Origin of the sequence: Mesorhizobium sp. B4-1-3 (assembly GCF_006439355.1) — a bacterium.
Taxonomy (GTDB): domain Bacteria; phylum Pseudomonadota; class Alphaproteobacteria; order Rhizobiales; family Rhizobiaceae; genus Mesorhizobium.
In genome coordinates this window covers 1-115343 of sequence record NZ_VFTG01000013.1, presented here as the reverse complement: position 1 = coordinate 115343, position 115343 = coordinate 1, and the positions used below count along the sequence as shown (strand labels likewise).

The 115343-nt window shown below is 63.9% G+C and carries 103 protein-coding genes (1 of these 103 running past the window's edge); 68 read left to right on the top strand and 35 right to left on the bottom strand.

Annotated features, from left to right (window positions below; all coding sequences use genetic code 11):
• Together hslU and FJW06_RS17905 are read left to right on the top strand one after the other, a co-directional pair.
• Positions 1–698, top strand: partial view of an ATP-dependent protease ATPase subunit HslU gene (gene hslU, locus FJW06_RS17910; RefSeq protein ID WP_140753550.1) — the 3' portion only. It extends 613 nt beyond the left edge of the window; only the last 698 of its 1311 coding nucleotides appear in the window; the start codon falls outside the window, past its left edge; its stop codon occupies positions 696–698.
• A gap of 171 nt (positions 699–869) precedes the next feature.
• Positions 870–1829: a DUF1402 family protein gene (locus tag FJW06_RS17905; RefSeq protein WP_140753549.1), complete on the top strand. Its 960-nt coding sequence runs from the start codon at positions 870–872 to the stop codon at positions 1827–1829.
• Between the two features lie 80 nt (positions 1830–1909).
• Here the strand turns inward: FJW06_RS17905 and FJW06_RS17900 are convergent, their stop codons facing one another.
• The 3 genes from FJW06_RS17900 to FJW06_RS17890 are packed head-to-tail and all read right to left on the bottom strand — an operon-like array spanning position 1910 to position 4613.
• Positions 1910–3127, bottom strand: a complete 1218-nt coding sequence (locus tag FJW06_RS17900) for an FAD-dependent oxidoreductase (RefSeq protein ID WP_181178393.1) — start codon at positions 3125–3127, stop codon at positions 1910–1912.
• 16 nt (positions 3128–3143) lie between these two features.
• Positions 3144–3458, bottom strand: a complete 315-nt coding sequence (locus FJW06_RS17895) for a MocE family 2Fe-2S type ferredoxin (protein ID WP_140753547.1) — start codon at positions 3456–3458, stop codon at positions 3144–3146.
• A gap of 45 nt (positions 3459–3503) precedes the next feature.
• Positions 3504–4613, bottom strand: coding sequence for a fatty acid desaturase family protein (locus FJW06_RS17890; protein ID WP_140753546.1), 1110 nt, complete (start codon positions 4611–4613; stop codon positions 3504–3506).
• 176 nt (positions 4614–4789) lie between these two features.
• On the opposite strand from FJW06_RS17890, the gene FJW06_RS17885 reads away from it, so the two are divergent.
• The 7 genes from FJW06_RS17885 to FJW06_RS17855 all read left to right on the top strand — a co-directional run bounded on the left by FJW06_RS17885 (position 4790) and on the right by FJW06_RS17855 (position 12408).
• Positions 4790–5821 carry a LacI family DNA-binding transcriptional regulator gene (locus FJW06_RS17885; protein WP_140753545.1) on the top strand — a complete coding sequence of 344 codons (1032 nt, stop codon included), beginning with the start codon at positions 4790–4792 and terminating at the stop codon, positions 5819–5821.
• 358 nt (positions 5822–6179) lie between these two features.
• Positions 6180–7121: a sugar ABC transporter substrate-binding protein gene (locus FJW06_RS17880; protein WP_140753544.1), complete on the top strand. Its 942-nt coding sequence runs from the start codon at positions 6180–6182 to the stop codon at positions 7119–7121.
• 185 nt (positions 7122–7306) lie between these two features.
• Complete coding sequence (locus FJW06_RS17875) at positions 7307–8383, top strand: ABC transporter permease (protein WP_140753543.1); 1077 nt, start codon at positions 7307–7309, stop codon at positions 8381–8383.
• A 2-nt stretch (positions 8384–8385) separates the two neighbouring features.
• Positions 8386–9156: an ATP-binding cassette domain-containing protein gene (locus tag FJW06_RS17870; RefSeq protein WP_140753542.1), complete on the top strand. Its 771-nt coding sequence runs from the start codon at positions 8386–8388 to the stop codon at positions 9154–9156.
• A gap of 83 nt (positions 9157–9239) precedes the next feature.
• Positions 9240–10232, top strand: coding sequence for an inositol 2-dehydrogenase (iolG, locus tag FJW06_RS17865; protein ID WP_140753541.1), 993 nt, complete (start codon positions 9240–9242; stop codon positions 10230–10232).
• Between the two features lie 29 nt (positions 10233–10261).
• Entirely contained in the window at positions 10262–11056 is a 795-nt protein-coding gene (locus tag FJW06_RS17860) for an SDR family oxidoreductase (RefSeq protein ID WP_140753540.1), read from the top strand.
• 260 nt (positions 11057–11316) lie between these two features.
• Positions 11317–12408, top strand: a complete 1092-nt coding sequence (locus FJW06_RS17855) for a 3-deoxy-7-phosphoheptulonate synthase (protein ID WP_140753539.1) — start codon at positions 11317–11319, stop codon at positions 12406–12408.
• 21 nt (positions 12409–12429) lie between these two features.
• Here FJW06_RS17855 and FJW06_RS17850 read toward each other — a convergent pair whose 3' ends face one another.
• A complete protein-coding gene (locus FJW06_RS17850) occupies positions 12430–13065 on the bottom strand; it encodes a LysE family translocator (RefSeq protein WP_140753538.1) in 636 nt (211 codons plus the stop codon).
• Positions 13066–13192: 127 nt separating this feature from the next.
• Between FJW06_RS17850 and FJW06_RS17845 the strand changes: the two genes are divergently transcribed.
• Entirely contained in the window at positions 13193–13897 is a 705-nt protein-coding gene (locus FJW06_RS17845) for a YafY family protein (RefSeq protein WP_140753537.1), read from the top strand.
• Between the two features lie 42 nt (positions 13898–13939).
• Here the strand turns inward: FJW06_RS17845 and FJW06_RS17840 are convergent, their stop codons facing one another.
• Complete coding sequence (locus FJW06_RS17840) at positions 13940–14740, bottom strand: class I SAM-dependent methyltransferase (protein ID WP_140753536.1); 801 nt, start codon at positions 14738–14740, stop codon at positions 13940–13942.
• 107 nt (positions 14741–14847) lie between these two features.
• Positions 14848–15960, bottom strand: coding sequence for a LacI family DNA-binding transcriptional regulator (locus FJW06_RS17835; protein WP_181178391.1), 1113 nt, complete (start codon positions 15958–15960; stop codon positions 14848–14850).
• Positions 15961–16584: 624 nt separating this feature from the next.
• Here FJW06_RS17835 and FJW06_RS17830 point away from each other — a divergent pair.
• The 7 genes from FJW06_RS17830 (at position 16585) to FJW06_RS17800 (ending at position 23637) form a co-directional block, all read left to right on the top strand.
• Positions 16585–17547: a sugar-binding protein gene (locus tag FJW06_RS17830; protein ID WP_140753535.1), complete on the top strand. Its 963-nt coding sequence runs from the start codon at positions 16585–16587 to the stop codon at positions 17545–17547.
• Positions 17548–17668: 121 nt separating this feature from the next.
• Positions 17669–19234 carry a sugar ABC transporter ATP-binding protein gene (locus tag FJW06_RS17825; protein ID WP_140753534.1) on the top strand — a complete coding sequence of 522 codons (1566 nt, stop codon included), beginning with the start codon at positions 17669–17671 and terminating at the stop codon, positions 19232–19234.
• Positions 19231–20226: an ABC transporter permease gene (locus FJW06_RS17820; protein ID WP_140753533.1), complete on the top strand. Its 996-nt coding sequence runs from the start codon at positions 19231–19233 to the stop codon at positions 20224–20226. Before FJW06_RS17825 ends, FJW06_RS17820 begins: the two co-directional genes overlap by 4 nt.
• A 178-nt stretch (positions 20227–20404) precedes the next feature.
• Positions 20405–21247: a transporter substrate-binding domain-containing protein gene (locus FJW06_RS17815; RefSeq protein ID WP_140753532.1), complete on the top strand. Its 843-nt coding sequence runs from the start codon at positions 20405–20407 to the stop codon at positions 21245–21247.
• 87 nt (positions 21248–21334) lie between these two features.
• Entirely contained in the window at positions 21335–22081 is a 747-nt protein-coding gene (locus FJW06_RS17810; protein ID WP_246674667.1) for an ABC transporter permease subunit, read from the top strand.
• Between the two features lie 9 nt (positions 22082–22090).
• Positions 22091–22822, top strand: coding sequence for an ABC transporter permease (locus FJW06_RS17805; RefSeq protein WP_246674666.1), 732 nt, complete (start codon positions 22091–22093; stop codon positions 22820–22822).
• Positions 22822–23637: an ATP-binding cassette domain-containing protein gene (locus tag FJW06_RS17800; protein WP_140753531.1), complete on the top strand. Its 816-nt coding sequence runs from the start codon at positions 22822–22824 to the stop codon at positions 23635–23637. The genes FJW06_RS17805 and FJW06_RS17800 overlap by 1 nt, the downstream gene beginning before the upstream one ends.
• 72 nt (positions 23638–23709) lie before the next feature.
• On the opposite strand, the gene phnN is transcribed toward FJW06_RS17800, so the two are convergent.
• From phnN to FJW06_RS17755, 9 genes are all read right to left on the bottom strand, one after another.
• The gene (gene phnN, locus FJW06_RS17795) at positions 23710–24336 is read right to left on the bottom strand and encodes a phosphonate metabolism protein/1,5-bisphosphokinase (PRPP-forming) PhnN (protein WP_181178389.1); all 627 of its coding nucleotides are present in this window, start codon (positions 24334–24336) and stop codon (positions 23710–23712) included.
• Positions 24333–25472, bottom strand: coding sequence for an alpha-D-ribose 1-methylphosphonate 5-triphosphate diphosphatase (locus FJW06_RS17790; RefSeq protein WP_140753530.1), 1140 nt, complete (start codon positions 25470–25472; stop codon positions 24333–24335). Before FJW06_RS17790 ends, phnN begins: the two co-directional genes overlap by 4 nt.
• Positions 25473–25593: 121 nt before the next feature.
• The gene (locus FJW06_RS17785; protein WP_140753529.1) at positions 25594–26301 is read right to left on the bottom strand and encodes a DUF1045 domain-containing protein; all 708 of its coding nucleotides are present in this window, start codon (positions 26299–26301) and stop codon (positions 25594–25596) included.
• A gap of 233 nt (positions 26302–26534) precedes the next feature.
• Positions 26535–27347, bottom strand: coding sequence for a 5-deoxy-glucuronate isomerase (iolB, locus tag FJW06_RS17780; protein ID WP_140753528.1), 813 nt, complete (start codon positions 27345–27347; stop codon positions 26535–26537).
• Between the two features lie 245 nt (positions 27348–27592).
• Positions 27593–27805: a DUF3329 domain-containing protein gene (locus FJW06_RS17775; RefSeq protein ID WP_140753527.1), complete on the bottom strand. Its 213-nt coding sequence runs from the start codon at positions 27803–27805 to the stop codon at positions 27593–27595.
• Between the two features lie 63 nt (positions 27806–27868).
• Positions 27869–28783, bottom strand: a complete 915-nt coding sequence (gene iolE / locus FJW06_RS17770; RefSeq protein ID WP_140753526.1) for a myo-inosose-2 dehydratase — start codon at positions 28781–28783, stop codon at positions 27869–27871.
• A gap of 37 nt (positions 28784–28820) precedes the next feature.
• Positions 28821–30665 (bottom strand): 3D-(3,5/4)-trihydroxycyclohexane-1,2-dione acylhydrolase (decyclizing), encoded by a 1845-nt coding sequence (iolD, locus tag FJW06_RS17765; RefSeq protein WP_140753525.1) that lies wholly within the window; start codon positions 30663–30665, stop codon positions 28821–28823.
• A gap of 32 nt (positions 30666–30697) precedes the next feature.
• Positions 30698–32632: a 5-dehydro-2-deoxygluconokinase gene (gene iolC / locus FJW06_RS17760; RefSeq protein ID WP_140753524.1), complete on the bottom strand. Its 1935-nt coding sequence runs from the start codon at positions 32630–32632 to the stop codon at positions 30698–30700.
• A 154-nt stretch (positions 32633–32786) separates the two neighbouring features.
• Positions 32787–33632, bottom strand: coding sequence for a MurR/RpiR family transcriptional regulator (locus FJW06_RS17755; protein WP_181178401.1), 846 nt, complete (start codon positions 33630–33632; stop codon positions 32787–32789).
• 156 nt (positions 33633–33788) lie between these two features.
• Between FJW06_RS17755 and FJW06_RS17750 the strand changes: the two genes are divergently transcribed.
• A complete protein-coding gene (locus tag FJW06_RS17750; protein WP_140753522.1) occupies positions 33789–34898 on the top strand; it encodes a Gfo/Idh/MocA family oxidoreductase in 1110 nt (369 codons plus the stop codon).
• Between the two features lie 68 nt (positions 34899–34966).
• Here FJW06_RS17750 and FJW06_RS17745 read toward each other — a convergent pair whose 3' ends face one another.
• The 7 genes from FJW06_RS17745 to iolE (FJW06_RS17715) are packed head-to-tail and all read right to left on the bottom strand — an operon-like array spanning position 34967 to position 42049.
• The gene (locus FJW06_RS17745) at positions 34967–35905 is read right to left on the bottom strand and encodes a sugar phosphate isomerase/epimerase (RefSeq protein WP_140753521.1); all 939 of its coding nucleotides are present in this window, start codon (positions 35903–35905) and stop codon (positions 34967–34969) included.
• A gap of 29 nt (positions 35906–35934) precedes the next feature.
• Positions 35935–36927 (bottom strand): inositol 2-dehydrogenase, encoded by a 993-nt coding sequence (gene iolG, locus FJW06_RS17740; protein WP_140753520.1) that lies wholly within the window; start codon positions 36925–36927, stop codon positions 35935–35937.
• Between the two features lie 55 nt (positions 36928–36982).
• Positions 36983–37801: a carbohydrate ABC transporter permease gene (locus tag FJW06_RS17735; protein ID WP_140753519.1), complete on the bottom strand. Its 819-nt coding sequence runs from the start codon at positions 37799–37801 to the stop codon at positions 36983–36985.
• The gene (locus FJW06_RS17730) at positions 37798–38703 is read right to left on the bottom strand and encodes a sugar ABC transporter permease (RefSeq protein WP_140753518.1); all 906 of its coding nucleotides are present in this window, start codon (positions 38701–38703) and stop codon (positions 37798–37800) included. The genes FJW06_RS17735 and FJW06_RS17730 overlap by 4 nt, the downstream gene beginning before the upstream one ends.
• The gene (locus tag FJW06_RS17725; RefSeq protein ID WP_140753517.1) at positions 38703–40016 is read right to left on the bottom strand and encodes an extracellular solute-binding protein; all 1314 of its coding nucleotides are present in this window, start codon (positions 40014–40016) and stop codon (positions 38703–38705) included. The genes FJW06_RS17730 and FJW06_RS17725 overlap by 1 nt, the downstream gene beginning before the upstream one ends.
• On the bottom strand, positions 40013–41110 hold the full coding sequence (locus tag FJW06_RS17720) for an ABC transporter ATP-binding protein (RefSeq protein WP_140753516.1): 1098 nt from the start codon (positions 41108–41110) through the stop codon (positions 40013–40015). Before FJW06_RS17720 ends, FJW06_RS17725 begins: the two co-directional genes overlap by 4 nt.
• Positions 41111–41137: 27 nt before the next feature.
• Positions 41138–42049, bottom strand: a complete 912-nt coding sequence (iolE, locus tag FJW06_RS17715; RefSeq protein WP_140753515.1) for a myo-inosose-2 dehydratase — start codon at positions 42047–42049, stop codon at positions 41138–41140.
• 554 nt (positions 42050–42603) lie between these two features.
• On the opposite strand from iolE (FJW06_RS17715), the gene FJW06_RS17705 reads away from it, so the two are divergent.
• From FJW06_RS17705 to FJW06_RS17675, 7 genes are all read left to right on the top strand, one after another.
• Positions 42604–44082 carry a PLP-dependent aminotransferase family protein gene (locus FJW06_RS17705; RefSeq protein ID WP_246674665.1) on the top strand — a complete coding sequence of 493 codons (1479 nt, stop codon included), beginning with the start codon at positions 42604–42606 and terminating at the stop codon, positions 44080–44082.
• A gap of 483 nt (positions 44083–44565) precedes the next feature.
• Positions 44566–44904 (top strand): hypothetical protein, encoded by a 339-nt coding sequence (locus tag FJW06_RS17700; RefSeq protein ID WP_210238971.1) that lies wholly within the window; start codon positions 44566–44568, stop codon positions 44902–44904.
• Entirely contained in the window at positions 44901–47996 is a 3096-nt protein-coding gene (locus FJW06_RS17695; RefSeq protein WP_140753513.1) for an N-6 DNA methylase, read from the top strand. Before FJW06_RS17700 ends, FJW06_RS17695 begins: the two co-directional genes overlap by 4 nt.
• Positions 47996–48649: a hypothetical protein gene (locus FJW06_RS17690; RefSeq protein WP_140753512.1), complete on the top strand. Its 654-nt coding sequence runs from the start codon at positions 47996–47998 to the stop codon at positions 48647–48649. The genes FJW06_RS17695 and FJW06_RS17690 overlap by 1 nt, the downstream gene beginning before the upstream one ends.
• Positions 48650–48688: 39 nt before the next feature.
• Complete coding sequence (locus FJW06_RS17685; RefSeq protein ID WP_140753511.1) at positions 48689–49510, top strand: hypothetical protein; 822 nt, start codon at positions 48689–48691, stop codon at positions 49508–49510.
• Between the two features lie 196 nt (positions 49511–49706).
• The gene (locus tag FJW06_RS17680; RefSeq protein ID WP_246674664.1) at positions 49707–50420 is read left to right on the top strand and encodes a hypothetical protein; all 714 of its coding nucleotides are present in this window, start codon (positions 49707–49709) and stop codon (positions 50418–50420) included.
• Positions 50421–50902: 482 nt separating this feature from the next.
• Complete coding sequence (locus FJW06_RS17675) at positions 50903–52261, top strand: site-specific integrase (protein ID WP_140753509.1); 1359 nt, start codon at positions 50903–50905, stop codon at positions 52259–52261.
• 8 nt (positions 52262–52269) lie between these two features.
• Here FJW06_RS17675 and FJW06_RS17670 read toward each other — a convergent pair whose 3' ends face one another.
• From FJW06_RS17670 to FJW06_RS17635, 8 genes are read right to left on the bottom strand one after another with little or no spacing between them, the layout of a single operon-like run.
• The gene (locus FJW06_RS17670; RefSeq protein ID WP_140753508.1) at positions 52270–53826 is read right to left on the bottom strand and encodes a hypothetical protein; all 1557 of its coding nucleotides are present in this window, start codon (positions 53824–53826) and stop codon (positions 52270–52272) included.
• Positions 53823–55202, bottom strand: a complete 1380-nt coding sequence (locus FJW06_RS17665; RefSeq protein WP_140753507.1) for a toll/interleukin-1 receptor domain-containing protein — start codon at positions 55200–55202, stop codon at positions 53823–53825. Before FJW06_RS17665 ends, FJW06_RS17670 begins: the two co-directional genes overlap by 4 nt.
• A complete protein-coding gene (locus FJW06_RS17660) occupies positions 55203–58463 on the bottom strand; it encodes a DUF499 domain-containing protein (RefSeq protein ID WP_246674663.1) in 3261 nt (1086 codons plus the stop codon).
• 49 nt (positions 58464–58512) lie between these two features.
• The gene (locus tag FJW06_RS17655; RefSeq protein ID WP_140753505.1) at positions 58513–61326 is read right to left on the bottom strand and encodes a DUF1156 domain-containing protein; all 2814 of its coding nucleotides are present in this window, start codon (positions 61324–61326) and stop codon (positions 58513–58515) included.
• Positions 61323–62579: a hypothetical protein gene (locus tag FJW06_RS17650; protein WP_140753504.1), complete on the bottom strand. Its 1257-nt coding sequence runs from the start codon at positions 62577–62579 to the stop codon at positions 61323–61325. Before FJW06_RS17650 ends, FJW06_RS17655 begins: the two co-directional genes overlap by 4 nt.
• Positions 62576–66820, bottom strand: coding sequence for an ATPase (locus FJW06_RS17645; protein ID WP_140753503.1), 4245 nt, complete (start codon positions 66818–66820; stop codon positions 62576–62578). The genes FJW06_RS17650 and FJW06_RS17645 overlap by 4 nt, the downstream gene beginning before the upstream one ends.
• Positions 66817–70320, bottom strand: coding sequence for a helicase-related protein (locus FJW06_RS17640; RefSeq protein WP_140753502.1), 3504 nt, complete (start codon positions 70318–70320; stop codon positions 66817–66819). Before FJW06_RS17640 ends, FJW06_RS17645 begins: the two co-directional genes overlap by 4 nt.
• 25 nt (positions 70321–70345) lie before the next feature.
• Positions 70346–71209 (bottom strand): WYL domain-containing protein, encoded by an 864-nt coding sequence (locus FJW06_RS17635; RefSeq protein ID WP_140753501.1) that lies wholly within the window; start codon positions 71207–71209, stop codon positions 70346–70348.
• A gap of 100 nt (positions 71210–71309) precedes the next feature.
• On the opposite strand from FJW06_RS17635, the gene FJW06_RS17630 reads away from it, so the two are divergent.
• The 4 genes from FJW06_RS17630 to FJW06_RS17615 are packed head-to-tail and all read left to right on the top strand — an operon-like array spanning position 71310 to position 74461.
• Positions 71310–71546, top strand: a complete 237-nt coding sequence (locus FJW06_RS17630) for a DUF2188 domain-containing protein (protein WP_246674662.1) — start codon at positions 71310–71312, stop codon at positions 71544–71546.
• A 23-nt stretch (positions 71547–71569) separates the two neighbouring features.
• Positions 71570–72535, top strand: coding sequence for a CBASS cGAMP-activated phospholipase (locus FJW06_RS17625; protein ID WP_140753499.1), 966 nt, complete (start codon positions 71570–71572; stop codon positions 72533–72535).
• Between the two features lie 4 nt (positions 72536–72539).
• The gene (locus FJW06_RS17620; protein WP_140753498.1) at positions 72540–73796 is read left to right on the top strand and encodes a nucleotidyltransferase; all 1257 of its coding nucleotides are present in this window, start codon (positions 72540–72542) and stop codon (positions 73794–73796) included.
• 14 nt (positions 73797–73810) lie between these two features.
• Positions 73811–74461, top strand: a complete 651-nt coding sequence (locus tag FJW06_RS17615) for an SEC-C domain-containing protein (RefSeq protein WP_140753497.1) — start codon at positions 73811–73813, stop codon at positions 74459–74461.
• 62 nt (positions 74462–74523) lie between these two features.
• On the opposite strand, the gene FJW06_RS17610 is transcribed toward FJW06_RS17615, so the two are convergent.
• Positions 74524–75744 (bottom strand): ATP-binding protein, encoded by a 1221-nt coding sequence (locus tag FJW06_RS17610; protein ID WP_140753496.1) that lies wholly within the window; start codon positions 75742–75744, stop codon positions 74524–74526.
• Positions 75745–76004: 260 nt separating this feature from the next.
• Between FJW06_RS17610 and FJW06_RS17605 the strand changes: the two genes are divergently transcribed.
• From FJW06_RS17605 to FJW06_RS17485, 26 genes are all read left to right on the top strand, one after another.
• Positions 76005–76955, top strand: a complete 951-nt coding sequence (locus FJW06_RS17605; protein WP_140753495.1) for a zincin-like metallopeptidase domain-containing protein — start codon at positions 76005–76007, stop codon at positions 76953–76955.
• 159 nt (positions 76956–77114) lie between these two features.
• On the top strand, positions 77115–79244 hold the full coding sequence (locus tag FJW06_RS17600; protein WP_140753494.1) for a ParB/RepB/Spo0J family partition protein: 2130 nt from the start codon (positions 77115–77117) through the stop codon (positions 79242–79244).
• A 100-nt stretch (positions 79245–79344) separates the two neighbouring features.
• Entirely contained in the window at positions 79345–79761 is a 417-nt protein-coding gene (locus tag FJW06_RS17595) for a hypothetical protein (RefSeq protein WP_140753493.1), read from the top strand.
• Positions 79758–80024, top strand: a complete 267-nt coding sequence (locus FJW06_RS17590) for a DUF6117 family protein (protein ID WP_140753492.1) — start codon at positions 79758–79760, stop codon at positions 80022–80024. Before FJW06_RS17595 ends, FJW06_RS17590 begins: the two co-directional genes overlap by 4 nt.
• Positions 80021–80317, top strand: coding sequence for a hypothetical protein (locus FJW06_RS17585; protein WP_140753491.1), 297 nt, complete (start codon positions 80021–80023; stop codon positions 80315–80317). The genes FJW06_RS17590 and FJW06_RS17585 overlap by 4 nt, the downstream gene beginning before the upstream one ends.
• A gap of 162 nt (positions 80318–80479) precedes the next feature.
• Complete coding sequence (locus FJW06_RS17580; protein WP_140753490.1) at positions 80480–84805, top strand: strawberry notch family protein; 4326 nt, start codon at positions 80480–80482, stop codon at positions 84803–84805.
• Positions 84805–85839: a toprim domain-containing protein gene (locus FJW06_RS17575; RefSeq protein WP_140753489.1), complete on the top strand. Its 1035-nt coding sequence runs from the start codon at positions 84805–84807 to the stop codon at positions 85837–85839. Before FJW06_RS17580 ends, FJW06_RS17575 begins: the two co-directional genes overlap by 1 nt.
• A 345-nt stretch (positions 85840–86184) precedes the next feature.
• Positions 86185–87120: a DUF2493 domain-containing protein gene (locus FJW06_RS17570; protein WP_140753488.1), complete on the top strand. Its 936-nt coding sequence runs from the start codon at positions 86185–86187 to the stop codon at positions 87118–87120.
• Positions 87121–87284: 164 nt separating this feature from the next.
• Positions 87285–87701 carry a hypothetical protein gene (locus FJW06_RS17565; protein ID WP_140753487.1) on the top strand — a complete coding sequence of 139 codons (417 nt, stop codon included), beginning with the start codon at positions 87285–87287 and terminating at the stop codon, positions 87699–87701.
• Between the two features lie 657 nt (positions 87702–88358).
• Positions 88359–88760 (top strand): single-stranded DNA-binding protein, encoded by a 402-nt coding sequence (locus FJW06_RS17560; protein WP_140753486.1) that lies wholly within the window; start codon positions 88359–88361, stop codon positions 88758–88760.
• 450 nt (positions 88761–89210) lie between these two features.
• Entirely contained in the window at positions 89211–89375 is a 165-nt protein-coding gene (locus FJW06_RS30175) for a hypothetical protein (RefSeq protein ID WP_181178387.1), read from the top strand.
• A gap of 178 nt (positions 89376–89553) precedes the next feature.
• On the top strand, positions 89554–89808 hold the full coding sequence (locus FJW06_RS17555) for a hypothetical protein (RefSeq protein WP_140753485.1): 255 nt from the start codon (positions 89554–89556) through the stop codon (positions 89806–89808).
• Between the two features lie 100 nt (positions 89809–89908).
• Positions 89909–90175 carry a DUF2285 domain-containing protein gene (locus FJW06_RS17550; RefSeq protein ID WP_140753484.1) on the top strand — a complete coding sequence of 89 codons (267 nt, stop codon included), beginning with the start codon at positions 89909–89911 and terminating at the stop codon, positions 90173–90175.
• 112 nt (positions 90176–90287) lie between these two features.
• A complete protein-coding gene (locus tag FJW06_RS30615) occupies positions 90288–90596 on the top strand; it encodes a DUF6499 domain-containing protein (RefSeq protein WP_140753483.1) in 309 nt (102 codons plus the stop codon).
• Positions 90487–91062: a DUF2285 domain-containing protein gene (locus tag FJW06_RS17540; protein ID WP_246674661.1), complete on the top strand. Its 576-nt coding sequence runs from the start codon at positions 90487–90489 to the stop codon at positions 91060–91062. The genes FJW06_RS30615 and FJW06_RS17540 overlap by 110 nt, the downstream gene beginning before the upstream one ends.
• Positions 91063–91201: 139 nt before the next feature.
• Positions 91202–91483 (top strand): helix-turn-helix domain-containing protein, encoded by a 282-nt coding sequence (locus FJW06_RS17535; protein WP_140753482.1) that lies wholly within the window; start codon positions 91202–91204, stop codon positions 91481–91483.
• An 18-nt stretch (positions 91484–91501) separates the two neighbouring features.
• Positions 91502–92389 carry a replication initiator protein A gene (locus FJW06_RS17530; protein WP_140753481.1) on the top strand — a complete coding sequence of 296 codons (888 nt, stop codon included), beginning with the start codon at positions 91502–91504 and terminating at the stop codon, positions 92387–92389.
• A gap of 211 nt (positions 92390–92600) precedes the next feature.
• Positions 92601–93239: a ParA family partition ATPase gene (parA, locus tag FJW06_RS17525; RefSeq protein WP_140753480.1), complete on the top strand. Its 639-nt coding sequence runs from the start codon at positions 92601–92603 to the stop codon at positions 93237–93239.
• Positions 93236–93490: a hypothetical protein gene (locus FJW06_RS17520; RefSeq protein WP_140753479.1), complete on the top strand. Its 255-nt coding sequence runs from the start codon at positions 93236–93238 to the stop codon at positions 93488–93490. The genes parA and FJW06_RS17520 overlap by 4 nt, the downstream gene beginning before the upstream one ends.
• Positions 93487–94008 (top strand): DUF2840 domain-containing protein, encoded by a 522-nt coding sequence (locus tag FJW06_RS17515; RefSeq protein ID WP_140753478.1) that lies wholly within the window; start codon positions 93487–93489, stop codon positions 94006–94008. The genes FJW06_RS17520 and FJW06_RS17515 overlap by 4 nt, the downstream gene beginning before the upstream one ends.
• Positions 94005–94550, top strand: a complete 546-nt coding sequence (locus tag FJW06_RS17510; RefSeq protein ID WP_140753477.1) for a S26 family signal peptidase — start codon at positions 94005–94007, stop codon at positions 94548–94550. The genes FJW06_RS17515 and FJW06_RS17510 overlap by 4 nt, the downstream gene beginning before the upstream one ends.
• 68 nt (positions 94551–94618) lie before the next feature.
• Positions 94619–94966: a DUF736 domain-containing protein gene (locus FJW06_RS17505; protein ID WP_140753578.1), complete on the top strand. Its 348-nt coding sequence runs from the start codon at positions 94619–94621 to the stop codon at positions 94964–94966.
• Positions 94967–95077: 111 nt separating this feature from the next.
• Entirely contained in the window at positions 95078–95743 is a 666-nt protein-coding gene (locus FJW06_RS17500) for a lytic transglycosylase domain-containing protein (protein ID WP_348644054.1), read from the top strand.
• Between the two features lie 244 nt (positions 95744–95987).
• Entirely contained in the window at positions 95988–97727 is a 1740-nt protein-coding gene (locus FJW06_RS17495) for a VirD2 family relaxase/mobilization nuclease (RefSeq protein WP_140753475.1), read from the top strand.
• 24 nt (positions 97728–97751) lie between these two features.
• On the top strand, positions 97752–99737 hold the full coding sequence (locus FJW06_RS17490; protein ID WP_140753474.1) for a conjugal transfer protein TraG: 1986 nt from the start codon (positions 97752–97754) through the stop codon (positions 99735–99737).
• Positions 99738–99745: 8 nt separating this feature from the next.
• Complete coding sequence (locus tag FJW06_RS17485) at positions 99746–100177, top strand: ribbon-helix-helix protein, CopG family (RefSeq protein WP_140753473.1); 432 nt, start codon at positions 99746–99748, stop codon at positions 100175–100177.
• 34 nt (positions 100178–100211) lie between these two features.
• Here the strand turns inward: FJW06_RS17485 and FJW06_RS17480 are convergent, their stop codons facing one another.
• Positions 100212–100691 (bottom strand): SRPBCC family protein, encoded by a 480-nt coding sequence (locus FJW06_RS17480; protein ID WP_140753472.1) that lies wholly within the window; start codon positions 100689–100691, stop codon positions 100212–100214.
• Between the two features lie 167 nt (positions 100692–100858).
• Here FJW06_RS17480 and trbB point away from each other — a divergent pair, with 167 nt between their 5' ends.
• The 11 genes from trbB to FJW06_RS17425 are packed head-to-tail and all read left to right on the top strand — an operon-like array spanning position 100859 to position 110700.
• Positions 100859–101875: a P-type conjugative transfer ATPase TrbB gene (trbB, locus tag FJW06_RS17475; RefSeq protein WP_140753471.1), complete on the top strand. Its 1017-nt coding sequence runs from the start codon at positions 100859–100861 to the stop codon at positions 101873–101875.
• A gap of 50 nt (positions 101876–101925) precedes the next feature.
• A complete protein-coding gene (locus tag FJW06_RS17470; RefSeq protein WP_246674669.1) occupies positions 101926–102219 on the top strand; it encodes a TrbC/VirB2 family protein in 294 nt (97 codons plus the stop codon).
• Positions 102219–102500 carry a VirB3 family type IV secretion system protein gene (locus FJW06_RS17465; protein ID WP_140753470.1) on the top strand — a complete coding sequence of 94 codons (282 nt, stop codon included), beginning with the start codon at positions 102219–102221 and terminating at the stop codon, positions 102498–102500. Before FJW06_RS17470 ends, FJW06_RS17465 begins: the two co-directional genes overlap by 1 nt.
• A 13-nt stretch (positions 102501–102513) precedes the next feature.
• A complete protein-coding gene (gene trbE, locus FJW06_RS17460) occupies positions 102514–104952 on the top strand; it encodes a conjugal transfer protein TrbE (protein WP_140753469.1) in 2439 nt (812 codons plus the stop codon).
• Entirely contained in the window at positions 104949–105710 is a 762-nt protein-coding gene (gene trbJ / locus FJW06_RS17455) for a P-type conjugative transfer protein TrbJ (protein WP_140753468.1), read from the top strand. The genes trbE and trbJ overlap by 4 nt, the downstream gene beginning before the upstream one ends.
• A 10-nt stretch (positions 105711–105720) precedes the next feature.
• Entirely contained in the window at positions 105721–106122 is a 402-nt protein-coding gene (gene trbK-alt / locus FJW06_RS17450) for a putative entry exclusion protein TrbK-alt (RefSeq protein WP_140753467.1), read from the top strand.
• A 1-nt stretch (position 106123) separates the two neighbouring features.
• Positions 106124–107479, top strand: coding sequence for a P-type conjugative transfer protein TrbL (trbL, locus tag FJW06_RS17445; protein WP_140753466.1), 1356 nt, complete (start codon positions 106124–106126; stop codon positions 107477–107479).
• A gap of 2 nt (positions 107480–107481) precedes the next feature.
• Complete coding sequence (gene trbF / locus FJW06_RS17440; RefSeq protein ID WP_140753465.1) at positions 107482–108165, top strand: conjugal transfer protein TrbF; 684 nt, start codon at positions 107482–107484, stop codon at positions 108163–108165.
• Positions 108162–109214 carry a P-type conjugative transfer protein TrbG gene (gene trbG / locus FJW06_RS17435; RefSeq protein WP_140753464.1) on the top strand — a complete coding sequence of 351 codons (1053 nt, stop codon included), beginning with the start codon at positions 108162–108164 and terminating at the stop codon, positions 109212–109214. Before trbF ends, trbG begins: the two co-directional genes overlap by 4 nt.
• Positions 109211–110467, top strand: coding sequence for a TrbI/VirB10 family protein (locus FJW06_RS17430; protein WP_140753463.1), 1257 nt, complete (start codon positions 109211–109213; stop codon positions 110465–110467). Before trbG ends, FJW06_RS17430 begins: the two co-directional genes overlap by 4 nt.
• 2 nt (positions 110468–110469) lie before the next feature.
• Positions 110470–110700, top strand: coding sequence for a DUF2274 domain-containing protein (locus FJW06_RS17425; RefSeq protein ID WP_140753462.1), 231 nt, complete (start codon positions 110470–110472; stop codon positions 110698–110700).
• On the opposite strand, the gene FJW06_RS17420 is transcribed toward FJW06_RS17425, so the two are convergent.
• Positions 110642–111592: a LysR family transcriptional regulator gene (locus FJW06_RS17420; RefSeq protein WP_140753461.1), complete on the bottom strand. Its 951-nt coding sequence runs from the start codon at positions 111590–111592 to the stop codon at positions 110642–110644. The two genes, FJW06_RS17425 and FJW06_RS17420, sit on opposite strands and share 59 nt — an antisense overlap.
• Before the next feature lie 733 nt (positions 111593–112325).
• On the opposite strand from FJW06_RS17420, the gene FJW06_RS17415 reads away from it, so the two are divergent.
• A complete protein-coding gene (locus FJW06_RS17415; protein WP_140753460.1) occupies positions 112326–113093 on the top strand; it encodes an SDR family oxidoreductase in 768 nt (255 codons plus the stop codon).
• A 212-nt stretch (positions 113094–113305) separates the two neighbouring features.
• Positions 113306–113731: a putative quinol monooxygenase gene (locus FJW06_RS17410; RefSeq protein WP_246674660.1), complete on the top strand. Its 426-nt coding sequence runs from the start codon at positions 113306–113308 to the stop codon at positions 113729–113731.
• Here the strand turns inward: FJW06_RS17410 and FJW06_RS17405 are convergent.
• Both FJW06_RS17405 and FJW06_RS17400 read right to left on the bottom strand, forming a co-directional pair.
• Positions 113718–114908, bottom strand: a complete 1191-nt coding sequence (locus FJW06_RS17405; RefSeq protein ID WP_246674659.1) for an arabinose transporter — start codon at positions 114906–114908, stop codon at positions 113718–113720. The two genes, FJW06_RS17410 and FJW06_RS17405, sit on opposite strands and share 14 nt — an antisense overlap.
• A gap of 108 nt (positions 114909–115016) precedes the next feature.
• On the bottom strand, positions 115017–115343 hold a 327-nt coding region (locus FJW06_RS17400), incomplete at its 5' end, for a DUF2255 family protein (RefSeq protein ID WP_140753459.1).

The following is a 115343-nucleotide window of genomic DNA, read 5'->3' as shown; positions in this document are numbered from 1 at the left end:
CCAAGACCCGCAAGACCACGGTGCGCGATTCCTACGCGCTGCTGGTCAACGACGAGTCCGACAAGCTGCTCGACCAGGACGAGGTCGTGCGCCGGGCGCTGGAATCGGCCGAGAATGACGGCATCGTCTTCCTCGACGAGATCGACAAGATCGCCGCCAGGAGCGACGTTTCCGGCGGTCCGTCGCGCGAAGGCGTGCAGCGCGACCTGCTGCCGCTGGTCGAAGGCACCACGGTCGCGACCAAGTACGGGCCGATCAAGACCGACCATATATTGTTCATCGCTTCCGGCGCCTTCCACGTCTCCAAGCCGTCGGACCTGCTGCCCGAGCTTCAGGGCCGCCTGCCGATCCGTGTCGAGCTGCGCGCGCTGGAGAAGGCGGATTTCATCCGCATCCTCACCGAGACGGAGGCCAGCCTCATCAAGCAGTATATCGCGCTGATGAAGACCGAAGGCGTCGAGCTGACCTTCACCGACGACGCCATCGATTCGCTCGCCGGCATCGCCGTCGATCTCAACGCCAGCGTCGAGAATATCGGCGCGCGGCGCCTGCAGACGGTGATGGAGCGCGTGCTGGACGAGATCTCCTACGACGCGCCGGACCGGCACGGCACGACGGTCACCATCGACGCCGGCTATGTCGAGAAGCAAGTCGGCGATCTGTCGCGCAACACCGACCTGTCGCGCTTCATCCTTTGAGCTCTATCGGGGGTTCAGGCTGGCCTTGGTGCCAGCCTGAAACGCCCTTCCCAATCCAAGGTGTGGCCAAATGGAAGCATCTGGTCACGATTTTTGAGGGCAGCTCGAAGCCTTCTCTCGACTCTCCCATGCGCTTTACCTAGTTTGCCGCGCATTCGAAAGCGGCGGCGTATGAAGAAACTTATCCTGCTTTTTCTCGGCATGGCCTTGGCGGCGGCGGTGGCAACAGCCGACGCTGCCACCATCGTGCCTCCAGGCAACCGCAACAGCGTGCAGCCGGATATTCCAGGCGCCTCCAGCCGGCGCACCCAGGCCACCAACACAACCTTCCAGGCCAAGTACCGCAAGGTCTACGCGCTCTTGCAGAACGATGCCGAATTGCGGGGCAAGATCAGGAAGGTGGCGGCGGCATACGGCATCGACCCAATGCATATCGTCGGCGCCATCGTCGGCGAGCACACCTACAATGTCGACGCCTACGATCGGCTGCAGACCTACTACGTCAAGGCGATCTCCTACCTGTCGAGCAAGCTCTCCTTCGCCTATCACGGCGAGGACATCTCGGATTTCATCCGGCGGCCGGAATTCAAGAAATGCGCCGGCGCGGGCGACAGCTACGACCTTTGGGAATGCCGCGAGCAGGTCTGGAACCACTCGTTCCGCGGCAAGACGGTGGGCGGCGAGGACTTCCCCAACGACCGCTTCGGCGCCACCTTCTTCCAGCCCTATTATGCCGGCCAGACCTTCGGCCTCGGCCAGTTGAACCCGCTGACCGCGCTGCAGATGAGCGATCTCGTGCACAAGGTCTCCGGCCTGCCGAAGCTCGACGTCGATGATCCCAACACTGTCTACAAGACCATCATGGACCCCGACCTGACGCTGCCTTACGTCGCCGCGACCATCAGGAAGTCGATCGACGCCTATAGCAGCATCGCCGGCTTCGACATCTCGCATAATCCGGGCCTGACCGCGACGCTCTACAATGTCGGCAATCCCGAACAGCGCGCCTATGCGCTGAAGGCCGAGAATGAAAAGCGCCGCGCCGCCGGACAACCGGAAAAGCTGCCCGAGGAGAACTATTACGGCTGGCTGGTCAACGACAAGCTGGATGAGCTGAAGGCGCTGTTTTAGAGCGCTTAGGCTGAGGTCCTCTACCTTCCCCTTGTAGTAGGCCAACGCAGCGTCGCGGCAACCCTCCTAGAAGAGTAGCCTCACGCCGCCAGCAGCGACTTCAGCTTGACCGCTTGCGAGCCGAGCGCCTCTGGCGCCGGGCTCGCCTGCCTGGCGACCAGCATTTCCGCCAGGCGGATGTCGCGCGCCACCGCATTGCCGGGGCCGATGCCGCTGGCGGCGACCAGCCTGCCGTCCTGCGCCAAATGGAACAGGATGAAGGCGCCGTCGTCGAGGTCGCGCCGCACGGTGCTCTTGCCTTCGTCGGATAGCCCGGCGATCTGCAGGGTCAGCCCGTACTGATCCGACCAGAACCACGGCACGGCCGCATGCGCTTCACCGGCGCCCAGCATGTTCTTCGCGGCTAAGGCGCCCTGTTCCTGCGCGTTGCGCCAGGCTTCGAGGCGCACGCGCCGGCCGCCATAGACGGCGAGCGGGAACGAGCAGCAATCGCCGGCGGCGAAGACATCCGGATCGGCGGTGCGCAATTGCTCATCAACCGCGATGCCGTTGTCGATCGCCAGCCCCGCCTCGGCGGCAAGCACGGTCACCGGCACGGCGCCGATGCCGATCACCGCGAGATCGGCGACGATCGTCTGTCCGCCGGCCAGCGTGATGGCGACTTCCTTGCCGTCATCGGCGATCGCAGCGAGCCCTTGTCCGGTGCGGATCGCAACGCCCTCGGCCTCATGCGCTTTGTGGATCACCTCGGCGATCTCGGCCGGCACGCCGCGCATCAGGATGCGCGGCTGCGCCTCGATGACGCTGACGGCAGCGCCGAGCTTGCGCGCCGAGGCTGCCAGTTCCAGCCCGATGAACCCGCCGCCGATGATGGCGACACGGTTTCCGGTGCGGAGATGGGCGCGGATGGCGAGCGCGTCGTTGAAGGTCCTGAGATAGACGCAGCGGCCCCCAAGCCCCGGCATCGGCAGCTGGCGCGGCACGGACCCGGTCGCCAGCAAAAGCTTTTCATATGGCAGGGAAGATCCGTCCGACAGCTGCACGACATGCGCGGCGCGATCGATCGCGACGGCCCGGACGGAATGGATATGCCGGATCGCGCGTTCGGCGAACAGCTCGTCGCTGGCGATCGCCTTGATGGCCGGTGCCTCGCCGGTCATGGCTTCCTTAGACAGCGGCGGCCGCTCATAGGGCAGATGCGGCTCGTCGCCGACCAGCGTCACCGGCCCGTCATAGCCGAGATCGCGCAGGGCAAGCGCGGCGCGCCCGCCGCATTCGCCTGCTCCGATGATCACCATCCCCGCCTGCATGGTCTCACCCGATCTGGATCAGCACTTTTCCGGCATCGACCTTGACCGGATAGGTCTTCAAATTGACGCAAACCGGCGCGCCGCGCGCGTCGCCGGTCTTGTAGTTGAAGCGGCCATTGTGCTTCGGGCACTCGATGATGTCGTCCATCACCAGCCCGTCGGCCAGATGCACCTTTTCATGCGTGCACAAGCCGTCTGTCGCGAAATACTCGTCGTCCGGGCTGCGGTAGATGGCGAAGGTGCGGCCGGCATGGTCGAACCGCATCACGTCCTCTTCGTCGATGTCTCCGGCCGCGCAGGCCTCGACCCAGTCGTTCATCTTGTTCTCCGCGAAAAAAATGGGTTGGTTAGGCACTTCGGCAGCTCATTCGGCCGCGGCCGGCACCGGATTGTTATCGTTGTGCAATTCTTCCCTGTAGGGCTTCGCCGTCGGCGGCAGCGCGCGCTTGAGGAAATAATCCTCGTTGCGCAGCTGGCGCAGGAAGGCCGGGATCATCTCGCGATAGCCGGCCAGGATCGATGGCGTCGGCGCCGGCAGGTCGTGCTTAATCATCTCATGCAGCTTCGGCAGCGCGTGGTAGGGCACCATCGGGAACATGTGATGCTCCACATGGTAGTTCATGTTCCAGTAGATGAAGCGGCTGACCGAGTTCATGTAGACGGTGCGGCTGTTGAGCCGATGGTCGACGACGTTGTCGGCGAGGCCGCCATGCTGCAGCAGGCCGGTCATCACGTGATGCCAGGCGCCATAGAGGCGGGGCAGGCCGATCAGCATCAGCGGCAGCCAGGAATGCAGGGAGAGAGCCAAGGCGATGCTCGCGATGTAGATGACGAGCCAGATGCGAGCCACGCGGATCGCCTTCGGCTGTTCCGGTTCGGGAATGAAGGTCTTTTCCGCGGGGCTGATGATTCCGGCGGCATTGCGCACCATGTCGGTCATCGCATGCCAGGCATCGAGGATGCCGAAGAAGTTCAGCACCACGCGCAAAAGGTCCGGCGGGCGCATGACGGCGATTTCCGGGTCGCGGCCGACGATGATGGTGTCGGTGTGGTGGCGCGTATGGCTCCAGCGCCAGGTCACCGGGTTGCGCATGATCATGAAGCAGGCGAGCTGGTAGACGGCGTCGTTCATCCACTGCGTGCGGAAGGCCGTGCCGTGGCCGCACTCGTGCCAGCGGGAATCGGTCGAGGAGCCGTAGAGCGTGCCGTAGACGAAGAAGAACGGCACGCACCACCAGCTGCCCCAGAACCAGATGCCGCCCGCGCCGCTGACGACGAGAGCGGCCAGCCAGATGATGGTGTCGCGGATCGCCGGCTGGTCCGAGCGCTGCATCAGCTCCTTCATCTGCTTGCGCGGGATCTCGGTGTGGTACCACTCGGCCGCGGCGAGCCCGGTCTCGACCGCGAGCCTGGCATCTCGCCCGGTCAGGCTGTAGTCGCGCGGCGGCGCCGCCGAAGACGTGATTGCCGTCATTGAGGTTCCTCCGCCAGCGCCTTGGCGACCGCCCTAATCCTGCGGGGCTCGCGCATCGCTGACTTTCGACTTCAGCATAGCCCCCAGGCCTGATAGTCTCAACATCAAGAAGATAGTTTCTATCATTTCCTATCAGATTTGGATATATGCTGAGTAGGACAAGCGAGGAAGCATTCATGGCAAAGCGGCCGACCATTACCGATCTCGCGCGCGTCTCCGGCGTCAGCGTCGCCACCGTCGACCGGGTGCTGAACAGCCGCCTGCCGGTGCGCGAGGAGACGGCGCGCCGGGTCTACGAGGCCGCCACCGAGATCGGCTACCACGCGGCGGGGCTGATCAAGCAGCGCATGCGCCAGGAATTGCCGGAATATAGGCTTGGCTTCCTGCTGCTCAGGGGCAATGACGTCTTCTACGGCGATTTCGCCCGGGAGCTCGAGCTGGCGGTCGCGCAGTCGCAGCGTTTCCGCGGCGTTGCGACGGTCGATTTCGCCGCCTCGCTGGCGCCCGACGAGATCGCCGCCCAGATGCGCAGCCTTGCAGCCAAGTCGAGAGCCATCGCCGTCGTCGGCCCTGATCATCCGACGCTGACGGCGGTCGTGGAGACGCTGAAGGGGAGGGGGCAGCCGGTCTTCTCGCTGCTGTCGGATTTTGCCGCCGGCGTCCGCGAGGGCTATGTCGGGCTCGACAATCGCAAGGTCGGGCGCAGCGCTGCCTGGATGATCGCCAAGGCCGCTAGGAAGCCCGGCAAGGTGGCACTCTTCGTCGGCAGCCACCGTTTCCACGGCCATGAGTTGCGCGAGATCGGCTTCCGCTCATTCTTTCGCGAGCACGCGCCGGACTTCACCGTGATGGAGACGCTGGTCAACCTCGAGGCCAATGACGTGACGCACGACGCCATGCTCGACCTCTTGGCGCGCCATCCCGATCTCGCCGGCTGCTACGTCGCCGGTGGCGGCATGGAGGGCGCGGTCTCGGCGCTGCGGACGGCAAAGCCGGCCGAGATGCCGATCGCCATCTGCAACGAGATCAACGCCGCCTCGCGTGCGGCGCTTGCCGACAACATCCTCACCATGGTGATCTCGACGCCGCTCGCGGCGCTCTGCCGGGAGCTCGTCGGGCTGATGGCCCATGCCATCGAAAGCGGCGCCGCCAATGCGCCCGGGCAGACCTTCCTGCCTTTCGACATCTATCTGCCGGAAAACATATAGGCGTTCACACTGATGTAGCGCGCGTGAAAGAATCTGTCAGACTGATGGATTCTTTCATCGCGGTTCGTTCGGACTCGAGCGCAAATTTCGGAGGTCTTTGGTCCTTCGTCACGCCGATAGTGATCGAAAAACCGGCCGCCCCGATCGGAATCGCCCTTGACGTTTCCGAAACGAAATGGAATAAATATTTCACTAACTAGGCTTTTTGGTTCTTTCGTTCCGGAGCGTCTGTTCGAACGGAGGAAGAGGCGTTCCGATCGAATGGGCGACGCCGCATGGCCGCAGGGAGAGATTCCCCGGGCAAACCGGGGATTCCGGTTCAATGGGTGCAGCCGGACACCAAGTGGAGGAGAATAAAATGAAGAAACTTCTTTTGGGCGTCGCGCTTTCGGCGCTGATGTGTTCATCCGCCTTCGCCGCCAAGATCGGCGTTTCGATGGCTCTTTTCGACGACAACTTCCTCACCGTGCTGCGCAACGGCATGATTGCGCAGGCCAAGGGCATGAGCGGCGTGGAGCTGCAGGTCGAGGACGCGCAGAACGACGTCGCCAAGCAGCTCGACCAGATCAAGAACTTCGCCGCCTCGGGCGTCGACGCCATCATCGTCAACCCGGTCGACACCTCGGCCACGCAGGCGATGTCGGACGCTGCCGCCGCCGCCAAGATCCCGCTGGTCTATGTCAACCGCCAGCCGGTCAATGTCGACACGCTGCCCGACAACCAGGCGTTCGTCGCTTCCAACGAGGCCGAATCCGGCACGCTCGAGACCAAGGAAGCCTGCCGCCTGTTCAAGGAAGCCGGCAAGAAGGAAGCCAATGTCTATGTGATCATGGGCGAGCTCTCCAACCAGGCCGCGGTGCAGCGCACCAAGGACATCGAGGAAGTGATCGCCACGCCGGACTGCAACTTCATCAAGATCATCGACAAGCAGACCTCGAACTGGAAGCGCGACGAAGCGCAGAACCTGATGACCAACTGGCTGTCGTCGGGCAAGCCGTTCGACGGCGTCATCGCCAACAATGACGAAAGCGCGATCGGCGCCATCCAGGCGATGAAGGCCGCCAACATCGACATGAAGTCGGTCGTCGTCGGCGGCGTCGACGCCACCCAGGATGCGCTGGCCGCGATGCAGGCGGGCGACCTCGACGTGACAGTCTTCCAGGACGCGGCCGGCCAGGGCGCCGGCGCGCTCGACGCCGCGCTGAAGCTCGCCAAGGGCGAAAAGGTGGAACACAAGGTCTATATCCCGTTCCAGCTCGTCACCCCTGCGAACATCGACAAGTTCTTGAAGAAGAACTGAGCCGCGCCCGCTCAATTCCGGGAAATCACGCAGCGATTTCCGTATGGGATTGCGAGAACGAACGCGGAGTGGTGCCGCGACGCATCGGACTGGCTGAAATCGGCTGCTGACGAAGCGGCGCCGCTCTGTTCCTCTCCCGCCCGACTGGGCGGGAGAACGGGCGCGGTCATTCGGAGGAAGAAGACGTGTCACAGACATCGCATGGCATTGGCGGGCTGAGCTACGACGCCAGGAAGCGCCCATGGCCGGCCGAGTTCAACGTGTTCCTGGCGCTCGTCATCCTGGTCGGCGCCTTCGAGCTGATCGGCCGCGTCTTCCTCGGCGACAGCTTCCTGTTCAACACCCGCGAGAACGTCTCCGGACTCTTCAACGAGCAGCGCCTGCAGATCATCATCCTGCAGGTGTCGATCGTCGGCATCATCGCAATCGGCGTAACCCAGGTCATCATCTGCGGCGGCATCGACCTGTCCTCCGGGTCGATCGTCGGCGCCACCGCCATGATCGCCATGAGTTTTGCGCAGGTTGCGACCGTCAACGGGAATCCCAATCCCAAGGCGATGTTCATCAATTTTGGCTGGACCGACCTGCCGGTCATCGTGCCGCTCCTGGTCGCGATCGGCTGCGGCCTGATCGCCGGCCTGATCAATGGCTTCCTCATCGCCTACACGCGCATTCCACCTTTCATCGCCACGCTCGGCATGATGGTCACGGCGCGTGGCATCGCCAAATGGTGGTCGAAGGGCCAGCCGATCTCGTTCCCGACCGAAAGTTTCGCGGCCATCGGCAAGGGTTTGATGCCCGTCGTTATCTTCATCTCGCTGGCGATCCTGTTCCAGCTCATTTTGACCTACACGAAATACGGCAAGCACTGCTACGCCATCGGCTCAAACGAGGATGCCGCTCGCATGTCCGGCATCAAGATCGCCAACCATAAGGTGCTGGTCTATGCCATCGCCGGTATCTTGGCGGCGATCGCCGCGGTGGTGCTGTCTTCCAAGAACCTCACCGCCCAGGCCGGCATGGGGGTCATGTACGAGCTCGACGCCATCGCCATGGCGGTCATCGGCGGCGTTTCGCTGTCGGGCGGCCGCGGCTCGATCATCGGCACCGTGATCGGCTCGCTGATCTTCGGCGTCATCATTTCCGGCTTCACCTTCCTGCGCCTCGATGCCTATTATCAGGAGATGGTCAAGGGCGTGATCATCGTCGGTGCGGTCGTTCTCGATCAATGGCGCCAGCGCCGCCGCGCGATAGGAGCTTGACCATGTCGGACATCGTTCTGAAGACTGAAAACCTCACCAAGCATTATGGCGGCGTGCACGCGCTGCAGGAGGCGAATTTCGAGCTGCGCAAGGGCGAGCATGTCGCCATCATGGGCGACAACGGCGCCGGCAAGTCGACCTTCGTGCGCCAGATCACCGGCGTCGAGCAGCGCACCAGTGGCAAGATCTGGTTCGACGGCAAGGAGGTGAACTTCACCGGCCCGATCGAGGCGCGCGAGGCCGGCATCGAGACCGTGTTCCAGAACCTCGCTTTGGCCGACGATCTCGACGTGCCGTCGAACCTGTTTCTCGGCCGCGAGAAGGTGCTGTTCAACCTCGGCCCCTTCTCCATCCTCGACCGCAAGGCAATGCGCAAGGCGACGGAGGCAGCGCTTGTCCGCACGGCGGTGAAGATCCCTAACCTTTCCAGCACCATCCGTCATATGTCGGGCGGCCAGCGCCAGTGCGTTGCGATCGCCAGGACCGCCACCTTCGCCTCCAAGCTGATCATTATGGACGAGCCGACGGCGGCGCTCGGCGTGCAGGAGACCGCGCAGGTCGAAAACATCATCCGCACGCTGAAGGCAAACGGCGAGCCGCTGATCCTGGTCAGCCACAATATGCGCCAGGTGTTCGACCTTTGCGACCGCATCGTCGTCTTCCGCCGCGGCAAGATCGTCGCCAACCTGCGCAAGCAGGACACCGATGGCAACGACATCGTCGCCTACATCACAGGCGCCAAGACCGGACAGGCAGAGCTTCAGGCCGCCTGACGGGCGTCATCACGGGATCCAACCAATCTTCCGCGCCGACAGGCGCGGATATGCCTATAAAACCCCACCTCGAAGGACATTCCATGACACTCCGCTTCGCTCTCCTCGGCGCCGGCCGTATCGGCAAGGTGCATGCCCGCGCCGTTGCCTCCAACCCGCAGGCCAAGCTGGTGGCCGTGGCCGACGCCTTCGAGAAAGCGGCGACGGAGCTGGCCTCCGCCTATGGCGCGGAAGTCCGCACCATCGATGCCATCGAGAAGGCCAAGGACATCGATGCCGTCATCATCTGCACCCCGACCGACACCCATGCCGACCTGATCGAGCGCTTCGCCAAGGCCGGCAAGGCGATTTTCTGCGAAAAGCCGATCGACCTCTCGGTCGAACGCGTCGAAAAATGCCTGGCGGTGGTCGAAAAGACCGGCGCCACGCTGATGGTCGGCTTCAACCGCCGCTTCGATCCGCATTTCGCCGCCGTGCGCAAGGCGATCGACGAGGGCGCCATCGGCACAGTCGAGATGGTCACCATCACGTCGCGCGATCCAGGCGCCCCGCCGCTCGACTACATCGCCCGCTCCGGCGGCATTTTTCGCGACATGACTATCCACGATTTCGACATGGCCCGCTTCCTGCTCGGTGAAGAACCGGTTGCGGTCAGCGCCCACGCTTCAGTGCTGGTCGACAAGAAGATCGGCGAAGCCGGCGATTTCGACTCGGTCAGCGTCATCCTCGAAACCGCCTCCGGCAAGCAGGCCGTCATCTCCAACTCGCGCCGCGCCACGTATGGCTACGACCAGCGCATCGAGGTGCATGGCTCCAAAGGCATGGTCGCGGCCGAGAACCAGCGCCCGGTGTCGATCGAGCTCGCCAACGACAAGGGCTACACCCGCCCGCCGCTGCACGACTTCTTCATGACCCGCTACATCGACGCCTATGCCAACGAGATCGCCTCTTTCATCACCGCTGCCACCGCGGGCAAGAAGGCGGCGCCGAGCGGCAAGGATGGTCTCGTTGCGCTGAAGCTGGCCGACGCGGCTTTGGAGTCGGCGAAAACGGGGAAGACCGTCCGCGTCGATTGAAATTTGAATACGGATCGAGGAGCAGAGCGATGAACGGTTTGGCCGGTCGCAATTCAGAAACGCGCGCCATTGTCACCGGCGGCGCACAGGGCATCGGCTTCGCGGTTGCGGAAGCCCTGGCCGACGAGGGCTGCCGCGCGCTGGCGCTGGTCGGCCGCTCGCAGGAGAAAGGCGACAGAGCGGTCGCGGCGCTGAAGAAGCACGGCGTCGACGCCATCTTCATCAGCGCCGATGTCGCCAAGGTCGCCGACTGCAAGCGCGCCGTCGAGACGGCGATCAAGCATTTCGGAACGCTGAATGCGCTGGTCAACGCCGCCGCCACGTCCGCGCGCGGCTCGCTGGTGGAGACCACGGAGGAACTGTTCGACCAGATCTTCGACACCAATGTGCGCGGCCCCTTCTTCCTGATGCAGGGCCTTGTCGCGCATCTCCTGGAGCGCAGGGCTCCGGGCTCGATCGTCAACGTGCTCTCGATGTCGGCGCATGCCGGCCAGTCGTTCCTGACGCCCTATTCGACCAGCAAGGGCGCGCTGATGACGCTGACCAAGAATGTCGCGAGCGCCTATCGGAAGAACCGCATCCGCTGCAACGCCGTGCTGCCCGGCTGGATGGACACCGAGGGCGAGGCGATCGTGCAGAAGAAATGGCACGACGCGCCCGACGACTGGCTGGCAAAGGCCGAGGCCGCACAGCCGATGGGCCAGTTGGTCAAGCCGGCCCAGCTCGCGCGGCTGATCACCTATATGCTGAGCCCCCAGGCCGGCGTCATGACCGGCTCGCTGGTCGATTACGACCAGAACATTGCCGGCGTGGTCGGGGAGTAGAGCGATTCCAGGAAAAGTGTGAAGCGGTTTTCCGTTCGGAATTGCGTCAAACGAGACACGTGACAAGCGCTTCGGCATCGACTATATGGGCCGGATGATCCACCTGACCGCCTCGTTTTGGTACTTTAGCTACGGTAGCTCGCTGGCGGCGGGAGGATTGCGCTCGATCTGAAAATTCCAGATCAAAAATCCGACAAGCCGCCAGACCTGGCGGCTTTTTTGTTTCAGCCGGCAGGTCTCCTAACCAGGAGCAGAAAGCCGTGTTGACCACCACAGACGACCTTCGGGTCAAGGAACTCAAAGTCCTGAGCACGCCGGACGAGGTGATGCGCGAGATACCGCGCTCGCTCACGGCGACGCGCACCGTTGCCGCCTCGCGCAACGCCATCCATTCCATCCTGACCGGGGCCGACGATCGACTGGTGGTCATCGTCGGCCCTTGTTCCATCCACGATCCGGTCGCCGCCGTGGACTACGCCAGCCGTCTGGCGGCGCTGCGCGAGGCCCTGGCAGACCGGCTCGAGATCGTCATGCGCGTCTATTTTGAGAAGCCGCGCACCACGGTCGGCTGGAAGGGTTTGATCAACGATCCCGACCTCGACGGCAGCTTCAACATCGACAAGGGCTTGCGCATGGCGCGCAACGTTTTGTCGGCCGTCAACAATCTCGGCCTGCCGGCGGCGACCGAATTCCTCGACATGACAACGCCGCAATACATCGCCGACCTCGTCGCCTGGGGCGCCATCGGCGCGCGCACCACCGAGAGCCAGATCCATCGCGAACTGGCCTCGGGTCTGTCCTGCCCGGTCGGCTTCAAAAACGGCACCGACGGCAATCTCAGGATCGCCGGCGAAGCGGTGAAGTCGGCTGCTCAGCCGCACCATTTCATGGCGGTCACCAAGGGCGGCCGCAGCGCGATCGCCGCGACCACCGGCAATGAGGACTGCCATGTCATTCTGCGCGGCGGCATTCAGCCGAATTACGATGCCGCGAGCGTCGACGCCGCCGCCGCCGAGCTCGGCCGCATCGGTGTGACGCCGCGGCTGATGATCGATGTCAGCCATGCCAACAGCGCCAAGAAGCCGGAGAACCAGCCCAAGGTCGCGCATGATGTGGCGGGCCAGGTCGCGGCGGGCGACGAGCGCATCATCGGCGTCATGATCGAGAGCAACCTCGTCGCCGGCCGCCAGGACGTTGTGCCCGGCAAGCCGCTCGTCTACGGCCAGAGCATCACTGACGGCTGCATCGACTGGGCGACCACCGAGACCGTGCTGCACGGCCTTGCCGGCGCCGCCGAATGGCGCCGGTCGGTCAAGCGCGAAATGCTTGCGACCCGTCAGGGCGCGGCATAAGCCGGATGGAGAGGGCGGCGGTCACGCCGCCCTCAAGCCTTCCCAGGCCGTGAATATCGAAACGGCAAACAAAAGCAGCCCGGCGCCGCGCCCGGCCAGGATGGTCGCTCTCGGATTGTCGACCAGCAGCCCCCGGCTGCGGCCGGCGGTGACGGCGAGCCCGCCATAGATCGCCGCCTGCGTGGCGACCGTCAGCAATCCCATGATGGTCGCCTGCATCCAGATCGGGCCGTAAGCCGGCTTCAGGAATTGCGGATAGACGGCAAGGATGAAGAGATAGGCCTTGGGATTGATCAGGCAGGTGACAAGGCCTCGGCGGAACGCCTTCCAGGCCGAGCGGCTGCCCGCGGGCCCGTCATCGCCGACGGTGATCGAGCTGCGCATCAGCGAAATGCCGATATAGGCCATATAGGCGGCGCCGGCGACCAGCAGCGGCGTGAACAGCACCGGCACGAAATGCATGAGCAACCCGACGTCGATCGCTCCGTTCAGCGTGTGCACCGCGCCGCCCAGCATGATGCCGGCGGTCGCCGCCAGACCCCGATGGCTGCCGCCGGTCAGCGCATTGGCCAGCACGAACAGCATGTCCATGCCCGGAACGGCGATGATGCCGAACAGAAGCACGAAGAACAGCCAGAGGTTTTCGGCATAGCTCATGTCAGTTGCCTGTCGCCTCGCTCGCAGGACGAAAAGGAATCTCTTGATTTTTGAAGCGCGTAGGCCGCTCATATAGGTCACGCCAACTGACGGGGATGTGTCAGTTGCGTTTCGTTCAGGTGGAAAAATGCGCAAGGCCTCGCGCCTGTTCGAGATCATCCAGATCCTGCGTCTGGCCAGGAAACCGGTGACGGCGGCGACGATCGCAGAGCGGCTGGAGGTGACCGTGCGCTCGGTCTATCGCGACATTGCGGCGCTTCAGGCGATGCGCGTGCCGATCGAGGGCGAGCGCGGCATCGGCTATATCCTGCGGCCCGGCTTCGACTTGCCTCCGCTGATGTTTTCCATCGAGGAAATGGAAGCGATCGTGCTGTCCTTGGCGCTGCTCGAACGCACCGGCGACGACGAGCTCAAGCAGGCGGCAAAACGCGTCGGAGCCAAGATCGCCGGCGCGGTGCCGCCGCCCTTGCGGCAGACCCTGGATGCCAATGCGCTGCACGCCTGGGGTTTTGCCGCCCCTACCGCTTCCGCCGTCGACCTCGCGCTGGTCCGCCGCGCCATCCGCGACGAGGAGAAGCTAAGCCTCTCCTATCGCGACGAAGCGGGGCGGGCGACGAACCGCATCATCCGCCCGGTCGCGCTGATCTATTATGCCGAGACCGCCAACATCGTCGCCTGGTGCGAGTTGCGCCGGGCCATCCGCAATTTCCGCAGCGAACGCATCGAGGACTGCCGGCCGGCGGGCCTGTGGTTCAAAGGCGAGGGCGACCGGCTGCGGCAGGTCTGGGTCGACGGCTGGGAGATCAACGCCGCGGTCGCCGCCGGCAATTGACGCGATGCCAGGCTCAGCGATCCTGCACGCTCGACGTGAACGTCAAGGCACGGTGCCGCGGCAGGCCCAGGCGACATTGGCGAAGGATCGCGCGCCGTCGGGCCTGCCGGCCTGATAGGCATCGCGCACGGCGGCCTCGACGCGCTTCTGCTCGGCCGCGTCCAGCGTGGTCATGTATCTGCCGAGCGGGCCTTCTCCGGCGCCGATCGGTGCCCAGAGGTCGTCGAAATCCGAGTAGTCCATCCGGATCATCAGCTCGGCTTCGGTGACGTCGACGAGACCCTGCTCGACAAAGGTCCGTTTCATCTCGCCCGGCTGCATCATCGGCTGGAAGCAATAGCGGCTGCGCATCTGGCGCCCGCTTTCACTGAGCGCCGCGATGGTGTCGATCATCATGCGCATGCCGGCCATGCCGCCGTAATGATCCCAGACCACCGCCGCGACCACGCCGCCCGGCCGCACCACGCGGCGCATCTCGGCCACCGCCTTGGCCGCCTCCGGCACGAAGTGCAGCACCAGCAGCGCCAATGCCCGGTCGAACGCATTGTCCGGGAACGGCAGCGCGGTGGCGTCCGCCTGGCTGATGGTGACACGCGGATCGGTGTTCCTCTCCTTCGCCGCCATAACGAAAACCGGCGAGAAGTCGATGGCATGGATCTCGGCGAGGTCACCGGATTTCGCCAGCTCGAAGGTCAGGCTGCCGGTGCCGCAGCCGACGTCGAGGATCTTCTCGCCGCCGCGCAGGCCGGCAAAGTCGATGAATTTCGGCGCGAGCCTGCGGCTCCAGCGTCCCATCAGTTGCTCGTAGCCGGATGCTGCATGGACGGTGAAGGTGGACGTCATCGAAGCCTCCCACTCATGAGCGTAAGCTAAACGGCTGCGCATCCGCTGCATAGGCGCTGTGCGATTTGCAACATCGGCAGCGAAGGTAACCTGACTGGGGCGGTGCTTTATGTAGGCGATTTCACGGTGGCGACCGACTCCCGCTCTACCAGCGGGCACTCCAGCTTGGTGATGGAATAGCGGCCGCGGCCGGGCGTCGGCGGCGTCTCGAGCTGCTCGATCGCCCATTGACCCATCGCCAGATGCGGCAGGATCGAAGTGGTCAGCGGTGGGAAGAGATGGCGGGCGATCTCCTCGTCGTCATAGCCGACTACGGAGATGTCCTGCGGGATATGCAGGCCGGCTTCCTTCAGCGCCTCGTAGCAGCCGATCGCGGTGCGGTCGTTCTGGCAGAAGATGGCGGTGGGCCGCTCCTTGAGCCCGAGCAGCCTCACCGTCGCGGCATAGCCCGCGCTGGCCGACCAGTCGCCCTCGACCACCAGCTCCGGATCGAAGGGAATGTCCGCGGTGGCCAGAGCACGGCGGTAGCCTTTGAGCCGATCCTGCGCGGCCTGCATCCACGGCTCGCCGGTGATGGTGGCGATGCGGCGATGGCCATGCGCGATCAGATGCCTTGTCGCGCTCTGGCCGCCGGCGATCTCGGAGGGAACCACGGCCGGGAAGGCATAGTCGGCGGTGTAGCAGTTGAGCAGGATGACCGGGATGTCCAGGCTGTAGAGGAAATCCGGCGCCGTGATCTCGCGGGTAAAGATGGTCATGTAGATCAGCGCCGAGATGCCCCGCCTCGTCAGGGCCGAAATCGCGCGCGCCTCCATCATCGCATCGCCCATGGTCTGCGCCACCAGAAGCACGTTGCCGGCGTTCCACGAGGCCTGCCGCGCGCCCTCGATCGCGACCACCGCCTCAGGGCTGGTGGCGAGCTGGTCGACGGCGAAGCCGATGACGCCGTCCAACCCTTCGAACGGCGTCACCGGCGGCCGGAGCGCCGAGAACACCGGCGGCGAATAGCCCAGCGCCCGGGCCGCCTCGATCACCCGGTCGCGCGTCTGCTGCGACAGCCTGATGCCCGGCGAATTGTTGAGCACGAACGACACCGTCGCCTGCGAGCAGCCGGCGGCGCGCGCGATGTCGGTCATGGTAACGCGCCCCTTCGGCTTGACGGCCGGCTTGCGGCGCCTGGAAGCTCCGGGAGGATCGCTGAGTTCTGTCGGTTCGCTCATAGTCGTTTCCCAACCCAGCCGGCTCTAAGCAAAGCCGACGGCGACGGCAAGATGGCCGAGGCCGGTGCGTTTATCGAGATTGCGGCTGACTAATATATATTAGCAAGCGCGACATGCAAATCGCCGGCTGCGCTGCTTCGCGACGAAACCGGTCAGGGAAGGTCAGCAATGCTGATAATTCCCGTGTTCTCCATGGGGCCACAAACCGCCGCCGCGCTCGCTTTCTCACTCCCGGCGCGTCTTCTGACCAGCGTCTCCTCCACTTCGAGAGCGCGCGCCTTGGTCCCATAACTAATACTCTTTACTAATAGCCGTTAGCGTTCTACCGTTAACTCGCCGTCACCGCACGGGCTTCCGTGCGGTGACGGCGAGTGCGAGGGAAGCTCGCTCGAAACCCGGCGGCCTCGCCGGTCTGGGCTCGCGTCCATTCTCACGAAAATGTCAGACAAATCGGACTATTTACGAACGCCACGTGAGTGTCTAGTGTCCCCATCGCGGCCGGATCGGCACTGTTCTTAAGTCGGCGGAGCTTCGCCGTACCCTTGAGGAGGAGGGTTGTCCGGGCCGCAGCCGAGACATCGGCAACGAGTTCTACAAGGCAAGTTCTACAAGGGAGGTTGAACTATGAAATCCATGATCCGCAATGCATCTGTCGCCACGGCGGCCCTGCTCATCGGGCTCGCAGCCACGGCGGTTACCCGCGCCGACGACAAGCCGACGCTGGCCTTCGTCGTCAACGGTGCGTCAGACTTCTGGAAGGCGGCGGAAGCCGGTGTGAAGAAGGCGCAGGGCGAATTGCCCGACTACAATCTCGAGCTCAAATATCCGGAACAGTCCTCGGTCGCTATCCAGCAGCGGTTGATGGACGATCTGGTGACGGCGGGCGTCAAGGGCATCATGGTCTCGGCCGTCGATCCCAAGACCTCGACCGACGGGCTGAACAAGATCGCCTCGGAAACCGCGCTGTTCACCACCGACTCCGATGCGCCGCAAACCAAGCGCGTCGCCTATATCGGCTCGTCCAACGTGGATGCCGGCAAGCAGGCGGCCGAGATCGCCAAGAAGGCGATGCCCAACGGCGGCAAGTGCCTGGGCTTCGTCGGCCTGCTTGGCGCCGATAACGCCAAGGAGCGCATCCAGGGCATGAAGGACGGGCTCGCCGGCAGCAAGATCGAGCTGGTCGACGTGCGCGGCGACGATATCGACCAGGCGCGCGCCAAGAAGAATGTCGAGGACGCACTGGTCGCCAGCCCCGACATCAACTGCATGGTCGGCTTCTACTCCTACAACACGCCGCGCATCTATGAAGCGCTGCGCGACGCCGGCAAGCTCGGCCAGATCACCGTCGTCGGCTTCGACGACGATCCGATCACGCTGGGCGGCGTCAAGGAAGGCACCATCGCAGCCACCGTGGTGCAGCAGCCGTTCGAATGGGCCTATCAGGGCATGAAGCTGATGGCGGCCTATCTCAAGGGCGACAAGTCTGGCATCCCGGCCAACAACCTGATCATCATCCCGACCAAGATCATCGGCAAGGATGACGTCGACGCCTACGCCGCCAACCTCAAGGCGATGGCGGGCAAGTAAGCCCGGCACGGTTGCGCCGGCTCAAGGGCTTGCCTTGAGCCGGCGTTCGTATTGACGGACCCGCCAAGGCCCGTCAGTCTGTGGCCACCGGCTGTTGCCCTGTGCGGTAAATTTAGGCGCGATGACCTCTACCGACACCACTCACTCAGACACCGCTCCGTTCCTGAGCCTGGAGGCCGTGCGCAAGACCTATCCGGGCGTTATCGCCCTGGACCGGTTCTCCATGGAGGTGAAGTCCGGCGAGGTCATCGGCCTTGTCGGCGAAAACGGTGCTGGCAAATCGACGCTGATGAAGATCCTCGGCGGCGTGACGCGGCCGGATAGCGGCACCATCACCGTCGATGGCGCGGCGCATGACGGGCTGACCGTCGAGCAGAGCATCGGCTCCGGTATCGCCTTCGTGCACCAGGAATTGAACCTCTTCGAAAATCTCGACGTCGCCGCCAACATCTTCTTCGGCCGCGAGCCGCTGCGCGCCGGCCCTCTGAGGCTGGTCGACCGCGCCAGGCTGCGCGAGATGGTCGCGCCGCTGCTAAAGCGCGTTGGCGCCAATTTCTCGGCCGATGCGCCGGTCGCGTCGCTGTCGCTTGCCCAGCAACAGATGGTCGAGATCGCCAAGGCGCTGTCGATCAAGGCCCGCCTTGTCATCCTCGATGAGCCGACCTCCAGCCTGCCGATCGCCGAGACCGAAAAGCTGCTCGACGTCATCAAGGGGCTGAAGGCCGAAGGCATCAGCGTCATCTTCATCTCGCACCGGCTGCATGAGATCGAGCGCGTCGCCGACCGTGTCGTGGTGCTGCGCGACGGCACGCTGGCCGGCACACTGGCGAAGGACCGGATCAACCACGACGAGATGGTCAGGCTGATGATCGGCCGCATGTTGAAGGAGCGCGAGAAGGCGGGCGAAGCCACGCGCGCGCCGGGGAGCGTTGCGCTGTCGGCGGAAGCGATCCGCACCAGCACCTATCCGGACAGGCCGGTCAGCCTCGAATTGAGGCGCGCGGAGATCCTCGGCCTTGCGGGCCTGGTCGGCTCCGGCCGCACGGAGCTCGCCCGTGTGCTGTTCGGCATCGACGAGCGGTTGGCCGGCAGCGTCACGCTCGACAGCAAACCGCTCCATGTAGGCTCGGCCGCCGACGCGGTGGCGAACGGCATCTTCCTGGTGCCGGAGGACCGCAAGCTCACCGGCATACTGCTCGATCTCTCGATCGCGCAGAACATTACGCTGCCCAACCTGCCGGCGCATGCCAGGCGCTCGCTGGTCTCGACCGGCGCCGAGCTCACGACCGCCGAAAAGCAGAAGAAGAACCTCGGCATCAAGGCGCCGTCGGTCTTGACCCGCACCGGAACGCTCTCCGGTGGCAACCAGCAGAAGGTGGTCCTGGCCAAATGGCTGGCCATGAACCCCAAGGTCATGATCCTGGACGAGCCGACGCGCGGCATCGACATCGGCGCCAAGGCCGAGATCTACGGACTGATGCGGGCGCTGGCCGACGCCGGCGTTGCCGTGCTGATGATCTCCAGCGACATGGAAGAGGTGATCGGCGTGTCGGACCGCATCGCGGTCATGCATGAGGGGCAGATCTCCGGCATCCTCGACAAGGACGATTTCAGCCAGGAGAACGTGCTCTTGCTGGCGGTCGGCAAGAAGCCGAGATCGCTGCAGGCGGCGGGAGGAGTTGAATGAGCAAGAAAGATCTCGGCCTGCTGATCCTGATCCTGGTGGTCGGCGCGGTGGTGACGGCCATCAATCCGCGCTTCCTGTCGGCGATCAACCTCGCCAACACCTCCAACCTGGTCGCGCTGTTCGGCATCCTGTCGATCGGCCAAGCCTTCGTCATCATCACCGGCGGCATCGAATTGTCGGTCGGTTCGCTGATCGCGCTGCTCGGCACGCTGTTCATCGACTTCATCGCGGTGCGCGAATTGGACTGGCCGCTGGCCTTCGTGGTGATCATCGCGCTCGGCGCCGCGATCGGCTTCGTGCATGGCTGGCTGATCACGCGGCTCAAATTGCAGCCCTTCGTGGTGACGCTGTGCGGCCTCCTGATCTATCGCGGCGTGGCGCGATTCTATACCGCCGACGGCACGGCGGGCTTCGCCTTCGGGCAGAATTTCCCGACGCTCGAATTCCTGACCGCGGGCCGCTCCTACGGCTTGCCGAATTCCTTCATCGCGCTGATCGTCATCGCCATCGTCATGTGGGTGGTGCTGCATCGCTCGGTGTTCGGCCGCTATCTCTACGCCATCGGCAAGAATGAGGAGGCGGCGAAATATTCCGGCATCCGCACCGGCCGGGTGATCATCGCCGCCTATGTCATCTGCGGCGTGCTGACGGCGCTGTCGGCGATCTATTTCGCCATGTATACGCGCTCGATCTCGCCGGCGAGCCACGGCCAGTTCTACGAGCTCTACGCCATCGCGGCCGCCGTGCTCGGCGGCTTCTCGCTGCGCGGCGGCGAGGGCTCGCTGGTCGGCGTGATCCTCGGCACGGTGCTGCTGCAAGAGCTTCAGAACCTCGTCAACCTGCTAGGCATCCCCTCATCGCTCAATTTCGCGGTGATGGGCGGCGTGATCCTGATCGGCGTGCTGGTCGACCAGCAATGGGGCGTCTTCCGCGCCCGGCGCCGCATGTTCGAAGCCGCGCGCCAGAACGTGGCGGGCGCGCCGGCGGAATAGCTCGCTCTTCCGGCAACGGCAGCCTGGGGACCGATTCCCTGCGGAATCGACTGCAGGTGTGCTCCAGGTTGACTTTGGGTCAGGCGCGCGGACCGGAAAACAGCCCTTGTCGCAGAATCGGGGCTGGGCTAAGCAATCGGTATCCGAGGGTTCCAAGAACAATATGGGAGAAATGACCGTGACATCATCACGTTGGATCGCGCTCGCCGCGCTGGCGTTGACCTGCTCGACCCCGGCAATGGCCAAGGACTGGAAAACCGTCACTGTCGCCATGGAGGGCTCCTACGCCCCCTGGAACCAGACCGACGCCAGCGGCAAGATCGTCGGCTTCGAGGTGGACATCCTCAATGACGTCTGCGCCCGCGCCAAGCTTCAATGCAATATCGTCGCGCAGGATTGGGACGGCGTCATTCCCGGCCTCACGGCAGGCAAGTTCGACATCGTCATGGACGGCATGTCGATCACCGAGGAACGCTTGAAGACGATCGACTTCTCGATCCCCTACGCCTCCTCGCCGGTGGCTTTCCTTGCCGACAAGAACGGTCCGCTGGCACATATGTCCAACAGTGGCAAGATGATCGACCTGTCGAAGGACGACGCCGAATCGAAGGCTGCGCTCGACACGCTACGCAAGGAGCTCACCGGCAAGAATGTCGGCCTGCAGGTCTCGACCACCGAGGCTACCTTCGCCGACAAATATCTCAAGGATGTCGCCAACGTTCATGAATACAAGACCACCGACGAGCACGACCTCGACCTGATGGCGGGCCGCATCGACGTCGCTTTCGCCGACACCACCTACTTCCTCGGCACGCTGGCCAAGCCGGATGCCAAGGACCTGGAATTCGTCGGCCCGCAGTTCAAGGGCGGCCCGATCCTCGGACCGGGCATCGGCGCGGCCTTCCGCAAGACCGACAAGGACCTGCAGGACATCTACAACAAGGCGCTCAAGGCCGCCATCGATGACGGCTCCGTCTCGAAATACAGCCTGCAATGGTTCAAGATCGACATTACCAAGTAATGTCGCAACGGGAACAGCCAAGGCTGTTCCCGTTTTGCATTGAGCAATATACGTCGATGCGTATCTCGGCGCCCGCAGGAGCCGTATGTGGAGTTTCTCAACGATCTGAAGGACCAAGTGTCGACGGCCTATGAGCTGTTGGCCGCCGGCTGGGGCGTGCAACTGCTCTGGGGTATCGCCTGGACACTGGCCGTCACCGTCGTGTCTATGCTGATTGGTGCCGTGCTGGGCTCGCTGGTGGCGGCGGCCAAGCTTTCGCACCGCGGCGGATTGAGGTTCATCGGCGAGAGCTACACCACCGTTTTCCGCGGCGAACCGGAACTGCTGATCATCTACCTGTTCTACTATGGCGGCACGCAGGTCCTGACCGGCGTGGCGAGGTCGACCGGATCGATCGGCTCGACGGACATCTTGAGCATGCCGAGCTTCCTGGGCGGCGTGCTTGCGGTTGGCATCATTTCCGGCGCCTACCAGGCCGAGGTCTTTCGCGGGTCGTTCCTGGCGATCCATCGCGGCGAATTGGAAGCGGCGCGCGCCTACGGCATGTCGGCCTGGCTGCGGTTTCGCCTCGTGATCATGCCTCAGGTCCTGCGCCTCGCGGTGCCGGGGCTGGGCAATGTCTGGCAATTGACCATCAAGGATTCGGCGCTGATCTCGGTCACCGGCGTCGCCGAGCTGATGCTCACCGCCAACAAGGCCGCCCGTTCGACGCATCATTCGCTGCTTTTCTACACGCTCGCGGGCATCCTTTACCTGGTGATGACGTCGATCTCGACGCCGATCTTTGACAAGGCCGAGCGTTACACCTCACGCAGCCTCTTGCGGCCGAAGTGAGGGCCGGCGGTGGATTTCGACTTCTATCTTTCGACCATGTGGAGCGTGCTCAAGGCGCTGCCGCTGACGCTCGAGATCTGGTTCTTCGGCATCGCCTTCGGCCTCATCATCGCCACCGGCCTGACCTGGTTGCGGGCTTCCGGCTACAAATTGGGTGAGTATTTCACCCGCGCCTACGTCTTCGTCTTCCGCGGGTCGCCGCTGCTGGTGCAGCTCTATCTGATCTATTTCGGACTCTCCCAGTTCGATTTCGTCCGCCACAGCCCGATCCTGTGGCCGATCCTGCGCGATCCGATGTATTGCACGATCGTCGCCATGGCCTTGAACACGGCCGCCTATGAGAGCGAGATCTTCCGCGGCGCGCTGCGGGCGGTGCCTGTCGGCCAGATCGAGGCGGCCAAGGCGTTCGGCATGTCGGCCTTCACCCGTTTCCGCCTCGTCACGCTGCCGATCGCGCTGCGGCTCGCTTTGCCGGCCTACTCGACCGAAATCATCCTGATGACCAAGGCGACCGCGCTCGCTTCCGTGGTGACCATCATGGAGATGATGGGAACGGCGCAGAAGATCCAGCACGACACGTTCCGGCCGATCGAGGTGCTGACCTGCGCCGGCGTGATCTACCTGCTGCTCAACCTGTCGATCGCCCGGCTGTTCGCCTGGGTCGAACACCGGCTTTCGCCGCATCTGCGCCCCCCGCCCGAGCAGAGCCGGCTAGCCGAACCCGTCCCGGAGGTGTTGTGATGTCGGCAAATGTCGCTGCTGCAGCGCAAGCGGCGCCGTCCTCTGGCGAGACCCCCGCCATCAGTGTCAAGGACCTGCGCAAGTGCTTTGGCGATCACGAGGTGCTCAAGGGCATTTCGCTCGAGGCGCACAAGGGCGATGTGATTTCGATCCTCGGCTCCTCGGGCTCCGGCAAGAGCACGATGCTGCGCTGCATCAACCTCCTGGAGACCCCGGATTCCGGCGAGGTGCGGGTCGACGGCGAACTCATCAAGATGAAGCGGGGCCGAGACGGCCATCAAATGCCGGCCGACATCCGCCAGGTGGAGCGCATCCGCGCCAACCTCGCCATGGTGTTCCAGAGCTTCAATCTCTGGTCGCATATGACGGTGCTGGAAAACCTCGTCGCCGCGCCGACGCATGTTTTGAAGCGGCCGCGCGCCGAGTGCCTGGAGCAGGCCGAGGTGCTGCTGAAGCGCGTCGGCATATGGGAGCGCCGCAACTATTATCCGCCGCATATGTCGGGCGGCCAGCAGCAGCGCGCCGCGATCGCCCGCGCGCTGGCGATGAACCCCAAGGTGATGCTGTTCGATGAGCCGACATCGGCGCTCGATCCGGAACTGGTCGGCGAGGTGCTGCGGGTCATGCGCTCGCTGGCCGAGGAAGGGCGCACCATGCTGGTCGTCACGCATGAAATGGGCTTCGCACGCGACGTCTCGAGCAAGGTGATGTTCCTGCACAAGGGCGAGGTGGATTCGGTCGGCGAACCGAAGGAGATGTTCGCCAGGCCGCCGACGCCGCAGTTCAAGCAGTTCATCGCCAACTTCAATAAGTGATGGCAGAGTTGCTCGGCGCCAGGATGTGTTGAGATTCAGGTCAGGCCGGCCTCACCTGAATATCAGCACATCTTAGATCATGTCCGACAGATCCGAGAACGCCATCGCCTTGCGCAGCACCTCGGCGAAGCGTTCGCCGGCGACTTGCCTGTCGCCGCTGTTGTCGATCGAGGTCACGTCAGGCCCCGTCAGCTTGACATTGGCGCTGCGCGCCAGGCGGGCAAGCACCTCGCCGCGCGATTCACGGCCGCGCGCGGCCAGCCGTTCGGCGAGGATCTCCGGCTTGGCGGTGATCTCGACCACGGCCAGGTTGGCGTAGCGTTCGCGCAACGCCGGGATCACCGCGCGCGACACGTTGGCGACCGCAACGTGTCCGTTCGCCACGGCCCAGTCGACATCGGCCGGCAGGCCGTAGCGCAGGCCGTGCGCGTCCCAGCACAGCGAGAAGGCGCCGTCCGCTTCCGCTTCGGCAAAGGCGGCGTCCGCCAGCGTGTCGTGATCCTCGCTTGCCGTGTCGCTCGGGCGGGTGATGACGCGGCGCACGAATTCCAGCCGCGTCTCGCCGGCAAAGCGCTGCTTGGCGTAGCCGATCACCGTATCTTTGCCGGCGCCGCTCGGGCCGACCACCGCGACGAAGACGCCACTGCGGATCGGCAGGCTGTCGGTCAGCTCGCGCTCGATGAGGGCCGAGACCATCATGCGACCCGGCGGCCCTGACGCCACACGGTGCGCACGACCGGCACATGGTCGTCGACGCGCACGCGCACCAGGTCGGCGCGGCGCCCGGCCTCGATCACGCCGCGGTCGGCAAGGCCGATTGCCTCGGCCGGGTTCTTCGACACCATGGCGACCGCCTGCGGCAGCGAAATCCCTTCGACGACGTCGCCGAGGAAGAAGGCCGACTGGATCAGGCTGAAGGGGATGTAGTCGGACGACAGGATGTCGAGCAGGCCGTCGGCGGCGAGCGTGCGGGCCGAGACGTTGCCGGAATGCGAGGCGCCTCGCATCACGTTCGGCGCGCCCATCAGCACGCCGAGGCCCGCCGCCTTGGAAGCCTTGGCGGCCTCTTCCGTCGTCGGGAATTCGGCGACGCGCACGCCCTGCTCGATCGCTTCGTCGACATGGCCGGCGGTCGCGTCGTCATGGCTGGCCAGCACGATACCGCGCTCATGGCAGGCGGCCGAGATGAAGACCCGGTTCGGGCCGGAATTGCGGGCCGATTCCGCCATCCGCTTCTCGCAGAATTTCTGGAAGTCGCGGTCCGTCAGCTTCAGCTTGCGCTGGTAGTAATAGGCATAGGTCTCAAGGTTGACGAACTGGCGCTGTCCGGGCGCATGGTCCATCAGCGAGGCGAGCTTCACCCTGTCGTCAGTCTCGAAATTGGCGAAAGCCTCGAGGCAGTCCGGCGCCGAAACCTCACAGCGCAGGTGGATGAAATGGTCGGCTCTCAGCCGATCCTGGCGCACGCTATCCTCGATCGCGTCGGCCAGCTTGCGGACGTCGTCGGACTTCAGGTCGGCGTCCTCGTCCATGCCGACGCGCAAGGCGTCGAGCACGGTGGTGATGCCGGCGGTCGCGACCTGGGCGTCATGCGCAAGCACCGCGGCGATCGGATTCCAGCGCACTTTCGGACGCGGCGCGTAATGGCCTTCGAGGTGGTCGGTGTGCAGCTCGACAAGGCCCGGGATGATGTAATCGCCGCCCATGTCCTCGCCGGCGCGGGCGGCCCCCGGCTCGATGGCGGCGATCAGGCCGTCGCGCAGCAGAAGCGAGCCCTCGACGATTTCATCGGGCAGCACGATGCGGGCATTGGTGAGAGCGGTTTCGGCGGTCATCTCGGGCGGTCCTGTCTCAAGCGGTCAAATCAGAGCAATTCCAGGAAAAGTGCTTCGCGGTTTTCCGTCCGGAATTGCGTAAACAAAGAGATAGGCGGTCCAGCGTTTCGGCTGAACCACCCTAGGCTGTCTTGCGGGCCGGGCCACGGCCAAGCGAATGGTGGGAAAGCACCATGAACGGGGCGCCGGGCTCGCTTTCGACGAACAATGTCAGCGCATCGACCGGCACCGGCTGCCGCAGCACGTCGGCGAACAGGCCGTCGATCGCGGCGCGAAGACGTGGACTTTCCTCCGGTCCGACGCGCCCCGACAGCGTCATGTGGAAGCGGAACGTGTCGAAGACGTAAGGATAGCCCCATTGGCAGAGATTGCGGAACTCGTCCGGCTTCAGCGCATCGGGGCTGCGGCGCTCGATCTCGGCCTCGGTGAGCGGCGCCCGGAACGGGTCGAAGGCGCGCACCACCTCGCCGGCGAAATCATTGAGCGGCGCGAATTGCGTTTCCGGCACCAGCGCGAAGAAGCCGTCGATCTGCCCGACGACCAGCCGCGGGATGACGACCGGCGGCGTCGCCTCGGCGAAAGTATCGAGCGCGGTGCGCAGCGAGGCTTCCGTCTCGTTCGGCGCCAGCCGGAATGGCGCCTTCAGCGTGGCATGGAACCCGTAACGCCTGGCGGAGGCGGTGTGGAAGGCGACTTCCGCGGCCGACAGATCGCCGACGGCCTCGACCGGCCGCGTCGCCGCGCCGAACGGGTCGCGGCCCAGCCAGTTGGCGGCAATGCGCGCCAGCTTCTCGTCCTGTCCCGGTGTGTAGTAGATGGCGTAGCGCATCGGCGTTCCTCGTCAAGCGCGCTGCGCCCCAAAGGATCATGCGACGCGCTTCAAGTCATGGTCTTTGCAAGTCGTAGGCTCAAAACGCCGAAGCGCTGCGGCGACATGCATCAGACCCGCTGCCATAGGTGATTTCCATGACGGATTGACGAAGCTTTCATGGGTTTTCGAAGGCAAACAACCCCCGGTGGTCCTTAGCCGACGATTTTCCCCGGGCTGGACCAATCCGCCGGTCAGGCCTTCATCAGCCATTCATGCTCGGCCGCGTTGTGGAACTTCCACGTCCGCTTCGGTCCGGCCATGACGTTGAGGTAATAGAGATCGTAGCCGTGGCAGGCCGCGCAGGGGTGATAGCCCTTCGGCACCAGCACGACATCGCCGTCCTCGATCGCCATCGCGTCGTCCAACTCGCGCAAGCCGTTGCGGTCGGCATCGGTGTAGACCCGCTGGAAGGCAAAGCCCTGCGGCGGGTTGAGCCGATGGTAATAGGTCTCTTCCAGGTAGGATTCGGCGGGCAGATTGTCCTGGTCGTGCTTGTGCGGCGGATAGCTGGAAGTGTGGCCGCCGGGCGTGATGACCTCGACCACCAGCAGCGAATCTGCCGGCTTGCCCTCGGGCAGGATGTTGGTGACGTAGCGCGTGTTGGTGCCCTTGCCGCGCACCTCCTGGCCGAGATCGTCAGGCCCGATGACGCGCACCGGCAGGCCGCCGCTCAAGCCCGGCGCCGAGCAGACGGCGAGCTCCAGTTCGGTGTCCGCCGTCACCGACCAATCGGTGCCTTGAGGCACATAGACCGACCACGGCTTGCCCTCGAAGGGCGACATGCGCTCGCCGAGCAGGCCGAGCTCCTTGCCGCCGGCCGACGCCTTGCCCTTGCCGGTGATGAAGACCAGGCAGACCTCGCGCTCGCCCGTCTTGCCGGCCACCGTCTCGCCCGCCTTCAGCCGGTGCAGGTCGAAACCGACATAGGTCCAGCCGGCGCTTTGCGGCGTGACGTGTGCGACATGGCCATGTCCCTTGTCGGCCTTGACGAGCAGTTTCGACATTTTTGTCTCTCCTAATTCCATTGGCTCAAGCGGGTGGACCTGAGCGCCCTTTCCTGGAGGTCGCGGACCTTCGAGATTGGCCGAACGGCCTGTCATTTCGTCATCCTAGGGTCTGCACTGCGTCGCTGCGCTCCTTGCTCCTCCCTAGGATGACGACGTGAGAAGCGTTGCGGCCAATCGCCAACACTGCGATCCTCTACGCAGACAATATTCGAAAGCTAAGGATCGTTGCGCCATCGACCGCTTCATTCCTTCGGTTCGATGCCGGCCTTGTTCTCCTCCACCGGCTTGTAGAGATAGAAAAACTGCCACACCGCATAACCGGCGAAGCCGAGCGCGATGACGCCCCAGAACGGCGTGCCGGATGCGAACTCGATCACCGACCAGATCAGGCAGACGGCGACGATCGCGATGCGACGCCACAGCGGCCGGAAGAAGGGGTGCTCATAGTCTTTCATCGCGCCAATCCAGGATTTGCCCAAGCGCAACGGATAGACCGCGCGCCGCGGCGAATCCACCGTTTACGCCGGAAACCCTTGTGTCTCCACCGTGTAGCCGGCGGCCGTCATCACCCGCATCAGCTCCTTGTGGCCGACTTGAGCCATCTTGAGCGGCGGGTTCTTCTTCGGATCCTGCTCCGCCTCGACCACGAACCAGCCTTCATAGCCGTGATCGGCGAAACGCTGGACGATGGCGCCGAAATCGAGCCAGCCGTCGCCTGGCACGGTGAACGCGCCGAGCGCCACGGCGTCGAGGAACGACTGCTTCGAGCGGTCGAGCCCCTCGATCACCCCCATGCGCACATCCTTCACATGGACGTGGTTGATGCGCTTGTGGTGGTTGTCGATGGCGCGCAGCACGTCGCCGCCGGCAAAGGCGAGATGGCCGGCGTCGAGCAAGAGCGGAATGCCTTCGCCGGAGTTGCGCATGAAGGCGTCGAGCTCCGGCTCGGTCTCGACCACAGCAGCCATGTGGTGGTGGTAGGAAAGCGGCATGCCTTGCTCCGCGCACCATTCGCCGAATTCGGTGACGAGCCGGCCATAGGCCTTCATCTCGTCGTCGGAAAGCTTCGGCTTGGTAGCCAAAGGCTTGGAGCGGTCGCCCTGGATGGAACGGCCGACTTCGCCATAGACGATGCAGGGCGCGTCTACCGCCTTGAACAGTTCGATCATCGGCTGGATACGGTCCTTGTTCCTGGCCAGGTCCTCATTGACCAGCGTGCCGGAGAACCAGCCGCCGCAAAGCGTCACATCGGCCTCCTTGAGGATCGGCAGCATCACTTTCGGGTCGTTGGGGAAGCGGCGGCCCATCTCCATGCCGGTGAAGCCGGCCGAGCGCGATTGTCGCAGGCACTCCTCCAGCGACACGTCGTCGCTCAGTTCCACGAGATCGTCGTTCCACCACGCGATCGGGGACATGCCTAGTTTGGCTTTCAAGTCGTCACTCCAAATGTCGGTTCGTTGCGAGGCTGGTTCAGCCCTGACGGCTGACCACGGCTTCCTCATATTTCTTGCGCGCGGCGTTCACCTGGGGCCGCGACGACACTTCCGGTACGGCGACATCCCACCAGTGGCCGCCGGCCTCGGTCGAAACCAGCGGATCGGTGTCGATGACCAGCACCGTCGTCCTGTCGTTCTTCCTGGCCTTGGCGAGCGCCGTTTCCAGCTCGGCGATCGACGCCACCTTCTCGGCCACGGCGCCCATGCTTGCCGCATGCGCGGCGAAGTCGACATCGGGCAGCACCTCGTGGCGCGCGTCCTTCAAGAGATTGTTGAAGTTGGCGCCGCCGGTCGCCATCTGCAGCCGGTTGATGCAGCCATAGCCGCGATTGTCGAGGAGCACGACGGTGAGCTTCAGGCCAAGCATCACCGAGGTGGCGATCTCGGAATTGAGCATCAGGTAGGAGCCGTCGCCGACCATGACGACCACCTCCTGGTCGGGCTTCGCCATCTTCACGCCGAGCCCGCCGGCGATCTCATAGCCCATGGTCGAGAAGCCGTATTCGGCATGGTAGGAGCCCGGCGCGCCGGCCTGCCAGAGCTTGTGCAACTCGCCGGGCAGGCCGCCCGCGGCATGCAGCAGCGTGACGCCCGAACCCATGGCGCGCTGCACGGCGCCGATCACCTGCGCATCGGAAGGACAGGCGGCGTTGGTCGAGGCGGTCACCTTGGCGGCGGCGGCCTGCCATTCCGTCTTGCCCTTCAGCGCATTGTCGGTCCAGGCGGCGGGTGCCTTCCAGCCCTGCAGCGCTGCGTTAAGTTCTGCCAGACCCTCGCCCGCGTCGGCGACCAGCGGCAGCGCCCAATGCTTGCCGGCGTCGAACACCTGGGTATTCAGGCCAATAATGGTGCGGCCGGCATTCTTGAACAGCGCCCAGGAGCCGGTGGTGAAATCCTGCAGCCTGGTGCCGACGGCGAGCACGACATCGGCTTCCTCGGCCAGCCGGTTGGCGGCCGACGTGCCGGTCACGCCGACGGCGGCCATGTTGAGCGGATGATCATCGGGCAGCGAGGATTTGCCGCCCTGTGTCTCGCAGACCGGAATGCCGGCGCCCTGCACCAGCTTGGCCAGTTCACCGGAAGCCTGCGAATAGAGCACCCCGCCGCCGGCGATCACCAGCGGCTTCTTGGCGCCCTTCAGCGCCGCGACCGCAGCAGCAAGCTCATTGCGGTCCGGGCGCAGCCGGCGCGGCGTCCAGACCCCTTCCGCGAACAGGCTTTCGGGATAATCGTAGGCCTCGGCCTGCACGTCCTGGCAGAGCGAGAGCGTGACCGGGCCACATTCGGCTGGATCGGTCAGCACCTGCATGGCGCGATTCAGCGCCGGGATGATCTGCTCCGGCCGCGTGATGCGGTCGAAATAGCGCGATACAGGACGGAAGCAGTCGTTGACGGTAGCGGTGCCGTCGGAGAAATCCTCGGCCTGCTGCAGCACCGGGTCCGGCAGGCGGTTGGCGAAGACATCGCCGGGCAAAAACAGGACGGGCAACCGGTTCACATGCGCGAGCGCCGCCGCCGTCACCATGTTGAGCGCGCCGGGGCCGATTGAAGAGGTCGCGGCCATGAAGCGGCGGCGGAAATTCGCCTTGCCATAGGCGATCGCCGCATGCGCCATCGCCTGCTCGTTATGGGCGCGGAAGGTCGGCAGCTCGTCGCGCACCTGGTAGAGCGCCTCGCCGATGCCGGCGACATTGCCGTGGCCGAAGATCGCCCAGACCCCGCCGAAGATCGGCACCTTTTTCCCATCGATCTCGGTCATTTGCCGGCTGAGGAAGCGGGTCAGCGCCTGCGCCATCGTCAGGCGGATTGTCTTGCTCATGATGTCTCCTCCGCAGTCCTTCAGCGGTCTTCTTATGCGGCCTTGCGGCCACGCGCGGCAAGCCATGCCTCGGTCAACTGTTCGAAGCGCGCGGCCATGTCGGCGATCGCCTCGTCATCCGACATCCTGCCGGCCAGCCATTGTTCGGCGGCGTTGACGAAGATGGTGCGACCGACGGCGAAACCTTTGACGATCGGCGCATTGGCGGTCGCGGCGAAGGCCGCGACCAGCTCGTCCTGCGGCGCCTCCAGTCCAAGCAGCACGACGCCACGGCACCAGGGGTCGTTCCTGACGATCACCTGTTCGATCTTGGCCCAGGCGCCTGCGGAAGCCTGCGGTTCGAGCTTCCACCAGTCGGGCTTGATGCCCAGCGCATAGAGTTCTTCCAGTGCGCGCGGAATGGTGGTGTCGTCGAGCTTGCCATGCTTGCCGGCGATGATCTCGACCAGCAATTCGCGGCCGACTTTCCGCGCCGCCTCGAACAAGGCGCGCAGCTTCTGCTGCTGCTCGGTCTTCAGCGTCTCCGGATCGTCCGGGTGATAGAAGCACAGGCATTTGATGCAGTGGTCGACTGGCCATTCGGCGAGCTGCGAGCCGATGTCCTGCGAAAACTCGAAACGCAGCGGCCGCGATCCCGGAAGCTCAACCGGGCGGCCGAGCCAGGCGAAGGGATGACGGGCGAATTCGAACATCGCGTCGCGCCCGTATTTCTCGTCGATCAGCATGCCGTAGCCGTCGCGGCCGGCGGCGACTTTTGCGGCGGCCTTGACAGTCAGCACCTTGAAATCCGGAATGCGCGAGGCGTCGGCGCCGACCCTCGCCGCGACATCTTCCAGCTGCACGCGGTGGTCGCAGGCTAGAGCCATCAGCGAAGGGATATCGCGCCGGCGCGTCGTCGCCCAATGGATGTGGTTGATAGCCTCGTCCTTGCGCAGCGCCAGATGCTTGCTGCCGTGCTTCAGGAAGAACTGCAGCTCCTCGAAGGTCGGATATTCCGGCGCGCAGAGCAGGCGCGACACGGCAAAGGCGCCGCAGGCATTGGCCCAGGTCGCGGCGGTGGCAAAGCTTTCGCCCCCCAGCCAGCCGCGCAGGAAGCCCGACATGAAGGCGTCGCCGGCGCCCAGCACATTGTAGATCTCGATCGGAAAACCCTTACCGACGATGCCATCCTCGAGGTCGTCGCTGATCGGCCCGTCATAGACGATGCAGCCCTTGGCGCCGCGCTTCAGCACGATGGTGGCGGCGGACAGCGCGCGGATCGTCTTCAGCGCGCTCAGGCAATCATCGGCGCCCGACGCGATCATGATCTCCTCTTCGGTGCCGACGATAAGGTCGCAATCCGGCAGCACGGTCTTCAGCTGCGCCGAGACGCGGTCGGATTTCACGTAGCGTTCGAAACCCTCGGCATGACCGGCAAGGCCCCAGAGGTTCGGGCGGTAGTCGATGTCGAAGACAACCTTGCCACCTTGGGCCTTCATCAGGCGGATGGCCTTGCGCTGCGCGGCATCGGAGTTCGGCCGCGAGAAATGCGTGCCGGTGACGACGACCGAGCGGGCCGAGGCGATGAAGGCCTCGTCGATGTCTTCCTCCGCCAGCGCCATGTCGGCACAGTCGGAGCGGTAGAAGATCATCGGTGAGACGCCTTCGCTCTCGACCGAAAGCAGCACCAGAGCCGTCAGGCGTTCCTTGTCGGTCTTCAGCCCGTCGACCGAGACGCCCTCGCGCCGAAGCTGCTCGCGGATGAAGCGGCCCATCTGCTCGTCGCCGACGCGCGTCAGCAGCGCCGAGCGCAGGCCGAGCCTTGCGGTGCCGACGGAAATATTGGCCGGGCAGCCGCCGACCGACTTGGCGAAGGAGGTGATGTCCTCCAGCCGCGAGCCGATCTGCTGGCCATAGAGATCGACCGAGGCGCGGCCGATGGTGATGACGTCGAGCGGCGGGTATTTCCCTTCCACGGCTTCGCCCATTCGAACCTCCCATCGGCCTTGTCGTGCAGAGCAGCGTCGTTTTGGACAGCACGCGCCGGCGACGGCGTGGTGTCGTCAATATGAAATATTAATTCCAATCTACAGTCAATATGGAATGAGCGTTCCCAAGCCGAAAAGCGCTTCGCGGCGAGGCTCAGCCCTTGCGCCGGCGTCCGGCTTCGCGACGCTTCTCGCCGACGGCGACGGTCAGCGCCATGGCCAGCGCCATCGTCGCCGAAATCGAGCGGAAGCCGCCGAAATCGGCCTCGGCGACCTCGAACCAGACCTTGGCGAATTGCGCCAGCGGCGAGAAGGACGAGTCGGTGATCGCCACGATCGGCACGCCCTGTTCTGCGATCGAGCGCGTCTCCTCAATGGTCGCCGGCGCGTAAGGCGAGAAGCTGATGGCAATGACGGCGTCGCGCGGTGTGGCGAAGCCGATCATCTCGGCGTTGAGCCCCGCGGCCGATTCAATCAGCTGGTTGCGGATCTTGAGCTTGCCCAGCGCGTAGGCGATGTAGGAGGCGACCGGATAGGAGCGGCGCTTGGCCAGCACATAGATGGTCTCGGCCTTCGCCAGCAAATTGACTGCCTCTTCGAAATGGGCATCGTTCAACGCGCGCGAAATGTCGCCGAGCGAAGTGCTGGCGGCGGCGACGAAACCGTCGAAGATCGCCCGATGCCCGCCGCCTTCCTCGGCCTTGGCGCGCAGCGCCGCCAGCCGCTCGTCATAGGAGGAGTTGCGCTCGCGCAGCCGTTCGCGGAAAACCTGCTGCAGGCTGGTGAAACCGTCGAAGCCGAGTTGCTGGGCAAAACGGATCAGCGTCGAGGGCTGCACGCCGGCCGAGGCGGCGATGCTGGCCGCCGTGCCGAAGGCGATGTCGTCGGGATTGTCGAGCGCATAGGCGGCGATCTGCGCGATGCGCTTGGGCAGGCTCGCGCGCCTGTCCAGGATCGTCGTGCGCAGCGTTTCGAAATCGCGAGGCACCCGTTCGTCCATCGTCGCTCCGCCCACGCCCATAAGGTTTTCCCTCTCCTGCCTCATCATAGCGAGTTCGCGCAAGAACACCATAAAAAATGATTTGTATGTTCCATTCTATACGAAAATGGACTAATTCATCCATATCGCTATTCCCCGCATCTGGAGACAATAGACATGGTCGGAGTGGGCCTCATCGGCACGGGCTTCATGGGCAAGTGCCACGCCATCGCCTGGAACGCGGTGGGCGCCGTCTTTCCCGATGTCGAGAAGCCGAAGCTGGTGCATCTGGGCGAGGTGAATGACGAATTGGCCAAACGCAAAGCTGCCGAGTTCGGCTTCGCAAAAGGCTCCGGCGATTGGCGCGCCGTGGTCAATGATCCTGACGTCGAAATCGTGTCGCTGACCACGCCAAACCAGTTCCACCCGGAAATGGCGATCGCCATCCTCGAAGCCGGCAAGCATCTGTGGTGCGAGAAGCCGATGGCGCCGAGCTTCGCGGAGGCCGAGGCGATGGCGAAGGCCGCAAAGACATCCGGCAAGGTCGCCGTGCTCGGCTACAACTACATCCAGAACCCGGCCATCCGCCATATCGGCGCGCTGCTCGAGGAGAAGATCATCGGCGACGTCAATCTCGTGCGCATCGAGATGGACGAGGATTTCATGGCCGATCCGGAAGCGCTGTTCTTCTGGAAGCACGAGGCTTCGTCCGGCTATGGCGCCCTCGACGATTTCGCCGTGCATCCGCTGTCGCTGATCAAGGCCCTGTTCGGCCGCGTCAGCCGGGTCATGTGCGACATGGTCAAACCCTATGCCGACCGCAAGACGGCGTCCGGCGCCCGCCGCGCGGTCGAGACCTACGACATCGCCAGCGTCTTGATGCACCTCGAGAACGGCGTTGCCGGCACGCTGCTCGTCAACCGCTCGGCCTGGGGCCGCAAGGGCCGCATCGCCATCCAGATCTTCGGCTCGAAGGGCTCGATCCTCTACGACCAGGAGCGGATGAACGAGTTCCAGCTCTACCTCACCGCCGACCGGCCGACCGAGCAGGGCTACCGCACCATCCTGGTGGCGCCGCACCACAAGCCTTACGATTCCTTCCTGCCGGCGCCTGGCCACGGCCTCGGCTTCAACGACCTCAAGATGATCGAATGCCGCGAGCTTCTGATGCGCATCGCCGGCAAGCCGGCCCGCATCATCGACTTCGATGAGGGGCTGGAGATCGAGCGCACCGTGCATGCCATGGCGCGTTCGTTCCAGGAGCAGCGCTGGGTCGATGTGAGGTGATTGGGCCGAGCGCCGGGACCGGTATGGTGGCTCATGGCGGTCGGTCGACGCAAAATCGGATCTGAGCATCAGGCTAGGTTGATGGCGACATTGCGCAGCAGCGCCACGGATTTGCGCATGCCTTCTATCGGCGACAGCATCATGTCTTCGTGCTCGATCGAAAGCACATCGTCGTAGCCGGCCTGCTTCAGCGCCGTGCAGAACTGCCGCCACCAAGTTTCACCGTGGCCGTAGCCCAGCGTGATGTAATTCCAAGCCCTTTCGGCATAGTGGTTTGGCGGGCGCGCATCGAGAACCCCGTCGATGGCGGCCGGAATGGGTTCGACGCGCGTGTCCTTGGCGTGGACATAGTAGATCGCCGAGCCGAGCTTGCGAACGGCGGCGATCGGATCGGCGCCCATCCACATCGGATGACTCGGATCGTAGTTCGCGCCGACCGTCTCGCCGACGGCATCGCGCAGCCGGAACAGCGTCTGCACGTTGTACACGGCCTGGTGGCCGTGCAGTTCCAGGCAGAGCTTGCCAATGCCGAGATTGTTCGAAAATTTCACCAGATCGCGCCAATAGGGGATGATGCAATCGTCCCACTGGTAGCGCTGGATGTCGGCGCATTCGGGCGGCCAGTCGGTGACGATCCAGTTGGGGTTGGCGTCGCCGGGTCCGCCTGGTAGGCCGGACATCATCACCACGCGATCGATGCCCATCAGGCTCGCCAGCCGGATCGTATCCTCGGTCACCTGGCGGTGCTTCTTGCCCTGCGGCCCCGGGTGCAGCGGATTGCCCGAGCAGTTGAGCGCCGCGATCGTCAGCCCATGGTCGCGGACCTTGGCAGCGAATTCAGAACGAGTCGCGGCGCTGTCCAGCATCCCCGTCAGATCGACATGCGGCGCCGACGACCAGTTGCCGCAGGCGAACTCCAGCGTTTCCAGTCCGAGTTCCGCCGAGACGCGCAGCATCTCATCGAAGGACAGGTTGCCCAGGCTGTCGGTGATCATGCCAATCTTCATATCGGAACTCCCGCTTGCCTTCAGACCGTTCAGAGTTTCACCGGTTCGAACCTGCCGGACCGAGCCGACGCAAGCGCCGCCTCACAAAGGATCATTGCCTTGCGGCCGTCGCTGGCGGTGACCGCCGGCCGTCTGCCCGTTTCGACGCAGGTGATGAAGTGCTCGATTTCGGCGGCGTAGGATTCCGTGTAGCGTTCGACAAAGAAATAGTAGGGCTTGTCGCGCGATATACCTTTGCCGCCATACTTTTCCACCGAGGTCGGCAGCCGGTTGCCGGCCTGCAGCATGCCTTCGGCGCCGTGCACCTCGATGCGCTGATCGTAGCCGTAAGCCGCTCTGACGCTGTTGTTGATGTGACATTGCCGGCCCGACGCGGTGCGCAGGATGAACATCGCGGTGTCGTAATCGCCGAGCTTCCGGTATTGCGGCGCCACCAGCGAGGAGCCGGTCGCGAACAGCTCCACAGGCTCTTCGCCGAGCATGTTTCGCGCCATATCGAAGTCGTGGATGGTCATCTCGCGAAAGACGCCGCCGCCTCCGGCCAGAGCTTCCTCGGTTTCCGGTTCGGGGTCGCGGCTCGTGATGATGACTTGCTCGACGGCGCCGATCTCGCCGCCGTCGAGGCGCTCCTTCAGCGCCCGGAAGCTCGGATCGAAGCGGCGGTTGAAGCCGATCTGGAACGGCACGCCAGCTTTCGCGACCGCAGCCAGGCACTCGTCCGTGCGCTTGAGGTCGAGATCGATCGGCTTCTCGCAGAAGATCGCCTTGCCCTTTGACGCCGCAGCCATGGCGAGATCGGCGTGGGTGCGCGTCGCCGATGCGATGAACACCATCTTCACTGCCGGATCGTTCATAACGGTCTGGGTGTCCACGATCTCGGCGCCGGTTACGGCTGCGACCGTCTCGGCCGCCTCGCGATTGGGGTCGACGATGTAGCGCAGCCGCACCTTTGGGTGGCGCGCGAGATTGCTCGCGTGCACCCTTCCGATCAGTCCGACCCCGAACAGACAAACATCCATCATGCGTTCAACTTTCCTGTGCGGCCGTCCGCGACGGCAAGTTCAACATGCCCGGCATCTATTTCACCGCGCCCATGGTCAGCCCGCGCACCAGATGCCGCTGCACCAGCAGCGCGAAGAACACGATCGGCAGCGCGCCGATGACGCCGGCCGCCGCCATCGAGGCCCAGTCGGTGTCGATGCGGCCGATCAGCGTCGCCGTCCCGCGCGGCATGGTCATGGCGCGCGGCGTCGCCGTCAGCGCCAGCGCGAAGAGGAACTCGTTGAACGTGACCAGCACGGCGAAGATGGCGGTGGCCGCGAGCCCCGGTGCCGCCAACGGCAGCGTGATGCGGCGGAAGGCGCCGAAGCGCGAATCGCCGTCGACCATCGCCGCTTCCTCGAGATCGACGGGAATCTCGCGAAAGAAGCTCTCCATCATCCAGACGCAGAAGGTGACGTTGAAGGCGGTGTAGGTGGCGATCAGGCCGAGCCAGCTGTCGAGCAGGCCGAGGCTGAGCATCAACAGATAGACGGGAATCAGGATGACGACCGGCGGGATGATGCGCAGGGTGAGTAGGAACAGACCGACCTTGCGCTCCGCGGCGAAAGGCAGCCGGAACCTGGCAATCGCATAGGCGCCCATCGCGCCGACGATCAGCGCGACCGCGACCGAGAAGAAGGTCACCACCAGCGAGTTCGTCAAATAGGAGCCGAACTGCTTTTCGGTAAACAGCCGCACATAATTGTCGAGCGTCGGCACATGCGGGTAGAGCGTGCCTTCCTGAGTGATCTCGCGGTTCGATTTGAGCGAGGTCGAGACCAGCCAGTAGATCGGCAGCAGCACGACGGCCAGCACGAAGATGGTGGTGAGGATGCGCGCCATACGGTTGCTCATGACGCGTCGATCCTGCGCAGCAGCCTGATGGCGCTGAAGGCGAGCGCGAGCACGACGAGGCCGATCGTCACGAACAGCGCCGCCGCGTACCCGGTCTGCTGGAACTTGAACGCGGTATCGTAGCCGTAGATCGAGATCAGCCTCGTCGCTTCGCCCGGCCCGCCACGGGTCAAGACGAAAACCTGGTCGAAGGTGCCGAAGGCGTCGATGGTCCTGAGAACGATCGCCACCGCCAGCACCGGCCGCATCATCGGAAAGGTGAGATCGGCAAAGACGCGCCAAGCGCCGGCGCCGTCGACGCGCGCCGCCTCGAACGGCTCGTGCGGCAGCGATTGCAGCCCGGCAAGTAGGATCAGGAACATCAGCGGCGTCCATTCCCAGACGTCGAGCGCCACCAGGCCGATAAAGGCATTGAGCGGATTGCCTAGGATCTGGACCCCGCCGCCGCCCATGGCTTTGCATAGCGCAGTCAGCATTCCGGCGTCGCTGGCATAGATCAGTCGGAAGACGATGGCGACGACGACGGGCGTGATCACCATGGGAATGATCAGCACGGTCCTGAGCAGCCGGATGCCGCGGAACTCGTGCAGGCAAAACAGCGCCAGCGCGAAGCCCAGCACCGCCTCGAAAGACACCGACAGCGCCACGAACTTCACCGTGACCCAGAGCGCGTTGAGAAACTGCGCGTCGCTCCACAGATGCAGATAGTTCTGCAGGCCGACATCGGCCACCGGCGAGCCATAGCGATAGGCTCTGGTGCTGGCTCGGAGCCCATCCCACAGTGGATAGACGAGTATGCCGAGCACGATCGTCAGGCCCGGCGCCAGCATGAGGTAGGGAAGGGCGAGGTCGAGCCCCGCCCCCTGCAGGCGATATTTGCGTGCCTGCGTGCCGGTTCGCATCAGTAGTATCCGGCCGTGGTGAGATAGTCCTTGACCTGCTTGGCGGCCGTGTCGAGTGCGGCGCCGCCGCCGGAGCCGGCTTGCAGCGCCTTGTTGAGCTCGATGCCGAGCAGTTCCTCGACCTTTGCCCAGTCCGGCGTGCGCGGCCGCGGCAAGGCGCCCGCGTCGAGCTGCTGCAGCGCGACCGGGATCAACCGGTTGCCCGGCTTTGCGATGCCGAAGGCGCTGCGCTTGACGGGAATAGAGCCCGCTTCCGAGAGCTTAGCCTGGGTTTCGGCGCTGACATACCATTTCAGGAAGGCGATCGAGTTCGCCTTGTTGGGCGCCGATTTCGGCACGCCGGCGATGAAGATGCCCATCTGAGCGATCGCCTTTTCCTGCTTCGGCACGACGCCGAAATCGAGCTTGCCGGCGACTTTGGTCTGCGCCGGATCGTCGGCCTTCAGCGCGTTGCCCGAATACTGGATGATGGCGCCGGCCTCGCCGCCGAGGATTGCCGCGCCCTCCTGATCGGAGTCGAACTCGACCACGCCGCTCGGCGCGTTCTGCTTCATCGTGCCGACGAAGAAATCGGCCGAGGCCTTGCCTTGGGTCGAGTTGAAGATCGGGTTCCACTTGTCGTCGAAGAACGAGCCGCCGAACGACAGGAAGATGGGATACCAGCTGGTGACGATCGGGTTGCCGGAGACACCCCGGAAGACGACCGGGTACTTGATCTTGCCGGCCGCCACGCCTTCCTTGCCCTTGGCGATCACCTCGTCCCAGGTCTTGGGCGCGCCGCCGGTGAAGACGTCGTTACGATAGGTGAGCGTCTGCAGGTCGCCGACGAAGGGCACGCAGATCAGCGTCGGCTTGGCGTTCTCGAAGCCCTTGACGCGCGGCCCCTGCTGCGGCGGCCAGTAGCCCATGTCGATCATCGGGCTGATCCAGTCCTTGTCCGACCCGTCGATGCCGCCGGCGCCGAGGTCCTCGAGCACGTTGGCGGCGCCGAACTGCGGCACCCACGGGTCGTCGAGCAGGTAGAGATCGTACTGGCCGGCGCCGCTCTGGGCGTCGGCGAACCACTTCTCAAGCGTCACCCCGTATTCGTCCTCGAGGAACTGGATGTCGAAGCCCTGTTCCTTGGCCAGCGGGATGATCTTTTCCTTGAATGGCGTCAGCCCGCCATCGGCGAAGGCGCCGATGATCACCTTCTTGCCGGCTGCCTTCGCGGGCATCGGCAGGCCGAGCGTGGTCAGGGCGGTGGTGGCCAAAGCCAGGCCAAGTCCACCCTTGATGACGGAGCGGCGAGTAAGTCTGCTGGAATGCATCATGTCACTCTCCCATTGTTGTTGACCCTGTGGACGGCTGTCAGGCCGGCCGAATTGAAGAAACAGGCATTCGCCGGGTCGAAGGCGACGCCGATGCTTTCACCCACCACACCCCGGAAATCGCGGCCGGCCCGTACCGAGACGTTGCCTCCATCGAGGCGGACATTGACCAGCGTCTCATTGCCCATCGGTTCGACGACGTAGATCTCGCCGGGCAGGGCATCCGGCGTATCGACGGGGGCGACGCTGCAGTCCTCCGGCCGCAGGCCGATTTCGGCAACGGAAGCGGCGCGGCAGGCGGCGAGCCGTGCGCCATCCAGACCGACCGCCTTGCCGGCCACAAGGACGCCTTGCTCGGAGAGCCCTGCCGGCAGGATGTTCATCGGCGGATTGCCGACGAAGGTTGCGACGAAGCGATTGGCCGGTCGGTCGTAGATCTCTATCGGCGGCGCCATCTGCTGCAATTCGCCGCCATGCATGACCGCGACGAGATCGGCCATGGTGAGCGCCTCGACCTGGTCGTGGGTGACATAGATGGTGGTGGCGCTGAGCCGCTGGCAGAGCCGCTTGATCTCGCCGCGCATGGTGAGCCTTAGCCGCGCGTCGAGATTGGACAGCGGCTCGTCCATGAGGAAGGCGGCCGGGTCGCGCACGATGGCACGGGCCAGCGCCACGCGCTGGCGCTGGCCGCCGGAGAGCTGGCGCGGCCGGCGGTCGAGCAGATGGCCGATCTCGAGGACCGCGGCGACCTCGCCGATCTTGGCTTTGCGCCCGGCATCCGGCGTGCCGCGGATCCACAGCGGATAGCCGATGTTTTCGGCGACCGTCATTTGGGGATAGAGCGCGTAGCTCTGGAACACCATGGCGATGTCACGATCGCGCGGCTGCAGCCGGGTCACGTCCCGTTCGCCGATGAAGACCTTGCCGGCGGTCGGCATGTCGAGCCCGGCGAGGATGCGCAGCGCTGTCGTCTTGCCGCAGCCCGATGGACCGAGGAGGGCAAGGAACTTATGGTCCGGCACGGCGAGGTCGAGCGATCGCAGCACGTTGAGCGCGCCGAAATTCTTGACCACCTTCTGGTACAGAACCGAACTCATTTCCCTCCCCGGCGCCCCATTCCGCCTTCAGGTTTTCCGCTCGTGCACGTGGAAACCCGCACTCTCGGCCAGTTTCTTCAGGCTGCGGTAGCCCATCGTGGCATAGGTCAGGGGATGCGCCTTGGCCGGATCCTGCTCGGCCTCCACCACCAGCCAGCCGGAATAGCCCTGGTCGGCGAGGATCCTGAGCAGCGTCGGATAGTCGATCGCGCCGTCGCCCGGCACGGTGAAGATCCCTTCCATCACCGCGCCCATGAAGCTCATGTCGGCCTCACGCGCCTTCTTCAAGATAGCCGGGCGCACGTCCTTGCAATGCACATGCACGACGCGCTCGACATGCCGGCGCAGCAATCGCTCCGGGTCGCCGCCCGAAAAGGCGCAATGCCCGGTATCGTAGAGCAGGCCGACCGCCTCGCCGGTCGTGTGCATCAGCCTGTCGATCTCCTGGTCGGTCTCGACGATCGTGCCCATGTGATGGTGGAAGGCCATGCCGACGCCGAAATCGGAAAAACGCTCGGCGAGCCGGGTGATCTTGGCGCCATAGGCCTTCCATTCGCAGTCCATCAGCTTCGGCCGCTGCGAGATCGGATCGTGGATCGCGCCATGCCGGCCGCGCGAGGTGTCGGCATAGACGACATGCCGGGCGCCGAGGTCGCGCAGCAGCGTCAGATGCGGTCGGATCGCCTCGAACTCCTCGTCCACATCCTTCTCGCAGATGCGCCCGTCATACCAGCCGGAGACCAGCGCCAGCCCGTAATGGTCGAGGATGGGCCGCAGCGTGCGACTGTCGCGCGGGAACTTGCCGCCAAGCTCGGTGCCCGCATAGCCGGCTTCCGCGGTTTCGCTCAGGCACGTCTCGAGCGGCGTGTCGCCGCCCAGTTCCGGTACGTCGTCATTGGTCCAGGTGATCGGGTTGATGCCAAGTCGTATGGTCGTCATTGCTCGCTTTCCGCCCCGCAGCCGGTATGGCTGCGGGGTTCATGATCTCGGGAGGAGATGGCTGCGATTGCTAGCGGCAGGGCGAAACCCTGCCGTTTCGTTCGGCCGGACGCCCTCCCAGCGCCGAGCCTCACATGTCCCCGTCGTGCATGTCCCCGTCTTGCATGTCCTTGTCGACGTCTTGCCCCAACGTCAGTGATCGAAGTCTAACCTGCTCTGTCTCCCCCGCGAGGGCCAGTTTTCCGGAAAATGAAGGAACCAGTTTGTGCGGGGAGATGGCTGTGGCAGGATGGGAGAAGAAGGAACGGACGTCAGCAAATGTCGATCGTCGGCGGGACAGCGCCCCCCTCTGCCCTACCGGGCATCTCCCCCACGAGGGGGGAGATCGATGTCACGCCGGCTTTCGCCAATCACAAGCGTCGCAGGAAAGAGCGGGGCGGTGAAGCTGCCAATCTCCCCCCAAGTGGGGGAGATGTCCGGCAGGACAGAGGGGGGCGCGAAGGAACTCGACCTGGAAGGCCCGCACGCGGCAGCCGCATCGCCCACGGCGCACGATGAAAATGCGCCCGCACCCCAAACCCCAACCCTTCCCCCTCGACACGCTCACCGTGAACCGCGCCGGCCCCGAGCATCTCTCGCGCCAGCTCTATCACGGCCTCGTGGCCATCATCCGCAGCCGCGCGCTCCCTCCCGGCTCGGAACTGCCTTCCACCCGCGCTTTGGCCGCCGAGCTCGGCCTTGGCCGCAACACCATCGTCGCCGCCTACGACCAGCTCGTCACCGAGGGCTATCTCGCCAACCGCCGGGGCGCCCGCCCGGTCATCGTCGACCTGCCCGACGGCCCGCGTGAGTCGCCGCGCGAGGAGCCGCCGGTGCCGCTGCGCTCACCCTCGCTGCGCGGCCAGCTTCTGCTCAGTCAGCCCTACCATCACGGCCGTCCGGGGCATGTCGCCTTCCACCCCGGCATGCCGGATGCGCAGAGCTTTCCCTTCGGCGTCTGGGGCCGGCTGGTGGCGCGCCGCGCCAGCCATGGCGGCGAGACGCTGTTCGGCACCTATGACGTCACCGGCCACCCGGCGCTGAAGGAGGCGATCGCCGGCTATCTCTTCTCCGCGCGCGGCGTGCGCTGCCGGCCGGAGCAGATCGTCGTCACCACCGGCGCCCAGGCCGCCTTTGATCTTCTGGCGCGCCTGCTGCTCGACCCCGACGACACCGTATGGATGGAGGAGCCCGGCTATTACGGCGCCAAGGCCGCCTTCACCGTGGCCGGCGCCAGGATCCTGCCGATTGCGGTCGACCAGGAGCGCGGCTGGCGTCTCGATGCTCCAAGTTTTTCGCCGCGCCTCATCTATGTGACGCCGGCCTGCCAGCATCCGCTCGGCATCACCATGCGCATGGAGGAGCGGCTGCGCCTGCTCGACATCGCCGAGACGGCGAATTCCTGGGTGATCGAGGATGATTTCGACGGCGAATACCGTTTCCAGGGCCGCCCCGTGCCGGCGATCCAGAGCATGGACCGCTCCGGCCGCGTCATCTATGTCGGCACCTTCGCCAAGCTTCTGTTCCCCGCGCTGCGCATCGGCTTCATGGTGCTGCCGCCGGAGCTCGCCGGCCGCATCGTCAACGCCCTCTCCACCACCGGCCAGTTCGCGCCGCTGCTGCTGCAGGCAGCTCTCGCCGATTTCATCACCGAAGGCCATATGAGCCGGCACCTGAAGCGCATGCGCCGCATCTACGCCCAGCGCCGCCAGCTCTTCCGCGATATCGTCGCCGAACGCCTGCGCGACGAGATCACTCTTTCGCCGGCCGAAGCCGGCATCCAGGTGGTGGGCTATCTCAAGGAAGGCATCGACGACATCCAGGTCAGCCAGGCCGCGGCGAAAAGGGCGATCAACGTCTCGCCGCTGTCGAAATATTTCCAGAACACCGCGCCGACCCAAGGCCTGGTGCTGGGATACGCCGCATGTGACGCGGCGCAGACAAGGGAGGGGGTGGAGAGGTTGGCCCAGGCGATCGGGGAGGTGCTGGGGTGAGGGAAGCGTTTGTCGCTTCAATGACGGCGCGCCGCGCGCCGAGCGATGATGACAACTACATCTCCTCCGTAGCCCTCTAAAGAACTCCTTTTGGGAACCCTTCAGGTTGGGAACCCTTCACGGGAAAAGTCTGGTATGAGAGGAAGGCGTCTCCCTCCGCGACCGAGCCACGGTCTGGGTCGCCTCCGTTCTGCAGCAAGGCCTCGCATACTTTCAAACTTGATAGGCGGCATGCTCCTGGTGGCACTTGCTTGATCAGACACATCAGACCATGGAACATATATAGAACTAACACGGGGCAAGCCCCGCATTGATACGGGGCTAGTTCCATACTAATATGGTGCAATGCGCTATACTCAGAGCCAGATTCGTGAATTGCTATCTATTTCGGTGGATGCCCTTCGCACGTGGCGGGACGCAATTCCCGCACTGGCCCTACATAAAGGGCATGCCCCCAGCTTCACCCCGGGGGACGTTGTCGCCATGGCGATCGTCGCCGAACTCGTCAGGGATTTCGGTGTGCGTGTAGGGACGGTTGGCGACCGTTTTGATGAGTTGTTCAAGGAGTGCAGAGGGAGATCCTGGCTCTCGCTTGAAAATTGCGTCGCCTTGATCGACGCCGAGCGTTTTCGCTTGGTCGACGTAAACTTGGCCGGCCAGCGCTCTCCGGATGCTTCCACCCTCTACATTCCGTGCGCGCCGATCATTGCACGACTGCGCTCGTTACTCACGGCAGCCGAAGTCGACCAAGTTCAGGGCCATCTGCAGTTCCCTCCGACCTCCGTGGCAATGCAGCCGGAACGGCGTGGGACGCGAGCATGACCACCTTAGCAACCACACTGGCGCCGGAGTGGAGGGACCGGCTGGGCCTCACGCATCGGCGCGCACCCGAACTCTACGAGTCAGCTGAAGCCGTCAACGACGTACCCCATGCACCCGCCATTCGGGCCGCTCTCAGTGAGATGGGCGTGTCCGCTATCTTCTGTGTTCAAGGCGTCCCAACTGTTGCGATCCTTGAGGCCGATCACTACGACCGTGCCGCGGTAATCGACCTTCACGGCGCATTATGGAATCAAGGGCTAGCTAGCCTGCTGTTGGTCATTGCCGAAGATACGCTCAGAGCATTCTCGCTCGCTCGTACTCCGCTTAGCGACCCCGGCAACGCCTTCGAGACCCGCTGCCTCATTGAAAGTCTGAGCCTGACGGCCGAGGCGTTAAAATTCCAGAATCTCATCTATGGCGCGGAATCCGGCCGTCTCTGGAAGGACTACGGCGAATACTTCCCGCCCAAGGAGCGTATCGATCAGGTTCTTCTTGATAATCTGAATGCATCTCACAGCCTCTTGCAGGCTGCGGAACTCGCCCAGGACGCGGCGCAGGCATTGCTCATCCAGGCGATGTTTATCGCATATCTTGAAGACCGTGAGATCCTAACTCCCGCCTATTTCGCGGCGGTGTCCGAAAAAAGTGCCGAGAGCTTCTCAGCGCTATTGGAAACGGGCGACGTTGATCTTTTCCGGGCTCTATTTCGAACCCTTCACACCGACTTCAATGGCGACCTGTTCGTAGCACCTTGCTCTTTCGAGCCGAAAGGAGAGGTGCCAGAGGTTTCACCTGCGCATCTTGCAGTCCTGGCCCGGTTCCGATCAGGGCGCGAGGAGATGGCACATTCGAGCCAGCAGCGCTTTTGGGGCTATGACTTCCGCTACATCCCAATTGAGTTGGTCAGCGCCGTCTATGATCGCTTTCTCGGTGAGCGTGAGGCCGAAAGGCGGGCGCACGGTGCTTACTACACCCCCATGTTCCTCGCCGACACGGTCGTTTCCCAAGCTTGGGAAATGCTGCCGGACGCGTTTCGGACAACCGGGAGCTTTCTCGATCCTGCCTGCGGCTCGGGCGTCTTTCTCGTCCGCTCGTTCCAGCGGCTGTGTGAGCATTGGCGGGCCAAGCACAAGACGCAGACGATCTCCTGGAAGACCTTGCTATCGCTGCTGAGCCAAGTTCACGGCTGGGATCTCAATGGTGGCGCCGTTCGCGTGGCCGTTTTCTCGCTCTATGTCGCTTTGCTCGAAGAGGTGTCGCCGCGCGACATCCGCAAGCTCATCACCCGGGGAAAACTCCTTCCGGAACTCTGGGGTAAAACCCTTGTCTGCCGCGACTTTTTCGAAGTGCCCACGGAGAGTACGCGGTACGAGATCATTATCGGCAACCCGCCTTGGACTAGCCGCCGCGGTCCCGCGCGCTCGTCTGTGCAGTGGAGCAAAAAGACCGGCCATCCTATGCCGGGAGGCGAAGATGCCTGGGCATTCACCTGGAAAGCCCTCTCACATCTCGCCGACGGAGGACTGATCGCGTTTCTGTTGCCAGCGATGGGATTTTTGCACAACCACGCCCAAAATACCGTTGAAGCACGTGACGCGTTCTTCCGAAAATCCCGGGTCCGCCGTGTCATTAACTTCGCAGACCTTCGTTTTCAGCTTTTTGAGAAGGCTCATCGCCCCACCGCTTTGATCATCTATGGCAGCGCCAAGGCGGACGGTTTCCCATATCGGTTCGACTACTGGGCGCCGAAGGCCGATCTCAATCTCCGCATTAAGCGGGTCATCACGTTGAGCAGCGCCGACAAGGCCGCACTCGGGGTTGGCACGGTTCTGGATAATCCGCTGATCTTCAAACAGCGGCTCTGGATGCGTGAGCCAGATGCCAAGCTCTTTGGTTACCTCGGACGGCTCCCCAAACTGGGGGCCGTCGTCAACGATTACGGTAGCCTGAGCCGGCGCCGGGAAGAGCCGGGCGATCGATGGGTAATCGGGCAAGGCTATCAACCATTCAATGAGGACAGCGAGAGCGACGCGCCTCCTCTCGTGAGCGACTATGTCGGGCGTCTGCCTGACCTGCCGATTACAGCATATACGCGCTTGGCTCAGGCGGCGGGGGGATTGCAATCCGCCGCCTCATCGACAGTTCGTCGCCGCGGATTCGAAGCGGGCTTCAATGGTACGCGCATCCTTATCCCTCGCGGGGTGGAGACGTCGCAAAATCGCCTCAGAGCCGCCTACTGCGATGAACCGCTCACCTTTCAGGATATCTTGCAGGCAATCGTGGTGCCGGCTGGCCAGAGCGACCGTGCAAAGGTTCTGACTGCAATCCTCAATAGCCGCATCGCGGTCTGGTACGCCTTTCACGGCACCGCCTCATTCGGGTCCGACCGTCCAGAGGTCAAGCAAGCCGACCTTCTGCGGTTGCCGTTTCCGTCACCTGCCGATGTCCCTGACGAAGACGCGGCCGCGCAGGCAGCTCTTGAGCTGATTGCGATTGTGGACGATGCACGCGAACGCTCCAACGAGCCCTTCTCGATGCAGGTCGACGAGAGTGAGATCCTTCGGAAGGTCGACCGCCTAGCATACCAGTATTTTTGTCTGTCTCCCGATGAAGTCGCATTGATCGACGATACCGTCGAAGCGGTGCTGCCTGCGCTTCAACCTCATGAAGGCCACTTCCCCAAACTTTGGGGAGCACCGAACGAAGCACAGCGGTCGCAGTATGCGCGTACATTGGCGGCCAGCCTTGCGGACTGGTTCAAAGGCAAGAAGATCAATGCTCGGCTCGTCGCGCGCGGCGCCGACGTGGCGATACTTCGTCTGCATCTAGGCGGGCATGAAGACTATACCGAGGATGCGACCGGCCAACTTAGTGAGGTTCTCGGGCAACTCGCAGCGCATATCCACAGGCCGCTCAACGGCAATTTCCAGCTTATGCCCGATCTCAGAGTTTTCGTTGGCGATTGCCTGTTCCTCATCAAGCCGATGCAGATGCGCTTCTGGCTGCGCTCCACGGCGCTCGCAGACGCCGATGGAATAGCGCTCGATCTCCAGCAAGCCGCCTCCGTACGGCATCGGCGGAGTGCTGATTGATGATGATTGGCGATATGGAGGGGTGGGTCGATAGCTTTGTTTCCTTTGATGATCGCTTTCTCGAGAGGATCGCCGTAGCTTTGCCTGCTTGTATGGCCGTTCTCCCGGAACAGCCCGGCGAAGATGACATCACCATCAACCTCGTCGATCGCCTGGCAAAGGACGTCGTCGTGCGTAGGTTGTGCCATTGGGTCGAATACCAGTTCGAACCGTTTGGCCTTGCTCCTGACGGGTCAAAATACAGCAAAGGCATCATCGATATAGCCGTGCTGTTTGACTGGGAGCGGGAACGCTACCTGGCCTACGAGTGCAAGCGGCTTAATGTGATCCACGCTGGAAATCGTAGCTCCCTGGCGACCGCATACGTCACACAAGGCATGATGCGCTTCCTCACGGAACAATATGCGGAGAATCTGCCCGTCGGCTGCATGCTTGGCTATGTGCTCGACGGGGACGTGAGCTTCGCCCAAGCGCGGCTTGCCGGTGCTATCGGTGGCCATACTCCTCTCGCACTCATTGACGGGCCTGCGCCGCTGACGGCAGTCGAAGCTATCGAACGCTTTCGGACGCGGCATGCCCGCTCAGCCGGCTCAGAAATCGAGCTTCGGCATGCATTGTTTTCGAGATCACCCGTGATCGAGCCAGTCGCTTAACAAACCGGTCGTTGGCGAGGACGCAGGCATAAAATCACGATGAATCAGGAAGACGATTTTCTCGCCTCAAAATATGTCGAGTACCGCCAGGCTTTCAATGAAACCAAGGCATTTACACCCTTCATGCCCTATGGTTGGTTCAAGTCGCCTCAGACAATCCGGCTGGATACGGAGTTCGGCCTTCAACAAATGGCTTATCGCGATCTCGCGGATGATGCTGCACGCGACCTCGCAAACGGGATTAATCACCTGATCGGTCTCACCATGCGCCTGGAAGCATGGGGCAACGTCATCGAAGGGCTTGATGTCCAGCAGACAAACCAGTTGCTGCATGAGTTCGTGCAGGATCTGGCTTCAACGGCGCTACTCAGCCCATACACTCTCAAGGCCAGATTTTACTTTGTGATCGCGCATCTTTCCCATCAAGCGAACTGTGTTTCCGAAGGAAATGAATGGACAGACGACCTTGCAGCTCTTCCGGAGGATTGGGGCATCAAGGAAGAGGTGGCGGTCAGGACCGCAAAACCTTGGCGCTCCTGGAAGAAGCTGAACAGGGCACTCAACACCGTTGACATGGGTGACTACAAGACAGCCACGGATGATTTTCGGAGCAAGCACACCCACAGATTCGCGCCACGGGTCGAGCTTGGACTATCCCAATCGATCAAGCGTCTTTGGCAAAAGGACGGAAACGCGCCGTCTTATGGTATCGGCGGCACGCCGCCACTCAAGCTGGACGCGGTCGTTCGAGAATTGAGAGCCCAGTGCCTCCGCTTGTCAGCATGTTACGCCGAGTTTCAGAAGCTTGTCGCGGAGCAGAGCGAAGCATTGTTCTCGAATAGCTACGGCCCGCGAGAGTGAGAGTGCGGACGGGTTTCGTTCGACGATATACTGGAGAGGAGGTTCGGCACGCCGTGCTTTCAAGATCACCAATGATCGGCCCAGACGCCTGATGAACTGCGCGCCGTGCGAGGGCAAGCTCTTGGATAGAAGCCAAATTATCGAGAATGCAATCACTAGACTCGCAAATACTATGAGAATTTACGGTGAAGCGTATATGCGCTTCGGCGTTCTGCTCAAGCTTGATCCCGAAGAAGCGATCGACAATATCGATCGGTCTTTTGAAATGGTTCTTGAGAGTTTTCATACACTCTATGATGTATCGAAGCATTTCTTTCCATTCTTCGACCATGGGGACACGGCACTTGTGATTTCAGTGCGAAACGCGATCCATCACCGTGATCACCCGCTGTTTCGAAGCCTTCACCGGCGCCTGCATCTCGATAGGGGCGGAGTGGAACACTGGCTCGGCGCGTCCTTTTTGCTCGCAAGCCACCCAACACTTCACGGTGCTCCGATTTTGATGTCCCACCATGTGAGATTGGACGAACTAGACGCGCGTCTCGATCCTTCAACCGCATCGCCATATCTCGATACCTTTGTGAGTGGCGCGAAAGCCGCCACGCGATTTTCGTTGATCGACTCGCAGTTGGGACTTCCAGCGATCCGTAAATTTCGTTCCCAGCACCGATACCCTGACGACCAGACGTATCTGGATCTCGTGCCGATTTGCATCTCGGCTATCTGCAAGGTCTTCAAGGCAATGAACGCCGGAGGGATCGGTTTCAAAGATTTCGACGCTGGTACTTACCTAGTTCCCTTTACCACGGAAATTGCGATCGATCTTTCCCGTCTAGATTTGAAGCAATTGCGCTTACGCGGATGGGGGCCGCTCGACCTCATCCCCGCTTCCATCGAAGACAGTCTTTGAGCACACCGTCTTGTAAGGGGCAGGTCAAGCGCGTGATCAGCAGATGGAGATTTGGGCAAGTATGACCGACAACCATGGAGTTGCCGCGTAGTGGGGCATATTAAGCGTGGTGGTGAAGGCTGTGACGATTCGAATTTTTCACCGCCAAATGCCGCCGATTCTACGCTTTTTCACACATAGACTGTCTCCTGCTCTTGTCAGGGGCGCGGTCTCGGCGGCTAAAGGGGCACTGTGGAGGGAAATCGGCGGCCACTGGCGCACCCGACAAGATTCGAACTTGTGACCTCTGCCTTCGGAGCAATTTAGCCTGCCCATCCTAAATGCACGATAGGGCACGCTACAATGCGATATGTATCTGAAGTCACTAGACAATTCAGATTTGCACGCCGAACTGTCTATCCAGAATTTCGCTCCGATATCCATCCGGTTGCTTCCGTGGTGCTTCCGCGGAAGCAGCCCCTCATTAGCGGGGGGAACGCCTCATGGCAAAGCTGACCAAGCGGATCGTGGACGCTGCCGATCTCCGCAAGAAGGACTATTTCATCTGGGACGACGAGCTGCCCGGCTTCGGCCTCCGCGTGTTCGCGTCCGGCAAGCGCAGCTACCTCATTCAATATCGCGCTGCCGGACGCACGCGACGCTTCACCATCGGCTTGCATGGCGTATGGACGCCGGAGACCGCCCGGCAAGAGGCGAAGGTCCAATTGGGGCGCGTCGCGCGCGGCGACAACCCTTCCGAGGAGCGCCAGCTCGATCACAAAGCCATCACGGTCAAGGAGCTTTGCGCCCTCTATACCGCTGACCTGACCGCAGGCCTCATCCTGGGCAAGGGCGGACGGCCGAAAAAGCCGACCACCATCGTCACCGACACCGGCCGCATCGAGCGGCACATCATCCCGCTGGTCGGCGCGCGGAGGGTCAAGGATCTCACCAAGGCCGACATCAACAAGGTCTTGAAGGACATCATGGCCGGCAAGACGCGCGTTGCCGTCAAGACGAAGAAGTTGCGCGGCAAGGCCATCGTGCGCGGCGGCGCGGGCACGGCGACCCGAACGGTCGGCTTGCTCGGCGGCATCCTCACCTATGCCATTGACGCTGGCATCATCGAGAGCAATCCCGCGCACGGCATCAAGAAGCCGAAGGACAAAGTCCGGAATCGCCGGCTGACCGAGGCGGAGTATCGTACACTCGGCCAGATGCTTGGCGACGCTGCGGCGAACGACAAGTACGTCATGACCGTCGACATCATCCGCCAGATCGCGCTCACCGGCTGCCGCCGCTCGGAAATGATCTCGCTGATGTGGATCGAGGCCGACACAGACGCGAGCTGCATGCGCCTGGTGGACAGCAAGGAGGGCGAGTCCATTCGTCCTATCGGGCTGCCCGTCGTCGAATATCTGGAGGAGCGCCGCAAGGCCGCCACGGGCACCTATGTCTTCCCCGGTCAGGGCGAGGACAATGCGTTCGGCAGCTTCCCGAACCATTGGGACCAGATCTTCAAGGGCAGCCCGCTCGCTGGCGTCACGCCGCACGTCCTGCGTCACAGCTTTGCCAGCATCGCCAACGATCTCGGATTTACCGAGGTGACGATCGCCGCGCTGGTCGGGCATTCGAAGGGCTCGGTGACGAGCAAATATATTCACACGCTCGACACCGCGCTCATCATGGCTGCGGATACGATCGCTGGCTACATTCAAGGGCTCCTGGACGGAGTTGAGTTCAAGCAGACTGCCTACGCCTTGGACCGCAAATCTCGGCGTGCAGCTCTTGATCGGTTTCTCCAGAGTGCCGTGAGCGATGAAGGCTATTGCAAGGAGATCACGACTCGCAAAGCTGCCTGACGTGAAGCTTAGACATAGAATTTGAACGGCTGGCGCTCAGCGCCGGCGGCGCTTCCCATGGTCAGCACTTCGCCGACCTTGTCCGCAAAACGAATGGTGACAGGAAGCCCGTCGCTGAAATTGCAGGCGTTATAGTTGATTTTCGTGAGACCCAAGATGTCGGCCAGCACGGTCTCGATGGCCGGAAATTCACCGCTCGCACGCAGCACAGTCACGAACAGAGGGTTCGGCGTTTCCGGGCCGATATAGGTGTCGATGCGTGGCGCATATCCCGTGGTCCACACATAAGCATCTTTGTTACCGAGCTGGACTGCCGTGCCGCGAAGGCATGGATAATCGCCATCGCGGAAGAGCTTGGTCTCACCATGGGTCGACTGGATACGCACGCCCACGATATTGGTGCCATCGGGCGCGGCCTTGCTGAAGGCCTCCCATTCCGCGTCGTTGAACTTGGTCCGGCCGTGAATGAACAGCTCTTTCGGATAAGCCCCGAAACGCTGCTTGTAGGTGTCCAGAACCGTCTTGATCAGCTTCCCCGCCGCCAGATCGCTGAGGTGAAATTCCCTGTTTTCGGTCTGCCAGGGTCCGTTCGCCCCGCGAAAGACAACGCCATCCCCTTCGCTCAGGAACATCTGCGCTGCACAGCAAGCGTGATTGTCGGGATGGTTGGGAAGGAGTTTGAAGACCAAGCCGACGTAACAGACGCCCGGTCGCATGCCGGCAATCTTCCATGGCGGCTCGGCCTGCGTCTTGTAGAACAGGCCTGTCGCCAGGTTCCAGGCGACGGTAGCGGAATCCTGAGTGCCGCGTTTCGGATATCCCGCCTTGTTCACGAACTCCTCGGGGGCAAGGGTCGTCTCACGAATGAGCTGGGATGTCATGCCCAGCTTCAAAAGCTTCGCTTTGATCTGACGGTGGAAGTCGGGGATGTCGTCGAACACCGCCTCAAGCGTGTCATCAATGACGCCGGCCAGCAACGGAAGGTCGGCACGCCCTTTCTGGCGTCTGGACAACTCCCCCTTGAGGAGCTCGACCTTGCGGCGCTGCCCCGCAACCGGCCGGCAGGTCTCGAACACGATCTCCGGAACCACGAAGATCCAGACATCGACCGTCCGCTCCTCGTTTTTCGCGTGACGCTCGATTGGGTCGATGAACAGCTTGGTCGTCGCGGCCACCGCCTCGTGATGGTTCTCGATCGCAATCGCGGCACGGATGTCCGCAGGATCGATCTCACATGCAATCATGGCGCTCGGATCTGCGCGCATCCCGAACGCCTCTTCGAGACCGGGAAAGTCGGACAGGTGCAGCCGAAACTCTTTGTCGCGCTTGCCGCGAGCCGGAATCGCGACGGGATTGCTGATCGCCTCGAGCCAACGGCGCAGGAGATCCAGGCCATGTTTGGTACCGATCGCGCCGATCGTGATCTGCGGGCGATCGGGCGTCGACGCCGGCCCATAGAGCGTGAGGCCGTCCTTCGGATGATCCGAAGCCTGCCCATGCCCAAATCCGAGCGGTGGTTCCGGAATATAGAGGACCGGAACGGATTTTTCGGAAAATTCGATCAAGCGTCCTCCTCCTCGAAGTGGCCGCCGAGCGTTGTGGAATCGGCTTCTTCCGCATCCTCGCCGAGCTGGTTGGTCTGGCGCGCGGTCACGGGCGCCGTGAACTGGATCGGCATCGCGTCGAGCGTGATGCTGCCGCCCGAGCCGACGGCAAGATCGACATAAGGACTGTCGCCGGCCAACAACTCCATGAACGCCATCACGCGCCCGTGCCATGCCTTGTTGCGCCAGCTAGAACAGATCGAGCGCCGCAGGCGAAACTGGATTTTCGTGTCCGGAATGGCGATCGGCTTGTTGCGCTCCCCGATGTCGGAGAACAGCACGCGGCCCTTGAGGCGCATATGGGGATAGGGAAATAGGCTGGGAATGACGCTGACGCCATATTCCCAGATCTTCTTGCGGGCGACGCCGCGCAGCATCGAGTTGCGACTCTGACCCTGGCGCCCCCATGAAACACGCTTCTTGAGGCCCAACTTGCCCTCGCCGACATGGAAGGACAGTCCGCTCGAGAAGGTGTGGGCAAGAAACCCTTCGCGGGCGCAATGCTTCTCCCACGCCTGCCGCAGGAGATTCATCATGATCGACCGGGCATCCCCGCTTTCGATCCCCGCATTCGATGACCCGTTCTCGAGCAGATCGAGAACATCGAAGTCACGCTCGACGCGAAACGGCCCCACCCGCTCGAAATGTTCTGTCAGGTCGAACGGGCTGGCGAAGGTCAGGAAACCGTCGCCGAATTCGGCCATCGGGAACTCAAAGGACGCGCCGAGCTTGCGCAGCAAAGCCTCAGTGGCCCGGTTGCGCGGCACCAGATGATTTAGCTTGTCCGGCATCCGTAGGATCCGGAGCCAGTTGGATGTTAGGACCTCGGGAGCCGCCTCGATCTCTACGGCGCGCCGGCGGAGATGGGCGTACCATTCGGGCTGAATGATACCGCCGCCAGCCTTCGGCACCTGCTGCTTTTCGAGCGACTTGAGCAGACTCGCCAGTCCCTTGGCCCAGCCGCTCTCGAAGTCGATATACTGAAGGCCGCCGATGCCGAAGAGCTTCTGGAATGTGCGAATCTTGAGGGGGATGATGAAATTGGGATCGGGGAGTTGCTTCGTCAGGTCTTCCGCGATGGCGATCTCCTCGCGAACTCCCCTTCTGGCGAGCGTCTCGTCGCTGCAGCACAGCAGCATCTTGATCGCCCGCGTCTGAAGGGCTGCGGTGAGCTTGCCGCGCCATTCGTCACCGGCATCGAGATCGAAGATGTCGGCAAAGACCTTGTAGCCAGCGGCTTCGAGCCGCGGCGCGAGCCACAGCACGAACTGGTCATCGCCAGGCGTCGCCTTGGAGATGAAGATCAGGTCGCGCTCGATAGGCCCGGCTCCGCTCATCTACTCGACCGACTTCTCGACGAAGCCGAGCGTGTTGGCGTTTTCGATCAGTGTCCGCACCTTCGTGCGTTCAAGGCCTGCCGGAACCTCCGCCTCGATTTCGAGCCTGAGCTTCACTTCGCTGCCCGGCAGCGTCGTGAGCTGCTCGACGATGGCCTCGACAATCTGGTGCATGTCCCTGGCTGGCCGGTCCGATGAGATCATCACAGTGCCCGTGAACCGGGTCGGCTTCTTTTCTAGTGGAGGTGAACCCGGCGTTCCGCCATTGGGCTGTTCGCCAATTGCCGGCGGCTTATCGCTTGGCGCTTCCGGACCGCCGTTCGGAACCGGCGGTGCCGACGCCAGGCGGTGCGCCTCGGCCACGGCGGGCGTCACGATGACACTGTCGCTGTCGATTACGATCATGGCGTTTGTCGCCCGCTCGATCGCCAGCCCCAGATAGGTGTCTGTCTTCTCGTCCCACCGCTCGGCATAGGCGAAAGGACCGGGCAACATGCCACTCACGGCCGCCTGAACCGCCTTGACCAGGACGTCCTGTCCCTTCAGACGCGGCAGATAGATGTAACGGTTGAGATATTCCCGCAAATCCTTCAGCGACAAATGAGGCTTTTCGTTCCAGATATATTTCTGGAGATCGCGGTCGAGGCGCGACGGTCCCAGTTCGACGAGTAAGCCCTCTTCAGCTACCAGCTTCTTGCTGGCCCGGGCCAGCAGCCCGTCCTGCGCCGGAATCTTGCCCGACACCCACTCCCAATCGGCCTGGGCGCTCTCCTGGGCCGGATAGTGCAGATAGCACCACGCCTCTTTCATGCGCGTCTTCATTGTCTCGTTCGCCTCAGCCAGCTTGGCTTTGGCTAGCGCGCTGTCGCTCTGAGTGAGGTTCAGCCGCTCCGTATCGCGGACGATCTCACCCCAGGCCAAGGATGCGCGCACAGCATCTTTCAGATGATCGAGCTGGCGGGTTTCCGCGGCGATGAACACCAGCATGTTGCGATAGACGCGCGGCGTGCTACCGCGTTGCATGAGGATGTCTTTCGCCTCGGCCAGCGCGTCTGAGCCATCACGTCCGTTATGCGGATGTTTCACACCCAGCACCACGGCACGCACGCCGCCAGCTTCATCGGGGACTTCGGCCGAGGATGCCGGTGCGACCTGCACGGCGTCGAAATGCCCGCGATCCGCTAGGCCGTTCACATATTTTCCGAGTTCGGCATCGATCGTCACATCGACCAGCGCCGCCTCGATCTGAGCCGCCTTGTCCGCAGCGATGCGGTTGAGACTGGCCGACATTGAATACCAATATCGACCAAGATCGGCGTGCATGAACTTGGCCTGGTTGGTAAGCCGACGCAGTGCATCGCCGAAGATCGCCGGACGCTCACCAGGCTGCACGACGCCGAGATTGATCTGCTTGTCGTCGAGGCCGGTGTTCTGCTGCTGATGTGTCGGCGCCGTGCCCATGAAGATCGCGCGGGCAACGCGCCGGGTCGCCGAGTAGCGATTGAGATTGGGCGCGGATTGGTCGACCTTGTACGGAGTGGACGCCGTGCCATCGACATCGCCGGCGATGATCGATTGCCAGGTCACGTCGAGATAATGGAGCAATTCCGGCTCCACGCGGGGCGAACTCACCGCCACGCTGCCCGGCATGATCATCACTGATGGATCGCCATTCATCCAGAGTTCGTGAATGGCCTGCGCCATCAGGCGCAGCACACCGCGTGTACGCTGGAATTTTTCGAGCGATCCCCAGGTCGTATAGAGTTGGTCGAACAGCTCGGGATGGATCGGATACGCCTTCTCCAGTTTGCGCCGATAGTCCTCGTCCGCGCAGCCTTGCGGGAAGTCGTTGGCGTTCTCCCGATAGAGCTTGGCGAACTGCTTCAGCGTGTTGTCGCGGTGGTGGAACTTGTCGCCGGGGATGTCCTTGAACAGCCGCCGCCGGACGATCTCATAGCTCTCTTCCTGGCTCGCCGGCCGCCACGAGGATTCCACGCGGCTGAAGGTCTGCTTGAGGCGCGCCAGTGCTTCCTGACCGCCTTCACCGCCCACCTCGATCTGCGAGGCCGGCAAGGAGGCGACCAGCAGCGTGCCGGGGCTGGCCTTGACCGCCTCGGTCAGCGACTGAACGAAGGACAGGTTCGCGTCGAACGACCCCGACGGCAGCCCCTCGACCTTGTAGATCTGCCGCAGATAGGCGACCCATTCGTCGATCAGGATCAGGCACGGGGCATATTTCTTGAAGAGCGCCTCCAGCAGGTTCGAGCCCGGCGCGATACCGCTGGCGTCATTCTCGGCCACCATGGCGAAGGCGTCGGCGCCGCCGAGCTGCCAGGCGAGTTCGCCCCACGTCGTGCGAATCTTCCGATCGCCGTCGGCGTTGAGGACGTCCTGCGGCCCCCGCGACGTGCCGACGAGGACGGCGCGGTTAATGCCCTGCGGCACGTTGAGCCCTTGCTTCTCGAGCAACTGGTCCAGACCCGAGAGGTCCTGCACCGGCGTTGGTCCCGCCATGTGATAGAGGGCCAGCATCGAGTGCGTCTTGCCGCCGCCGAAGTTGGTTTGCAGTTCGACGACCGGATCGCCGCCGCTGCCGGACAGTCGCTTTGCGGCGCCGATGAGCAACGCACTCAAACCCTCGGTCAGGTAGGTGCGGCTGAAAAACTGACGTGGGTCGCGATATTCCGGCGGCGCGCTCCCCGAATGCACCTTGGCGAGGTCGGCCGCGAATTCGGCCTGCTGAAACTCGCCGGTGGCGACATCCTGGTGTGGCTCGACCACCTCGCGCCACGGCAGCAGGCCCGCCACGGTCTCGACCGAGATTTCGAGACGCTGGGTTTTCCGCCGCTCCTCATTGCGCGCCAGCTCTGTGAACTTCGTGCGCAGGATAGTGTCACGCATCTTGCCGAGCTGCTCGGCCGTCTCGCCGGCGCTGATTGCCTCCATCAGCCGCCGCATAGTGTCGAGCGCACGCTCGGCGTCATCGTAGGTGAAGGTTTCATTGTGCGAGAGCTTGTTGCGGACGTCGCCCAGCTCGTTGACGAGCGATCGCTCCGCGCGGCCGAGAACGGCCTTGAACGCCTCGCTCCAGAAGCGGTCCATCGCATTGAACAGCGCGGCCTGATCCCAGCCGACTTCGCCGTTGTTGTTCGGGCGTAGGCTCGGCAGCTTCTCCAGAACTTGGACCTGCCAGTGCCCCTTGAGGGAGGTTTCGAGCCTCTTTTCGACGAAGGGGATCAGCGCCGCCGGCAGCAGTTCCATCCCTTCAAACACATATTGCCGCGTACTCTTTGCCACGTCCCGTTCCCCCTCAAATATCCAGCCGGGTCTGACGATCCCCGCTCGTGTCGTGGATGGCCGCCGCAGCCTTCGTCAGCTCGGTCCAGTCGGCAATCAGCGCGTTGTAGGCCGTGGCCTCCTTCGCATCCTTTCGCTTGTTGGCGCTGATGTCGTAGAGGCAGTAGGCGAGATCCTTCACGGCCTCGGCCTGGGTGTTGATCTTCTTCAGCAGCACAGCGGTTTCGTGGGAGATGCCGTCCTTTTCGTGCAGACGGACCAAATGCTGGAGGCACTCCCACACCGTCAGGTGGCCGTCGCTCTCTGGTTCCCAATCATCATCAAGCTCGTCGCGCGTCAGGATGCGGACCTTACCGGCGGCACTTTCCACGATCCCGGCATGTTTGACGCTATCGACCGAGATGCCGCGCGCAGTCGCGATGCTGTTGGCGGTGCCGTACTCACCGGCTTTTAGCCCGTTCTGCTCGAACCAAGTGATCGCAAAGCGGGTATCGGCGTCGAACTCGCCCTGGATGCCCCCAAGGTACTCGTCCAGCTCCTTGTTGATGAGCTGGAGTGCAGTCTTCACGCTCATCGGATTGTCGTCGCTTTCCAGTACGGCCTGGTAGCGCGAGAAAACGCCCATTCCGGGTCCGATCGCCGATTGCGGCATATCGGCTGGGGCGATGTTGGCGGCCTGAAGCTCGGCGATTGCCGGGGGCAACTCGCGTTTCAGCGCACGTATGAACTCCGCGCGCGTGATAACTTCGGCGGCGGCTTCCTTCCTGCGGCAGACGAGGACGACCGAATTGGCAAGGGCATTCGTACCCGACGCGACTGTGCGTGCAGCGCGTTCTGTCCGGACGGGCCAAGTTCCGACGATCGAGTACCCTGCTGAAATTACGGCTTGGATAAACGTCGCCCATCCTGTCGACGATAGCCCTTCCTGCTCCACTTCGCTCTGCTTAAACGCGTAGTATATGGTCGCGGGAAACTGACTCGAAGCCTGCAGCGCCAGATTTGAGATAGCCAGCGTCATTCCATCGAGGAAAAACTTCTCTGCTTCGTCGTTTCCTCCATGCCTATACGGCGTAGCAACCAACTCCTCCGCCTTCGGAACAGTAATCGTGCTGCTCTGCGCAGGAAATACATCCTTTATATTCCATCGCAACCAAACATAGAAATAGTCAGATAAATCGGCGTAGCCAATGTTGTCGTAATAGGGTGGGTCCGTCGAGATTACGGCGTTCTCAGGTATTTGGACAGTCTGCGCATCATGCTGAACAATTTTTCCTGCCGCATTCGAACTTAATCCTAGAAGGGCCTTCCATACCCATTCTACGGCGCCCAAGAAATTGCCGGTGCTATCACTGAATACGTTACACTCAGCGAAATCCCACGTCATAGCGATGCCTTGGCGTGCGAAGGTGAATCGAATGAACCCGGAGGACGACCACGTCGCGACTGAGCTGCCGGCATCCGCCACGCGATCAATGGCAAATGCCAAATACACGCTTACGGCTTCTGCGTAGGCCTTGGCGCCATCTCCTCCTTCGCGAAGTGGCATCCCGTCGGACGAGAGACCTGCGGCTAGAGCATCTTTCTCGATCTTTGAGCGCACCTCGCGAACCAACTCGCCGAACGTATTTAAGGCGACGAGCTGACGTTCAATGAAGTAATCCTTAAAGGTATTAAAGCCATATCGACGACCTTGAGCGTTACTTGCGAACGTTCCCCGACAGGGTATATCGAGGTAGCCCAAGTCCAACTTAGCTACGGCTGCTTCCGCCGCGACGGTTGCTGCTTGCTCGCTCAGCGAATCCACTGACAAATAGCGCCGCCCGCTCGGACCTTCTGCAATGATGGCCAATAACGTCTTGCCCATCTTGCCTTCGGCGGCTTGCCTATCGATGTAGTCGCCTGTTATCGGGGCATCCGAGAAAATGCAGTTAAAGACAGCACGGCCAGCTTTGGTGCCCTTCTTTGCCTTTTCAAGTTGTGCCTTTGTCCCCCCGCTTCGTACCTTGTAGGTGACGGATTTGGCGCGCTTGTCGACAATCGGCTCGATCCACGCTTCTTTGCCGGCGTTGAGGCTCAGCAGAAAGCTGGACGCAATTGGCACGCGTGTGTCGGCAAAGGCGGGATCCGGGCTCGGCACTGTTCGCGCCCAAATCCATGCGACGACCGTGGCCTTCCCACTCCCTAGCTCTTTCGGCAGGTCGACCTGGGGATACAGGTGGCTAATGCGCCGAAACGCTTCCTCTCGCACCCATTCGCCGTAATATCTGATGTCCTCGGCTAACCCCTCAGCGTTTCGATAGTGAATTCGGTCCCGTCCTCCGGGATGAACTGGCGGATTGCTTTTGAAGCGCGGCGGGATCTCGACCATCGCCTTGCCGATCATCACCGCGACGGGGTTGAGGTCAGAACCAAAAGATGGAAGGCCAAGGCGTTGCGCTTCAAGTGGGATCGACGCACCACCTGAAAATGGGTCATAGATCGCAGGAAGTTCGTCCCCGCAGCTCTTGCGAATTTCGATTCGTGCGCGCTCGAGCACCTCGTCGTTTGTCGAATTTTCCCAAACGACGAGTTCCTCGATGATTCTGAACAGTCTTTGCCGCTCCGCTTCAACGGCCTCCTCGGTTGGGAATTTGTCCGGATGGCTTGATGGATCATCAACGAGCTGAGCGAACAGCACAGCTCGGCATGCTGCCAGGGGGCGCCTCGCCCACCACAGATGTAGGGTGGACGGATGTCCGTGCCGGATCGACTTCTCTCGCGCAGAGGCAGCGTTGATCGCCTCAAGCGGGATCGCGACTTCGATGAGTTTCTTTTTGTAAGCCGTCACAGTTCCACCTCGGTCCACTCGATATCCGGAAACGGCTCTCCCCGACGCCGCAGCCTCAGCTCGCCCAGCAAGGAACCATCCGAAAAAACACTGCCGTAAAATGTCCCGCCGTCCAGATCGGCAGGCGTGTCTCGCCGCTCCGACGGCTCCAGCGCCATCAGCTCTGAAGCATCAACCGATAGCGTCGCCGAACTCAGGGCGCGCAGGACTTTGAGATCGAGGCCGACAAGTTCGATGTCGATGCCGTCCCGGAGCCAAGGAAAGGGCCAAAATGGCCAATCACGCCCGAATTCCCGGCTGGATAGGTCGGGATGCCTCGGCATCACCGACGCGATGCTCACCGCATATTGGCGCTCGCCCACGGTAAGGAGAGGAATCTCGTATCGCTGGGGCTCCCCTTCGCCCACTCGCAGCCGAGCAGCCGCCTCGTCCAATCCCATCAGGGATAACCACGAGGCATAATTGGCCCGGCGAACCGCGTCACGGGGGAACTCGACGGGGTTTTCGGGAACCTCCGGCTCGGGATCGACGAAGGCGACAAGCGATGTCTCGCCAAGAGTATCACCAGCCTCCCGCAGGAACGTGCCGATCGCAAAGCTCTTGATGGGCTGGGGATTGATATACTTGTCCCAACCGTCGAGCTGGGTCAGTCCGTCCTTCAACGCGCCTTTGATGGGTGGTTTCTTTCCCGGAGACGAAAACCCGCCCTTGGATTCAGCGAGCACCCATTGCTTTTGCCCGTTCTCGGCGATGAAGTCCGGCGCCTTCGTTTTGCCTGCGGGCCATTGCCTATTTTGCGTGGCCGCGCGTTGCCTCCACTCGGTTTCGAAGCGACCGACATAGGCGTAGCCCTTGTCTTCCAAGAGCAGCAGCGCCATGCCTTGCGCAATCCGTCCCGCCAAGCCGGAGCCGGAGAAATCGGCATAGAAACTCGACATGCCGTCGTTCAGGCACCACTCGCTCGTGGTCCAATCGAACAGGTGGCCGTTTTCAAGAAGAAACCCGGCAGCCCCTACCCAACGGATCGGCGCGGTCTGCCATCGCAAGCAATCAGCCTTCTTGACCGCATGGGCCAGGCGCCAAGCACTGAACTGCACGTTGCCCGATGCTTTGGGAAGCGGTCGGGTACGGCCGTGGGGCTTCTCCACTTTAGCTTTCGCCAATTCATGGACCGGCAGATTGCTGCGCCCGTTGAACGCGCGAACGACCCGCCTGGAGACGGCACCCAAATGAGACACCTGGGCATCCGTCACGTTGATGCCTCCGACAGGACGAGCCTGTATGTTGCGGGGTGAATGGTGATTTCGCCGTCGTCGCGCAACGCACGCAGGCGGGCGCCCGTCATCTCAACCGGCTCGCTCTCGGGGTTGACGAGAATGAAGGAATAGACGTCGGGCTTCTGGTCGAGCAGACCCCACACGTCGGCCTCGATCTGGAGCGGCTCGTGCTCCAGGCAATGTTCCTTCGGGTAATAGTGACGCAGGACCTCGCCGCCCGCCGAGCGGCGCTCCCACGGAAACCTCGCTCCGTTGGCGCGGCCGATCCAGCTTCCGTCCGCATGGAAGAAGCGATCGTCGCCGTCGGCCTTGTAGCCCTGGGCAAGCGCGAAACGCGACATCACGTTCGGTCGTGGCGGCTTCGCGGGCGGGCGCGACCGGGTTACGGGCTCTGATGCCAGCAAGCCGCCTTCAGGGTTTTCCAATGGCTCCTCGGCCTCTGGCTGGGCCGCGGGTTCATCGTCCTCGGTTAGATCAGGCTCTTCCGCGACAGGGGCATCGCCGATCGACTCTGCGTACTCGCCGGCATCCTCGCGGAGCGCGCCCACCGCTTCGTCAACGACCGGCCCGGCTACGGGCTGGGTCTCGACAACCGGCGCTACCGCTCGCTGCTCGGGGCCGAGCGTGAAGTTCTCCTCAAGATATTCCTTGATGTCTTCGGGCGACCGCTCGAACGCATAGGCCAGCGCTGCACGAATGTCCGCGTTCAGACTCCTGCCGATCTCCTCCGGCACGCGCTTGGCGAGCTTGGCTTTGGTCAAGGGGCTGACGAACAGCTTTCGGTCGAGCCACAGGATGTCCGTGAGCCGCGCCGTGCCGGCGGGCACACCGTCGAGATAGGGAATGACCTCCAGCTTGGGCGCCTGGACCCAGCTCGTCGCGGCGATCGCTTCGGCCAGCGTCCGCACTCGCTCGGTCTCAGCGGGATCGGCAAGCTCGATCCGCCCAAGCTGGGTTCCGAACGCCGTCAGCCAGGCGCGCCGGTCTTCGAGTCGCGCGAGCAACGATGGCTGGTTGAACCGCTCTTCGACAAGATCCGACAGCGCCGGAAGCGCCGAGAACGGCGGCGCCTGCACGGTCTCCGCCGGTAGCCGCTGAAGGTCGGCGGTCTTACGCTTGACCCAATCGTGCAGGTGGCTCCACCGGAAAAGGGTCTGCATGCTCAACGCATAGGCGAGCGTGTCGGCCGGCACCCATTCGCCCAGCAGATTCACCCAATGGCCGCACTCTTCCCAGATGCGGGTCGGGTATCGCACCAGCAGCGAACGAACCCGGCGGGCGTCGTCAGCCGACAGCGCCTTCCCCGAGCCCAGCGTGCCGAGCCATTGCAGCGCCAGGTCTGCGGAGGGCCGTTCAGCAACACCGATGCGCCGCCACAGACTGAGATCGAGCACAGAGGACCGGATGACCGCCGCGCCAGGAACGTCTTCCTCGTCCCCGGCCAGAAAGACTCCCCCGGACGTCACCCAGGTCCCGTCCTGGGCGAGGATCAGCTTCTCGGTCTTGAAAGCGTTCCTGAGATTTTGGGCGTCGGCGGTCGAGCAGCCGTCGAGCATTTGGTCCAGGCGGCGATACCACTTCTCGACCTCATGCGCCGGAGCCTTGTCCGATTTCGCAAGCGCGCGCAGCCGATCGAGCAGGCGTCCGGGGCCGCTCGGCGTGCTGCGGACGCCAAGCAGGTCGAGCAGCGGGCGTGTCGTTTCCCGGTCGAGCAAGCCATGCACGAAGGGCTCGACGTCGATCAGCGCCTCCGTCTCGGGGCTCCTGCGCACCAGGTCCGCCGGAACCTGGATCATGCTGCGCATGTCAGGGAGGCAGGGCTTGGTCCGCAGCTTCAGTAACCAATCCGTCAGCAACGGCTCCGAAGTGACCGATCGCGTCGATCCGGTGGTGGCCACCTGTGACAGGCGAGCGCTCGAAGCGCGCGACCAATAGGCCTCCCGCTGTTCCAGGACCTTCCCGGCGACCTTGGCCCAGAGGCCCGGATCGCTCTTCGACAGCACCTCCCAATGCCGCCAATAGTCGGCGGGGAAGTCCCAATCGTCGATGACGAAGCTGTCGGTGACGTAGGAATAGGAAAGTGGTTGGCGCTGCCCGCGTGCCTGCGCCTCCGCAGTGGCACGCTGACGCCCATAGACGCTGCCTCGCCTCTGGACGAGCGGTGCGAATGTCTGAAGGCCCGAACGGCCGGAAGATACCCAGCGAAGCCAATCTTCCCGCGAGCAGGATTTGAAGGTTGCCACATAATCGGCGTGCACGAGGTGCGTCTGCTGAACACTCTCCGGCAGCAGTTCCTCTAACGAGCCATTTTCATCAAATAGGACGCCCTTCCCGATCGCCCGCAGCTTCAGGTCGGCGCAAGCATATCGGAAGGATTCGCCGATGGTAACGCCGAGCTTGGCCGCGATCTGAGCAAGCTGGACGCACTCCGCCAGCTTCGGCTGCGCTGAGCTGAAATAATCGGCGGCGACCCGCTCGATCACGGCATTGACGTCGCTTGTTTCATCCAGACCAATTTCCTTCAGCACCGCGAAGGCGGCCTGAACCGGGTCGCTTCGGCCACCACCCTCGGCCTTGTCGCGGCGCTGCTCGGCGAGGAAACGGGTCCAATTCTGGTTCAGGACGATCAGATGACCGGCGAGGAATTCCCAATCCTCCTCCGATTGGAGAAGCTTTTTCTCACCGAGCCGAACGATCTCGGACGCTGCGTAAAGCACCTCCTTGCCCTGGACCGGCACGATCCGCAGATCGTCGGCGTCCTGATACTGCCAACCTGTCACCTCGGCAGCGATGTAGGACCAGAGATTCAACAGGTGCCGCCAAGTCGACGGCCGAGGCAGATGATTGCTGCGCAACCGCTGAAGCAGCTCGGCCTTCGAAAACTCCTCGACCAGGCCCCAGCGAACGAGCTTGGTCCGATCCTTGACCGACACATGCTGGCACAACGCCGGCCGTGACTTGGTGTCGAGCAAGGCCAAGGCCTGGTCGGCTGGCCAGATGTCGAATATCGGCTGCGGAACGGCGATCGCGCCCCCGGCGGCGACCAGTTCGCCATTCTCAGTCAGCAGGATCGCTCGATCATCGATCGCACCATCAAACGCAAGCTCGACGATCGCGCCGCATGACCCTTCGAGCGTGGTCGCCTCACGGTCAACGTCAGGCAGCAGACCATAGGCGCCCGTCCGGTCCCGTGCGCTGGTCTTGGCCTGTTCGAGCCATTCCATCATCGCGCTGGCGGCGAGTACGCCCGCTCGGTTCAGGAGCCAGCGATTGGTCGGCGAGGTCTCCGGATCCTTGATCTTGAGGCGCGCCGGATCCTGAATGAAAGGGGCATTGCAGGCGAAGGGAAGCGCCGTTTCAACTCCGGTCGGCAGCACGACATAGAGTCTTCCCTTTGCGCCCAGCACGATCTCAACCCGGCAGGGCGGAAAGTCGCTGCTATCCTCGGCTCCCAGCATGCGCTCTTTACGGATTTCATCGAGCGCATCCGCCGGAAAAGCCTCCTCGGCCGACCGCACCAGCAGAAAGGGATCGTCGGCCTTCTGGTCGAGCCCCATCCATTCGCTCTCGGCGATCGGACCAGGGCCGAGGCTTTGCCAATGCACCACGCGATCGCCGACCTGCAGCCGGCGAATCCGCTTGAAGAAGAGCAGCGAAACTGGACTCTTCAGCCACTCATCGAGGTTTTTTTCAACCTCGCGACGCAGCAGGGAATCGGCGATGGCTACCTCGACCCGAGTGCTGCCGTTCGTGAGATGTCTGCCATCGATCCAGTGCGGCTCCGTAAACCGAATGCGCTCGAAGGCCACGGCCAGGGTCGGCGTGAACAGCTCGACCCGATCGCCAAGACTGAACGTGCTCTTGAACCCGATGCCGCGGAAACCGATAGTGTGGAGTGCGCGCTTGTTGGAATAGCCAAAGCGGCAGATCGACGCGAAGTGCGCCTCGATAAAGTCCTCGCCATTGTGCTCGAACACGAAGCGATCATTCTCGATCGATACGCGCGCTTCGCTGGCGCCCGCGTCATCGGCGTTTTGGAGCAATTCGGAGAGGATATGGCGCGGGCTCTGGACCTGCTTGAACAGTTGGTGCCAAGGCCCTGCAAGCTCAGGGTCTGCCTCAAGCTGATCCCAACGCTTTGAGGCCCGCTCCCTGATTCTATGGAAATAGTCCGGCGGATCGCCGACGCTGGCTGCAAGCAGACGCCCCGTGCTCATGACGGCGTCCCCGCTCGCTCCAATAGACGCCGAAGATCGAACTGGATCGCGGTCTCCAGGAAGGACGGCTCGCGGTCAACGAGCGGGCCGCGTACATAGCGCGGCTCATGGGCGAAGCCACCGGCGACAGAGACGATCGCCAGGATGAATTTCTCGGGCTCGTGCAGCGAGGTGATCACCTCCTGCCGAGTGATCATCACCGAGTCTGCGCCGTCGATGCGGCCCTTGACCTCGATGAAGCGGAGATGCCCCGCCTTCGGATTGAGCGAGGCGATGTCATAGCCGATCTTCTGGGCAGAGACGTCGACCGGCTCATGTCCCAACGCGCGCTCCGCCGCCATGACCGCTTGCATCGCGGCGAGCTCGATCTCTCTGCGCGCTGCGGGATCCTCGGCGAAATGGTTCGGCACCGTCGGGGACTGTCGCGCGTCCAAGAGACCACGCGGGATCACCACCATGCCACCGCGCGCCCGCGGCGGCTGAGAGGAGATGAACCGCTCTTGCTGGAGCTGGTCCATCCGGCGCTTCTGACGCTCGGCCAGTTCTTCGGCCCGGCGCTGCGCGTTCTGCCAGTTGAGCCTCGTCTTCTTGCCGGCCTTTTCCTCCTCCTTCAGCTCGAAGGCCCGCGAATCCCAATAATTGATCTCCTTCTTGAGCCGCGACCGCACTTCCTGCTCGACCTTCTCGATTTCGGGGAGACGGCGGGCCTTGACCTCGGCGACATGCTTTTGCGCCAGCTCCACCGTGGCGAAGCGGATGGCCGTCTTTTCCAGCTCGCTCGTCAGCCAGTTCTCGTCGAGCAGGTCGCGCACGGCGCCGACCTCCTCGGCCGTGGCTGGACGGAGATTAAGGTGCGGCGCGATGCCGGCGTTGACCGCCTGGCCCGCCTTGTCGATCGCGGCGAACTGGAGCCGCTGCGAGATCACATGCGGCTTGCCGAGGCTCGTGGTGCGGCCGTCTTGGACCGTGTGCTCCAGAAGAAAGATCGCGGAGAGCGCGTCGCCTGGATCGGTTTCATCGACCAGGATCGCGCCCTGGCGCATGATCTGCTCATATTGCTCGCGGATGAGGCTGATCACAGCTTCAAGCAGCGGGTGGCCAGGGCAGACGAAGGCGGCGACCGGCTGCTGATTGATCAGGTTCTTCTCGAAGCAGATCCGCTCATATTGCTTCTGAATCGGCGCGCCGGTGCCGATCTGACGATCACGCTCCCGGATGCGCACGGGAACATGGGTGATCTCCCAGCGCCCCTCTTCCCGGCGCTTGAGACGGCCGCCGAGATGCTGGAACGCCTCGACGAAGAAACTCTGGATATGATGGGGCTGAAGGCGCAGCGCCTCGGCCCGTTCCATCTCGAGACGCAGCTCCTCGACCTTGGCTTCGGGCATCGTGTCGTTGGTCAGCGCCCGGCGGCGGAGCAATTCCAAGAGATGCGTCTGATCGACGGCGCCATCGACCTGCCGGAAGAGACGCGCCTTCACTTCTTCCTGCTCACCGTATTGGATGGCCTGGAAGAGGAGGTCCTTGAGCGCTGTGCCTTCGAACAGCTCACCGAGCACGTCATAGACGCGCCCGCCCAGCGCCTCGCGTGCCGCCTCCAGCTTTTCGAGCAGGCGTCCATAGACCTCGCCTTCGCGGGTGTCGGCCGCGACTAGATTCCAAAGGTGGCAGACCTCAGTCTGGCCGATGCGATGGATGCGGCCGAACCGCTGCTCGATCTTGTTGGGGTTCCAGGGGAGGTCGTAATTGACCATCAGATGGCCGCGCTGGAGGTTCACGCCCTCGCCGGCGGCATCGTTGGCAATCAGCACAAGCAGGTCCTTGTCCTGCATGAAGCGCTCGATCACCTTGCGGCGCTCCTCGCGCGATACCCCGCCATGGATCACGTCCACCGCTTCGGAATTGCCGAGCCGCGCGCGCACCTTGTCGAGCAGGTAGTGGAGCGTGTCCTTGGGCTCGGTGAAGATGATCAGCTTGCGGCGATTGCCTGCGGCATCGAGCATAAGGTCATCGTCGAGAATGCGGTTGAGCTGGGTCCATTTCGTGTCGACGCCCGAGCGCAGCACGCCGAGCGCCATCGTCTCCAGGCTCTTCAGCGTCTCGACCTCGAGCGCGAGCTGCTCGACCGTCTCGGCGGTCGTCGCCCCCGTCGAGATCAGATCCTCGAGTTCGTCGATCTCCTCCTGCCCATATTCCTCGATGTTGCGCAGCATATCGGGGTTGATTGCCGGCTCGCCGATGCCGGCCCTGCGCCCTTTGGCGGCGAGACGCGCTTCGCCCAGCTCGGTCTCGAGCCGTTCACGCCGGCGCTTCAGCGACTGGTAAATGGCGGCCGGCGATGAGGCGAGCCGCCGCTGGAGGATCTGAAGCGCGAAGCCAACATTGTTGCGCTTCTTGCCGTCGCCCTCGGCAAAACGCTGCACGCGGTTCATCTCTGTGCGGACATAGTCGGTGACGGCGGCGTAGAGCGCGGCTTCGCCTTCCGAGAGCTGATATTTGACCGTGCGTGCGCGACGTTCGGGAAAGAGCGGCCGACCGTCGAACCTGAGCAGTTCCTCCTTAGTCAGCCGCCGCATCATGTCTTCTGTGTCGGCATAATGGACGCCGTCGCGGAACCGCCCCTCGAAGCGGTCGCCGTCGAGCAGCGCCATGAACAGTTGGAAGTCCTCCTCCTTGCCGTTGTGCGGCGTCGCCGACATCAGCAGCAGATGGCGACAGACCTGGCCGAGCCTCTGCCCGACCTGATAGCGCCGCGTATATTTGACCTCGCCGCCAAAATAGGTCGCCGACATGCGGTGCGCTTCGTCGCAGATGATCAAGTCCCATCCGCGCGCGCTCATGAGCTTCTCCTGAAGCTCCTCGTTGCGCGCCAACACGTCGAGGCGGACAATCAGCCGGTCGCGGTCGCTGAACGGATTGCCCGAGCGCGAGGTCTCGATCATGTCGCGCGTGAGGATGTCGAATTCCAGATTGAACTTCTGGCCGAGTTCGTCCTGCCACTGCTCGACGAGGCTGCCCGGCGCGACGACAAGACAGCGCTCCAGATCGCTGCGCGCGATCAGCTCTTTGATGAGCAACCCGGCCATGATCGTCTTGCCGGCGCCGGGATCGTCCGCGAGCAAGAAGCGCAGCGGCTGGCGCGGCAGCATTTCGCCATAGACGGCCGAGATCTGATGCGGCAGCGGATCGACCAGGCTGGTGTGTATCGCGAGGTAGGGGTCGAAATAATGCGCGAGCTTAATGCGATTGGCCTCAGTCACCAGCCGCAGCAGCGCGCCATCGGCGTCGAACGACCAGGGTCGTCCGCTCTGCTCGACTTCGAGACGATGCTCGTCGTCCCGATAGAGCACCGCCTCGGCGACCGCACCGTTGTGATCACGGAAAACGACGTTGATCGCCTGGTCGCCGATCCAGTCGATCGAGACGACATGCACAGGCTGCGCGGACGCGATGCCCCGAACCGACGCGCCATTCTTGATGTCTTCGAGTCTCGCCCCCATCAGCCGACGTTTCCCCCAAATATCTTCACTGCCGAAACTCCGCCCGCTCCAGCGCAGCCTCGGTCTCTTTGCGGTTTATTGCGACAATATGCTGCGTGCGAGCGTTTTGCTTTATCGCGTCGCCGAGAAGACCCAGTCGCTTCAAAACATAGAACAGCATCGCATAGCGAACCGAAAGCACGCCATTGCCATGGTCGAACCCATAGTCCTTGGCGACGACTTTCTTCTGGCTCTCGGTGAGATCCGGATGCGGGCCGATCTCGACGTCGAAATAGTTGTTCCAGAGCCAGTCCTGCTCGCCGGTCGCACCGGGTTGACCGATGGCGCCGACCTCCAGAATGCGCGGTAGGAGGAAGTCTTTGAACTTGTGCTCGATGTGGCAATAGGCCCGGGTATGCCAGCGGAAGCCGTCATAGCCGAAGGCATGCGGTGTGATACGGCGCCAGATGGGGTCGGGGCGCACCTTGTTCATCGACTGATAGAAGACGTCCACCGACGCGCCTTCGCGCGCGGCATCGAGGATCCGGCGCAGGACCTTGATGTCGATGTCCCGCTTGGGCGTCAGCGCGACATCGGCCCGGGGTAGCGCGGCGATCCAGGAATCATGGGAGGGGACGGTGCCTTCGGCCACAGAGCGGAGCTGCGCGAGATACACATAAGGATCCGGGTCGAGGAACCGCAGCACGAACTTTTCGGCAGCGACATAGCGCTTGGCCCGCGTGTCGTAGTCCATGTTTCCTGGCGCGCGCTCCTGATAGAGCGTCAGGTCTTTTGACGCCTGCGGCACGGACACGCCGAAAAACTCCACGATGTCGGCGCGATTGATCGAGCCCTCCCAGAACAGGCGGAACTCAATAAACTCAAGCCTTTGTTCGACGCCCCAACGCACTCGCGGTCCTCATATGAAGATAAAAACTATACGCATCTTGCGACGAACGCGATTAGTTTATATATTCATGTCGTCACCGAGTCAATGGCTGGAGTTCACCGTGGCCGACAGATACGTCACCAAGCATCCGAAGGGCTGGGCCGTGAAAGCGCCCGGCAGCGAGCGCGCGAGCAGCGTCCATTCCACCCAGCGCGACGCCGAGCAGGCCGCGAAGCAGACGGTTCGCAATCTCGGTGGCGGCGAGGTTCGTATTCAGGGCCGCGACGGCCGTTGGCGGGATTCCGACACGGTGCCGCCCGGCAACGATCCGAATCCGCCGCGGGACCAGAAGCACTAGGCGACGAGCAGAGGGGGCGCGCGTTGAAACGTATCCTGACTATCGATGGCGGCGGCATCCGAGGCACATTCCCGGCGGCGTTCCTCGCCAATCTCGAACACGACCTTGAGCAGCCCATCGGCCGCTATTTCGATCTCATCTCCGGCACCTCGACCGGCGGCATCATCGCCATCGGATTGGCGCTTGGGCTGCGCGCCTCCGATATTCTCAAGTTTTACGAGGAGAAGGGGCCGGCGATCTTCGCGCAGACGCGCGGGGGCATTGCAGGCTGGGTCGGCCGGCACCTGCGTAAGGGACGCTGGTTGCTTTGGGGGCCGAAATACAGCGCGCAGCCGCTCCGCGACGCGCTCCATGGCGTGCTGGGGGACCGCAAACTTGGCGAGGCTCGGACACGCTTGGTGATCCCCGCATGGCATCCCCAGACGCAAGGCGTCTACATCTTCAAGACCGCCCATCACCCCCGGCTCCGGACCGACTATAAGGAGTTCGCGGTCGACGCCGCGATGGCGACGGCGGCAGCGCCAACCTATTTCGCGCAGCACGTCACGGCCAATGACGTCGGACTGGTCGATGGCGGGCTCTGGGCCAACAACCCGACCGGGATCGCGGTCGTCGAAGCGATGGCGACTTTGGGCTGGCCGGCCGAAGACATCCGCGTTCTCAGCATCGGGTGCCTGGAGGACATCAAGGTTGTGCGCGAAGCCTATGGCGCAGCCAGTCTCGCGCCGCAGCTCGCCAGCCTGTTCATGGCTGGCCAGTCGCATGGCTCTCTCGGCATCGCCCAGATTCTGACGGGCGATCCGCATGAGCGGCGCGCCATTTACCGCGTCTCCCAGCCTGTCCCCGATGGCTTCTATTCCCTCGACGACACCAGCCGCATCCGCAGCTTGAAAGACCGCGCCTTTGCCGAGGCGCGAATCCAGAAACCCATCCTTCAACCGCAATTCTTCGGCGCGCCTGCTGAGGAATTCACCCCTCACTACAGGTGATGCCATGACCATGCACGACAAGCGCCTCGCCAAGACGCACGATGATATCCTGGAAGCGATGGCGGAAGCTCTCGCCATCCCGCCGTCCAAGCTCGAGGAGGCGAGGTCCCGTTACGAAGCGATCGGCAACTGGCTCGACCGTCCTGAGTCCACGCTGGCCGACTATGATCCGGCGATCTCGCCGCAGGGGTCTTTCCTGCTCGGTACCGTGACCCGGCCGCTCACCGACGCCGAGGAGTATGATGTTGATCTTGTCTGTCGCTTGAATGCGACGAAGGCCGAGTTCACGCAGAAAAGCCTGAAGGATGCGGTCGGCTACGAGGTCGGACTCTATGCCAAGGCCCATGGCATGACCAAGCCCGACGACGGCCGGCGTTGCTGGACCCTCAACTACGCTGCAGGCGCGCAATTCCACATGGACATTCTGCCGGCGCTGCCTGACGCGCAGCGCTATCAGACCAAGCTCCTGGCGGAGGGTTATCGCACTCTGGCGCACGACAGCGCACTGAGCGGGCATGCCATCGCCATCACCGACAAGACCCTCCCGCACTACGATCAGCCGACCGAGGATTGGCCGCAGAGCAATCCGACCGGCTATGGCGCATGGTTCCGGAACCGGATGCTCGTCCAACTGACCGAGAGCAAGAAGGCCTTCGCCAAGCGCGAGCGGATCACCGCCAGCGTCGATGAAATTCCCGATTACAAGGTCAAGACCCCGCTCCAGCGCGCGGTCCAGCTTCTGAAACGCCACCGCGACTGCATGTTCGCCGAGGATTGCGAACACAAGCCGATCTCGATCATCATCACGACGCTCTCGGCCCACGCCTATAACGAGGAGACGACCATCTCGGGGGCGCTGCAGAGCATCCTGACTGTGATGGACCGCTACATCGAGGATCGCGGCGGCGCTGCCTGGGTCGCCAACCCGGTCAACCCTGCCGAGAACTTCGCCGACAAATGGGCGGAAGAGCCCAAGAAGAGCGAGAACTTCGACCGTTGGCTCGGTCAGGCCCGCCAGGATTTCGCCCTCTATCTGCGGGCGAACGCCTTCGACAAAGTCCCCGAGCTGCTCCGCGAGCATCTCGGTCCGCAACTCGTCGATCGCGCCATGGCGGCAGTGCTGCCGGTTGCAGCCGCCGGCCTTGCGGCGCCGGCCATCATCACCAGCGCCGCGCGTGCGGAGGATGTGGATCGCGCCCAACACGCCGTCGACCAGATCAACCGTGCCGGACCGCAGTCGAAACCTTGGGCAAGGTCGTAAGGAGGCCAGCCGAGTTGCTCACCCTCAAGGAGGTCAAGGCCGCGATCGCCTTTGACCAGCCGAAGCTGCGCGCCACCGCGGCCGATCGACGGATCCTGGTCGAAGGCAGCTACCTCGTATCTGAACGGGACGTCGTCGCCGCCCCGGATGGGCCGATCGCCGAATTCAACATCAGGATGGAATTGCCCGACCTTTATCCGCGGCGGGAGCCAAAGGTTTTCGAAGTTGGCGGCAGGATTCCACGCAATCCGGACCGACACATCAATCCCGACGGGGATTGCTGTGTCACGGTTTGGGAAAACTGGCTGGCCGCCTCGCGTGACCATTCGTTTGGGAGCTTCCTCAAGGGCCCTCTCAGCGAATATTTTCTCGGACAATTTTGGTTCGAAAAGACCGGAAAATGGCCGTTTGGCGAACGGCCACACGGTCTGAAGGGACTTGAGGAAGCTTATGCCGATGCGCTGGGAATAGCGAACAAGCGAGAAAGCCTGCTCTATCATCTACGTCTGCTATCCCAGGATTGGCCAAAGGGCCACTGGCCGTGCCCGTGTGGAAGTGGCAAGGCGCTACGGCGCTGCCACCATCAAGATTTGATGGCGATGCACCGGAGAGTGCCGCCTGATATCGCCCGGCGCATGTTGCTTCGGCTCGACCCAAAAAACTGATCGAACGGCGTAGTAGATGCGCACATTGGCGCTGCATCAAGACGCGCCATCGCAGACCGGTCTCATCCCCAAAGTGAAGACAGTGGCGCCGCCGCCAACCTGTCGCCGAACGGTACGACATCTGTGCTGTCATAGAGGACTGCGCCGAAGGCGAAGCGATCCCCGCACGCCTCGGCCAGCGCGCGAAGACCAGCGAAGTCGCCCGCTTTCACCGTAGCGCTCGCCTTCACTTCGATCCCGACGATCATGCCGTCATCGCGCTCCAGTACGATGTCCACTTCGCGCATGTCCCGATCCCGGAAATGATGCGGTGTCAGCCGCAGGTCTGAGGCGCTCATCAGCTTCAGCACTTCCGAGAACACGAAGCTCTCCAGGAGCGCGCCGAATGTTCCGCGATCGGCCTTCACCCTGTCGAAGGTGAGCCCGCGCACGGTCGCCAGCAGGCCGGAATCGAGGAAGTGCAGCTTGGGCGTCTTGACGATGCGCTTCAGCGCATTGGTGAACCAGGGCTGCACCGTTGCGATCAGGAACACCTGTTCGAGCAGCCCGACATAGCGCTGCCCGGTCTTGTGGGTGACGTTGATGCCGGCTGCGAACTGCGAATAGTTCACCAACTGTCCCGAATGCTCGGCCAGCAGCCGCACGAATTTCGGAAGCTCGGTCAGTTTCTCCACGTCGGCGATGTCGCGCAGATCGCGCGTCAGGATCGACGTGAGATAGGACCGCAACCAGTCCTGCCGCCGCCGCTCATTGTCGCGGCTGATTGCCTCCGGAAATCCTCCGAGCAGGACGAGTTCGACCAGATCGTCGCCGACGATCGCATTCCGCTGGCTCTGGAGCTTTCCTTCGAACAGACGCTCGAGAAAGGTCGGCGTCCGGCCTTCGATCTCGGCCTTTGCCAGCGGCAGCATCTGGATGGTCTCCATCCGTCCGGCCAGGCTGTCGGCGATCCGCGGCAGGGTCAGCACGTTCGCCGATCCGGTCAGCAGGAATCGTCCGGGCCGATAGTCCTCGTCGACCGTCTTCTTGATCGCTAGCAGCAGGTCAGGCGCGCGCTGGATCTCGTCGATGATGGCTTGATCCAGACCCCGGATGAAGCCGGCCGGATCGGATTGGGCCGCCGCGAGAACCGTCTGATCGTCCAGCGTGATATAGGTTCGGCCAGCGTCGCCCATCTTTCGGACGAGCGTGGTCTTGCCGGCCCGCCGCGGTCCCACGATCAGGACCACGGGGGTATCCGCAAGGGCTTCTTCCGCCCGTCGCTCCACAAACCGTCCGAACATCCCAGCTCCGAATCCTCGCCCATCGGGACTATGGGTTCCGGCTGATTGGGAGTCAATGGCCCGCTAATTGGGAATGATGGGGTCGCGATCTGGGAGGGCAGGAGGGGAACGCCTTCCCCTGCGGCCGAGCCCAAGGTCTCGGCCGACCCCTTCTGCGGGGAGACCCCGCAACGCCCCCTGAGAGTGAGAGTGCGGACGGGTTTTCCGTGACGGGTTGAGGCTGGAGAAGAGGTCTCCGGCGCCCGTCGCGGAGAACCGCGATGTTCAGGAAAGATAGCAACGCACGCACCGACCAGGACCGGGCGAGCCTCTATGACGAAATCACCGGCAAGATCATCGCCGAGCTGGAGGCGGGTCGCGTGCCCTGGGTCCAGCCCTGGGGATCGGCCTCGACCAAAGCGCCGCTCGCCATGCCGAGAAATGGCGCAACCGGCCGGCATTATTCGGGCATCAATGTTCTGATCCTTTGGGGCGCCGTCATTCAGCACGGCTTTCCCGGCCAGAGCTGGCTCACCTTCCGCCAGGCGCTGTCGCTTGGCGGCAATGTCCGCAAGGGCGAGCGCGGCACCACCGTCGTCTATGCCGATCGCTTCACTCCGGAGGACGAAAAACGCCGCGCCCGCGAGGCCGGCGAGGAAGCCGCCGCCATCCCGTTCCTCAAACGGTTCACGGTGTTCAACACCGCGCAATGCGATGGTCTGGCTGACGACATCGCCACGATCGTCCCGCCGCCTCCGCCCGGCCTGATCGAGCCGAAGGTCGAGGTGCTGATCCGGGCGACAGGCGTCGACTTCCGCATCGGCGGCGATCGCGCCTTCTATGCTCCAGCGCTCGACTATGTGCAGGTTCCGCCGCCGCAGGCTTATTTCGAGCCGATCAACTGGCACCGCACGGCCCTGCACGAGCTGGGGCACGCCAGCGGACATTCCTCACGTCTCGATCGCGACCTTTCCGGCTCGTTCGGGTCGAAGAAATACGCGTTTGAGGAGTTGGTGGCGGAGATCAACGCCGCTTTCTGCTGCGCCTCGCTCGGCATCGTGCCGACCGTCCGCCATGCCGACTATATCGGCTCCTGGCTGGAGGTGCTGCGCGAGGACAATCGCGCCATTGTCCGCGCCGCCTCGCAGGCGAGCAAGGCAGCGGACTGGCTGCTCAGTTTCGCGCCGGACACCGACCTCGGCATAACCGATGACGAGCGGCAGGCGGCGTGATCTCCTGAAAACCTGAAAGGCGGCGACACGGATTTCCTGCTTTCCGCTGTTCCGTATCCGTGGCGCTGCTCTCTTTAGAGGAAGAGGGCGGCGCTTCGCTTCGTGACGGGTTTAGGGTCGAGAGAGAGGCTCTCGGCGCCCGTCGCGGAGACCACCACGATGGCTACTGCCGTTCAGAAACTCACCCTCTCGCCCTCGCGCGATATCCCCTTCAACAAGCTGGTCCTCAGCCAGTCCAACGTCCGGCGCGTCAAATCCGGCGTCTCGGTCGAGGAATTGGCCGAGGACATCGCCCGTCGCGGCACGCTCCTCCAGAGCCTCAATGTCCGCCCGGTCCTCGATGCCGATGGCGGCGAGACCGGCATGTTCGAGGTGCCCGCCGGCGGTCGCCGCTATCAGGCCCTCGCACTGCTGGTGAAGCAGAAGCGCCTGACCAAGACCTCGCCGGTGCCCTGCGTCGTACGTGATCCCTCGACGCCCATTCTCGCCGAGGATGACAGCTTGGCCGAGAACACCCAGCGCGTCGCGCTTCATCCGCTCGATCAGTTCCGCGCATTCCTCGACATGCGGACCAAGGGCATGACCGAGGAGGAGATCGCCACCGCCTTCTTCACCACGGTCCAGATCGTGAAGCAGCGCCTGCGCCTCGCGGCGGTCTCGCCCGCGCTGTGCGGCATCTATGCCGAGGACGGCATGACCTTGGAGATGCTGATGGCGTTCACCGTCAACCCGGACCACGCCCGGCAAGAACAGGTCTGGGAGGCGATCCAGCATTCCTATAACCGCCAGCCTTGGCACATCCGCGAGCTTCTCACCGAAACCTCCATTCCCGCTTCCGACAAGCGGGCGCAGTTCGTCGGCGTCGAAGCCTATCAGGCGGCGGGCGGCGAAATTCTTCGCGACCTGTTCGAGACCGACGACGGTGGCTGGCTGCAGGAACCGGCGCTGCTCGACCGGCTGGTCTCCGACAAGCTGAAGGCGATCGCCGACGAGATCGCTGCCGAAGGTTGGAAGTGGATCACCATCGATACCGATCTGCCCTACGGCCACGACCACGGCCTTCGTGTCCTGATCGGTAGCCCCGTCGATCTCACCGACGACGAGCGTGCCGCCCGCGAAGCGTTGCGCGAGGAGTATGACCGGCTCGAAGGGGAATATTCGGAAGCCGACGAACTGCCCGATGAGATCGACCAACGCCTGGGCGAGATCGAAGCGGCGATCGAGGCGTTCGAGCAGCGCCCGGTCATCTACGATCGCGCCGAAATCACGCGCGCCGGGGTATTCGTCAGCATCGATCGCGACGGCGGGCTTGTCGTCCGTCGCGGCTATGTCCGGCCGGAGGACGAAGCGCCGATCGACGCCGAAGGCCAAGAGGTCGATGGCGTCTCCGATCCCGCCGGCGCCGACGCCGAAAATAGCGCCAACGTCCAGCGCGCCATTATCACCATCGGCGGCCAGTCGGCCGAGCCGGAGGAGGATGACGAGGAAGACGTCATCAAGCCGCTGCCCGAACGGCTCGTCACCGAGCTGACCGCGCACCGCACGCTCGCGCTGCGCGATGCGGTTGGCGCCAATCCGCAGGTCGCGCTCACGGCCCTGCTGCACAAGCTGGTGCGCGACACCTTTCAGCGCACCGGCACTGCCGGAGCCAGCCTGCAAGCGTCGGTCAATCACGTCTTCTTCCGCGAACAGGGCAAGGATCTTGCTGAAACGTCCTATGCCAGGTCGATCACCCAACGGCACGAGGACTGGAAGGTGGACCTGCCCGCCGACGAGGATGCGCTGTGGGACTGGCTGGCCGTGCTCGACGACGCCAGTCGCCTGGCGCTGCTCGCCCATTGCGTCAGCTATGGGATCAACGCCCTTTATGAACGGCCCAATCCGTTCAGTGGTAGCGGCGTCTCGCAATCGAGCCTCGATCGACGCATGGCCGAGGCGGATCGGCTGGCGCGCGCGACCGGACTCGACATGGTGGAGGTGGGCTTCCGCCCGACCGTCGAAAACTATCTCGGCCGCGTGACGAAGCCGCGCATCCTCGCTGCGGTACGCGAAGGTGCTGGCGAACGCGCCGCCCAGCTCATCGACCATCTGAAAAAGGCCGACATGGCGAAGGAGGCCGAACGCCTGCTCACCGATAGCGGCTGGCTGCCCGAACCGCTGCGCCTGGTCGAGCATGACGAGCCGGCGGCGAACGGCGAAGGCGAAGAGGCGCTGCCGGCCTTCCTCGCCGACGATGACGAACCGTCCGACGAAGAGGACGAGATTCCGCACGCCGTCGCCGCCGAATAGCGCACTGGCGCGGGACGGCATCAGCCGTTCCGCGCCTTCCTTCCCTATCCATCCATCAGCCCGGCCATCGCGCCGGGCATTTTCGTTTCAGGAGGCCGTCATGGCTGACTATTTCACCCATTTCTCGTGCCTGCTCGACGTCGGCACGCCCGACAAGGCCGCTCGCGCGCTCGACCTCTACAACAAGCTGTCCGAGGACGGCGCATCGGAGGAACCGCCCTCCGAAGGCTTCCTTCTGTCGATCCAGCCCGAGCATGGCGGCAGCCAGCTCTGGATGCGCGATGACATCACCGGCGATCCCGAACGGCTGATTCAGTTCGTGACGATTTGCGCCGCCGAGTTCGGGCTGACGGGCCGTTGGGGTTTCCAATACGCCAATACCTGCTCGCGCCCTCGGTTCGATGGGTTCGGTGGCGGCGCGCACGTCCTCGATCTCGCGACCGGCGAGACGATCGCCTGGACCAATACCGATGGCTGGCTCGCCGAAACGCTCTCTGGCGATGGAGAGCGGATATGAGCATCCCCGCCTATGCGCAAAGCAATTTCCAGACGCTGCTGCGAGCGGCAGCGGACGGCAATCTCGCGCTGATGGAGTGCCTCGACGCGCAGACGGGCTGCGCCCGCTACGTCATCTGCGCCATGGGACGCGACAATGGCGATTACGTCTTCACGCCGTTCGGCCATCTCGCCGACGGCAATCCCTACAACGCCTATTTGCCACCAGATCCCAGCGATCCAGACGGCTTCGTGCACCCCGACGCGCAGGGAGAGACGTCATGATAGACATCGACGCTATCTTCACGGTTGATCGTGAACGTCCGCCATACGAGCGGTCTCTGCCGTGGTCCGAAACCAGGGGCGACATCACCGTCGTCATCGAGCCCAAGCCCCATTGGGCCAGCGACATGCGCGCGTTCCGATCCGATGTTCGGGAATATTGCGCATATGCCGATTGGACCGCGCACGGCGAACGCGCCAGGTTCTTCGGCCACATCGACACTCATGGCGATGACCTGATCCGCAAAGCGCGCGCGGTTGTCGCCAGCGAGATCGCTGACGGACGTTGGAACTGATCCCTCAAAAGCGCCCCGCCGTATGGCTGGGGCGCTTTTGTCATGTTGGCCACGACCTGCCGAATGAGAGGCAGAGGGAGGCCGGGACGGGTTTGAGCTGGTGCGGTCGAGAGAGAGCGCTGCGCGGGCTCGATCCTGTCCCGCTCTCCTTAAGGCTTTCCCATGAACATGATGTCTGGATCGGCGGCACCCGTTGCCGCAACCCTTCCGCACGGCTCCGATCAGGGGGCTTCCGCCGCGATCTTCGCAGCGGCGAACCTGCTGCTGCCTCATCTCGAACGCGGCGAGCGCGTTGACGCCGTGACCTTGCGCGCGGCGATGGAAACCGCGTTCGGCGCGTCCGACGCGAGCGGCGCCTGGGACTGGAAGACGGCCTATGATGCCTGCGAGGCCGCGACCGTCCTCTTCCTCCGCAAATACGGAAAGGCGCTTTTCCGCAAAGCCGGTTCTCCGGCTGCACGGCTTGTCCCGCTGACGAAGATCGCCAGCCTTCTGCCGACACATACGCGGCGCTCTTCCGAAAGCCAGACCTTCCAGCAATTCTCGACGCCGATCCCGCTCGGCCTGGCCACGGCCCATGCCGCCAGCATCACGCTGGCCGACCGAGTGCTGGAGCCTTCGGCGGGCACCGGCCTCCTCGCCATCCTCACCGAGGTCGCGGGCGGTACGCTCGTTCTGAACGAACTGGCCGACACGCGCGCGGGCCTGCTCACCTCCCTCTTTCCGGCCGTCCCTGTCACCCGCTTCGACGCGGCCCAGATCGACGACCATCTCGATCCCGCCGTCGTGCCGACTGTGGTGCTGATGAACCCGCCGTTCTCGGTGATGGCCAATGTCGAGGGACGTGTGGCCGATGCCACGTTCCGGCATGTCGCCTCAGCGCTGGCGCGTCTCGCTCCCGGGGGCCGCCTGGTCGCAATCACCGGCGCCAGCTTTGCGCCCGACAATCCGGCCTGGGCTTCTGCGTTCGCCCGCTTGCAGGAGCGCGGGCGCGTCGTGTTCTCCGCCGCCGTCGACGGCGCGGTCTATGCCAAGCACGGCACGACCATCGACACACGACTGACCGTCATCGACAAGCTGCCCGCTGTCGATCCGGCCGCGTTCCCGGCTTCTCCCGGCGTCGCGCCGAACATCGCCACGCTCATGGGGTGGCTCAACGAGCATCTGCCCGCGCGGCTTCCCGTCGATCCCTCCGTCGCCATTCCCCAGGTCTCCACGCCGGCGCCCCGCAGCGTGCGCGGCTATCTCACTCGCGCCGTCAGCACCGTCCCGGCCGCGCCCATGAGCGAACCGGAGGGCTTGCCGCTCGCTTATGAGACGCTCGACTGGCAGGCCAGCGAAGCGGGCCGTCTTCCCGACGCCATCTATGAAGAATACGGATTGCAGGCGATCCGTATTTCTGGGTCTCAGGCGCATCCGACCAAGCTGGTGCAATCGGCCGCGATGGCCTCGGTCGCGCCACCGAAGCCGGGCTATCGGCCGCATCTTCCGGCCAACGTCCACGATCTGCTGTCCGACGCGCAGTTAGAGACCGTGATCTACGCCGGCGAGGCGCATGCCGATTACCTCGCCGGGTCGTGGACGGTGGACGCGACCTTCGATGTCGTCAGCGCCGCGCGCGAGGATGCGGCGAACGCCGTGCGTTTCCGGCGCGGCTTCATGATCGGCGACGGCACCGGCGTCGGCAAAGGCCGCCAGTCCGCCGCCATCATCCTCGACAACTGGCTTCAGGGTCGCCGTAAGGCGGTCTGGATCTCGAAGTCGGACAAGCTGATCGAGGACGCCCAGCGCGACTGGTCGGCCCTCGGCATGGAGCGCCTGCTGGTGACGCCGCTCTCGCGTTTCCCGCAAGGGCGTCCGGTCACGTTGCCGGAAGGCATCCTATTTACAACCTACGCCACGCTACGGTCCGACGACCGCGGCGAGAAGGTTTCGCGGGTCAAGCAGATCGTCGAATGGTTGGGCTCCGATTTCGATGGAGCGATCATTTTCGACGAGGCGCACGCAATGCAGAATGCCGGCGGCGGCAAGGGAGAACGCGGCGACGTCGCCGCCTCGCAGCAGGGCTGTGCGGGCCTGCGCCTCCAGCACGCGCTACCGAACGCCCGCATCGTCTATGTCTCCGCGACCGGCGCCACCACGGTCCACAATCTCGCCTACGCCCAGCGGCTCGGCCTCTGGGGCGGCGAGGACTTTCCATTCGGCACCCGCGCCGAATTCGTCGAGGCGATCGAGGCCGGCGGCGTCGCGGCGATGGAAGTCCTGGCCCGCGACCTGCGCACGCTCGGGCTCTACACCGCCCGCTCGCTTTCCTTTGACGGCGTGGAATATGAGCTGGTCGAGCACGCGCTGACGCCGGAACAGACGCGCATCTATGACGCCTATGCCGGCGCGTTCGCCATCATCCATAACAATCTCGACGCGGCGATGGAGGCGGCCAACATCACCGGCTCGTCCGGGACGTTGAACCGGCAGGCCAAGTCCGCCGCGCGTTCAGCCTTCGAGAGCGCCAAGCAGCGCTTCTTCGGCCATCTGCTCACGAGCATGAAGACGCCGACCCTGATCCGCTCGATCAGCCGCGATCTCGACGATGACCATGCCGCCGTCATCCAGATCGTCTCGACCGGCGAGGCGCTGATGGAGCGCAGGCTGGCGGAGCTGCCGACCGAGGAATGGAACGACGTCCGCGTGGACATCACGCCGCGCGAATATGTTCTGGATTACCTCGCCCATAGCTTCCCGGTGCAGCTCTACGAGCCGTTCACGGACAGCGAGGGCAACCTGTCGTCACGGCCCGTCACCCGTGATGGCCAACCCGTCGAAAGCCGCGAGGCAGTCGCGCGCCGCGACGAGCTGATCGCCAAGCTCGCCAGCCTGCCGCCTGTCCCCGGTGCGCTCGATCAGATCGTCCAGCACTTCGGGACCGACATGGTGGCAGAGGTGACGGGCCGCTCACGGCGCATCGTCCGCAAGGGCGACCGTCTCGCTGTCGAGAACCGCGCAGCATCCGCAAACCTCGCGGAGACGCAGGCATTCATGGACGACGCGAAGCGTGTCTTGATCTTCTCGGACGCGGGCGGGACGGGTCGCAGCTATCACGCTGAACTGTCGGCACGGAACACGCGGCTGCGCGTCCACTATCTGCTCGAACCGGGTTGGAAGGCCGATGCCGCCATCCAGGGCCTCGGCCGCACGCATCGGACGAACCAGGCGCAGCCGCCGCTGTTCCGCCCGATCGCGACCGACGTGAAAGCGGAGAAGCGCTTTCTGAGCACGATCGCCCGCCGCCTCGACACGCTGGGCGCGATCACGCGCGGCCAGCGCCAGACCGGAGGTCAGGGCCTGTTCCGGCCGGAGGACAATCTGGAAAGCACCTATGCCCGCGATGCGCTGCGTCAGCTCTATCTTCTGCTGGTGCGCGGCAAAGTCGAGGGCTGCTCGCTCGACCGTTTCGAGTCCGCCACCGGCCTGAAGCTGATGGACTCGAACGGCATCAAGGACGAGCTGCCGCCGATCACCACCTTCCTCAACCGGCTGCTGGCGCTCACCATCGAGCTTCAAGGCATCCTGTTCACCGCGTTCGAGCAATTGCTGAATGGGAAGATCGAGGGCGCCATCGCCAGCGGCACCTATGATGTCGGGCTGGAGACCCTGACGGCGGAGCGCTTCACCGTCACCGAGCGCCAGACCATCTACACCCATCCTGGCACCGGCGCGGAAACCCGGCTTCTGACGATCACGCAGCGCGAACGCAATCGTCCAGTGACGGTCGATGATGCCTTCGGCCATCTCGATGATCCACGCGCAAAGCTGCTCATCAACGAGCGATCGGGCCGGGCCGCCGTGCAGATCCCGACAACCAGCATCATGCTCGACGACGGCGAGATCGAGCGGCGCCTCCGGCTCATCCGGCCGATGGAGGCGCACAACTTACCCGTCAAGATGATGGGCGAGACCCATTGGATCGAAGCCGACCGGGATGCCTTCGCCTCGGCCTGGAGCGCCGAGGTCGCCGAGGTGCCGGCATTTGCCGACAGCACGATCCATGTCGTCACCGGCCTGTTGCTTCCGATCTGGAAGCGGCTGCCGAACGAGTCCACCCGCGTCTATCGGCTTCAGACCGACGAGGGCGAACGGATCGTCGGTCGCAAGGTCTCGCCCGCATGGGCAGCGAACGCGACCACGACCGGCGCATCCACGCTCACGCCCGATGCCGCGTTCATGGCGCTGATGGATGGTCGCACGATCCTCGATCTCGCCGAGGGCCTCCAGCTCCGTCGCTGCCGTGTCATGGGCGCCAACCGCATCGAACTGTCGGGCTTCACCGACACGATGCGCGAACGCTTGACCGCTTATGGCCTGTTCCACGAGATCATCTCGTGGAAGCTGCGCATGTTCGTGCCCACCGATGGCAACGGCGCGGTGGTGCTGGAGCGCGTGCTGGGCTGCTGGCCGGTCGAGCGCATCGGCGAGCGGGAGGCAGCGTGATGGCCCGTCATGATGCTTCCGAACTGGCGAACCGCCTCGGCCGGGAGGCCGAGGCGGTGTGTCGCGAATATCTGACGTCGGGCCATCGCGCCGGAAATTACTGGCTGGTGGGCGATACGCAGAACAATCCCGGCCGCTCGCTCTACGTCCGCCTCAAGGGCACCGCCAGGGGCGCGGCCGGCAAATGGACGGACGCGGCGACCGGCGAGCATGGCGACCTGCTCGACATCATCCGCGAGACGCAGGGCCTGATCGACTTCAAGGACGTGGCCGAGGAAGCACGCCGTTTTCTGTCGCTCCCACATCCCGAGCTGGAAAGCACGAGGATACCGAACGGCAGGGCGTCCCGCAGCGTTGGTTCGCCCGAAGCGGCGCGTCGGCTGTTCGCCATGTCTCAGCCGATCTGCGGCACCCTTGCGGCAACTTATCTCGGCGGTCGGGCGATCACGTCACTCTCCGGCGCGACCGCGCTGCGCTACCATCCGCGGTGCTACTATCGGCCCGACGAGCATTCGCCCACCGAGATCTGGCCGGCGATCGTCGCGTCCGTCACCAACCTTGCCGGACGGCAGACCGGCGCGCATCGCACCTGGCTCGCTCCGGATGGTTCGGGCAAGGCGCCAGTCGACACACCGCGACGGGCGATGGGCGACCTTCTCGGGCACGGCGTCCGCTTCGGAATCGCCGGCGAGGTGCTGGCGGCTGGCGAAGGGATCGAGACCGTGCTGTCGGCGCGCATGGGGCTGCCCCGGATGCCGATGCTGGCGGCGCTCTCGGCCGCACACCTCGCTGCCATCCTGTTCCCGCTGACACTGCGCAGGCTCTACGTCCTTCGTGATCGCGACCCGGCCGGGGATGGGGCAAGAGATAGCCTGATCGCCAGAGCGCAGAGCGTCGGGATCGAAGCGGTATCTGTGTCGCCGGTCGATGGAGACTTCAACGACGATCTGCGCTGGCGCGGCATCGACACCCTGCGGGCGACCTTGCGGGATCAGCTTCGTCCTGAGGATATCAGCCGCTTCATGGAAGCGTGAGGACATGATCGGTGGGGGATGAGGTACGGCCCGGCACATCTTCACCTCCCATGTTCATCCATCATCGTGGGCAACCTTTGGCGTCGGAGAGTCCCGCACCCACGGCCTTCTGAGAGGGCGATCGGCCCACAAGCGGCCCGTCCCGGCAATGGCTGCGGCCAACGATTTTCCGCCGCGCGGCCAGGGCCGCGCTTTGCATCGCGAAGCAAAATCGCCGGCCTCCGCCATCCTGCGCTGACGCTCCGGTCCTTCGCTTCGCTGCGTATGCAGGTCCGTTCCGCCCGTAGGCTTCCGATGCCTGCGAAGGCCGCGATGGGCGCGGTCTCCAGACCAAGGACGCTCCCGATGACGAACGAACTCGACGATGCAGGTTTCGAGCCGCTCCACACCTCATCCCCCACCGATCATGTCCTCCACGAACTCCAGCTCTATGGCTGGCGCCCGTTTCAGGACGAACCCGATCCAAGGCCGCTGCCCGAAGGCAACATGGTCGTCGCCGCCGTCGCGGACATCTTCGACGCCCTCATCGCCACACTTGGCGACACCCGCCTCGAACCCGACCTTGACGATCTGCTCTGGGGGACCGTCAATCTCTTCCACCGCGCCGTCGACCGGGTGGAGCGCGAACTGGACGACAATGAGCTGGGGCAGCGCCGCCTTCAGCGGGAACAGGATGGCAGCGAGGTGAAGTCGGTCGAGCTGGAGCGCCTTACATCAGAGGGGCAGACCCTTCTCGAGCGGCGCGACAGCATGGAATTGTTCCGCGATCTCTCCGCCGACGCCTTCGAGCGCCACACCGGCTCACCCTGGCGGCAGCGCACCGGCTCCAAGGTCAACCATCGCCATCTGACCTCGGCGATGATCGACAGCCGCGATTTCCTCGCCGCGAAGCGCCGAGCCGAGACTCAGGTGATGGTGCCCGCCGGCCCAAAGGTTGCCGTCACCGGCGGCGCGGACTTCAACGACCATCGCCTGATCTGGGCGAAGCTCGATCAGATCCATGCCAAGCACGCCGACATGGTGCTGTTGCACGGCGGCACGCCGAAAGGCGCAGAACTGATCGCCTCCCGCTGGGCCGACACGCGCAAGGTGCCGCAGATCGCCTTCAAGCCCGACTGGACGAAGCATGGCAAGGCCGCGCCCTTCAAGCGCAACGATGCCATGCTCGATGTCCTGCCGGTCGGCGTCCTCGTATTCCCCGGCACCGGGATTCAGGAGAACCTCGGCGACAAGGCCCGCAAGCTTGGCATCCCCGTCATGAAGTTCGACGGCGGCGCGTAATGCGCCGCCGCTCGGCGATTGTTCCTGTCGCTATTACTTGACGGAAGCTCCCTATCGGGATCACATAAAGCGTCCTTGGAGAACCGGCGAAGCAACATAGTCGCAGGCGGAGCGTATCTTCCGGCAGCCTGTCGTGATCCTCAACCGTTTGCACGGAGGTTTTCATGACGCTGATCTTGCTCGCCATCTCGCTGACCATCGCGCTCTGCGTGCTCGCCTATAACTTCGCGATCTACGCCTTGCCCTTCATGGTCGGATTGACTGCGTTCCAATATGCTTATGGAGCGCACGCCGGATTCCTCATGTCTGGTCTTGCGGCCATCGGCACCGCGCTTGCCTCGATCGCCCTGGTCATCGTCGTCGTCGGCTTCGCGAAAAATCCGGCACTGCGCCTTGTCGCGCTGGCGATCTTCGCCATCCCTGCCGCGATCGCCGGTTATGCACTCGTCCACGGCATCACCAAGAACATGATCGACTCGGGCCTTGCCCTCAACCTGCTGTGCGGTGCCGGTGGCGTGTTCATCGGCATCGCGGCGATGCTCAATCTCAATGCGCTGGGATCGGCCGTTCTTTCGCGCTAAGGGGTCGGCCGCGATGCGCCGCTCCCAGGAGACTTCCCGTGACGGCCGACACCACCACGCCTCCGACATCCCGTTCAAACGAGATTGAGCGTTTCAGGGACGGGCTCGCCAGTCCGTCCGATCCGCGTCGCCCGGTTCTGTAAGCGGCCACTTGGCGCCAAATTCCGCGGCCATAGCGAGCACGCCCGCATGGTCGGCCTGTCCCCCACATCGGCGTGGAGAGAGCCGCGAGCACCTTCATCCCGGCAAAGACGGCACTGTGTGCCCGAAGCCCGGTAACAATTCCGTTCTCGTCCCAATCTGCCGTTCCGGCCGGGGCGTATGAGGGGCGACAAAGATGGTGTGGGTGGTGCGCCGCCGTCGTGGGTGGAGCCTGATCGGACGCTCTTGCCGGCAAGGACGATGGTTCGACTCTGCGTGATCTTCCGGCTCTCGAAAGGCGCTAATCCCTCCGATTGACTGATCCCCTAAGCCCGTTCGGTTTCCACCAGCAACCCCCGCGGCTCCGAACCGTGTTGGCGCTGCGCGCCTGCCCGCACCACTTCGGGCCTTAGGGGTCGAACTGCCGCCAAGGCGTCAGTGCAGGAGTCTCCCGCCGGTCTTGGCCGGGTCTCATCGGAAGGGATTGGCCCCTCCGAGAAGCAACGGAGACTCACCATGCAGAACATCGTCATTCTCGCCGGCAACATCGGCCAGGCCCCCGAAACCCGCACCACCAACGGCGGCACCACGATCACGCACTTCACGCTCGCCACCTCGCGTCCCCGCTACTCGGAAGGCAAGGTTGTTCGGGACGAGAAGGGCTACCGGGTCCAGGACACCGAATGGCACCGCATCACCGCCTTCAACGGGCTCGGCAAGACGATCGAGCAATATTGCGAGACGGGGATGAAGGTTCTGGTTCGCGGCCGCATCCACTACACGAAATGGACCGACCAGCAGGGCGTCGACCGCTACGGCTGCGAGATCATCGCCGAGACAGTGGATTTCCTGAGCCGGGCGAAGCAGGCCCAGAACGACGGCAACAACACCGTCGATGACGACGACATCCCGTTCTGAACGGGAGACCGGAAGCCCGGCGGCGAAAGCCGCCGGGATTTTCCATGTTCGCGGCGGATCGCGGCCGCCAGGAGCTCCCTTTTCCGCCCCTGAGAAGTCGAAGCTCCCATCCGGTTCAAGCGAGGAACCGCAGGCTCCATCCCCATCATATTCGGGCGTGCGCACTCTGCGGCGTTCCCCCGCACGGCGACATCGCAATCATTATGGCGGCGCAGGGCTGTGGCAGCGGGCAATGCGTGGGTTTCCGCTCCGGTCAGCGGGCACCACCCCGCTCTTTGAGGCTGACCTTGGTTTCAATCCCGGCCTCATGGGGTCAACCCTCAAGGGGTCCGCTACGCGAAGCGTGCGGTCAGATCGGTTTCGCCTCTCTGATGACCCCGGCCAGGAACGAAACACGTCGGGCGCCTGTCGAGCGGGGATGGTCCCCGCCTCCAGACAGGAGCCGGAAAAATGTCCCTCGCAGATGCCCACGCCTTCGCCTTCAGCCTGGCCGCCACCCTGATGGTCACGATCATCATCTACCGCGCCGGCGACGGCACAATGAGCGTCATGCCCGCCGCCGAATATGATGGAGATGCTGAGACCATCGTCGGCGAAATCGATCCCTTCGCCTGAACCGGATGGGGGCTTTGGCCCCCGCCTTCGGCAGGATCAGTGCGACCGAATCGGTTGTCAGTCGATTGCCCTCTTTACAGCGTCCCAAAGAAAGTTTCGACTGGAACAGTGGGTCAAGAACGACTAATATAGTCGTAGTTCTGGCAAGTGCGTTGGCGTCGGTGGGAGGTGATCATGCATGATCACCGCCCGCCAATCACGGGCCGCGCGCGCGTTGCTTGGATGGACGCAGGAGACGCTCGCTGACAAGGCCCGCACGTCGCTGACCGCGCTCAAGCGCCTCGAATCCGAGAACGGGTTCGAAGTGTACGAGTCGACGCGCGATCAGGTTCGCAGGGCGTTTGAGGCGGCCGGTATCGTTCTGCTCTCAACCGACAAGGGTGAAGGAGTGCTACTGTTGCATGACCGGGACCAGGCTAAGCCCACCCGCTAGTGTCGTTCCGATCGCGCCTTGCGCACCGTCCGCCGTCTCTTGTCACAGTAACGCTAGGCGGGCGTGGTAACTATGCCGGTCGAGCGAATATAGTCGGCTCATGGGACAAGCTATGCCACCGTTTCTGGACGAGCCACCGATCAGCGAAACGCTTACGATCTATGATCGTGAGCATATGATTCTCTACCTTCGCCTGCTCGATTCGGCCCGCGACGGCGCTGATTGGCAGGAGGCCGTCCAGATCCTGTTCGGCCTCGATCCAGAGCGCGACCCGCAGCGCTGTCGCCAAATCCATGACACGCACCTCGCGCGTGCGCGGTGGATGACTGAACACGGCTACCGGGAACTGGTACGCGCCGCACAGTGATCGTCGCGATGCCGTTTCGGCATCGCCCTTTGCCGCCCGCCTGGCTTCCGCAGAACAACTCAACCGGGAATCCTGACTCTCCCACAAGTTCAAGGGCTAAGGGAGGATCGCGATGACACCGGATGCGTCCGACTGGCGTTCGCGCGAGAGCTACGAACATATCGAAGACATGACCGCGTCCGATGTCGCGTGGGAATGGCTGCGTCGCAATGAATCCTATGACAAGGATTTCCGGGCGCTGATGAACGCCAAGAGTAATACACGTCCGCTGACCGACGCGATCCGGCGGCGGTGGGGGTTGCGATTTCCCGTTGAACCCACTGGATGCCCCGCCCGAAGCGCGCGTGATCTGGCTACCGCAGGAAGATACCAGCGCCATCGTTCTCACAGAGGCGCCCGCAATCCTGTCGGCAAGCACTGAGCAATACCCGCCACTCGGCGTCGCCTTCACGATCAGCGACGAGGGAGAAACCTCACTCCTCTGCGATCTCGGCAACGGGCAACACCTGCAGCTCACGCATCATGACGTCGAGCCAGGCCGCATGGCCCTCGGTGCGTTCGTGCCTCTCGGCATCGAGGGGTTCGACCGGCTTGAGTCCATCCAACGCCTGCTCGCCGCGCTCCACGAGAGGACCGTTCCTCCCGAAACACGGCTGACCAAACAACAGCGCGCGCGGCTGCGACGGATGCTGCAGAGCGTCGATGGCTATCGCAATGGCGCGACGCAGCAGGAGATCGCGCAGGTCGTATTTCGCATTGGCCCGCTCGATCGCCACGACTGGCAGAAGTCCTCCGCACGCCATGCAGTCAAGGCGCTGCTCCGGGATGCCCGCGCGATGATCGCAGGCGGCTATCGCATGCTTCTTCGTCATCGCCGGCAATCCTAGCTGTCCTCCGTTCGGCTGGCGGTGGGCGATTTTGGCACCCCCCAAATTCGCCCTGCATCTCGCCGGTCCTGCTTCGCCATCCTGGCCTTCGTCACCCGCTGAACACCAGCGGCCCCAACGAACCCACGGAGGCCCTCCCATGCGACCCGATCTCGCCGTTCTCCCTCCGCGCTTCCTGCGCACCAAGGAAGCCGCCGAGTTTCTCAGCCTGTCCGCCCGCACGCTCGAAAAGCACCGGACCTATGGGACAGGCCCTGCCTATCGCAAGCTCGGCGGCCGCGTCGTCTATGCCGTCGACGATCTTGAGGCCTGGGCGGAGCGCGGCGCTGTCACCTCGACCTCCGATCCGCGCGGCACCGTGCTTCCGGCCAAGCGCCACACGCCTCAACCACCGGCCCATGCCGGCCGCTACGCACGCTGATCACGCAGCGGCTTCCTCTTGTCGGCCCGCTCTCGCCAGCCCTCGGAACGCGCGCAGCTCGATCTGTTTCACGCAGTTCCCGGCGAGTTCGCGCCTCGCGACGCACAGGATCTCATGGCCTATCCGTTCTTCTCCCTCGCGAAGTCGAAGCGCGTCGCGCCGATCGACTTCAAGGCCGGCGACATCACCATCCGCGTCGAGGCCGTGCCGGATCACGGCATGGCGACGATCTGGGATGCCGACATCCTGATCTGGGCCGCGAGCCAGATCGTCAATGCTCGCGACGCAGGTTTGCGCACCTCGCGCCTGATGGCGACGACGCCTTACGAGATTCTCACCTATGTCGGCCGCGGCGTGTCCATGCGCGACTACCAGCGCCTCAAGGCGGCGCTCGACAGGCTCCAGTCCACCACCGTCGCGACATCGATCCGCCAGCCGGCGGAAGGCCGCCGTCACCGCTTCTCCTGGATCAACGAATGGCAGGAGCGGACCGATCGCGATGGCCGCCCCATCGGCGTCGAGCTGATCCTGCCCGATTGGTTCTACCGCGCCGTGCTCGACGACGCGCTCGTGCTCACGATCGACCGGGCGTATTTCGATCTGACCGGCGGTCTCGAGCGCTGGCTCTACCGCATCGTGCGCAAGCACGGCGGTCGCCAGTCGTTCGGCTGGAGCTTCGACTTCGGCCATCTGCACCAGAAGTCGGGCAGTCTCTCGCCGCTCAAGCACTTCGCCTACGACCTGCGCGAGATCGTCAAGCGCCAGCCGCTTCCCGGCTACCGGCTCACCATCGAGCAGCAGCCCGGCGGACCCGACATCCTCTCCTTCGTCGCCGTCGATCCGACCTTTTTCACCCCGCCGCGCCCGCGACGGAAATCAGCAACGCGCTTTGGGGATAAGCTGTGAATTGTCTCGTGCTATCGGGGACCGCCCCTATCGTGCCATCGGGGACCCGATCCTCGTGCTATCGGGGACCGGAATCGCCGATTCATCGTGTCGATTCAAAGCCTTGCAGCGGCCGTAACTTCTCTAACCTAGATTCCTACGGAATCTTTCTAACGCTGCCGCGTTTTTGCACCGCTGTTGATAGCCTCGCCGACCTGGCCAGGAGCGCGTCATGATCGTCGCGCTGCTCAACCAGAAGGGCGGCGTCGGCAAGACGACGCTGGCGCTGCATCTCGCTGGCGAATGGGCCGGCAGGGGTAAGCGCATCACGCTGATCGACGCGGACCCGCAAGGCTCGGCGCTCGACTGGTCGCAGCAACGCTCCCGCGAGCCCGTGCCTCGCCTGTTCGGTGTTGTCGGCCTGGCGCGCGATACGCTTCACCGCGAAGCGCCGGAGCTGGCGCGTGACGTCGATCATGTCGTGATCGACGGTCCGCCGCGTGTCGCCGGGTTGATGCGCTCGGCGCTGCTTGCCGCCGATCTCGTGTTGATCCCGGTCCAACCATCGCCGCTCGACGGCTGGGCCTCGGCCGAGATGTTGGCGCTCCTGTCGGAGGCGCGCATCTATCGGCCGGAGCTACGCGCTCGCTTCGTCCTCAATCGCTGTGGTGCGCGCACCGTCATCGCCCGCGAGACGGCAGAGACGCTCGCCGATCACGATCCGCCGGTGCTGCGCACGACGATCGGCCAACGCGTCATCTACGCCGACGCCGCGCAGTCCGGGCGGCTCGCCTTCGAGATCGATGAAGACGGTCCCGCCTCGCGCGAGATCACCGCGCTCGTTTCCGAGACCGAGAGGATCGCGCGATGAACTTCCGCTCCCCGAAACGCGACTTTGCGGCCCGTCCATCGACGGCTGAGACCTGGGTTCGTGAAGCGGATGCGCCGCACCCGAACACGGCGGATGTTCCCGCCTACACGGCGCGGCTCACCATCGACATCACGCCCGAATTGCGCGGCCGCATCAAGATCGCGGCATTCCAGCGGGGCGCCACCGTCGCCGACATGCTGCGCGAGCTGCTCACGCGCGAATTCCCCCCACCGTCAGGAGATCCATCATGACCGGCATCGCGGCCTCCCGCGTGCGCGGCGGCCCGTCGCCGGCCGCGCTCCCCCACGACACGCTGACCCATGTCGAGCTGACCTGGGTCGAGAAGAAGATCGAGAACTGGATTCGCTTCGGCGCACACGCGCACGAACAGATTCTCGATCGTCGACGGCGCGTCCTGTCGTTCCGTCCCGGCGCCGTCTTCGCGTTCGTGCGCTGGGCGTCGAACGATTTCGGCACGATCATCTCACGCATCGACATCGTGCGCGCCGTCGCACGCGGCGAAGCCTACCAGACGCTGCCCTTCGTGCGGCCAGGCGGCGATATGCTGCTGAAGGTCGAGAGCTGGCCGAAGGTCGAGCGCGTGCTGCAGGCGATCGACGCCATCGAGCGTCTCGGCATCGATCCCGAAGCCGTCTCGCCCGACCATTGGCGTCACGTTCACAACCGGCTCACCGCCGGACACGAGCCGCGCGCCTACACGCTCGATCATCACCGCGCGTTCCTGCTGCGCCGGAGCGCGGAGCCGTGAGCCGTGCGGGATTGCTCCTCGCGACGACGCTCGCCGCGCTCGGCGTCGGCTATCCCGGCCTCACGCCGATGCCGACCAAGCTCGTCTGGAATGCGTCGGCCAGCGCACCCGTCGGCCTCTACACGATCGATTTCGACGGTCCCTTTGAGGTCACCGATCTCGTCGCCGTCGATGCGCCGGAACCGCTGTCGACCTTCCTCGCCGAGCGCGGCTATCTGCCCAAGGGCGTGCCGCTGATGAAGCGCATCCTCGCCGTTTCGGGGCAAACCGTTTGCCGGTCGAATCTCACCATCACGGTCGATGGCGTCAACGTCGGTGCGGCGCTCGAACGTGATCGCGCTGGTCGCGATCTCCCCGTCTGGCAAGGCTGCCGCCGTGTCCAGACCGGCGAAGTCTTCCTCATGAACTGGCAGGTCCACGACAGCCTCGACGGCCGTTACTTCGGCCTGATCTCGACCGACCAGATCATCGGCCGCGCCGTCCCGCTGTGGACCGACGAAGACGGAACCGGCCGCTTCGAATGGCGTGCGCCGACACGCTGACCGCTTCCCCATCGGCGGGAGCGGTGCTCGCCGATGGCTTTCCCACCTTCACCGCTAAGGAGACAGTCATGCCGCAGATTGGTGAATTCAGGCGCGACGAGGCCGGCTTCATCGGAAACCTCGCAACGCTCCTACTGCATCAGGACATCATCATCGTCCTGGCAGAACCGTCCGACGCGGAGAACGCACCAGATTATCGCGTTCACCTCTTCGACGGCATGAGCAACGAAACAGGCCCGGAGATCGGCGCGGCCTGGAAACGCACCGGCGAGAAAGCCGGCGAATACGTCGCATTGCAGATCGACGATCCGGCGTTCCCGCATCCGATCCGCGCCAACCTGTTCCGCGACGACGATGCCGGCAACGCCTGGTCGCTGCACTGGTCGCGCCCGCGCGATCGCGGTGAGAAGGATTGATCGATGCCTGCTCGCCATCAATCGACGAGCCGTTCGAGTGCGCCCGGGCCGCTTCGCGCTGCCCGGCGCATGGCTCTCCTTCTCCTTTCCGGCCTTTCCATCGCGAGCGTCATGCCGGCGGTCACGATGGCGCAAGACGGGCCGATCGCGCGGCCATCTCTGCGAGCGCCCTATGCGGATTACATTGCGGAGGCATCGCGGCGGTTCGGCGTTCCGATCGCATGGATCAGGGCGGTGATGCGCGCCGAAAGCGCAGGCGATCCGCGTGCCATCTCGCCCAAGGGCGCGATGGGCCTGATGCAGATCATGCCGGAGACTTGGGCGGGCTTGCGCCTTCGCCACCGTCTTGGCGCTAATCCCTACGACCCGCACGACAACGTCATCGCGGGCGCGGGCTACATCCGCGACCTGTTCGATCGCTACGGCTCGCCCGGCTGGATCGCCGCCTACAACGCCGGACCGGGGCGTTACGAGGACTCGCTGAAAGGTCGTGCGCTGCCTGCGGAAACGCGCGCCTATGTCACCATCGTCGCCCCGTCTGTGGATCGCGGCGACACGGCCAGCCCGATCGCGGTCGCCGCGGTCGATCCGCTCGCCTGGACACGCGCGCCGCTGTTCATCGGGCAGCCGGAGCGCAGACCGGCCGCCGATCCCGTGCCGGCCGAGCGCATGTCCGATGCTGCAGCGACGACATCAACCGTGCGCGATGTTTCCGCCATCACACCACAGTCCATTGGCCTGTTCGTTGCCCGTGCTGGTGAAGGGACCGCGCCATGAGCGTTCCGGTTCCCGATCGCACGATAGCGGCCTCTGGCGTGTCATGGAGTGCGCGGAGGGTAGTGGCAGGGAACACGACCGAAGGATGGCGAGATAAAAAGCCGCGAGGTGCGGCGTCGGTCGATTGTGGTTTTTCAATAGGTTATGAAGCGATTTCGCGAGGTGCGGGATTAGCGCGCACCTCGCGGCAACGCCAATTTTACCGTGATTTCCTGCGCTTGGCACGATGTGTGGGTTCTCAGCCATGACCGGCGAGAACGAGCTTCGCATCCGGCCTGGCCGCATCCGCTCGACGCGCGCGCAGGCGGCACGCCCCTTCATCGCGCAAGCGCTGGCCGCGGCGCAGAAGGCGGGTGCCCGCGTCTCGCACTCCGGCAAGATCAGCTCTGGCAACCGCTCGTCATTCGGCCGCGGCCGCACAGCGAGCGTGCGCGCCAACCGCCTGCTGACCGGACGCTCGCGCATCGTCGTCATCAAGACGCGCGTCGTCCGCCACACCGCTGGCGCGGCGCCACTTGCCGCCCATCTGAGCTATCTGCGCCGCGAGGGCGTCACCCGTGACGGGGAGAAGGCCCGGGTGTTCGGGCCGGAGACCGATGACGCCGATGGCCGCGCCTTCGCCGAGCGATGCCAGAACGACGGGCATCATTTCCGCTTCATCGTCTCGCCCGAAGACGCCGTCGACATGGCGGACCTCAAATCCTTCGCCCGCGACCTGATGGGCCAGATGGAAAAGGATCTCGGCACCAAGCTCGATTGGGCCGCGGTCGATCACTGGAACACCGACAACCCGCACGTCCACATTATTCTGCGCGGCCGCGCCGATGATGGGCAGGATCTCGTCATCGCGCGCGATTACATCAAGGAAGGGATGCGCGCCCGCGCGGCCGATCTCGTCACGCAGGAATTGGGGCCGCGCACCGATCTCGACATCCGCCGCAATCTGGAGCGTCAGGTCGAGGCGGAGCGCTGGACCCAGCTCGATCGCCAGCTTGTTCGCGATGCCCGAGACGCAGGCGTCATCGACATGGCGCCCGATCCGGGCGCGTGGCCCGACGAATATCACGCGCTGAAGGTCGGTCGCCTTCGCAAGCTGGAAACCCTTGGCCTCGCCGAGCAGGTCGGTCCCGGCCAATGGATGATCGACGGCAAGACCGAGGCGACGCTACGCGAGCTCGGCGAACGCGGTGACATCATCAAGCGGATGCACCGCGCGCTGACGGAACGCGGCATCGAACGCGGCTCGGCCAGCTATGTTCTTGCCGCCGAAAGTCTCGACACGCCGATCATCGGCCGGCTGGTCGATCGCGGCCTCGACGACGAGCTGAAGGGCACGGCCTATGCCGTTGTCGATGGTGTCGATGGCCGCACCCATCACATCAAGCTCCCCGACCTCGATGCGGCCGGCGACAGTGCGCCAGGCTCGATCGTCGAGCTGCGCAGGTTCGACGATGCGCAGGGGCAGCGGCGCGTCGCGATCGCCGTCCGTTCCGACCTCGATATCGACCGCCAGATCACGGCGTCGGGCGCGACCTGGCTCGACCGGCAGAACATCGCCCGCGAGCCGGCTGCGCTGTCCGAAGGTGGCTTCGGCGCCGAGGTTCGGCAGGCGTTGGAGCGACGTGCCGATCACCTAATCGAACAGGGTTTCGGCAAACGGCAAGGCTCGCGCGTCACCTTCACCCGCAACCTCATCGACACGCTGCGCCGGCGTGAGCTTGAGGCACTCGGCGAGAAGCTCTCTACGGAGATCGGCCAGCCGTTCAATCGGGCGGCCAGCGGCGAATATGTGGCCGGCTCCTACCGTCAGCGCTTCACGCTCGCGTCGGGCCGGTTCGCCATGCTGGACGACGGCCTCGGCTTCCAGCTCGTTCCCTGGACACCCTCTCTCGAAAAGCAGCTCGGTCGCCACGTCACCGGCGTCGCCCGCGACGATGGCGGCATCGACTGGAGCTTCGGCCGCAAGCGCGGCCTTGGCCTCTGATCCTTCGCAGAAAGACCCATCGTCATGTCCGCTACCAAAATCCTCTGGGGTCAGATTCTCACCGTCCTCACCATCGTGCTGATCACGACCTGGGGCGCAACGGAATGGGTGGCCTGGCGGCTCGCCTTCCAGCCCGAGCTGGGGCATCCGTGGTTCACGCTGTTCGGCTTTCCCTTCTACCTTCCCCCCTCCTTTTTCTGGTGGTGGTATGGCTTCGACGCCTACGCCCCGGCGATCTTTGTCGAGGGCGCCTACATCGCGGCGTCCGGCGGCGTCATCTCGATCGCGGTCGCCATCGGCATGTCCGTCTGGCGGGCGCGCGAAGCCAAGAAGGTCGAAACCTACGGCTCCGCACGCTGGGCCGAGAAGAAGGAGGTGGAGGCGGCTAGCCTTCTCGGTCCGGATGGGGTGGTGCTCGGCCGCTACGATCACGCCTATCTGCGCCACGACGGACCGGAGCATGTCTTGTGCTTCGCGCCGACCCGCAGCGGCAAGGGCGTCGGCCTGGTGGTGCCGTCGCTGCTGACCTGGGCCGGTTCGGCCATCGTCCACGATATCAAGGGCGAGAACTGGACCCTCACCGCCGGCTTTCGCGCCAAGCATGGCCGCGTGCTCCTGTTCGATCCGACCAACGCCAAATCGTCCGCCTACAATCCGCTGCTCGAGGTGCGCCGCGGTGAATGGGAAGTCCGCGACGTCCAGAACATCGCCGACATCCTGGTCGACCCCGAAGGCTCATTGGAGAAGCGCAACCACTGGGAAAAGACCAGCCACGCGCTGCTGGTTGGCGCGATCCTCCATGTCCTCTATGCCGAAGCCGACAAGACGCTCGCTGGCGTCGCGGCGTTTCTGTCGGACCCGAAGCGCCCGATCGAGTCCACCCTCGCGGCGATGATGAAGACGGCGCATCTCGGTGAAGCAGGGCCGCATCCGGTCATCGCCAGCGCGGCGCGCGAGCTGCTCAACAAGAGCGACAATGAGCGGTCGGGCGTGCTTAGCACCGCCATGTCGTTCCTCGGCCTCTACCGTGATCCCGTTGTCGCCGAGGTGACGCGGCGCTGCGATTGGCGCATCACGGATATCGCGGGCGGCAAGCATCCGACGACGCTCTACCTCGTCGTGCCGCCCTCCGACATCAATCGCACCAAGCCGCTGATCCGCCTGATCCTCAATCAGGTCGGCCGCCGGCTGACCGAGGATCTGCAGGCGAGGGCCGGTCGTCATCGCCTCTTGCTCATGCTCGACGAGTTTCCGGCACTGGGGCGGCTCGACTTCTTCGAGTCCGCGTTGGCCTTCATGGCGGGCTATGGCCTCAAGAGTTTCCTGATCGCCCAGAGCCTCAACCAGATCGAGAAAGCCTACGGGGCGAACAATTCGATCCTCGACAACTGCCATGTGCGCGTCAGCTTCGCCACGAACGACGAACGCACCGCCAAACGCGTGTCCGACGCGCTCGGCACCGCGACCGAGATGAAGGCGATGCGGAACTATGCGGGACATCGGCTCTCGCCGTGGCTCGGACACCTCATGGTCTCGCGTTCAGAGACGGCCCGCCAGTTGCTCACGCCCGGCGAGATCATGCAGCTCCCGCCGACCGACGAGATTGTCATGGTCGCGGGCACGCCGCCAATCCGAGCAAAGAAGGCGCGCTACTATGAGGATTCTCGCTTCAAAGAGCGCATCCTGCCACCGCCGGCGCTCGCGCGACCGAAACAGGGCCATGCTGACGATTGGACCGCGCTACCACTCCCGACGCCGCCCGAGACGGCGGAGGCAAGACCATCCACCGAGGCAGGTGACGGAGATCCGACCGAATCCGAGCGTCGCCAGCAGCCCGAGTTGAGCCGCGTGAAGCCGGTCGAGAAGAAGGCGCCGATCGAGAATGAGTTCGAGATTGGTCTTGCCGACGAGGCCGAGGATGACGCCGCCCGCAATAGCCGGATGAACGCACTGATGCAGGGTGTCGCGCGTCAGGTGTCGCTCGATCCCGGCGACGGCATGGAGCTGTGAGGGTCGCCATGACGAAATCCGCGAAGAAACAGCGCCTGTCCGTCTATCTCGATCCGGCCGTGATGCGGCGGCTCGCCGAGCATGCCGCGCGACGCGATCACTCCCGATCGCTGATCGCGGAAGCCGCCATCGAATCTTTCCTCTCCCCGGATGCTGCTGAGCGACAGGAGGCCGCGATTACCAAGCGCCTCGACCAACTTGATCGCCGCATGACGCGGATGGAACGCGACGTCGGCATCTCCGTCGAGATGCTGGCGGTGTTCGTGCGGTTTTGGGTCGCGACCACGCCGGCCTTGCCGGAGCCTGCCGCGCAGGCTGCACGTGCGAAGGCCGGCGAGCGCTACGATCAATTCGTCACCGCGCTCGGCCGCCGCCTCGCGAAGGGGCCGAAGCTACGGCAGGAGATTTCCGAGGACGTCGCCGCCGACGGCGAGCCGTAGTGTGTCGCGTCAATCTAACCGGATCGGCGTAAGATCATCCTTCAACAAATCGTGCTAGGTTTTCGAGCGTCGAACGAAGCCCGACATCGTGGTCCGCTTTGCTTATTCCGATCGGCACATTCTCGGCGATGATCGAGACATCAGTGCCGCCGGCCGCCGGCGATAGGCTCCACGTCATTCGCATGTCGCCGGCCAAAGCCGGATCATCAGACTGAAACGTCACGATCTGAACGACGCGATGATTTGGGATCAGCTCTGCGAAGCGACCTCCGACGACATCAGTGTCGTCGGAGGTTTTGCCTGCGTTCGAATGATCCTCGCGATAGGTCAGCGCCATCCTGTAGGTGCCGCCTGGCCGTGCGTCGAACTCGTAGATCTGGCCGGTCATGCCATCCGGCGGAAGCCACTGCGGCCATGCCCTAGGGTCGACAAACGCACGATAGATCACGTCCGCGCTGGCGGCGATGAATCGGATCGCTGAGTCGGTTCTCCCATGGCCGACAGTCGACGTCATTGATCTCTCACCTCGCGCTACCCGAAATCCCGCACCGCCGTTCTCCTGTATTTGCACGCTACACCACTACGCCGGTGAATCTTTGTTGAATCGACCCAAAATCAGGCCCTTTTAATCATCCCCGTCCGGGGAAAGACTGTCTCGACCCCGATGGAATCGGGGGTCACGTGGCGGCTTCACATCAACATGCGGAAGGTCTGGCGCGCGGGGCACGGATGCTGCGCACGGCGCTTGGCCCCGCGATCGCGCGCTACCTCGACGACGCAAGCATCGTTGAGGTGATGCTCAACCCGGATGGGCGGTTGTGGATCGACCGCCTGTCCGAAGGTCTCTTCGATACGGGTGAGCGACTCTCCGCGGCGGACGGTGAGCGCATCGTTCGCCTGGTCGCCCATCACGTCGGTGCGGAGGTTCACGCGGGCGCGCCGCGCGTGTCCGCGGAGCTGCCCGAGACGGGAGAGCGGTTCGAGGGCCTGCTGCCGCCTGTCGTCGCAGCGCCGGCCTTCGCGATCCGCAAGCCAGCGGTCGCGGTGTTCACGCTCGACGACTACGCGCGCGCGGGGATCATGTCGGCCGAACAGGCCGAAATGCTGCGCCAGGGCGTGGCCTCTCGCGCCAACATCCTCGTCGCCGGCGGGACATCTACCGGCAAGACCACGCTCACCAACGCGCTGCTCGCTGAGGTCGCGAAGACCGCTGATCGCGTCGTCATCATCGAGGACACGCGCGAGCTGCAATGCGCCGCACCCAATCTCGTGGCGATGCGTACCAAAGACGGCGTTGCCTCGCTCTCCGATCTCGTTCGCTCTTCGCTGCGCCTGCGCCCCGATCGCATTCCGGTCGGCGAGGTGCGCGGAGCCGAGGCGTTGGAGCTGCTCAAAGCATGGGGCACCGGCCACCCCGGCGGTGTCGGCACGATCCACGCCGGCAGCGCGGTCGGTGCGCTGCGCCGGATGGAGCAGCTCATCCAGGAAGCCGTCGTCACCGTCCCGCGCGCGCTGATCGCCGAGACGATCGACATCATTGCCGTCCTCTCCGGACGCGGCTCCGCGCGCCGGCTCTCCGAACTCGCACGCGTCGAGGGCCTCGGCCCCGACGGCGACTATCGCATCGCGCCGGCCGTCATCGAGGGCGACGGCGGCTCGACCCTGCTCACCCCAAGCCCTGAAGGAGAAAGCCTGTGATCCAACGCCTGCGCCCAATGCGCTTGCATCAAGTGCGCCAACGTCTCGCCATGACCGTGTCCGTCGCCGCGCTGTCGGTAGTGACGGCCGCGCCTGCCCACGCCTCCGGCTCGTCGATGCCGTGGGAGCAACCGCTGCAACAGATCCTGCAGTCGATCGAAGGCCCCGTGGCCAAAATCATCGCAGTGATCATCATCATCGTCACCGGCCTGACGCTCGCCTTTGGCGACACGGCCGGCGGCTTCCGGCGGCTGATCCAGATTGTGTTCGGGCTTTCGATCGCCTTCGCTGCTTCGAGCTTCTTCCTGTCGTTCTTCTCGTTCGGCGGCGGGGCGCTGGTCTGATGACGGGCGTTGTCGAACAGGGCGGCGAAGTCCCGGGTTACACGGTACCCGTTCACCGGGCGCTGACCGAGCCGATCCTGCTCGGCGGCGCGCCGCGCGCCATTGCCATCATGAACGGGACACTCGCTGGCGCCGTGGGCCTGGGCCTGCGCCTTTGGCTGGTCGGCATCACCATCTGGGCAATCGGCCATGTCGCGGCGGTCTGGGCGGCGAAGCGCGATCCGCTCTTCGTCGACGTGGTGCGCCGCCATCTGCGCGTCCCCGCGCACCTCTCGGTCTGACGGGAGCGCGCCGATGATGAACCTCGCAGAATATCGCAACCGCAACAGCCGGCTCGCCGACTTCCTGCCCTGGGTGGCATTGGTCGGCGCGGGCATCGTCCTCAACAAGGACGGCAGCTTTCAGCGCACCGCAGGGTTTCGCGGCCCCGATCTCGACAGTGCCGTCCCGGCCGAGCTGGTCGCCGTCGCCGGCCGCCTCAACAATGCCTTCCGTCGTCTCGGCTCCGGTTGGGCGATCTTCGTCGAGGCCCAGCGCCATGCCTCAAACCTCTATCCCGACAGCCGCTTTCCCGATCCCGCCTCGGCGCTGGTCGATGCGGAGCGCAAGGCTGACTTCGAGGAAGCCGGCGCGCATTTCGAGTCGAGCTATTTCCTGACCTTCACCTATCTGCCGCCGGCCGAAGATGCCGCACGGGCGGAAGCTTGGCTCTATGAGGGGCGGGAAAAGTCGGGCCTCGACCCCAACGAGGTGATGACCGGCTTCGCCGATCGCACCGATCGCATCCTGCGCCTGGTCGAAGCCTTCATGCCGGAATGCCGCTGGCTCGATGACGCGGAGACGCTCACCTATCTCCACGGCTGCGTCTCGACCAAACGGCATCGTGTCCGCGTCCCCGAAACGCCGATCTATCTCGACGCGCTGCTCGCCGACCAACCGCTCACTGGCGGGCTCGAGCCGCGCCTTGGCGCGTCGCATCTGCGCATCCTCACCGTCACCGGCTTTCCGACGGCGACGACGCCCGGCCTGCTCGATGAGCTGAACCGTCTCGCATTTCCGTATCGCTGGTCGACGCGCGCGATCCTGCTCGACAAGACCGACGCCACCAAGCTGCTCACCAAGATTCGGCGACAGTGGTTCGCCAAGCGCAAGTCGATCGCCGCGATCCTTAAGGAGGTGATGACCAACGAGGCGTCCGTCCTCGTGGACACCGACGCCGCGAATAAGGCGGCAGACGCCGATCTCGCGCTTCAGGAACTCGGCGCCGACTATGCCGGCATGGCCTATGTCACCGCGACGGTGACGGTGTGGGATGATGATCCGCGGATAGCCGACGAGAAGCTGCGGCTGGTCGAGAAGGTCATCCAGGGCCGCGACTTCACCGCCATGGCCGAGACCATCAACGCGGTGGACGCCTGGCTCGGCTCGTTGCCCGGCCACGTCTATGCGAACGTCCGTCAGCCTCCAATTTCCACCCTCAATCTCGCCCACATGATTCCGCTGTCAGCGGTGTGGGCGGGGCCGGAACGGGACGAGCATTTTGCAGCGCCCCCTCTGCTCTTCGGCAAGACCGAAGGCTCGACTCCGTTCCGGCTTTCGCTTCACGTCGGCGACGTCGGCCACACGCTGATCGTCGGCCCGACCGGCGCGGGCAAGTCGGTCCTGCTGGCGCTGATGGCGCTGCAGTTTCGACGCTATGCCCGTGCCCAAGTCTTCGCCTTCGACTTCGGCGGCTCGATCCGCGCGGCGGCGCTCGGCATGGGCGGTGATTGGCATGACCTCGGAGGCGATCTCAGCGACGGCGTGACCGATAGCGTCAGCCTTCAACCGCTCGCTCGCGTTCACGACGTGCCCGAGCGCGCCTGGGCAGGCGACTGGATCGTATCGGTCCTGACCCGCGAGGGCGTGGCAATCACGCCCGAGGTGAAGGAGCATATCTGGACGGCGCTGACCTCGCTCGCATCGGCGCCAGTAGAGGAGCGCACGATCACCGGCCTGGTCGTGCTGCTCCAGTCGAACGATCTCAAGCAAGCGCTCAGGCCCTATTGCGTCGGCGGTCCCTACGGCCGGCTGCTCGACGCCGAGCGTGAATATCTCGGCTCGGCCTCCGTCCAGGCGTTCGAGACCGAGGGGCTCATCGGCACCGACGCGGCGCCCGCGGTTCTCTCCTATCTCTTCCATCGGATCGAGGATCGGCTCGACGGTTCGCCAACTCTTCTCATCATCGATGAGGGCTGGCTGGCGCTGGACGATGATGGCTTCGCCGGCCAGCTCCGCGAATGGCTGAAGACGCTGCGCAAGAAAAACGCCAGCGTCATTTTCGCCACGCAGTCGCTGTCGGACATCGACGGCTCGGCGATCGCGCCCGCCATCATCGAAAGCTGCCAGACGCGGCTCCTGTTGCCTAACGAGCGGGCGATCGAGCCGCAGATCACCGCGATCTATCGGCGCTTCGGCCTCAACGATCGCCAGATCGAGATCATCGCGCGGGCGATGCCGAAGCGTGACTACTACTGCCAGTCGCGCCGCGGCAACCGGCTGTTCGAGTTGGGGCTCTCCGATGTCGCGCTCGCGCTGTGCGCTGCATCGTCGAAGACCGACCAGGCGGCTATCGCTCGCATCGTCGCCGAACATGGCCGCGAAGGCTTCCTCGCCGCCTGGCTCGATCACCGTGAAGTCGGCTGGGCCGCCGATCTCATCCCCACGCTCACCAACAAGGAGACGTTCCAATGAAACTGCGCAATTCCCGCGCAGCGCGTTTTGCTGCCGCGCTGCTGACCGCCCCCGTTGCGCTCGCACCCATGCTGGCGACCCCCGCCCACGCCATCATCGTGTTCGATCCCTCGAACTATGCGCAGAACGTGCTCACGGCGGCGCGATCGCTCCAGCAGATCACCAACCAGATCACCTCGCTTCAGAACGAAGCGCAGATGCTCATCAACCAGGCCCGCAACCTCGCGAGCCTGCCGTACTCCTCGCTGCAACAGCTACAGCAGTCAGTGCAGCGGACGCAGCAGCTACTCAGCCAGGCGCAGAACATCGCCTATGACGTCCAGCAGATCGACCGAATGTTCCAGCAGAAATACGGGAACGTCTCGCTTTCGGCCTCCGACCAACAGCTCGTCAGCGATGCCCGCTCGCGCTGGCAGAACACAGTCGGCGGCCTGCAGGATGCGATGCGCGTCCAAGCGGGCGTGGTCGGCAATATCGACACCAACCGCGCGCAGATGTCGGCGCTGGTCGGCCAGAGCCAAGGCGCGACCGGCGCGCTGCAGGCGACACAGGCCGGCAACCAGCTCCTCGCACTCCAGGCGCAGCAGCTCGCTGATCTCACCGCCGTCGTGGCGGCCAATGGTCGAGCTCAGGCATTGCAGTCCGCCGAGCAGGCTGCCGCCGCCGAGCAAGGCCGCGAGCAGCGCCGTCGTTTCCTGACGCCGGGCGCGGGCTACCAGCCCGGCAACGCCCGCATGTTCCCGAACAGCGGCAACTGAGGCTGGCACGATGGACGGCAAGACCCTCGCTCGCGTCGGCGCCATCGCCTTCATTGCGGTCGCCATCACGGCGACCGCGATCGAGATGAACCGCGAGGACGCTTCGGCGGATGCCCCCGCGACGCAGGGCCGCCCGGCCACGGCACCAGATCCTCTCGCCGCAGAACTGCTTCGATGTTCAGAGATCGGCGAGGCTGGCACGCGCGATCCCAATTGCCTGAAGGCGTGGGCAGAGAACCGGCGCCGCTTCCTCGGCCGGCCAGCCCCCGTTTCATCCCCGTCGCCGGTTGCGCCGACCACGCTGTTTCCGAGTGCGCCCACCTCGGCCGATCCCATCCATAAAGACAGTGCGCCAGCGGACGTGACCGGGCCTGCGATGCAGGCCGGGCCCGCTCAGCCAGAGGTTCGCTGACATGGGCGGCACCGGCGTCATCGACCATTTTCTCGAGGTCTTCACCCGCTACATCGACGGGGGATTAGGGCTGCTCGGCGGCGAAGTGGGTTTTATCGCTACCACCTTGATCGTCATCGACGTCACGCTCGCCGCGCTCTTCTGGTCATGGGGCGCCGACGACGACATCATGGCGAGGCTGGTCAAGAAGACGCTCTTCGTCGGTGTCTTCGCGTACCTGATCTCCAACTGGAATAATCTCGCACGCATCATCTTCGAGAGCTTCGCGGGCCTCGGCCTGAAGGCTTCGGGCACCGGCTTCGCCGTCAGCGATCTCATGCGTCCCGGCAAGGTGGCGCAGACCGGCCTCGATGCCGGTCGCCCGCTGCTCGACTCCATCTCCAGCCTGATGGGCTACTGGTCGTTCTTCGAGAACTTCATCCAGATCGCCTGCATGTTTTTCGCCTGGGCGCTGGTGCTGCTTGCGTTCTTCATCCTAGCGATCCAGCTCTTCGTCACCCTGATCGAGTTCAAGCTGACGACGCTCGCCGGCTTCGTCCTCATTCCCTTCGGCCTGTTCGGCAAATCCGCCTTCATGGCCGAGCGCGTGCTGGGCAACGTCATCTCCTCCGGCATCAAGGTGCTGGTGCTCGCCGTCATCATCGGCATCGGCTCGACGCTGTTCTCCGAGTTCACCTCGGGCTTCAACGGCGCAACGCCATCGATCGACGACGCCATGGCGATCGTGCTGGCCGCGCTGTCGCTGCTCGGTCTCGGCATCTTCGGCCCCGGCATCGCCAACGGCCTCATCTCCGGTGGCCCACAGCTCGGTGCCGGCGCGGCCATTGGCACTGGTCTTGCCGCCGGCGGCGTTGTCGCAGCGGGCGCGGCCGCCACCGGCGCCGTCGTGTCAGGCGGCGCCGCCCTTGCCGGCGGCGCTGCCGCCGCCGCGCGCGGCGGTGCAGCCCTCGCCGGCGGAGCCTCCACCGCCTACAGCCTCGGCGCGGCCGGCCAATCCGGCGCATCGGGCGTCGCGTCGGGCCTTGGCAATGTTGCCAGTACCGGCGCGAAGGCGGCCGTCTCCCCGTTGAAGCGCGCAGCCGTGCGCGCCGCCGACAGCCTCAAGCAGAGCTATCAGGCCGGCGGCCAGGCCGTGACGAAGATCGCCACGAGCGCATCCGGCGCCGCAACCACAACCGCTGCGGAGGCCGTGCCTTCGGGAGCCGCGTCCTCTGCCAGCGACGGCCCGCCAGCCTGGGCGAAGCGCATGAAACGCTCGCAGCAAATGTCCCACGGTGTCTCCGCGGCCGCCCACGCCGTGCGTAGCGGCGACAGCCATGGCGGCGGCTCCTCCGTCAACCTTTCTGAAAGCGACTGACCATGTTTAAGCGACCATCCACCCACTACGGCAAAGCCCCGCAGCCCGAGACGCCCTATCAGCGCGCTGCGCAGGTCTGGGACGATCGCATCGGCTCCGCCCGCGTGCAGGCCCGCAACTGGCGCTACATGGCCTTCGGCTCGCTGGCGCTCGCGTGCGGGCTTTCGGCGGCGCTGGTCTGGCAGTCGGCCAACGGTTCGATCGTGCCCTGGGTGGTACAGGTCGATCGGCTCGGCCAGGCGCAGGCGATCGCGCCAGCGACCGCCGACTATCAGCCGAACGATCCGCAGATCGCCTTCTACCTCGCCCGCTTCATTGAGCAGGTCAGAAGTATCCCCGCCGATCCGATCATCGTGCGGCAAAACTGGCTACGCGCCTACGACTTCACGACACAGGGCGGCGCGCTTGCGCTCAACGACTATGCCCGCGCCAACGATCCTTTTGCCAAGGTCGGCAAGCAGCAGGTCGCCGTCGAGGTGTCGTCGGTGATCCGCGCTTCACCATCGAGCTTCCGCATCGCCTGGATCGAGCGCCGCTATCAGGATGGCTCGCTGGCTTCCACCGAGCGCTGGACCGCGATCCTTACGGTTGTCGTGCAGCCCCCTCGCGACGCCGACACGCTGCGAAAGAATCCGCTGGGAATTTACATCAACGCCATCAACTGGTCGAAGGAACTTGGACAATGACACCGACCTTCCGCAAAGCCGGAAGGCCGGCTTTCCTCAACCATGCCGTTCCGGGTTTCCGTAAATCCGGCTTGCCACTTCTCCTGCTTTGCACATCGGCGCTCGCGGGCTGTGCCGGACACACGCCACCGCCCGAGATTTCCTACGACGATGCCGCGCCCGCTGTCATCGCCGCCGATCCGCCGAAACCGGTGCAGGTCGTGGAGTTGCCGAAGCCGCTCCCGCTGCCCGGCCAGTTGAAGCCAGTCGGTAAGGACGGCAAGCCCGAGCCGGAACCGGCCGATCCCGCCGCGCGCGTGAACCAAGCCAACGCCGCCGCGCGCGTCCAACCCGCCCGCCACGGCTTCATCAACTCGATGCAGGTCTATCCTTTCGTCGAGGGCGCGCTCTATCAGGTCTACGCATCACCGGGGCAGATCACCGACATCGCGCTTCAGCCCGGCGAGCAGCTCGTCGGTTCCGGTCCCGTCGCCGCCGGCGACACGGTGCGCTGGATCATCGGCGATACCGAGAGCGGCATTGGCGCTGCCAAACAGATCCATATTCTCGTGAAGCCCACCCGCGCCGAGCTGATGACGAATCTCGTCATCAACACGGACCGGCGCACCTATCACATGGAATTGCGCGCAACGCCTTCGACCTACATGGCGTCGGTGTCCTGGCAATATCCACAGGACCAGCTCATCGCGCTGCGCCGTCAAAACCAGCAGGCCGAGGCCGTGCAGCCTGTCTCCAGCGGCATCGATCTCGCGCGCGTCAATTTCCGATACGAGGTGACGGGCGACCGCGCGCCGTGGCGGCCGCTGCGCGCCTTCGATGACGGGAAACAGGTGTTCATCGAATTTCCGCGCGGCATCGGCCAGGGCGAGATGCCCCCGCTGTTCGTGGTCGGGCCGGAGGGCGACACTTCCGAGCTGGTGAATTATCGCGTGCGCGGCAACTATATGATAGTGGACCGCTTGTTCGCCGCCGCCGAATTGCGGTTCGGTGCGGGCAAGAGCCAGAAGCGCGTCCGCATCTCCCGCACTGACGGGAGGCCGGCATCGTGAGCGACGAACGCGATCCCGAAAAGGAAGAGGGACGGTCGCAGGGTTCGACGCCCCAGCTCCAGCCGGCCGACGACGAGGCTCGGCCGCTGACCGGCGAGCCCGCCGCGACGATGCGGCTGCGCGCCGATCCGCCGCGTGTGACCCGGCTGTCCCGAAAGGTGCTGGCTGGTCTGGGTCTCGCCGCGAGCCTCGGCGTTGGCGGGGCGTTGATCTACGCGCTCCAGACCCGTCACGGCGGCCAAGGCCAGGAGCTGTACTCGACGGACAACCGCTCGACACCGGATGGCCTCGCTGGATTGCCGAAGGATTATTCCGGCGTCCCGAAGCTCGGGCCGCCGCTGCCCGGCGACCTCGGCCGACCTATCCTCAATGCGCAGAATGGCGCCGCCGTGCCGGCGATCGGCACGCCGGCCACAGGCCCAGTGGGGCCAAGCCCGGAGGAACAGCGGCGGGCCCAGGAGCTGGAGGCGGCGCGGACCGCGCGGCTGTTCGCCTCGACCGAGACTCGGCCCGGCAGTGCTGCAGCCTCGGCACAGCCTACTACGAACGCCACGCCGCCGGCCGATCTCGCCAGCCTCGGCCTGGCGCCGCAGCCGGCGACGCCATCGGCGCAGGACCGCCAACTCGCCTTCCTCAACCAGGCCCCCGACAAGCGCACTGTCTCGCCGGATCGCGTTGCGGCGCCGGCGTCGAAGAATGTCCTGCAGGCCGGCGCCGTCATCGCTGCCGCCCTCATCACCGGCATCCGCTCCGATCTGCCAGGTCAGATCACTGCGCAGGTGACGGAGAATATCTACGATAGCCCGACCGGCAAGATCCTGCTCGTGCCCCAAGGCACGCGCGTCATCGGGCAGTACGACAATGGCGTCGGCTTCGGTCAGCGGCGCATCCTCCTCGTTTGGAACCGCCTGATCTTCCCCAATGGCCGCTCCATCGTTCTTGAGCGTCAGCCTGGCGCCGACGCCGAAGGCTATGCCGGCCTCGAGGACGGCGTCGACTATCATTGGGGCGAGCTGTTCAAGGCCGCGGCAATATCCACCATTCTCAGCATCGGCGCTGAGGCTGGATCGTCCGGGCAGGAAAGCGACATCGTGCGGGCTCTGCGCCGCGGCGGATCAGACAGCATCAATCAGACCGGCCAGCAGATCGTCCAACGCCAGCTCAACGTCGCGCCAACGCTCACTATCCGGCCGGGTTTCCCCGTTCGCGTCATCGTCACGCGCGATCTCGTGCTCGAACCCTACGGAGGCTAAAGATGGCCAAGCTGAAATTGGGACCGATTGTCGACGCCAAACCGGTGAAGGTGACGGTGGAACTGCCCGCCAGCCTTCACCGCGATCTCGTCGCCTATGCCGAGATCCTCGGCCGTGAAGCTGGGCAGCCATCGGCCGATCCGCTTCGCTTGATCGTCCCGATGCTGGAGCGGTTCATAGCCACGGATCGGGGTTTTGCGACAGCGAGGAAGTCAAGAAAATCGTCGCAATGACCGCCGCTCTTACAGATCGTGATAAGGTTCGCGCCAGACTGAGCAGGCGCCGGAAGGCGGGATTGTCATTTCTGGCCGACCATACCGCGCAGAACGGTAGAAGCTCGCTGACGAGCTGCCGGTAAACGGTTCCAGGAAACTGTGCCGCTGTACCCGCCTCGCTCATCACCGTCAGGCCGCGGCCGATCGCCACAAGAGAAAGGAGGTTGTCTCGCCCAACGTGATGTGTGTGGATTTCGGGATGGTGTCCGAGGTCGGCTAGGCGCTGCGTCAAGTAATCATGAATCTCCGGACCAGGCGCTCCGTCGCTCACAATGAACCGCTCGTTTGCAAGATCATGCCAGCCAAGCTCCGGCCGTGCGCAAAGCGGATGGTCGTCTGGAAGCACCACGAATACACGCTCGGACCAAAGCTGTTCTGATTCGCAGTCTGACCACCTCGCGGTTCCCGTGATGAAGGCCACATCGAGTTGGAGCCGCCGGATCGAGGCGACATGATCCGCGGGATCACCGTCAGTAAATTCGACACGCACACTCGCATGTTCTTTGCTGTAGGCGCGCAGCAGATCGGAAAGGAAGCCGGACGCGAGCGACGAGAAAATTCCAATCTTGATATGTCCCAGCTCGGAACGGCCGATAGCGGCCACATCCTTTGCCCCATAGTCGATCTGTCGAAGCGCTTTGCGCGCTCGATGCACAAAGCGGTGTCCCGCTAACGTCAGGTGAACACCGCCACTATATCGCTGAAAAAGAGAGGCTCCGAGGTGATCTTCGAGGTCTCGGATCCGGCGGCTTACGGCCGACTCCTGAATTTCGAGCGCCACCGCGGCCTTTCGGAAGCTCCCATGCTCCGCTGCGGCTACGAAGTATCGAAGGTGGCGCACCTCAATCACGTTTCGTACCGCCGCGCAGGACTAGGCACAGCTTTGGATGTTGCAATCTCTCATCGGAGAGGCGCTCAGCGCGATCATGATCGCGCAGGCCAAAATGGCCGACCTGAATAGCGTAGGGCCGCCTGTCGAGAGTCGCGCCGGCAGTTCTGGAAGCAGAAAAGGCACGTGTCGATACGCAGCATTCCTCCATCCCTCCCGATGCAACGTGCGGTTATCTGCTCATCGCGTCCCCAGCAGCTGAGGCACACTGCTACATCTCACCGCCCTGACAGGCTTCAGCTTTCGAGTTTATTCTCTGCCTTGGGGTGTGCGCGCGAAAGCCCAGCTCGATTCAACGAAGCAATGAGCCACACTCAAAGGTGTGCATTGTCATCGAGCACACCACGGGGGCGGGATCGTCTGCGTGTTTACGCAGCTGAGGCAGGCGACACCCGGCGTCACACATGAGAACGTCGGCATTGAGGTCGCTCTGTCGAATGCGAACGCCCTGGGATGGGCCACGGCCCGCGCTGGTGCCCCGAAGGTTCGGTTTGCATAGAGTCGGCCGAGCCGCGGACCATAATGACGGGCGAGCCGCCAGTCCGCATTGCAAAGAGGTCCGGGCAAATGCGGCCAGTAACGCGTTGATGAGCAGAACTCATAACCGCATGCAATCCCAGGCACCTTAGCGTAGCATCGGATTACCGATACAGTTGGAAAGGGGCATTCGATAGCACTACACAAGGATAGAGGCGTGAATCCAACTTATAATTTTCGCGGTCAGGTCGCCTTCGTGACGGGTGCCGCAATGGGCATGGGCCTCGCGGCTGCGCGCGCATTCGCCCAGAGCGGCGCATCGGTCGTGCTCGCTGATCGGGACAAGGCGCTCGCCGATAAGGAAGCGGCCCGAATCGCTGACGAAGGGGGCGTCGCCATCGGCGTTGCCTGTGACGTTACTGACGAGGGACAGGTCGCAGCTGCGGTCGATCGTGCGGTGGCCGAGTACGGCCGGCTCGACATGGCCTTCAACAATGCTGGCATTCAGGTTCCGCCGAGCGACGCGGCCGACGAGCCGGTCGAGAACTTTCAGCGGGTCGTTGCGGTCAATCAGTTCGGCGTCTGGGCGAGTATGAAGCATGAGCTTCGGGTAATGCGGTCGCAAGGATCGGGGGCGATCGTCAACAACTCGTCGCTGGGCGGACTCGTCGGCCTGCCCTCGCGCGCCGCCTATCATGGCTCCAAGCATGCGGTGTTGGGGATGACGAAGAGCGCCGGAGTCGAATATGCGCCACGCGGCATCCGCATCAACGCCGTCTGCCCAGGCACCATCGACACGCCTATGGTGCAGGACATGCTGAAAGGCCAGGCTGATGCCATGAACGAGATCATGAAGGAGCAGTCAATCGGCCGCCTTGGCCAGGCGGAGGAGGTGGCAGCCGCTGTGCTGTGGCTGTGCAGCCCCGGCGCGAGTTTCGTGATCGGCGTCGGTTTGCCGGTCGATGGCGGCTTTACGGCTCACTGAACCTTGCTCGCATGCGTGGAGACCACCAACGCGACGCCGAGGCCCGATTGGATTTTCCGCGCGCCCAGCTCGCGCTGAGCCGCGGTCGAGCCACTTGCGGGAATTTCAGTCGCAACGCCCTGTCCTTCAGGAGCGTATCCACCGGGCGAGCTATTTGGCGGAGGTGAGGCGGTTGGCGGGCGAGGAGCCAACGCCAGGAAAGCAATAGGCTTGTGATGATGAAGGTAATCACGATGGCAATAGGCGTCGCCCTCTTAGCGGCCTCCGAGGTCGCACTAAACGCTGCGCCAAACCCGGCGCAGCCGGTTGTCCGAATCGCCGAGATCGAGGTCGATCCTCAGCAGCTCGACGCTTACAAAGCGATCCTGGCCGAGGAACAGGAGGCATCGGTGCGACTGGAGCCCGGCGTGCTCATGCTTCATTCGGTCGCCATCACCGACAACCCTACGCACATCCGCCTACTCGAGGTCTATGCCAGCCAAAGCGCCTATGAAGCACATATCAAGTCGCCGCATTTTCTCAGATATAAGACTTCGACTGAAAAGATGGTGACGTCCCTCAAATTGATTCCTACCACCCCGATCCTGCTGTGCGCCAAATCGAAGGGCCACGCAGGAGGCCCCGTCACCTGTATGTAGGTTGGGGAGACGAGAGAAGGAGACGCGCCGCGATCGGGACAGAACACAACCCAAGAAGCGCGGTGATGAGGAAGATCGTCCCGATTCCGGTGGTATTGGCGACAAGCCCGAGCATCGGCGACAGGACGCCCAGCGACAGGTCGAAGAAGGCAGTATAGACACCCATGGCCAGTCCGCTGGAAGCGGCCGGCGCATGCCCGACGGCCTCCATGCCGAATCCCGGATAGACGAGCGCATAGCCGAAGCCCGCGATGGCGGCGCCCGCAAAGCCGACCCAGGCGACGGGAGCGACCCAGATCAGGCCGATGCCCGCGCTCTGAATGACAACGAAGATCATCGCCGCGCGCGCCCCCCCGAGCCGGTCTGGCAACGCCCCGAAAAAGACGCGCGCGACCATCAGCGCGATGGCGAAGGCGGTGAAGGGAAGCCAGGCTGGCTCCCAGCCCCGTTGCACGAATAGCAGCACGGAGAAGGCGGTCATAACGCCGTATGCGAGACCGGCGAAGGCCATGCCCGTACCAGGAAGCCAGACGGCCTTCAAAACCTTGGCAACGGGTTTGTCGCCCTGCGGCACCGGCTTGACGGACGGGATAGGCATGACGAGCGCCAGCGTGACCACCGCGCCGGCGAAGGTCGCCAAGCCGATCGCCGCAAAGCCCCAGTGTGCATAGAGGAAACTGCCAAGAGGGGAGCCGATCGCCAGCGCCACGAACATCGCCGTGCCGATCCAGGCGATCATCTTTCCGGCGTTGCCCGGACCGGCGAGCGTCAGGCACCAGCTCTGGGCGCCGGTCATGATGAAGCTTTCCGCGCCTCCGAGGAGCGCCCGTCCTACGAGCAAGATCGCTACCGACAATGCGGGAGTGCGAACGGCGAGAAGGGACAGGATGTAAAGCAGGCCGGCGAGCGCCGCCATAATCAACCCCGCCGACACAGCGCGTTTGGGTCCGTGGCGATCGGAGACTGAACCGGACCACAGGCGCGAGAGCAGGGATGCCGCGAACTGCGCGCCTGTCGCGAGGCCCACCATGAAGGGACCGAAGCCGAGGCCCTCATGGATGTGTAGCGGCAAGGCTGGCAGCACCGCGCCCGTGACCAGGAAAACGGCGAAGACCGAGGCCATCAGGGACAAGAGGGACCTATCGGTCGGCGAGGCCGACCGCTGGAGCATGGTCATAGACATTGTTGTTCTTCCTCGGACGTCTTCGCCCGTTACAATCCGGAGCGCCGCAGCATTGCTTCTGGATAGCACTCGCCTTCGATTTCGATGGTGGCTGGCGGCCTCCTAATCTTTCGGCGTGACGCGAACGGTCGCCGCGCGGGCACGGGCGCTGATCATCGGCGCGAGGTAAGGACTGGCGCGGTATTTCTGGCGATAGGCGTCGTCGATCCGATCGTTGATCGCGCCGTCGACCGCCTCGAACGAGACCTCTTTCGTCATGCCAGCGGCCGTGATGCGCCCGGCGCGTTGCCGGACCGCGGCTTGATACCAGCGCGAGTTCTGCCCGTTGTAACCGCGCACATAGAGGTCGTCGTCGACAACGACCGACCAGATCCAGGTCGGCGTGCCGTAGGTCTCGCCGTCTTCACGGAACGGGGCGACGTGTAGATC

Coding starts and splice junctions, on each gene's coding strand:
- FJW06_RS17835 (WP_181178391.1), bottom strand. CDS start 15,960: ATGAGCGAACCGACAGAACTCAGCGATCCTCCCGGAGCTTCCAGGCGC.
- FJW06_RS17465 (WP_140753470.1), top strand. CDS start 102,219: ATGACGGGCGTTGTCGAACAGGGCGGCGAAGTCCCGGGTTACACGGTA.
- trbF (WP_140753465.1), top strand. CDS start 107,482: ATGTTTAAGCGACCATCCACCCACTACGGCAAAGCCCCGCAGCCCGAG.
- FJW06_RS17735 (WP_140753519.1), bottom strand. CDS start 37,801: ATGAGCAACCGTATGGCGCGCATCCTCACCACCATCTTCGTGCTGGCC.
- FJW06_RS17605 (WP_140753495.1), top strand. CDS start 76,005: ATGTTCAGGAAAGATAGCAACGCACGCACCGACCAGGACCGGGCGAGC.
- FJW06_RS17505 (WP_140753578.1), top strand. CDS start 94,619: ATGCCGCAGATTGGTGAATTCAGGCGCGACGAGGCCGGCTTCATCGGA.
- FJW06_RS17860 (WP_140753540.1), top strand. CDS start 10,262: ATGAACGGTTTGGCCGGTCGCAATTCAGAAACGCGCGCCATTGTCACC.
- FJW06_RS17785 (WP_140753529.1), bottom strand. CDS start 26,301: ATGCGCTACGCCATCTACTACACACCGGGACAGGACGAGAAGCTGGCG.
- FJW06_RS17555 (WP_140753485.1), top strand. CDS start 89,554: ATGATCACCGCCCGCCAATCACGGGCCGCGCGCGCGTTGCTTGGATGG.
- FJW06_RS17480 (WP_140753472.1), bottom strand. CDS start 100,691: ATGACGTCGACTGTCGGCCATGGGAGAACCGACTCAGCGATCCGATTC.
- FJW06_RS17825 (WP_140753534.1), top strand. CDS start 17,669: ATGACCTCTACCGACACCACTCACTCAGACACCGCTCCGTTCCTGAGC.
- FJW06_RS17675 (WP_140753509.1), top strand. CDS start 50,903: ATGGCAAAGCTGACCAAGCGGATCGTGGACGCTGCCGATCTCCGCAAG.
- FJW06_RS17775 (WP_140753527.1), bottom strand. CDS start 27,805: ATGAAAGACTATGAGCACCCCTTCTTCCGGCCGCTGTGGCGTCGCATC.
- FJW06_RS17515 (WP_140753478.1), top strand. CDS start 93,487: ATGACCGGCATCGCGGCCTCCCGCGTGCGCGGCGGCCCGTCGCCGGCC.
- FJW06_RS17695 (WP_140753513.1), top strand. CDS start 44,901: ATGACCACCTTAGCAACCACACTGGCGCCGGAGTGGAGGGACCGGCTG.
- FJW06_RS17885 (WP_140753545.1), top strand. CDS start 4,790: ATGGCAAAGCGGCCGACCATTACCGATCTCGCGCGCGTCTCCGGCGTC.
- FJW06_RS17680 (WP_246674664.1), top strand. CDS start 49,707: ATGCGCTTCGGCGTTCTGCTCAAGCTTGATCCCGAAGAAGCGATCGAC.
- FJW06_RS17690 (WP_140753512.1), top strand. CDS start 47,996: ATGATGATTGGCGATATGGAGGGGTGGGTCGATAGCTTTGTTTCCTTT.
- FJW06_RS17880 (WP_140753544.1), top strand. CDS start 6,180: ATGAAGAAACTTCTTTTGGGCGTCGCGCTTTCGGCGCTGATGTGTTCA.
- trbJ (WP_140753468.1), top strand. CDS start 104,949: ATGAAACTGCGCAATTCCCGCGCAGCGCGTTTTGCTGCCGCGCTGCTG.
- FJW06_RS17485 (WP_140753473.1), top strand. CDS start 99,746: ATGACGAAATCCGCGAAGAAACAGCGCCTGTCCGTCTATCTCGATCCG.
- FJW06_RS17570 (WP_140753488.1), top strand. CDS start 86,185: ATGACGAACGAACTCGACGATGCAGGTTTCGAGCCGCTCCACACCTCA.
- FJW06_RS17405 (WP_246674659.1), bottom strand. CDS start 114,908: ATGACCATGCTCCAGCGGTCGGCCTCGCCGACCGATAGGTCCCTCTTG.
- FJW06_RS17610 (WP_140753496.1), bottom strand. CDS start 75,744: ATGTTCGGACGGTTTGTGGAGCGACGGGCGGAAGAAGCCCTTGCGGAT.
- FJW06_RS17850 (WP_140753538.1), bottom strand. CDS start 13,065: ATGAGCTATGCCGAAAACCTCTGGCTGTTCTTCGTGCTTCTGTTCGGC.
- FJW06_RS17800 (WP_140753531.1), top strand. CDS start 22,822: ATGTCGGCAAATGTCGCTGCTGCAGCGCAAGCGGCGCCGTCCTCTGGC.
- parA (WP_140753480.1), top strand. CDS start 92,601: ATGATCGTCGCGCTGCTCAACCAGAAGGGCGGCGTCGGCAAGACGACG.
- FJW06_RS17495 (WP_140753475.1), top strand. CDS start 95,988: ATGACCGGCGAGAACGAGCTTCGCATCCGGCCTGGCCGCATCCGCTCG.
- FJW06_RS17665 (WP_140753507.1), bottom strand. CDS start 55,202: ATGAGCGGAGCCGGGCCTATCGAGCGCGACCTGATCTTCATCTCCAAG.
- FJW06_RS17470 (WP_246674669.1), top strand. CDS start 101,926: ATGACCGTGTCCGTCGCCGCGCTGTCGGTAGTGACGGCCGCGCCTGCC.
- FJW06_RS17755 (WP_181178401.1), bottom strand. CDS start 33,632: ATGGACGAACGGGTGCCTCGCGATTTCGAAACGCTGCGCACGACGATC.
- FJW06_RS17585 (WP_140753491.1), top strand. CDS start 80,021: ATGATAGACATCGACGCTATCTTCACGGTTGATCGTGAACGTCCGCCA.
- FJW06_RS17500 (WP_348644054.1), top strand. CDS start 95,078: ATGCCGGCGGTCACGATGGCGCAAGACGGGCCGATCGCGCGGCCATCT.
- iolG (WP_140753541.1), top strand. CDS start 9,240: ATGACACTCCGCTTCGCTCTCCTCGGCGCCGGCCGTATCGGCAAGGTG.
- iolC (WP_140753524.1), bottom strand. CDS start 32,632: ATGGGCGAAGCCGTGGAAGGGAAATACCCGCCGCTCGACGTCATCACC.
- FJW06_RS30175 (WP_181178387.1), top strand. CDS start 89,211: ATGTCCCTCGCAGATGCCCACGCCTTCGCCTTCAGCCTGGCCGCCACC.
- FJW06_RS17870 (WP_140753542.1), top strand. CDS start 8,386: ATGTCGGACATCGTTCTGAAGACTGAAAACCTCACCAAGCATTATGGC.
- FJW06_RS17830 (WP_140753535.1), top strand. CDS start 16,585: ATGAAATCCATGATCCGCAATGCATCTGTCGCCACGGCGGCCCTGCTC.
- FJW06_RS17660 (WP_246674663.1), bottom strand. CDS start 58,463: ATGGAACTGCTGCCGGCGGCGCTGATCCCCTTCGTCGAAAAGAGGCTC.
- FJW06_RS17705 (WP_246674665.1), top strand. CDS start 42,604: ATGAAAATGCGCCCGCACCCCAAACCCCAACCCTTCCCCCTCGACACG.
- FJW06_RS17560 (WP_140753486.1), top strand. CDS start 88,359: ATGCAGAACATCGTCATTCTCGCCGGCAACATCGGCCAGGCCCCCGAA.
- FJW06_RS30615 (WP_140753483.1), top strand. CDS start 90,288: ATGACACCGGATGCGTCCGACTGGCGTTCGCGCGAGAGCTACGAACAT.
- FJW06_RS17600 (WP_140753494.1), top strand. CDS start 77,115: ATGGCTACTGCCGTTCAGAAACTCACCCTCTCGCCCTCGCGCGATATC.
- FJW06_RS17645 (WP_140753503.1), bottom strand. CDS start 66,820: ATGAGCACGGGGCGTCTGCTTGCAGCCAGCGTCGGCGATCCGCCGGAC.
- FJW06_RS17895 (WP_140753547.1), bottom strand. CDS start 3,458: ATGAACGACTGGGTCGAGGCCTGCGCGGCCGGAGACATCGACGAAGAG.
- iolB (WP_140753528.1), bottom strand. CDS start 27,347: ATGTCGAAACTGCTCGTCAAGGCCGACAAGGGACATGGCCATGTCGCA.
- iolG (WP_140753520.1), bottom strand. CDS start 36,927: ATGATGGATGTTTGTCTGTTCGGGGTCGGACTGATCGGAAGGGTGCAC.
- FJW06_RS17685 (WP_140753511.1), top strand. CDS start 48,689: ATGAATCAGGAAGACGATTTTCTCGCCTCAAAATATGTCGAGTACCGC.
- FJW06_RS17840 (WP_140753536.1), bottom strand. CDS start 14,740: ATGACGTCCACCTTCACCGTCCATGCAGCATCCGGCTACGAGCAACTG.
- FJW06_RS17520 (WP_140753479.1), top strand. CDS start 93,236: ATGAACTTCCGCTCCCCGAAACGCGACTTTGCGGCCCGTCCATCGACG.
- FJW06_RS17750 (WP_140753522.1), top strand. CDS start 33,789: ATGGTCGGAGTGGGCCTCATCGGCACGGGCTTCATGGGCAAGTGCCAC.
- FJW06_RS17720 (WP_140753516.1), bottom strand. CDS start 41,110: ATGAGTTCGGTTCTGTACCAGAAGGTGGTCAAGAATTTCGGCGCGCTC.
- FJW06_RS17745 (WP_140753521.1), bottom strand. CDS start 35,905: ATGAAGATTGGCATGATCACCGACAGCCTGGGCAACCTGTCCTTCGAT.
- FJW06_RS17620 (WP_140753498.1), top strand. CDS start 72,540: ATGACCATGCACGACAAGCGCCTCGCCAAGACGCACGATGATATCCTG.
- FJW06_RS17575 (WP_140753489.1), top strand. CDS start 84,805: ATGGCCCGTCATGATGCTTCCGAACTGGCGAACCGCCTCGGCCGGGAG.
- FJW06_RS17890 (WP_140753546.1), bottom strand. CDS start 4,613: ATGACGGCAATCACGTCTTCGGCGGCGCCGCCGCGCGACTACAGCCTG.
- FJW06_RS17580 (WP_140753490.1), top strand. CDS start 80,480: ATGAACATGATGTCTGGATCGGCGGCACCCGTTGCCGCAACCCTTCCG.
- FJW06_RS17640 (WP_140753502.1), bottom strand. CDS start 70,320: ATGGGGGCGAGACTCGAAGACATCAAGAATGGCGCGTCGGTTCGGGGC.
- FJW06_RS17550 (WP_140753484.1), top strand. CDS start 89,909: ATGGGACAAGCTATGCCACCGTTTCTGGACGAGCCACCGATCAGCGAA.
- FJW06_RS17595 (WP_140753493.1), top strand. CDS start 79,345: ATGGCTGACTATTTCACCCATTTCTCGTGCCTGCTCGACGTCGGCACG.
- FJW06_RS17725 (WP_140753517.1), bottom strand. CDS start 40,016: ATGATGCATTCCAGCAGACTTACTCGCCGCTCCGTCATCAAGGGTGGA.
- trbL (WP_140753466.1), top strand. CDS start 106,124: ATGGGCGGCACCGGCGTCATCGACCATTTTCTCGAGGTCTTCACCCGC.
- FJW06_RS17900 (WP_181178393.1), bottom strand. CDS start 3,127: ATGGTGATCATCGGAGCAGGCGAATGCGGCGGGCGCGCCGCGCTTGCC.
- FJW06_RS17565 (WP_140753487.1), top strand. CDS start 87,285: ATGACGCTGATCTTGCTCGCCATCTCGCTGACCATCGCGCTCTGCGTG.
- FJW06_RS17790 (WP_140753530.1), bottom strand. CDS start 25,472: ATGACCGCCGAAACCGCTCTCACCAATGCCCGCATCGTGCTGCCCGAT.
- FJW06_RS17845 (WP_140753537.1), top strand. CDS start 13,193: ATGCGCAAGGCCTCGCGCCTGTTCGAGATCATCCAGATCCTGCGTCTG.
- FJW06_RS17820 (WP_140753533.1), top strand. CDS start 19,231: ATGAGCAAGAAAGATCTCGGCCTGCTGATCCTGATCCTGGTGGTCGGC.
- iolE (WP_140753515.1), bottom strand. CDS start 42,049: ATGACGACCATACGACTTGGCATCAACCCGATCACCTGGACCAATGAC.
- trbE (WP_140753469.1), top strand. CDS start 102,514: ATGATGAACCTCGCAGAATATCGCAACCGCAACAGCCGGCTCGCCGAC.
- FJW06_RS17730 (WP_140753518.1), bottom strand. CDS start 38,703: ATGCGAACCGGCACGCAGGCACGCAAATATCGCCTGCAGGGGGCGGGG.
- FJW06_RS17535 (WP_140753482.1), top strand. CDS start 91,202: ATGCGACCCGATCTCGCCGTTCTCCCTCCGCGCTTCCTGCGCACCAAG.
- FJW06_RS17425 (WP_140753462.1), top strand. CDS start 110,470: ATGGCCAAGCTGAAATTGGGACCGATTGTCGACGCCAAACCGGTGAAG.
- FJW06_RS17700 (WP_210238971.1), top strand. CDS start 44,566: ATGGCGATCGTCGCCGAACTCGTCAGGGATTTCGGTGTGCGTGTAGGG.
- trbK-alt (WP_140753467.1), top strand. CDS start 105,721: ATGGACGGCAAGACCCTCGCTCGCGTCGGCGCCATCGCCTTCATTGCG.
- FJW06_RS17490 (WP_140753474.1), top strand. CDS start 97,752: ATGTCCGCTACCAAAATCCTCTGGGGTCAGATTCTCACCGTCCTCACC.
- iolD (WP_140753525.1), bottom strand. CDS start 30,665: ATGAGCAAGACAATCCGCCTGACGATGGCGCAGGCGCTGACCCGCTTC.
- phnN (WP_181178389.1), bottom strand. CDS start 24,336: ATGATGGTCTCGGCCCTCATCGAGCGCGAGCTGACCGACAGCCTGCCG.
- FJW06_RS17905 (WP_140753549.1), top strand. CDS start 870: ATGAAGAAACTTATCCTGCTTTTTCTCGGCATGGCCTTGGCGGCGGCG.
- FJW06_RS17590 (WP_140753492.1), top strand. CDS start 79,758: ATGAGCATCCCCGCCTATGCGCAAAGCAATTTCCAGACGCTGCTGCGA.
- trbG (WP_140753464.1), top strand. CDS start 108,162: ATGACACCGACCTTCCGCAAAGCCGGAAGGCCGGCTTTCCTCAACCAT.